The sequence below is a fragment of the Bizionia sediminis genome (assembly GCF_042684585.1).
Classification (GTDB): Bacteria; Bacteroidota; Bacteroidia; order Flavobacteriales; family Flavobacteriaceae; genus Algorimicrobium; species Algorimicrobium sediminis.
The window spans coordinates 1-115343 of sequence record NZ_JBHULS010000003.1 but is presented as its reverse complement, the minus strand read 5'-3'; the positions used below and the strand labels follow the sequence as shown (position 1 = coordinate 115343).

Annotated in this window: 112 protein-coding genes and 1 pseudogene (1 of these 113 running past the window's edge); 60 read left to right on the top strand and 53 right to left on the bottom strand. The window is 36.1% G+C overall.

Annotation, left to right across the window (positions count from 1 at the left end):
• Positions 1–426 carry the start of a Nif3-like dinuclear metal center hexameric protein gene (locus ACFSQP_RS08560; RefSeq protein WP_376893435.1) on the bottom strand. Its footprint begins 690 nt before the window's first position, so the window shows 426 of its 1116 coding nt (coding positions 1–426); the start codon lies at positions 424–426; its stop codon lies beyond the left edge, outside the window.
• 47 nt (positions 427–473) lie between these two features.
• Here ACFSQP_RS08560 and lpxK point away from each other — a divergent pair, with 47 nt between their 5' ends.
• Positions 474–1484: a tetraacyldisaccharide 4'-kinase gene (gene lpxK, locus ACFSQP_RS08555; protein ID WP_376893433.1), complete on the top strand. Its 1011-nt coding sequence runs from the start codon at positions 474–476 to the stop codon at positions 1482–1484.
• Here the strand turns inward: lpxK and ACFSQP_RS08550 are convergent.
• The 5 genes and pseudogenes from ACFSQP_RS08550 to ACFSQP_RS08530 form a co-directional block, all read right to left on the bottom strand.
• Positions 1477–3684 (bottom strand): ATP-binding protein, encoded by a 2208-nt coding sequence (locus tag ACFSQP_RS08550; RefSeq protein WP_376893431.1) that lies wholly within the window; start codon positions 3682–3684, stop codon positions 1477–1479. The two genes, lpxK and ACFSQP_RS08550, sit on opposite strands and share 8 nt — an antisense overlap.
• Before the next feature lie 59 nt (positions 3685–3743).
• On the bottom strand, positions 3744–4760 hold the full coding sequence (gene gap / locus ACFSQP_RS08545) for a type I glyceraldehyde-3-phosphate dehydrogenase (RefSeq protein ID WP_376893429.1): 1017 nt from the start codon (positions 4758–4760) through the stop codon (positions 3744–3746).
• Positions 4760–5638: a lipoyl synthase gene (gene lipA / locus ACFSQP_RS08540; RefSeq protein ID WP_376893426.1), complete on the bottom strand. Its 879-nt coding sequence runs from the start codon at positions 5636–5638 to the stop codon at positions 4760–4762. Before lipA ends, gap begins: the two co-directional genes overlap by 1 nt.
• Positions 5639–5943: 305 nt before the next feature.
• On the bottom strand, positions 5944–7158 hold the full coding sequence (locus ACFSQP_RS08535; RefSeq protein ID WP_376893424.1) for an NRAMP family divalent metal transporter: 1215 nt from the start codon (positions 7156–7158) through the stop codon (positions 5944–5946).
• Positions 7159–7901: 743 nt separating this feature from the next.
• Positions 7902–8045: pseudogene (locus ACFSQP_RS08530) on the bottom strand (RNA polymerase sigma factor); the annotation flags it as partial.
• A gap of 183 nt (positions 8046–8228) precedes the next feature.
• Between ACFSQP_RS08530 and ACFSQP_RS08525 the strand changes: the two are divergent.
• From ACFSQP_RS08525 to ACFSQP_RS08515, 3 genes are all read left to right on the top strand, one after another.
• A complete protein-coding gene (locus tag ACFSQP_RS08525) occupies positions 8229–8483 on the top strand; it encodes a hypothetical protein (RefSeq protein WP_376893422.1) in 255 nt (84 codons plus the stop codon).
• Between the two features lie 52 nt (positions 8484–8535).
• The gene (locus ACFSQP_RS08520) at positions 8536–9360 is read left to right on the top strand and encodes a GLPGLI family protein (RefSeq protein ID WP_376893420.1); all 825 of its coding nucleotides are present in this window, start codon (positions 8536–8538) and stop codon (positions 9358–9360) included.
• Positions 9361–9427: 67 nt separating this feature from the next.
• A complete protein-coding gene (locus tag ACFSQP_RS08515; RefSeq protein ID WP_376893418.1) occupies positions 9428–11941 on the top strand; it encodes a hypothetical protein in 2514 nt (837 codons plus the stop codon).
• Here the strand turns inward: ACFSQP_RS08515 and ACFSQP_RS08510 are convergent.
• From ACFSQP_RS08510 to ACFSQP_RS08475, 8 genes are all read right to left on the bottom strand, one after another.
• A complete protein-coding gene (locus ACFSQP_RS08510; RefSeq protein WP_376893416.1) occupies positions 11931–12476 on the bottom strand; it encodes an RNA polymerase sigma factor in 546 nt (181 codons plus the stop codon). The two genes, ACFSQP_RS08515 and ACFSQP_RS08510, sit on opposite strands and share 11 nt — an antisense overlap.
• Entirely contained in the window at positions 12467–13582 is a 1116-nt protein-coding gene (locus ACFSQP_RS08505) for a glycosyltransferase (protein ID WP_376893414.1), read from the bottom strand. The genes ACFSQP_RS08510 and ACFSQP_RS08505 overlap by 10 nt, the downstream gene beginning before the upstream one ends.
• A gap of 5 nt (positions 13583–13587) precedes the next feature.
• Positions 13588–13791 (bottom strand): membrane or secreted protein, encoded by a 204-nt coding sequence (locus tag ACFSQP_RS08500; RefSeq protein WP_376893412.1) that lies wholly within the window; start codon positions 13789–13791, stop codon positions 13588–13590.
• A gap of 90 nt (positions 13792–13881) precedes the next feature.
• Positions 13882–14676, bottom strand: a complete 795-nt coding sequence (locus ACFSQP_RS08495) for an anti-sigma factor domain-containing protein (protein ID WP_376893410.1) — start codon at positions 14674–14676, stop codon at positions 13882–13884.
• Positions 14666–15217 carry an RNA polymerase sigma factor gene (locus tag ACFSQP_RS08490; RefSeq protein WP_376893408.1) on the bottom strand — a complete coding sequence of 184 codons (552 nt, stop codon included), beginning with the start codon at positions 15215–15217 and terminating at the stop codon, positions 14666–14668. The genes ACFSQP_RS08495 and ACFSQP_RS08490 overlap by 11 nt, the downstream gene beginning before the upstream one ends.
• A 76-nt stretch (positions 15218–15293) precedes the next feature.
• The gene (gene murB / locus ACFSQP_RS08485) at positions 15294–16307 is read right to left on the bottom strand and encodes a UDP-N-acetylmuramate dehydrogenase (protein ID WP_376893406.1); all 1014 of its coding nucleotides are present in this window, start codon (positions 16305–16307) and stop codon (positions 15294–15296) included.
• Positions 16308–17498 (bottom strand): pyridoxal phosphate-dependent aminotransferase, encoded by a 1191-nt coding sequence (locus ACFSQP_RS08480; RefSeq protein WP_376893403.1) that lies wholly within the window; start codon positions 17496–17498, stop codon positions 16308–16310.
• Positions 17499–17703: 205 nt separating this feature from the next.
• Positions 17704–18129 carry a DUF1573 domain-containing protein gene (locus tag ACFSQP_RS08475; protein WP_376893401.1) on the bottom strand — a complete coding sequence of 142 codons (426 nt, stop codon included), beginning with the start codon at positions 18127–18129 and terminating at the stop codon, positions 17704–17706.
• 186 nt (positions 18130–18315) lie between these two features.
• Between ACFSQP_RS08475 and ACFSQP_RS08470 the strand changes: the two genes are divergently transcribed.
• Both ACFSQP_RS08470 and ACFSQP_RS08465 read left to right on the top strand, forming a co-directional pair.
• Positions 18316–20955, top strand: coding sequence for a valine--tRNA ligase (locus ACFSQP_RS08470; RefSeq protein WP_376893398.1), 2640 nt, complete (start codon positions 18316–18318; stop codon positions 20953–20955).
• Positions 20952–21758, top strand: a complete 807-nt coding sequence (locus ACFSQP_RS08465; RefSeq protein ID WP_376893396.1) for a DNA/RNA non-specific endonuclease — start codon at positions 20952–20954, stop codon at positions 21756–21758. The genes ACFSQP_RS08470 and ACFSQP_RS08465 overlap by 4 nt, the downstream gene beginning before the upstream one ends.
• Here ACFSQP_RS08465 and ACFSQP_RS08460 read toward each other — a convergent pair.
• From ACFSQP_RS08460 to gcvP, 4 genes are all read right to left on the bottom strand, one after another.
• A complete protein-coding gene (locus tag ACFSQP_RS08460) occupies positions 21755–22618 on the bottom strand; it encodes a glycosyltransferase family 2 protein (protein ID WP_376893394.1) in 864 nt (287 codons plus the stop codon). The two genes, ACFSQP_RS08465 and ACFSQP_RS08460, sit on opposite strands and share 4 nt — an antisense overlap.
• A gap of 98 nt (positions 22619–22716) precedes the next feature.
• Positions 22717–23238 carry a methyltransferase gene (locus ACFSQP_RS08455; RefSeq protein ID WP_376893392.1) on the bottom strand — a complete coding sequence of 174 codons (522 nt, stop codon included), beginning with the start codon at positions 23236–23238 and terminating at the stop codon, positions 22717–22719.
• A gap of 82 nt (positions 23239–23320) precedes the next feature.
• Positions 23321–24382, bottom strand: coding sequence for a 3-oxoacyl-ACP synthase III family protein (locus ACFSQP_RS08450; RefSeq protein ID WP_376893390.1), 1062 nt, complete (start codon positions 24380–24382; stop codon positions 23321–23323).
• Positions 24383–24551: 169 nt separating this feature from the next.
• The gene (gene gcvP, locus ACFSQP_RS08445; RefSeq protein WP_376893388.1) at positions 24552–27401 is read right to left on the bottom strand and encodes an aminomethyl-transferring glycine dehydrogenase; all 2850 of its coding nucleotides are present in this window, start codon (positions 27399–27401) and stop codon (positions 24552–24554) included.
• A gap of 121 nt (positions 27402–27522) precedes the next feature.
• On the opposite strand from gcvP, the gene ACFSQP_RS08440 reads away from it, so the two are divergent.
• Positions 27523–28356, top strand: coding sequence for a hypothetical protein (locus ACFSQP_RS08440; protein WP_376893386.1), 834 nt, complete (start codon positions 27523–27525; stop codon positions 28354–28356).
• Here the strand turns inward: ACFSQP_RS08440 and ACFSQP_RS08435 are convergent.
• The 5 genes from ACFSQP_RS08435 to ACFSQP_RS08415 all read right to left on the bottom strand — a co-directional run bounded on the left by ACFSQP_RS08435 (position 28336) and on the right by ACFSQP_RS08415 (position 33533).
• Entirely contained in the window at positions 28336–28596 is a 261-nt protein-coding gene (locus ACFSQP_RS08435) for a hypothetical protein (protein ID WP_376893384.1), read from the bottom strand. The genes ACFSQP_RS08440 and ACFSQP_RS08435 overlap by 21 nt on opposite strands.
• Positions 28597–28601: 5 nt before the next feature.
• Positions 28602–29159 carry a sigma-70 family RNA polymerase sigma factor gene (locus tag ACFSQP_RS08430; protein WP_376893382.1) on the bottom strand — a complete coding sequence of 186 codons (558 nt, stop codon included), beginning with the start codon at positions 29157–29159 and terminating at the stop codon, positions 28602–28604.
• Between the two features lie 325 nt (positions 29160–29484).
• On the bottom strand, positions 29485–31518 hold the full coding sequence (locus tag ACFSQP_RS08425) for a M3 family metallopeptidase (RefSeq protein ID WP_376893380.1): 2034 nt from the start codon (positions 31516–31518) through the stop codon (positions 29485–29487).
• 249 nt (positions 31519–31767) lie between these two features.
• A complete protein-coding gene (purE, locus tag ACFSQP_RS08420) occupies positions 31768–32256 on the bottom strand; it encodes a 5-(carboxyamino)imidazole ribonucleotide mutase (RefSeq protein WP_376893378.1) in 489 nt (162 codons plus the stop codon).
• Between the two features lie 119 nt (positions 32257–32375).
• Positions 32376–33533, bottom strand: coding sequence for a 5-(carboxyamino)imidazole ribonucleotide synthase (locus ACFSQP_RS08415; RefSeq protein WP_376893376.1), 1158 nt, complete (start codon positions 33531–33533; stop codon positions 32376–32378).
• A gap of 159 nt (positions 33534–33692) precedes the next feature.
• Here ACFSQP_RS08415 and ACFSQP_RS08410 point away from each other — a divergent pair, with 159 nt between their 5' ends.
• The 4 genes from ACFSQP_RS08410 (at position 33693) to ACFSQP_RS08395 (ending at position 37228) form a co-directional block, all read left to right on the top strand.
• Positions 33693–34805 (top strand): adenylate kinase, encoded by a 1113-nt coding sequence (locus ACFSQP_RS08410; protein ID WP_376893373.1) that lies wholly within the window; start codon positions 33693–33695, stop codon positions 34803–34805.
• 171 nt (positions 34806–34976) lie between these two features.
• Positions 34977–35975 (top strand): GTPase ObgE, encoded by a 999-nt coding sequence (obgE, locus tag ACFSQP_RS08405; protein ID WP_376893371.1) that lies wholly within the window; start codon positions 34977–34979, stop codon positions 35973–35975.
• A 6-nt stretch (positions 35976–35981) separates the two neighbouring features.
• Positions 35982–36689: an ion transporter gene (locus tag ACFSQP_RS08400; RefSeq protein WP_376893369.1), complete on the top strand. Its 708-nt coding sequence runs from the start codon at positions 35982–35984 to the stop codon at positions 36687–36689.
• 29 nt (positions 36690–36718) lie between these two features.
• Positions 36719–37228 carry a DUF4136 domain-containing protein gene (locus ACFSQP_RS08395; protein WP_376893366.1) on the top strand — a complete coding sequence of 170 codons (510 nt, stop codon included), beginning with the start codon at positions 36719–36721 and terminating at the stop codon, positions 37226–37228.
• A gap of 5 nt (positions 37229–37233) precedes the next feature.
• On the opposite strand, the gene ACFSQP_RS08390 is transcribed toward ACFSQP_RS08395, so the two are convergent.
• The 3 genes from ACFSQP_RS08390 to ACFSQP_RS08380 form a co-directional block, all read right to left on the bottom strand.
• Positions 37234–38625, bottom strand: a complete 1392-nt coding sequence (locus tag ACFSQP_RS08390) for a M64 family metallopeptidase (RefSeq protein WP_376893364.1) — start codon at positions 38623–38625, stop codon at positions 37234–37236.
• Between the two features lie 5 nt (positions 38626–38630).
• On the bottom strand, positions 38631–39098 hold the full coding sequence (locus tag ACFSQP_RS08385) for a hypothetical protein (protein WP_376893362.1): 468 nt from the start codon (positions 39096–39098) through the stop codon (positions 38631–38633).
• 83 nt (positions 39099–39181) lie between these two features.
• Positions 39182–45241 (bottom strand): alpha-2-macroglobulin family protein, encoded by a 6060-nt coding sequence (locus tag ACFSQP_RS08380; protein ID WP_376893360.1) that lies wholly within the window; start codon positions 45239–45241, stop codon positions 39182–39184.
• Positions 45242–45457: 216 nt separating this feature from the next.
• Here ACFSQP_RS08380 and ACFSQP_RS08375 point away from each other — a divergent pair, with 216 nt between their 5' ends.
• The 3 genes from ACFSQP_RS08375 to ACFSQP_RS08365 all read left to right on the top strand — a co-directional run bounded on the left by ACFSQP_RS08375 (position 45458) and on the right by ACFSQP_RS08365 (position 48490).
• Positions 45458–46411: a tetratricopeptide repeat protein gene (locus tag ACFSQP_RS08375; RefSeq protein ID WP_376893358.1), complete on the top strand. Its 954-nt coding sequence runs from the start codon at positions 45458–45460 to the stop codon at positions 46409–46411.
• 58 nt (positions 46412–46469) lie between these two features.
• Positions 46470–46886 carry a hypothetical protein gene (locus ACFSQP_RS08370; RefSeq protein ID WP_376893356.1) on the top strand — a complete coding sequence of 139 codons (417 nt, stop codon included), beginning with the start codon at positions 46470–46472 and terminating at the stop codon, positions 46884–46886.
• Between the two features lie 248 nt (positions 46887–47134).
• The gene (locus tag ACFSQP_RS08365) at positions 47135–48490 is read left to right on the top strand and encodes a UDP-N-acetylmuramate--L-alanine ligase (RefSeq protein WP_376893354.1); all 1356 of its coding nucleotides are present in this window, start codon (positions 47135–47137) and stop codon (positions 48488–48490) included.
• 7 nt (positions 48491–48497) lie between these two features.
• Here the strand turns inward: ACFSQP_RS08365 and ACFSQP_RS08360 are convergent, their stop codons facing one another.
• A complete protein-coding gene (locus ACFSQP_RS08360; RefSeq protein ID WP_376893352.1) occupies positions 48498–49397 on the bottom strand; it encodes a DUF4476 domain-containing protein in 900 nt (299 codons plus the stop codon).
• Positions 49398–49886: 489 nt separating this feature from the next.
• Here ACFSQP_RS08360 and radC point away from each other — a divergent pair, with 489 nt between their 5' ends.
• The 4 genes from radC to ACFSQP_RS08340 are packed head-to-tail and all read left to right on the top strand — an operon-like array spanning position 49887 to position 53338.
• On the top strand, positions 49887–50585 hold the full coding sequence (gene radC, locus ACFSQP_RS08355) for a RadC family protein (RefSeq protein WP_376893350.1): 699 nt from the start codon (positions 49887–49889) through the stop codon (positions 50583–50585).
• On the top strand, positions 50585–51886 hold the full coding sequence (locus ACFSQP_RS08350; protein ID WP_376893348.1) for a polysaccharide deacetylase family protein: 1302 nt from the start codon (positions 50585–50587) through the stop codon (positions 51884–51886). The genes radC and ACFSQP_RS08350 overlap by 1 nt, the downstream gene beginning before the upstream one ends.
• A complete protein-coding gene (locus tag ACFSQP_RS08345) occupies positions 51876–52565 on the top strand; it encodes a YjjG family noncanonical pyrimidine nucleotidase (protein ID WP_376893346.1) in 690 nt (229 codons plus the stop codon). The genes ACFSQP_RS08350 and ACFSQP_RS08345 overlap by 11 nt, the downstream gene beginning before the upstream one ends.
• A 32-nt stretch (positions 52566–52597) precedes the next feature.
• Positions 52598–53338 carry a hypothetical protein gene (locus ACFSQP_RS08340; RefSeq protein WP_376893344.1) on the top strand — a complete coding sequence of 247 codons (741 nt, stop codon included), beginning with the start codon at positions 52598–52600 and terminating at the stop codon, positions 53336–53338.
• On the opposite strand, the gene ACFSQP_RS08335 is transcribed toward ACFSQP_RS08340, so the two are convergent.
• On the bottom strand, positions 53335–54612 hold the full coding sequence (locus ACFSQP_RS08335) for a replication-associated recombination protein A (protein WP_376893342.1): 1278 nt from the start codon (positions 54610–54612) through the stop codon (positions 53335–53337). The two genes, ACFSQP_RS08340 and ACFSQP_RS08335, sit on opposite strands and share 4 nt — an antisense overlap.
• Before the next feature lie 137 nt (positions 54613–54749).
• On the opposite strand from ACFSQP_RS08335, the gene ACFSQP_RS08330 reads away from it, so the two are divergent.
• Entirely contained in the window at positions 54750–55508 is a 759-nt protein-coding gene (locus ACFSQP_RS08330; RefSeq protein ID WP_376893340.1) for a rhomboid family intramembrane serine protease, read from the top strand.
• On the opposite strand, the gene rlmB is transcribed toward ACFSQP_RS08330, so the two are convergent.
• The 7 genes from rlmB to ACFSQP_RS08295 form a co-directional block, all read right to left on the bottom strand.
• On the bottom strand, positions 55500–56237 hold the full coding sequence (rlmB, locus tag ACFSQP_RS08325; protein ID WP_376893338.1) for a 23S rRNA (guanosine(2251)-2'-O)-methyltransferase RlmB: 738 nt from the start codon (positions 56235–56237) through the stop codon (positions 55500–55502). The genes ACFSQP_RS08330 and rlmB overlap by 9 nt on opposite strands.
• A gap of 60 nt (positions 56238–56297) precedes the next feature.
• On the bottom strand, positions 56298–57920 hold the full coding sequence (locus ACFSQP_RS08320; protein ID WP_376893336.1) for an aryl-sulfate sulfotransferase: 1623 nt from the start codon (positions 57918–57920) through the stop codon (positions 56298–56300).
• A gap of 68 nt (positions 57921–57988) precedes the next feature.
• A complete protein-coding gene (locus ACFSQP_RS08315; protein ID WP_376893334.1) occupies positions 57989–58813 on the bottom strand; it encodes a hypothetical protein in 825 nt (274 codons plus the stop codon).
• Between the two features lie 48 nt (positions 58814–58861).
• Positions 58862–59677, bottom strand: a complete 816-nt coding sequence (locus ACFSQP_RS08310; protein ID WP_376893331.1) for a hypothetical protein — start codon at positions 59675–59677, stop codon at positions 58862–58864.
• Positions 59678–59691: 14 nt separating this feature from the next.
• Positions 59692–61194: a SusD/RagB family nutrient-binding outer membrane lipoprotein gene (locus ACFSQP_RS08305; protein WP_376893329.1), complete on the bottom strand. Its 1503-nt coding sequence runs from the start codon at positions 61192–61194 to the stop codon at positions 59692–59694.
• Between the two features lie 17 nt (positions 61195–61211).
• Positions 61212–64310: a SusC/RagA family TonB-linked outer membrane protein gene (locus ACFSQP_RS08300; protein WP_376893327.1), complete on the bottom strand. Its 3099-nt coding sequence runs from the start codon at positions 64308–64310 to the stop codon at positions 61212–61214.
• A gap of 120 nt (positions 64311–64430) precedes the next feature.
• A complete protein-coding gene (locus tag ACFSQP_RS08295) occupies positions 64431–66128 on the bottom strand; it encodes a POTRA domain-containing protein (protein ID WP_376893325.1) in 1698 nt (565 codons plus the stop codon).
• Positions 66129–66306: 178 nt separating this feature from the next.
• Here ACFSQP_RS08295 and rpsL point away from each other — a divergent pair, with 178 nt between their 5' ends.
• The 36 genes from rpsL (at position 66307) to ACFSQP_RS08115 (ending at position 89088) form a co-directional block, all read left to right on the top strand.
• A complete protein-coding gene (gene rpsL / locus ACFSQP_RS08290; RefSeq protein WP_014782632.1) occupies positions 66307–66681 on the top strand; it encodes a 30S ribosomal protein S12 in 375 nt (124 codons plus the stop codon).
• A 22-nt stretch (positions 66682–66703) separates the two neighbouring features.
• Positions 66704–67180, top strand: a complete 477-nt coding sequence (gene rpsG, locus ACFSQP_RS08285) for a 30S ribosomal protein S7 (RefSeq protein WP_376893323.1) — start codon at positions 66704–66706, stop codon at positions 67178–67180.
• A gap of 3 nt (positions 67181–67183) precedes the next feature.
• Entirely contained in the window at positions 67184–69310 is a 2127-nt protein-coding gene (gene fusA / locus ACFSQP_RS08280) for an elongation factor G (RefSeq protein WP_376893321.1), read from the top strand.
• Between the two features lie 11 nt (positions 69311–69321).
• Complete coding sequence (rpsJ, locus tag ACFSQP_RS08275; protein WP_010181931.1) at positions 69322–69627, top strand: 30S ribosomal protein S10; 306 nt, start codon at positions 69322–69324, stop codon at positions 69625–69627.
• Between the two features lie 172 nt (positions 69628–69799).
• Positions 69800–70417, top strand: coding sequence for a 50S ribosomal protein L3 (gene rplC, locus ACFSQP_RS08270; RefSeq protein WP_376893319.1), 618 nt, complete (start codon positions 69800–69802; stop codon positions 70415–70417).
• Positions 70417–71046 carry a 50S ribosomal protein L4 gene (gene rplD, locus ACFSQP_RS08265; protein WP_376893317.1) on the top strand — a complete coding sequence of 210 codons (630 nt, stop codon included), beginning with the start codon at positions 70417–70419 and terminating at the stop codon, positions 71044–71046. Before rplC ends, rplD begins: the two co-directional genes overlap by 1 nt.
• A 7-nt stretch (positions 71047–71053) precedes the next feature.
• A complete protein-coding gene (gene rplW / locus ACFSQP_RS08260; RefSeq protein ID WP_376893315.1) occupies positions 71054–71344 on the top strand; it encodes a 50S ribosomal protein L23 in 291 nt (96 codons plus the stop codon).
• A 10-nt stretch (positions 71345–71354) separates the two neighbouring features.
• The gene (gene rplB / locus ACFSQP_RS08255; RefSeq protein ID WP_376893314.1) at positions 71355–72182 is read left to right on the top strand and encodes a 50S ribosomal protein L2; all 828 of its coding nucleotides are present in this window, start codon (positions 71355–71357) and stop codon (positions 72180–72182) included.
• Positions 72183–72188: 6 nt separating this feature from the next.
• A complete protein-coding gene (gene rpsS, locus ACFSQP_RS08250; RefSeq protein ID WP_376893312.1) occupies positions 72189–72467 on the top strand; it encodes a 30S ribosomal protein S19 in 279 nt (92 codons plus the stop codon).
• Positions 72468–72473: 6 nt separating this feature from the next.
• A complete protein-coding gene (gene rplV / locus ACFSQP_RS08245) occupies positions 72474–72881 on the top strand; it encodes a 50S ribosomal protein L22 (protein ID WP_376893310.1) in 408 nt (135 codons plus the stop codon).
• 7 nt (positions 72882–72888) lie between these two features.
• The gene (gene rpsC, locus ACFSQP_RS08240; RefSeq protein ID WP_376893308.1) at positions 72889–73608 is read left to right on the top strand and encodes a 30S ribosomal protein S3; all 720 of its coding nucleotides are present in this window, start codon (positions 72889–72891) and stop codon (positions 73606–73608) included.
• 20 nt (positions 73609–73628) lie between these two features.
• On the top strand, positions 73629–74048 hold the full coding sequence (gene rplP / locus ACFSQP_RS08235; protein WP_376893306.1) for a 50S ribosomal protein L16: 420 nt from the start codon (positions 73629–73631) through the stop codon (positions 74046–74048).
• A 13-nt stretch (positions 74049–74061) separates the two neighbouring features.
• Positions 74062–74253: a 50S ribosomal protein L29 gene (rpmC, locus tag ACFSQP_RS08230; RefSeq protein ID WP_376893304.1), complete on the top strand. Its 192-nt coding sequence runs from the start codon at positions 74062–74064 to the stop codon at positions 74251–74253.
• A gap of 12 nt (positions 74254–74265) precedes the next feature.
• Positions 74266–74523, top strand: a complete 258-nt coding sequence (rpsQ, locus tag ACFSQP_RS08225; protein ID WP_376893302.1) for a 30S ribosomal protein S17 — start codon at positions 74266–74268, stop codon at positions 74521–74523.
• Between the two features lie 2 nt (positions 74524–74525).
• On the top strand, positions 74526–74894 hold the full coding sequence (rplN, locus tag ACFSQP_RS08220) for a 50S ribosomal protein L14 (protein WP_376893299.1): 369 nt from the start codon (positions 74526–74528) through the stop codon (positions 74892–74894).
• 13 nt (positions 74895–74907) lie between these two features.
• Positions 74908–75219 carry a 50S ribosomal protein L24 gene (gene rplX, locus ACFSQP_RS08215; RefSeq protein ID WP_376893297.1) on the top strand — a complete coding sequence of 104 codons (312 nt, stop codon included), beginning with the start codon at positions 74908–74910 and terminating at the stop codon, positions 75217–75219.
• Between the two features lie 2 nt (positions 75220–75221).
• Positions 75222–75773: a 50S ribosomal protein L5 gene (rplE, locus tag ACFSQP_RS08210; RefSeq protein ID WP_376893295.1), complete on the top strand. Its 552-nt coding sequence runs from the start codon at positions 75222–75224 to the stop codon at positions 75771–75773.
• Between the two features lie 3 nt (positions 75774–75776).
• Positions 75777–76046 carry a 30S ribosomal protein S14 gene (rpsN, locus tag ACFSQP_RS08205; RefSeq protein WP_376893293.1) on the top strand — a complete coding sequence of 90 codons (270 nt, stop codon included), beginning with the start codon at positions 75777–75779 and terminating at the stop codon, positions 76044–76046.
• 68 nt (positions 76047–76114) lie between these two features.
• On the top strand, positions 76115–76513 hold the full coding sequence (gene rpsH, locus ACFSQP_RS08200) for a 30S ribosomal protein S8 (protein ID WP_376893290.1): 399 nt from the start codon (positions 76115–76117) through the stop codon (positions 76511–76513).
• A gap of 19 nt (positions 76514–76532) precedes the next feature.
• A complete protein-coding gene (gene rplF / locus ACFSQP_RS08195; RefSeq protein WP_376893289.1) occupies positions 76533–77075 on the top strand; it encodes a 50S ribosomal protein L6 in 543 nt (180 codons plus the stop codon).
• A 10-nt stretch (positions 77076–77085) separates the two neighbouring features.
• Positions 77086–77442: a 50S ribosomal protein L18 gene (gene rplR / locus ACFSQP_RS08190; protein ID WP_376893287.1), complete on the top strand. Its 357-nt coding sequence runs from the start codon at positions 77086–77088 to the stop codon at positions 77440–77442.
• Between the two features lie 6 nt (positions 77443–77448).
• Positions 77449–77973, top strand: coding sequence for a 30S ribosomal protein S5 (gene rpsE / locus ACFSQP_RS08185; RefSeq protein WP_376893285.1), 525 nt, complete (start codon positions 77449–77451; stop codon positions 77971–77973).
• Positions 77974–77977: 4 nt separating this feature from the next.
• A complete protein-coding gene (gene rpmD, locus ACFSQP_RS08180; protein ID WP_376893283.1) occupies positions 77978–78160 on the top strand; it encodes a 50S ribosomal protein L30 in 183 nt (60 codons plus the stop codon).
• 12 nt (positions 78161–78172) lie between these two features.
• Positions 78173–78625 carry a 50S ribosomal protein L15 gene (rplO, locus tag ACFSQP_RS08175; protein ID WP_376893280.1) on the top strand — a complete coding sequence of 151 codons (453 nt, stop codon included), beginning with the start codon at positions 78173–78175 and terminating at the stop codon, positions 78623–78625.
• 14 nt (positions 78626–78639) lie between these two features.
• Positions 78640–79986 carry a preprotein translocase subunit SecY gene (secY, locus tag ACFSQP_RS08170; protein WP_376893278.1) on the top strand — a complete coding sequence of 449 codons (1347 nt, stop codon included), beginning with the start codon at positions 78640–78642 and terminating at the stop codon, positions 79984–79986.
• 8 nt (positions 79987–79994) lie between these two features.
• Positions 79995–80210: a translation initiation factor IF-1 gene (infA, locus tag ACFSQP_RS08165; RefSeq protein ID WP_007094967.1), complete on the top strand. Its 216-nt coding sequence runs from the start codon at positions 79995–79997 to the stop codon at positions 80208–80210.
• A gap of 56 nt (positions 80211–80266) precedes the next feature.
• Positions 80267–80383 carry a type B 50S ribosomal protein L36 gene (gene ykgO, locus ACFSQP_RS08160; RefSeq protein WP_013305171.1) on the top strand — a complete coding sequence of 39 codons (117 nt, stop codon included), beginning with the start codon at positions 80267–80269 and terminating at the stop codon, positions 80381–80383.
• 2 nt (positions 80384–80385) lie between these two features.
• Complete coding sequence (gene rpsM, locus ACFSQP_RS08155; protein WP_376893276.1) at positions 80386–80760, top strand: 30S ribosomal protein S13; 375 nt, start codon at positions 80386–80388, stop codon at positions 80758–80760.
• Positions 80761–80866: 106 nt separating this feature from the next.
• Complete coding sequence (rpsK, locus tag ACFSQP_RS08150; RefSeq protein WP_376893274.1) at positions 80867–81250, top strand: 30S ribosomal protein S11; 384 nt, start codon at positions 80867–80869, stop codon at positions 81248–81250.
• Between the two features lie 179 nt (positions 81251–81429).
• The gene (gene rpsD / locus ACFSQP_RS08145; protein ID WP_376893272.1) at positions 81430–82035 is read left to right on the top strand and encodes a 30S ribosomal protein S4; all 606 of its coding nucleotides are present in this window, start codon (positions 81430–81432) and stop codon (positions 82033–82035) included.
• A gap of 94 nt (positions 82036–82129) precedes the next feature.
• Entirely contained in the window at positions 82130–83122 is a 993-nt protein-coding gene (locus ACFSQP_RS08140; protein ID WP_376893270.1) for a DNA-directed RNA polymerase subunit alpha, read from the top strand.
• Between the two features lie 138 nt (positions 83123–83260).
• Positions 83261–83767 (top strand): 50S ribosomal protein L17, encoded by a 507-nt coding sequence (rplQ, locus tag ACFSQP_RS08135; protein WP_376893268.1) that lies wholly within the window; start codon positions 83261–83263, stop codon positions 83765–83767.
• Between the two features lie 192 nt (positions 83768–83959).
• Complete coding sequence (carA, locus tag ACFSQP_RS08130) at positions 83960–85066, top strand: glutamine-hydrolyzing carbamoyl-phosphate synthase small subunit (RefSeq protein WP_376893266.1); 1107 nt, start codon at positions 83960–83962, stop codon at positions 85064–85066.
• A 171-nt stretch (positions 85067–85237) separates the two neighbouring features.
• Positions 85238–86533, top strand: coding sequence for a phosphopyruvate hydratase (gene eno / locus ACFSQP_RS08125; protein WP_376893264.1), 1296 nt, complete (start codon positions 85238–85240; stop codon positions 86531–86533).
• 293 nt (positions 86534–86826) lie between these two features.
• Positions 86827–88113 carry a citrate synthase gene (locus ACFSQP_RS08120; protein ID WP_376893262.1) on the top strand — a complete coding sequence of 429 codons (1287 nt, stop codon included), beginning with the start codon at positions 86827–86829 and terminating at the stop codon, positions 88111–88113.
• A 60-nt stretch (positions 88114–88173) separates the two neighbouring features.
• On the top strand, positions 88174–89088 hold the full coding sequence (locus ACFSQP_RS08115; protein ID WP_376893260.1) for a dimethylarginine dimethylaminohydrolase family protein: 915 nt from the start codon (positions 88174–88176) through the stop codon (positions 89086–89088).
• Between the two features lie 5 nt (positions 89089–89093).
• Here ACFSQP_RS08115 and ACFSQP_RS08110 read toward each other — a convergent pair whose 3' ends face one another.
• The 4 genes from ACFSQP_RS08110 to lysS all read right to left on the bottom strand — a co-directional run bounded on the left by ACFSQP_RS08110 (position 89094) and on the right by lysS (position 93264).
• A complete protein-coding gene (locus tag ACFSQP_RS08110) occupies positions 89094–90260 on the bottom strand; it encodes a M28 family peptidase (protein WP_376893258.1) in 1167 nt (388 codons plus the stop codon).
• 152 nt (positions 90261–90412) lie between these two features.
• A complete protein-coding gene (locus tag ACFSQP_RS08105; RefSeq protein WP_376893256.1) occupies positions 90413–90850 on the bottom strand; it encodes a PH domain-containing protein in 438 nt (145 codons plus the stop codon).
• Between the two features lie 15 nt (positions 90851–90865).
• A complete protein-coding gene (locus ACFSQP_RS08100) occupies positions 90866–91393 on the bottom strand; it encodes a DUF3828 domain-containing protein (RefSeq protein ID WP_376893254.1) in 528 nt (175 codons plus the stop codon).
• A 176-nt stretch (positions 91394–91569) separates the two neighbouring features.
• Complete coding sequence (gene lysS / locus ACFSQP_RS08095) at positions 91570–93264, bottom strand: lysine--tRNA ligase (RefSeq protein ID WP_376893253.1); 1695 nt, start codon at positions 93262–93264, stop codon at positions 91570–91572.
• A 142-nt stretch (positions 93265–93406) separates the two neighbouring features.
• Between lysS and ACFSQP_RS08090 the strand changes: the two genes are divergently transcribed.
• Entirely contained in the window at positions 93407–93565 is a 159-nt protein-coding gene (locus tag ACFSQP_RS08090) for a YqaE/Pmp3 family membrane protein (protein WP_376893251.1), read from the top strand.
• 116 nt (positions 93566–93681) lie between these two features.
• Positions 93682–94398: a lipoyl(octanoyl) transferase LipB gene (lipB, locus tag ACFSQP_RS08085; RefSeq protein ID WP_376893249.1), complete on the top strand. Its 717-nt coding sequence runs from the start codon at positions 93682–93684 to the stop codon at positions 94396–94398.
• On the opposite strand, the gene ACFSQP_RS08080 is transcribed toward lipB, so the two are convergent.
• The 10 genes from ACFSQP_RS08080 to ACFSQP_RS08035 all read right to left on the bottom strand — a co-directional run bounded on the left by ACFSQP_RS08080 (position 94391) and on the right by ACFSQP_RS08035 (position 104583).
• Positions 94391–95212 (bottom strand): tryptophan-rich sensory protein, encoded by an 822-nt coding sequence (locus ACFSQP_RS08080; RefSeq protein WP_376893247.1) that lies wholly within the window; start codon positions 95210–95212, stop codon positions 94391–94393. The two genes, lipB and ACFSQP_RS08080, sit on opposite strands and share 8 nt — an antisense overlap.
• A 175-nt stretch (positions 95213–95387) precedes the next feature.
• Positions 95388–95963 (bottom strand): MliC family protein, encoded by a 576-nt coding sequence (locus ACFSQP_RS08075; RefSeq protein ID WP_376893245.1) that lies wholly within the window; start codon positions 95961–95963, stop codon positions 95388–95390.
• 188 nt (positions 95964–96151) lie between these two features.
• The gene (locus ACFSQP_RS08070) at positions 96152–96673 is read right to left on the bottom strand and encodes a YceI family protein (protein ID WP_376893243.1); all 522 of its coding nucleotides are present in this window, start codon (positions 96671–96673) and stop codon (positions 96152–96154) included.
• A gap of 72 nt (positions 96674–96745) precedes the next feature.
• A complete protein-coding gene (locus ACFSQP_RS08065; protein ID WP_376893241.1) occupies positions 96746–97459 on the bottom strand; it encodes a pirin family protein in 714 nt (237 codons plus the stop codon).
• Between the two features lie 187 nt (positions 97460–97646).
• On the bottom strand, positions 97647–98456 hold the full coding sequence (locus ACFSQP_RS08060) for an AraC family transcriptional regulator (protein ID WP_376893239.1): 810 nt from the start codon (positions 98454–98456) through the stop codon (positions 97647–97649).
• A gap of 125 nt (positions 98457–98581) precedes the next feature.
• The gene (locus ACFSQP_RS08055) at positions 98582–99631 is read right to left on the bottom strand and encodes a nucleoid-associated protein (RefSeq protein ID WP_376893237.1); all 1050 of its coding nucleotides are present in this window, start codon (positions 99629–99631) and stop codon (positions 98582–98584) included.
• A gap of 106 nt (positions 99632–99737) precedes the next feature.
• Positions 99738–100340: a collagen-like triple helix repeat-containing protein gene (locus ACFSQP_RS08050; RefSeq protein WP_376893235.1), complete on the bottom strand. Its 603-nt coding sequence runs from the start codon at positions 100338–100340 to the stop codon at positions 99738–99740.
• A 212-nt stretch (positions 100341–100552) separates the two neighbouring features.
• Entirely contained in the window at positions 100553–102316 is a 1764-nt protein-coding gene (locus ACFSQP_RS08045; protein ID WP_376893233.1) for a hypothetical protein, read from the bottom strand.
• An 18-nt stretch (positions 102317–102334) separates the two neighbouring features.
• Positions 102335–103885 (bottom strand): hypothetical protein, encoded by a 1551-nt coding sequence (locus ACFSQP_RS08040; protein WP_376893231.1) that lies wholly within the window; start codon positions 103883–103885, stop codon positions 102335–102337.
• 26 nt (positions 103886–103911) lie between these two features.
• Complete coding sequence (locus tag ACFSQP_RS08035; RefSeq protein WP_376893228.1) at positions 103912–104583, bottom strand: C40 family peptidase; 672 nt, start codon at positions 104581–104583, stop codon at positions 103912–103914.
• A gap of 326 nt (positions 104584–104909) precedes the next feature.
• On the opposite strand from ACFSQP_RS08035, the gene ACFSQP_RS08030 reads away from it, so the two are divergent.
• Both ACFSQP_RS08030 and ACFSQP_RS08025 read left to right on the top strand, forming a co-directional pair.
• Positions 104910–105479, top strand: a complete 570-nt coding sequence (locus ACFSQP_RS08030) for an RNA polymerase sigma factor (protein ID WP_376893226.1) — start codon at positions 104910–104912, stop codon at positions 105477–105479.
• Positions 105472–106194, top strand: a complete 723-nt coding sequence (locus tag ACFSQP_RS08025) for a tetratricopeptide repeat protein (RefSeq protein ID WP_376893224.1) — start codon at positions 105472–105474, stop codon at positions 106192–106194. Before ACFSQP_RS08030 ends, ACFSQP_RS08025 begins: the two co-directional genes overlap by 8 nt.
• On the opposite strand, the gene ACFSQP_RS08020 is transcribed toward ACFSQP_RS08025, so the two are convergent.
• The 4 genes from ACFSQP_RS08020 to ACFSQP_RS08005 all read right to left on the bottom strand — a co-directional run bounded on the left by ACFSQP_RS08020 (position 106187) and on the right by ACFSQP_RS08005 (position 113029).
• Complete coding sequence (locus tag ACFSQP_RS08020) at positions 106187–108934, bottom strand: CHAT domain-containing protein (protein WP_376893222.1); 2748 nt, start codon at positions 108932–108934, stop codon at positions 106187–106189. The genes ACFSQP_RS08025 and ACFSQP_RS08020 overlap by 8 nt on opposite strands.
• Before the next feature lie 244 nt (positions 108935–109178).
• A complete protein-coding gene (locus ACFSQP_RS08015; RefSeq protein WP_376893220.1) occupies positions 109179–109817 on the bottom strand; it encodes a hypothetical protein in 639 nt (212 codons plus the stop codon).
• Between the two features lie 118 nt (positions 109818–109935).
• The gene (locus ACFSQP_RS08010) at positions 109936–112365 is read right to left on the bottom strand and encodes a ribonuclease HII (RefSeq protein WP_376893218.1); all 2430 of its coding nucleotides are present in this window, start codon (positions 112363–112365) and stop codon (positions 109936–109938) included.
• 64 nt (positions 112366–112429) lie between these two features.
• Complete coding sequence (locus tag ACFSQP_RS08005; RefSeq protein ID WP_376893216.1) at positions 112430–113029, bottom strand: ribonuclease HII; 600 nt, start codon at positions 113027–113029, stop codon at positions 112430–112432.
• A gap of 69 nt (positions 113030–113098) precedes the next feature.
• Between ACFSQP_RS08005 and ACFSQP_RS08000 the strand changes: the two genes are divergently transcribed.
• The gene (locus ACFSQP_RS08000) at positions 113099–115072 is read left to right on the top strand and encodes a putative porin (RefSeq protein ID WP_376893214.1); all 1974 of its coding nucleotides are present in this window, start codon (positions 113099–113101) and stop codon (positions 115070–115072) included.
• The last annotated feature ends 271 nt before the right edge of the window (positions 115073–115343 follow it).

The following is a 115343-nucleotide window of genomic DNA, read 5'->3' as shown; positions in this document are numbered from 1 at the left end:
TTTATGAGGCACATAGGTGGTTAGTTTTTTTATGGTGTTTTGTTGAGGTATCAAGATGGTCTTGCTTGTAAGGTTTAGACGTTGGCAAATCATGTCGTTTACGCCATGAATGGCATTATCCAAGGCGGTATGTATGGCATAAATAGCTATGTTGTGTTTTATAGCTTTAATGGCTACCCGCTGCACATAGTTTTTGCCTGTAAGTGTTTTAAGGCCTTTAAATATAATAGGGTGAAAGCTAACTATGGTATTACATTTTTTTTTTATGGCTTCATCTACTACGGCTTCGGTGGTATCCAATGTTACCAGTATTCCTGTTATTTTTTCGGAGGAATTGCCAACTAATAATCCAACATTATCAAAATCCTCGGCATAAGCGTTTGGTGCAAAATTTTCTAAAATGGTAATTAGGTCTTGAACAATCATGAGTATTTATGTTTAACTTCAAAGATAAAATAATTACTTTCGTTGTTATGAAGCTTCTCCGAAAAATATTAGTTCCCATTGTGCCTATTTATTATTTGGTTACCTGGATAAGAAATCGGTTTTACGATTGGGGTATTTTTAAAAGTAAACGCTATGCGCATCCTGTTATTTGCGTTGGGAATTTAAGTACGGGTGGCACGGGGAAGTCGCCTATGATTGAGTTACTAATAAACCTATTTAAAGATTCTTACCAAGTTGCAACTTTAAGTAGGGGCTATAAAAGAAGTACCAAAGGTTTTTTGCTAGCCGGTAAACAAGACACTGCTAAAACGCTTGGCGACGAGCCTTATCAATTTTTTAATAAATTTAAGGATGCTATTCAGGTGGCTGTGGATGCTAATAGGCAACGCGGCATTGAAAATTTATTGAAACTACCCAATAAACCCGATCTTATTTTATTGGATGATGCTTTTCAGCATAGGAAAGTAGCAGCTGGATTTAATATTTTACTAACCACATATCAGGAACCTTATTTTACCGATTGGGTACTGCCAACAGGCAACTTGCGTGAACCGAAACAAGGTGCTAAACGAGCACAAATTATTGTAGTCACCAAATGTCCGGATAACCTTACTGCAGAGACTAAAACCCAGTTTATAAAAAATTTAAAGCCGCGTAAAGGGCAACTTGTGTGCTTTAGTACCATAAAATATAGTAGCATGGTAGTTTCGGCAAAGGATAGTAAAAAATTAACTACTCTTATAAAGCCAACTTTGGTTACGGGAATCGCCAATGCTGCGCCTTTGGTACAGCATTTAGAAAATTGCGGTTTGGATTTTACACATCTTAATTTTCCAGACCACCATGAATTTACGGCCTTGGATATAGCGGCATTAGAAAAAAAGGCTTTTTTATTAACAACTGAAAAAGACTTTATGCGGTTGAAGGTGCATAAAAGTTTGGCTTCTAAATTATATTACTTACCTATACAGGCAGTTATAACCAACTCCGAAGCTTTTGAGGCAGCGGTTTTAAATTATGTGAAACGGTTTAACTAGGTGGGGTGTTTTTAAGGCCGTTGTTGGCTTTTAGCGCTTCGAATAATTTTTTCTCGAAGATTTCTTGTTTAAAGGGTTTCGAAATAATATCGGAGAATCCGGCTTCGTCAAACTCGGGCATTTTATCTTCTATGGTAACGGCTGTTAGGGCAAAAATAGTAATATCTTTATTAAATTTACGAATACGCTTTGTAGCCTCTAGACCGCTTATTCCAGGCATATGAATATCCATTAAAATAACATCGTAATTTTCGTTTTGTGCTTTTTCAACAGCGTCTTCGCCATTGTCTACAATGTCGCAATTCAGATTCATTTTATTGAGGATTTTTTTGGTAATCATTTGGTTTATTTTGTTGTCCTCTACCACTAAAATCTTAATTTTTTCAAGCTCTAAACTGTCAATTTTATTGAAGTATTCCACTTTTTCTTGTTTGGCTTTTGGTTCGGCGTAGGTCATTGGAATTTCAAAAATGAAGTTTGACCCTTTTCCTATCTGGCTTTCTAAATATATTTTGCCATTTAAAATTTCAATTAAACCTTTTACAATAGATAAGCCCAATCCGGTACCACCGTAGGTGCGGTTTATTTGTACGGAACCTTGCGAAAAACTATCGTAAAGGCGTTCCTGTTTTTCTTTGCTGATACCTATACCGTTGTCTTCAACTTCAAAACGGATAACGTAATTTTTTCCGTCTTGTTTTATTTTATTGGCGCGTACCCAGATATCGCCATCTTTGGTGAATTTTATAGAGTTACCAATGAGGTTTATTAGAATTTGAGAAATTTTTAGTTGGTCTGCATTAAAAGTTTCTGGGATATCGTTAGCATATTCCAAATGTAATTTGGTGTTATTATCGCTGGCGGAATTATTTAAAGCAGCAATAACATTGGTCATTTTCTTTTTAAGATTGAAGTTTTCCGGTTCTATATCTACTTTGTTAGCTTCAATTTTATTTATTTGAAGTATATCGTTTATGAAGGTTAGTAAGTATTCGCCCGAAAACTTAAGCGATTTTAAATGCGGAATCTGTTCTGGTTTTGGATCTTCATCCAAGAGCATATTTGTTAAACCCGTTACCGCATATAATGGGGTGCGTAGTTCGTGGGTAACTGTGGATAAAAAATTGGCTTTTGTTTTGGATGCCAATTCTGCTTTTTCCATGGCAACAATGAGTTCGCTGTTTTTTATATGCAACATGTTGTTGGTTTTTAAGCGAATGTTGTTGTTTTTGTATAAAGAAAGTGTGAGTAGCGACAAGATAGTAATTAAGGCAATACTTAAAATGGTTGTTAACTTACTCAAGTTATTTTCTTTAATTTTTTCCTCTAAATTGGCGGCTTGTTCTTTTTGAAATTCGGTTTGGTTATCCAGTAAAATTTCAAGGCGTTTTTCAGGCGATAAATTAGCGCGTTTAATTTGTAGTAACGAATCGGATAGCTGCATGTGTTTTTTTAAAAACTTTATTGAAGCCTGATAATTTTTATTGGTTTCTTCTAGTTCGCTTAAAATAAGGTAGCCGTTGGCTAAAATGCTACTAAACCCGTTAACTTTGGCAAGTTCAATACCTTCAAGGGTTGTTTTTAGCCCCTGTTCTGGTTGGTTTAAAAGTGTTAACGCTTTGCCGTTATGAATTAAGGCGCTACTGTGTATTTTGTCTAGTTCGTAACGTTTGGCCAAAGCTATGGCCCGTTCAAGTTGTTGGTTGGCTTTAAGGTATTGCTTGGTTTTTAAACGAGTTTTACCCTCTTTAAGCAGCACTTCAGCAACAAAATCATCTAGACCTTCTTGGTCAAATAAAGCATTGGCGGATACGTAATAATCCAGTGCTTGCCGGTAATCCTGATTGCCAGCATAAACATCGGCAATTACCTTGTAGGTTTCGGCACGATTAACGTCGTCTTTAATAATGCGTTGAATTTCGTTGGCCTTAAACAAGTTTATTAAGGCAGCATCGGGTTCTTCTAGAATGTATTGCAGTTTACCAAGTTTGGCATAAATAATGCCTGCACTTTTTTTTGAATTTATGCTTTCGGAAAGTTTTAAAGCTTCTTCAAGTTGTTTTTGGGCTTTATAATAGGCGCTGTTTTCAAGATCTTGTTGCGCCTGATCTATTTTGTAGTTTATGTTAATTTGAATGTTTTCATTCTCGTTACTAATGTCGATTTGTGCGGATAATGGTGCACAAAAAAGAAGAAACAAGAAGTATAAATATGTATATTTCTGCCACATTATGGATTAGAGCTAGTACACAAATATAACTAATTGCTCGATAAAGTCTGTATTTTTAACGATAAAAAGGTTATTAAATCCAAAATTCGCTGCGAATATCCTGTTTCATTATCGTACCACCCTATAATTTTTACCATGTTACCAATAACCGATGTCATTTGTGCATCAAAAATGCAAGAAGCTGGGTTGCCTACAATATCTATGGATACAATGGGGTCCTGGGTGTAAGCCAAAACGTTTTTTAAGTAGCCTTCGGAAGCCTCTTTGAATGCGTTGTTAATGGTTTCAATTGTAACCGTTTTTTCAACATTAAAGGTAATGTCTGTTAACGATCCGTTTGGTACAGGCACCCGAATACCACAACCACCAATAACATTGGATAGCTCTGGAAAAATTCGCGTTAAGGCTTTGGCAGCACCTGTAGTTGTTGGAACAATAGATTGGCCTGCAGCGCGAGCACGGCGTAAATCGCGGTGCGGCTGATCGTGCAAACTTTGGTCTGTTGTATACGAATGCACGGTAGTAATATAGGCCTGTTTAATACCACATAATTTATGGATAACATCCATCATAGGTGCGGCATTATTGGTAGTACATGAGGCGTTGGATATTACAGTTTCGGTGCCATCTAGCGTGTGTTCGTTAACGCCCATAACAATGGTTTTTATGGTATCGTCTTCTGGAGGAACACTTAAAATTACCTGTTTAGCCCCATTGGTAATATGGTATTGAAGGGTTTCCGGTGTTTTAAATTTACCGGATGCCTCAATTACAAAATCAACTTGTGCATGGCGCCAATTAATATCTTTAGGATGCTTGTTATGCGTTAAAACAATGGGTATGTTGTTTACAATAATATGCGTGTCGTTGTGCGTAACGTTTTCAGTAAAAACACCGTGAATACTATCGTATTTTAATAAATGACTTAAGGTACGGGCATCTGCCAAATCATTAATGGCAACAACCTCTAGATTTGGGTTATTTTGTATTAGTCTAAAAACGCGTCTGCCTATACGGCCAAAACCATTAATGCCAATTCTTATCATTAATTAATGTGTTTTTGGGCTTTATAAGACGAGCGCACCAAGGCACTACTTTCCACGTGTCGGAAACCTAAACTTAAACCAATTTCTTTAAACTCTTCAAATTGGTCTGGCATAATAAAGCGTTTTACAGGCAGGTGTTTTTTACTTGGCTGTAAGTATTGCCCAATGGTTACCACATCTACATCATTTTCTCTTAAATCGTGAAGGGTTTCAATTACCTCCTCGCGTTCTTCGCCTAATCCAAGCATGATACCCGATTTGGTGCGGCGTTGACCTTGAGCTTTTAAGTACTTAAGCACGGCCATACTTCTGTCGTATTTAGCTTGAATACGCACCTCGCGGGTTAAACGACGAACGGTTTCTATGTTATGCGACACCACTTCTGGTGCTACTTCTACAATTCTATCGATATGTTGCTCTATGCCCTGAAAGTCTGGTATTAGAGTTTCTAGAGTAGTTTCTGGGTTCATGCGTCTTACTGCTTTAACAGTTTCAGCCCACATTATGCTACCCATGTCTTTTAGGTCGTCCCGATCGACGCTTGTTAAAACGGCGTGTTTAATTTTCATGAGCTTTATGGAGCGGGCTACTTTTTCAGGTTCGTCCCAATCTACGGTTTCGGGGCGCCCTGTTTTTACACCGCAAAAACCACAGGAGCGGGTACAAACATTTCCCAGAATCATAAAGGTTGCCGTGCCTTCTCCCCAACATTCGCCCATGTTTGGACAGCTTCCAGAGGTGCAGATGGTGTTTAAACTATACTTATCTACTAAACTGCGTAATTCCGTGTATTTTTTGCCAGTAGGTAATTTTACACGCAGCCATTTTGGTTTAGCTTGTCTTTCGGGTAAGATATTCGAAACGGTTTCTGTTTTCATAGACTTGTTTTTCCGTTGCAAAGATACAAAGATTTTAATCATTAGATATCTTAATTAAAACCACTCTTGCTGGTAATTTTAAATAGCAATCTTTAGTTTCTCATGTAGCGACTTGTAAAAGTAAGGCATGTTACCTGTTTAAAACAAAATAGGAGGTGTATTTGCGTAAAAAGTTAACGGCGGCTGCTATTTTATTTTGAAACCCGAATTAATGGGTTTTTCGATACAATACATTTTAGAAGCGTGTTTATTTTCTTTCAGGCTTTACAGGGTTTACCAAGCGTACCTTAAATACAGATTAGTTTTTAAAAAGTGCTTAAAAACCAAAAACTAAAAGCTATTAAAAAAGCAATACAAAACCAGCTGTAAATTTTCATGGCTTTATTAGGTTGTTTGTGTTTTGGCATATGTTTACTGGTTATTAGCACATAATTTAAAATGGCATAAAAAGGTGCTGTTAAAAAGGATATAATAGTCGCAATTTTTATGAGAACACCCATTTCCGAAATAAAACCAAACAAAATAATGAGACTGCCTACCGTTAAAGCTAAAACCCATATGGCATAACCTTTGGGCAATGGTTTATTTTGCAGTAATTGCATGGTTTTGTGCATGGAGCGAGGCGATGCGTCTAGGGTTGTTAATGTGGTGCTAAACATCGTGGTTAAAGCTGCAATACCAATAAGCCAATACGCCCAATTTCCTAGACTGTTGGTGTACATGTTTATAAGCTGATTGGCAAAACCAGCAGCAGAGGATCCAAAGGTTTCGCCAGATTGGTGCATAACTAATGCCCCTAAACCTAAAAAGCAAGAACCTAAAATAAGCGTAGCGGCATAACCTATATTAAAGTCGGTTATACTGGATTTAAAAGTGGTTTCCGGATTTAATTTTTTCTTTTCTAAAGCCCAAAGCGAGTGCCAAATAGACACATCTAAAGGTGCTGGCATCCAACCCATAAATGCAATTAAAAAACCAATTTCTAATGCGTTTTCTGGAAACACCTGTGTTAAGGTTAAGGGGTTGTGGTTGGTGTTAAAAGCCATTATTACCGCAATTATTGTACTTACAGTAAGTGCTATTACAATAATTTTCATGAGTTTATCCAGAAACGAATAGCGGCCTTTTAGCAAAATTAGCAGACAAATAATTAAAATAATTAATGACCAATATGTGGTAGGCCAATTTATATTAAACAACGACGACGCAATGCCTGCAGTTACTGTGGTAACCGCGGTTTGTATGGTAAACATGGTGGCAAATGTAATAACTGCATAAATTACCAATACCACGTTGCCTAAACGCTTGTAACCATCTAGCAAACTTTCTTTGGCGGTGGCGGCATATAAGGCACCAAATTTAAAAAAGGGATATTTTACAATATGAATTAAAACAAGCGCCCAAAGCAGTCCCAAACCAAAGTCGGCACCAGCACGTGTAGATTGAACTAAATGCGAAACACCAATAGCTGCACCAGCAAACAAAAGTCCCGGGCCTAATTTTTTTAAACTAATACTCATTTTTTATAGATTTGGTTGTTTTAAGGTTGTACCTGCGTATTATGATACAATGTAAATAGCTTTATAATAGCCGCTTTTTTAATAATTAATGTAATAAAAAAGTAAAATAAATAATTTTTTTGCAACAAAGTCCTCTTTTTTTAGACATTTTATAACGGCTCTTTAAACTTATATCTGCCTGTTAAGTCCGTATGTTTTTTAAATAATAAGGGTGTTTTAATCTTAAAACATGGTGTTGGCTGCTCGTAAGGTTTACCAATAGTTTTTTTGGCGTACCGTAACAACACTTTTACGTTACTAATAAATTCATGGTTTTGCTTAAATGGCTTTGTTACTTATGCCCTTAAAGAACCTTAAATTTATAATGTCTTGATAATGTGTTTAACCAAAATATTATATTTATTTGGGTGTAGAATTAGAGCGTATTAATTTCATGTTAAATTCTAATCAAGTTACAAATATAAATAGGTTAAACTTTTTTGTAAGCCCTAGTTATAAATATAAAAAATTTACGTTCAATATTGAACTAAACCCTGTGTTCAAATCTAAATCAAATGCTCTGGATAAAAATTATGTATTCACAAATATTAAGCTTCAATATTTTTATGATAGGTTTAGTTTCTCCATTATAGCTCAAAACCTATTTAATTATAAGTCAATAGTAGTGAAAAATATAGGTTTAAATAATAGTAATCAACAAACGTTTCATATTAATCAGCGATTTTTTTCAATTCAAGCTGGCTTTAGCTTTTAATAATGTCTGCCAATAATTTCTTGGCACGTAGCAATTTAACCTTCACGTTGTTAATAGGCTCGTTAATCTCTGCTGAAATTTCTTTATAACTCAACTCCTGAAAGTATCTTAGATTAATCACTTCTTGATGTTGTGATTAAATAAAGTTTTTAATTTATATTTATTTATCATTTAAAATAGTATTAATGAAAAATTAAATTTAGAAATGTATTTGTTTTATCTTATTTTAGTTAAAATTTTGGTTATTCGTTTTTTTTTTTTTTTTTTTTTTACTTCGTACAGATCTTGTTTGTAAGAAACTAAAATTTATGTAATTATGAAAAAAAGTCAAAAATTTCTAAATAGTGTAATTGCTGTAATAGCATTTGCTGTAATTTTAGTTGTGTCAACCACTTCCGTGTTTGCCAATGATACTAAATCTAATGAAGATGTTTATTTTCAGAAAGAACCCTGTGGTCAAACCTACAGTATAAATATACCAGGTTGCTTATACAATGGAACTTATTCAGGCTGGTGTAGCGCTGAAGAATGGTCAGTCTTCTATAACAACGTAGTAGATTCATGTAGCTAAATATTAAAATCAATTCATTAACCTTCTTTCAGGCAAGGTCTTTTTTTTCAATATGAAAAATCTATATATAGTTGTTTTCTTATTAGGCTGCTTTTGCAGCAATGCTCAAAATACTTATGGCGAAATTTTTTATAATTTCAATCTTAATTTTAATTACTGTATTGATAATTATGAATACAAAGCCACTTTAGTTTTTAATGATTTTACTTCTGTTTTCAACTATAACAGTAGTAAATTGGAAGGTGAATACCAAGTTGATTTAACCTGTGGTCATTTACATAATGAAAACCATACAACAATAACGCGTTATGTGTTTGAGGATGACGGGCAAAAAACCTATTATAATAAAACTACCAACAAATTATACTCGCAACAACTTTTGGAATATAATTATTTAATTTGGGTACAAGATGATGGTATTGATTTTAACTGGAAAATTACAAACGAAACCAAAAAAATTGGTACTTATTTGGCATATAAAGCGCAAACAAATTTTAGAGGAAGGCTTTATAATGCTTGGTTTACTTACGGTATTCCTTTGAGCTATGGTCCATGGAAATTTCATGGTTTACCAGGTTTAATATTAGAAATTAAAGATGAATTTAATCAAATACATATTACTGCTAATACTATTAAAATAACAAAAAACAGCTCGGATCAGATAGCTTGGCCAGAAGTTAAAGAGGCCTTGGGTATTGAGGAATTTTTAAACCAAAAATATTTGCTCTATCAGGACAAAATTGAAACTCAAAAAGCTGTGCTGGCTAATAAAGGATCTGGATTTTCGAAAAGATTTAAGCCGCAACCATACTATAGTATAGAATTTTTAGATAGTCAAATAGAATTATTGCAAGCTATAATTTATCAGGTTGAATAGGTTTTTAAGTTTATTATTTGTACTTACCAGTGCCGTATGTCATTCTCAAAGCATTGAACTATCAGGTATGGTTACCGATAGCTTAAATAATCCAATAGAAGGTGCAGCAGTTGTTTTATTTAAGAAGAAACAAAAAAGTTTTTTAAACTCTACTACCACAAATAACTTAGGGAAATATTATTTTGAATTAAACAACCCTGATGAAACTATAGAAATTCAGGTGAATGCCATTTTTTATGAAACCAAAATAGATTCATTACTCTTCAATTATAAATCTGCGATATTCAAGAATTTCAAATTAATTTCCAAGACTCAAAATTTAGATGAAGTCCTTATCAAAACTTCAAAGTCCATTCGTAATAAAAATGATACTATTTTAATAAAGGTTGATTCTTATTTAAAAAGAGAAGATAGGACTGTGGAAGATTTATTAAAAAATATTCCTGGGGTGATAGTAAAGGAAGATGGTCAAATAGAAATAAATGGTAAAAGTATAAACACAATTCTTGTAGAAGGTGATAACATGTTTGATTTGGATTATAAAGTACTTTCCAAAAACTTAAATCCCAAAATATTAGATGAAATAGAAATAATAAATAATTACAATGAGAATTCGATACTTAAAACGTTAAGTACTTCTAACAACACTGCTATAAATTTAAAACTAAAAGATGATGCAAAAAATCAATGGATTGGAGAAGCTGACATAGCGTTAAGTACAGACAGAAATTATAATTTGACGATAAGTGAATTATTAATAAAGAAAAAAAATAAATTTTATGCTACTTTTAAAGGAAATAGTTTGGGTGTTCTCTATGAGAATACCATTGGTAATTTCGCAATTAAAGATAATTTAAATAGTACTCAAAATTTAACCTTAATAAATAACCAAACTATTTTTAAGCCAAATTTTTTAACCAACGCAAACTTTTACGATAATGAATCATTAATATTTACAGCATCAGACTTAATAGCGTTAAGTAAGCAACTGAAGTTATCTTTTAATTTAGGATATGCTAAAGATAAGTATACTTTAGATTATAAAGAAAACGTTGTTTATGTTGATTTAGATAGTACAAATTTAAATACTATTTCCGAATATAGTAATGGAAATTCCGTTGGCTACGTAAATTTAAAATTGGAGTACAAAACCGATACTGACTATTTAGAAACTAAAATTCAAGTTAACAGAAATGAATTTGAAGATTTAGACTCTGGTTTTCTGCAAAATTCAAGCTTTTTAAGAACTTTTAGTTTAAATTCAACAAGTTTAAACAGTAAAATAGAATATAGTAAAAAATTGAAAAATAATAAAATATTTTCACTCCATGCTTATTTTAAATCTGATGATAGTGATGATAATTATAATATAAATAGTTCTGGTGAAGATGTTTATAATTTAGAACAATTTATAAATGACAAAGACAAACATGTATTTTCTAAAGCATCCTTACTTTTTAATAAAAATTTAAATGTCTTTTTAAAGTACGAAAGCAGAACAAGACAATTAAATGGAACCAATAATTTTAATAATTATCTCAATGAAAACGTCCAATTTTTAGATGGTAGTAGTTTTAAGTATAATTTAGTCGAAGTTGGTATAATCAACCAATTTCGAATATCAAGAAGAATAAATTTTAAAACGGAATTAGAATTAACAAACGGAATTCTTACGAACCTAAATACGTCAAAAAATATCAATTGGTTTTTAAATTATAAATTTGATTTAAATTATAATTCTAAAACTTTTGGTAAATTTAAATTAAAACATCAAAGAAAGATGCAGCCATTTGACCCAAATAATTTTATTGAAAACTATTATTTAAGTGGCGGCATGGACTTTATTAAAGGTGTTAACAATTTAAATTACACTACTTTAAATTCTACTTCTTTTGAGTATAATTATAGTTTTTGGGAAAAAATGACGCATTTTAATCTATTACTAAATTACATTGAAACCAAAGACGATTTAAACTTATCTTCATTAATAATTTCGCCATTTGTTTTTAATTCAGTTATAAATCAAGGCGACACAAATAAATACTTAAGTTATATTTTTAAAGTTGATAAAAGAGTAAAAAAATTAAAAGGTGCTATTAATTTTTCTTTGAATGGTAGATTAGCAAAATCTGAATTAATAATAAACGCCATTAACAATGATCGTTTAGTTGCTTACAATATGCTGTCACTAAAATATACATCAATTTTAGAGAAAAGATTTAATATAATGTCTAAAGTAGAATTAGAGCGTATTAATTTCATGTTAAATTCTAATCAAGTTACAAATATAAATAGGTTAAACTTTTTTGTAAGCCCTAGTTATAAATATAAAAAATTTACGTTCAATATTGAACTAAACCCTGTGTTCAAATCTAAATCAAATGCTCTGGATAAAAATTATGTATTCACAAATATTAAGCTTCAATATTTTTATGATAGGTTTAGTTTCTCCATTATAGCTCAAAACCTATTTAATTATAAGTCAATAGTAGTGAAAAATATAGGTTTAAATAATAGTAATCAACAAACGTTTCATATTAATCAGCGATTTTTTTCAATTCAAGCTGGCTTTAGCTTTTAATAATGTCTGCCAATAATTTCTTGGCACGTAGCAATTTAACCTTCACGTTGTTAATAGGCTCGTTAATCTCTGCTGAAATTTCTTTATAACTCAACTCCTGAAAGTATCTTAGATTAATCACTTCTTGATAATGTGGTTTCAGTTTTTTTATATCGCGAAGTAGTTTGGCTAAATTTTGTTCGGTAATTAGTTTGTCTTCGGGTGAAGGCGAATCGTCTAAAATATCCTGATACTTGTCGTCATTACTACCAGCAATATTTTGTGAAATAGAATTTTTTTGCTTCCTTATTAAATCAATATGAATGTTTTTAGAAATGGTAATAAGCCAAGTTTTAAAACTGTAATCTGGATTAAATGTATCAATTTTATCGAATGCTTTTGAAAATGTTTGAATGGTAATATCCTCGGCGTCATTTTCATTTTCTACCCGTTTTAATTGAAAACCGTAAACATAATCCCAATACGAATCCAATAAAAAATTAAAGGCTTTCTGGTCTTTTTCTTTAGCGCGCTCTATGGCATGGGTTATTTCCAATGTTTGGGTTTTGATAAGATATTGGTAGTAAATATAATGAATTGAAAAATAACTAAAAACAACTCAAAAAAAGGAGCTAAAAGCACCAAATCGTTTTCCTTAAGTTTTTTGGCAGTGTGCCAAATAATTAGGTATTGACACGCAAAACGCAGTAAAATTGCACTTAAAACAAGTTGCCAATGCACCAAAAAACTTAATAAAAGAATTGCTAAAAGCCAAAAGCATACCTGCGATATGTAAAACAACGCTAACAATACTTTATGTCCCGCTTTGTAATGCTGTGCCGTGGTAATATGTCTTCTTTTTTGTTTTACCCAATCGCTAAATGTTTTTTTAGGAACAGACACCGTAATACTGTTTTCTGAAATACATAAGCTGGTGTTGTGTTTATTGGCAATTTCGTTTATAAACAAATCATCATCGCCAGAACGGATATGCATGTGCTTCATGAAGCCACTAACCCGAAAAAAATCTTCTTTTGTATAGGCTAAATTTCTACCAACACCCATATAAGGCATACCTATTTTAGCAAATGACAAATACTGTAAGGCTGTAAATAACGTTTCAAATCGAATTAGTTTATTTAGCAACGAACCCTTTATTTTTTGATAGGCGCCGTAGCCCAATACTATGGATTTTTGAGCTGAAAAATGTCCAGCCATTTCTAAAATCCAATTTTCTGAAATGGGTTGGCAGTCGGCATCCGTAAATAAAAGGTGGTTGTAGGTGGCCGCTTTAATACCTAATGTTAGCGCATACTTTTTATTTGCCCAAAAGGCTTCGGTATTTTTAACATTAACAAGCTTTACATTGGGATGCTGTTCGGAAAAATTTTCCATTACGTCCCAAGTATGATCGTAGGAAGCGTCGTTAATTAAAACAAGTTCAAAAACGGGATATTGTTGTGCAATTATACTGGGTAGAAAAGTTTTCAGATTTTCGGCTTCATTTTTAGCACAAATGATAACCGAAACAGGCGGCAGATTGTTTGTAACATTAGCTGCTAATTTTATACGTGTAAATTGACCGAAAATAAGCAGATAATAGCCTAGCTGAAAACAGAACACTACTATAAAAATATAGTAGAGAACCTCTAATAGGAGCATGTAACTTACGAGTGTTGCGGTTCGTTACAGTTTTCAAATTGGTCTGGTGTTTTGCCACAAAACCCGCAGGATTCTCCTTCTTTGTTTAGCATGGGATTTTGGCTAGCACAGGTGCCGGCAAATTTGCCGTCTTTTTTAGCCCATAGCTTTATGGTAATACCAGCAATACCAAGGCCCAATAATACTAATGTTAATAGGAAAAGTTTCATAATAAGTATTTTTGCAAAGGTATAAAATTTTAAAAAAGTAACTAGTTAAATAAGTATTAAACCCCACTAATTATTTAAATTTTGGTTGCTTTATTTATTCAAATAAATTTCGGCTACTGCATTTTCTTTGGTAGCTGTTAAGTTGTTACCTTTTTGCTCGATGGTTATGCTTAAAGCTAAGGCATTTTCTGGATACGGTATGGGTTTTAACTGTCGGTGAGTGTCGCTTAAAATACCCAAATTAATCATTTTATCATCTAGCTCTGCCCATATTTGGTAACACTGCTCCTCTGGTAATTTAGGTAAGGAAACCACATCTATCATAGAGGTTTTTTCCTTGGCATTTATGTAGGCTATGGTTTTTAAGTTCTTGGCACGGTTATTTCCTTTAATTATGTATTTTTCGGTTTCAGGATTGTTTAATTGTTTTACTTGTGCCATCATAGCGTTTAAACGATTTTTTTTGTCGTCTAAATCTTCTAATCTATCAAAAATCTCGTCTGCTATTTTTTGGTTTTCAATTTTTAATGCCTGGTTTTGATTGTAAAGCCACAAGGAGGTGCCAGCAAAAATTAAGGCAATAATACTGGCGGCAATGCCCATAGGTAGCCAGTTTCTATACGGGCTGCTTTTGGTTACAGGTGCCGTTGCTGATTGTTGGCTTATTATATTGTTTACATTTTGTAACACTGTCTTTGGCGCCGATATGGCTTGGGTTTGGGCAACCAGTTCTAGTTGGTTTTGTAGCTTATTATAGGCTTTGGCTACGTCTGGGTATTGCGCAATACAATGTGCAACATACAGGCGCTGCTCTGGCGTGGTTTGGTTTAAAAGATACTGCTCTAATAAATCCGATTCTAAAATTTTTTTAACATTAGTTTGCATCAGAACTGGTTTCTGGATTATATATTTTTTTTAATTCTCGGAGGCCAATTTTTAATCGGGACTTTACAGTTCCTAGTGGCATGTTTAATTCTTTACTGGCTTCCTCCTGCGTCATGCCTTCAAAAAATAAGGCCTTAATTACCACTTGATATTTTTCTTCCAAACTGTTTAAGTGGGAATGAATGTCCATAACATCCTGATTAAATGATGCCACTGTTATGGTATGTACGTTTGTGGTATCTATTTGGATTTCCGATTCTAGTTTCTTGTTTATACTTCTTACCTTATCTATGGCTGTGTTATGGGCAATACGAAACAGCCAAGTAAATAATTTAGCTTTATTTGGATCGTACAACCTGCCTTTTTTCCAAACTTTTATAAACGTTTCTTGCAAGGCATCCTGTGCCAAATCGGGATCTTTTAATATTTTAGAAATGACACTAAATAAGGCATCGGCATAATTGTCGTACAGTAAGGGCATGGCCTTGGTGTCGCCATTTTTAAGGAAATTTATAATTTCCGTTTCGGTGGGTGTTATCAAAATAAAAGGTAATAGCTTATGTCGGACTTCTTTTTTGAAGTTAACAGTTGCAATAAAGTTAGGTAATTCTGCTTAATTAAAGAATGTTAACTTCAAATTCTAGCGAAACATTAAAAAGTCGTTTAATGGTATGCTGTATTAATGTGGCTAATTTAAAAATATCGTTCCCCGATGCATTGCTGTAATTTACAAGCACCAAAGCTTGATGTTTATGAACACCATAATTTCCAAAGCGTTTGCCTTTAAAACCAGCTTTTTCAATAAGCCATCCTGCTGGTATTTTAACTTCCGAATTACTTACGGTATACGCAGGCACATTTGGAAATTGCTGCTTTATGCTGTTATAAGTGGCAACAGAAACTATGGGGTTTTTAAAAAAGCTACCGCTGTTACCTATTTGTTTAGGATCCGGCAGTTTACGTTGCCTAATAGCAATTACGGCATTGGAGATAGCTTGAATATTTGGTTTTTGAATTTTCATGTTATTAAGCTCTTCCAGAATAGCACCGTACTTGGTGTGCAGCACATGATTGGTTTTTGTAAGCTGAAAGGTAACACTGCAAATTATGTATTGCCCAGCAACTTCTTGCTTAAAAATGGAATGGCGGTATCCAAAATTACAATCCGATTTTAGAAATGTTTGTAAGCGGCCTGTTTGTATTTCTAATGCCGTACAGGAAACAAACAAATCTTTCAGTTCTACACCGTAAGCGCCAATATTTTGAATGGGTGCCGTGCCCACATTTCCTGGTATTAACGATAAATTTTCTAACCCACCGTAATCTTTTTGCAAACACCACAGAACAAATTCATGCCAATTTTCGCCTGCCGACGCTTTAACTTGAATGGTAGTATCTGTTTCTGAAACTACAGCTATGCCCTTCATATTTATATGAATAACCAAAGCATCTACATCATTGGTAAGAAGCAGGTTGCTGCCCCCTCCTAAAATTAATTTTTTTGGATAGGCCTTTAAGCCCAACACCTTTTGTAAATCGGCAACCGTAGTAACGGACACGAAGTGCGAGGCGGTTACATCTATACCAAAGGTGTTGTAGGACTTTAAGGATATGTTTTCTAAAATTTGCACTTAATCTTTGTACACTTTTAAAGCTTCTTTAATAATGTTAACGGCTTTAATTAAGCTTTCTTTTTGAAGAACGTAAGCAATTCTTATTTGGTTTAAGCCAACACCTGGTGTAGAGTAAAATCCTGCTGCGGGAGCTACCATAACGGTTTCGCCATCTACGTCAAAATGTTCTAATAGCCATTGTGCAAATGCATCGGCATTTTTTACTGGTAGTTCTACAATGCAGTAAAAGGCTCCTTTAGGTTTGGCTACTTTTATGCCTGGTATTTTTTCTAATTCCGAAATTAATAGGTCGCGTCGTGTTACGTATTCACTTTTTACCTCATCAAAATAACTTTGGGGTGTTTGCAAGGCAGCCTCGCTGGCTATTTGTGCTAAAGTTGGCGGACTTAACCGTGCTTGAGCAAATTTTAAAGCAGTGCTTATTACGTCTTTATTTTTAGAAACCAAACAGCCAATTCTGGCGCCACACATGCTGTAACGTTTAGAAACAGAATCTATAATAATGGCATGTTCTTTTAGGTTTTCTTCCTGCATAATGGAATAATGCGTAATACCATCGTAAGCAAACTCTCTGTATACCTCGTCTGCAATTAAAAATAAGTCGTGTTTTATAACAATCTCGGCTAATTTTTTAATTTCTTCTTTGGTGTATAAATAACCTGTTGGGTTACCAGGGTTGCAAATTAAAATAGCTTTGGTTTTTGGCGTAATTAATTTCTCGAACGCTTCAATAGGTGGTAAAGCAAAATTATCTTCAATTTTAGAAATAACCGGCACTATATTAACGCCAGAGGCCGTGGAGAAGCCATTGTAGTTAGCGTAAAAAGGTTCAGGAATAATCACTTCATCATCTACATCCATAATACTACCAAAGGCAAATAGCAATGCTTCGCTACCACCAGTGGTTACAATAATGTCTTCTTTTTCAACAATAATGTCATGTTTGGCGTAGTAGTTAGCAATTTTAGCGCGGTATTCATCCGACCCCTCGGAGCGGGTGTATGCTAGAATGTCTAACGAATTTATTTTAACGGCGTCTAAAGCTATTTCGGGCGTTTTAATATCTGGTTGCCCAATATTTAAATGGTATACGGTTTTGCCTTGTTTGTAAGCCTTTTCGGCATATGGAACAAGCTTTCTAATAGGCGATTGTGGCATTAATGCCCCTTTTTGAGATATGTTTGGCATGAGCTTATTGTATTAAAAAGCAAAGTTCTGAAAATTAAATTAATTTCATGCCTAAATGTGTCGGGTAATTAGCTTTTTTAGTAAAATTAACAGCATTTCTATAATACTGTAGTTAGGGCTAGCGCTGCTGTAAAAAATATGGTCGTTATAGAAACAAAAACAGCCTTGATTTCTCAAGGCTGTTTATACGTGAAATAGTAGTAAATTATTGATTCATAACACTGCTATTTTTTTTCTCTAAAACGCTTGTTTTACTTGGGTCGATAACGTTTCCTTTTATTTTAAGCGCTACGGTTGGTGTTTCTGCGTTGGAAAGTACGGTAATTGTTTTTCTAATTGGCATAACACGATTGGTATCATATTTTACAGCAATTTTACCAGTTTCGCCAGGGGCAATAGGGCCTTTAGGTTTTTCTGGAACGGTACATCCACAAGTACTTTTTACATCCGAAATAATAAGTGGAGCGGTTCCGGTATTGGTAAATTCGAACACGCGAAGGCCGTCTGCACCTTTTTCAATGACACCATAGTCAATTGTAGTTTCCTTAAATTCGATTTTTGCTACTTTAGTTTGGGCCATGGCGGTAAGGCTAATAAGACCAATAAAAAGTATAGTAATTACATTTTTCATAATTCGTTTATTTAATGGGTTGGTAAACTTAAACACTTTTTCAGCATTTTACAAAATTTTTAGATGTACGGCTGCGTTATAAATATGTTAAACTTATTTTCATTCAGAATAACCGCTCGTTAATTTTAGTAAAAAAAGAAATATAAGTACTTTTGCCTGTTATATATTCAAAAACTATTCCAAAGTATGCAAATTCCATCAAAATATGATGCAAGTCAAGTAGAGCGTAAGTGGTACGACTACTGGATGACACACAATTATTTTCATTCTACACCAGATGCGCGCGAGCCTTATACCATTGTTATTCCGCCGCCAAATGTTACTGGTGTGTTACATATGGGCCACATGCTTAACAATACCATACAGGATGTTTTAATTCGCCGCGCACGCTTACAGGGTAAAAATGCCTGTTGGGTACCAGGCACCGATCATGCCTCTATTGCTACCGAGGCTAAAGTAGTGGCTAAATTAAAAGAGCAAGGCATAGATAAAAATAATTTAACGCGCGATGAGTTTTTAGCACATGCTTGGGAGTGGACCAACGAGTATGGTGGCGTAATTCTGGAGCAGCTTAAAAAGTTGGGATGCTCCTGCGATTGGGATAGGACCAAATTTACAATGGATCCAGACATGTCCGAATCGGTTATAAAAGTGTTTGTAGATTTATATAACAAAGGGCTTATTTATCGTGGATACCGCATGGTAAATTGGGATCCCGAAGCCAAAACAACTCTATCCGACGAGGAGGTAGTTTATATTGAACAGCAAGGTAATTTATACTATCTTAAGTATCAAATAGAAGGCAGCAACGAAACCCTTACCATTGCTACCACACGACCAGAAACTATTTTTGGCGATACAGCCATTTGTATAAACCCCAACGATTCCCGTTTTGCACACTTAAAAGGTAAAAATGCCATCGTGCCCATTTGTAACAGGGTAATTCCTATTATTGAAGACACGTACGTGGATGTTGAATTTGGAACCGGTTGCTTAAAAGTAACCCCAGCTCATGATGAAAATGATAAAAATTTAGGCGATAAACACAATTTGGAAGTTATCGATATTTTTAACGATGATGCCACCCTAAATAGCTTTGGCTTACATTACCAAGGTAAAGATCGTTTTGTGGTGCGAAAAGAGATTGTAGAAGAGTTAACCCAATTAAATATTCTGGTTAAAACGGAACAGCATCTTAATAAAGTAGGAACTTCCGAACGTACCAACGCTGTAATTGAACCACGCCTATCCGACCAGTGGTTTTTAAAAATGACCGAATTGGTAAAACCTGCTATCGACGCGGTTTTAGGTGAAAAAGCCGAAATTAACTTATTCCCGAAAAAGTTTGAAAATACCTACAGGCATTGGATGGAAAATATTAGGGATTGGAATATTTCCAGACAATTACTTTGGGGCCAACAAATTCCTGCCTACTTCTATGGCGACGGAAAAGAGGATTTTGTAGTGGCAGAAACACCAAAAGAGGCACTGCTTAAAGCGCAAGAAAAAACAGGAAATACCAAGCTAACCGAACACGACTTACAACAAGATAAAGATGCACTGGACACCTGGTTTTCTTCTTGGTTGTGGCCAATAAGTGTTTTTGATGGTATTAGAAATCCAAATAACGAAGACATTGCATATTATTACCCAACTAACGATTTGGTAACAGGACCGGATATTTTATTTTTCTGGGTAGCTCGTATGATAATTGCAGGATACGAATATCAAAACGAGAAGCCATTTAAAAATGTATATCTAACTGGTCTGGTACGCGATAAGCAACGTCGAAAAATGAGTAAATCCTTGGGGAATTCGCCCGATGCTTTAAAACTAATTGACAATTATGGCGCAGATGGCGTACGCGTTGGTTTGCTGTTAAGCGCTGCCGCTGGTAACGACTTAATGTTTGATGAGGCATTGTGCCAACAAGGAAAAGGCTTTGCTAATAAAATCTGGAATGCTTTTCGTTTGGTAAAAGGTTGGGAGGTAAGTAATGAACTGCCACAACCCGAGGCGAGTAAAGTGGCTTTGGAATGGTTTAACGCCAAATTTCAAGAAACACTATTAGAAATTGAAGATCATTACAGTAAGTACCGCCTTTCCGATGCTTTAATGGCTACCTATAAACTTATTTGGGACGATTTTGCATCTTGGTTATTGGAAATTGTTAAACCGGCCTATCAGCAGCCCATAGATGCTATTACATGGCATGAGGTTAATGCGCAATTCGAAAATATACTGAAAATTTTACATCCTTTTATGCCCTTCCTAACAGAGGAAATTTGGCAGTATATGGATACGCGTACCCCAGAGCAAGCCTTAATTGTGGCAAGCTGGCCAGAGCAAAAAACGTATAACAAGGCGCTGATAACTACTTTTGGTTTTACACAAGAAGTGGTGTCGGGTATCCGAAACATAAGAAAAGAAAAAAACATACCTTTTAAAGACGCCATAAACTTGTTTGTAATAAACAACGAGTCTGCCACAACAGCTCTAGATAGCGTTTTAGTAAAATTAGGTAATTTGGATGGCGTAAATTATGTAGAACAAGCAGTGGATGGTGCTTTAACTTTTAGAATTAAATCCAATGAATACTTTATTCCAATTTCGGGAGCAATAAACGTGGATGCTGAAATTGAAAAATTACAAGAGGAATTAACCTATACCGAAGGTTTCTTAAAATCGGTTCAGAAAAAATTGGCTAATGAACGCTTTGTAGCGGGAGCTCCAGAACATGTTATTGCCAACGAGCGTAATAAAGAGGCCGATGCATTGGCAAAAATTGATACTTTAAAAAGTAGTTTAGCCAGTTTAAAATCGTGAAAAAACGAACCATATACACAGTAATTGCCGTAATAATAGCGGTGTTGGTGTATGGATACGAATTTAGCCTAAAGAACCAATCACAACAAGCAACTGTAGCAGCCGGTCTGGAAATAAAGACAGCTACAGTTGCTTTTTTAATGCCTACTAGCACTACTGGTTTGGTGGTACACCATACTGGTTATTCCTTAAGTTATAACGAAGCGCATGAGCAAGCAGAGTGGGTGGCTTACAATCTGAAAAAAGAACACCTTTCTAAAACCACTTTCAAACGTCCATTTTTTGAAATAGACAAAGCAGTAAAAACAGGAGCAGCCAGTTGGCGTAATTATAAAAATTCAGGCTATAATAAAGGGCATTTATGTCCTGCCGCCGATAGGCGATTTAGTAAAGCAGCACACGACGAAACGTTTTTAACCAGCAATATAACCCCGCAGCTGCAAGCTTTTAATGCAGGTATTTGGAATTTACTGGAACAAAAAACACGGTATTGGGCCCATACCTACCACGACGTATTTGTAGTAACAGGCGGTATTTTAAGTGCCGATTTAAAAACCATAGGGCCAGAACAGGTGTCTGTTCCAGCCTTCTTTTATAAAGTTGTTTTTGATTACAACGGAACAAAGCCCAAAATAATCGCGTTTTTAATACCACATAAACAAACCGGTAAACCGTTGGAGTCTTTTGTGGTGTCTGTAGATTATTTAGAAGTCTTAACGGGAATCGATTTTTTCCCAAATTTGGACGATGATTTGGAAACTGCTTTGGAAGCTTCAACCGCCTATGATAAATGGCGCTTTTAAGGCGTTTTACGGGGTATAAATTTATGTAACATGCCCTTCCAACGAAGCCGCCGTATAAAAACGCCTTCTTCTTGTGTTACCAGGGGGGCTAGCTTGCTTTTTTTGGCTTTAAAATAACCAGTCATATAATTAGCAAACAGAGTTAGACTCTTTTTTTTAAGTGCTAATTTTAGGGCAGAAATACTTGTAATAAAGAAGCCGTAGCGCATTTTGTACATGGCTTCTCCTTGTAAATATTTAGCAGTTTTATTGTAATTTTGTCCCGTTGGTTTTAAGTGTTTAACATGTAGTGATTGGTCTGTTAAAACTTCCCATCCATAATATTTAGCAAGCAATTCGTCCACGGTATCCCAGCCCATGGATGGCTTGAGTTTGCCAATATCTAAAAAACATTTTTTTCGGTAGGCCTTTAAGGCACCGCGAATATGATCTGTGCGGGTAAGATTTTCTAAAATCCAGGTATTGTTTTTTTGAATATAACAAAATCCGGCAGCCATACCTAGCTGTTTGTTCTGCTTAAAATGGATGGCCAGTGTTTCTAAATAATTTTCCGGGAAAATTAAATCGGCATCAAACTTACAAATGATGTCGTAATCTGTATCAAGAGTTTCATAACCTTTATAAAAGGCATTAATTATTTTTGAACCAGGTATGTGTTGTTCAGCAGATTGGGTGTTTACTAAAGTAATCCAGTTGTATTTTAAGCTAAAGCCTTCAACAAGTTTTTGTGTGTTATCGGTAGAATTGTCGTTAACTACCACCACCTTTTTGGGTAATAAGGTTTGCGACACCAAAGAAACCAGTGTTTCTTTAATATAAACCTCTTCGTTGTGTGCCGGTATAACAATGTAAAAATTCAACGTAGTGTATTTGGGATTAATAGTGTGCTAATTTTAAGGAACGGGCGCAATTAGCTTAAATTTATGTCAGGCTTTATGTTGTAAAATGTGTTTGGGTTTTAAACGCGCTCGGCGTAAACAATATAATAACGGGGCGTAAAGTTTCGTAATAGTGGGCGGAACCCAATTTTTTTTGTGGGGTTTGTCCACTTTTCGCGTGCCATAATTTGCCATCCTGTTTTTTCCAAAAGCCAGTCAAATTGCCAATCTTCAAATTCATGGTAATGTCTGTCCCACATATCGGTTTTGCTTTTGTAAGCAGCAGAAAACCATAAACGTAAGGGTACGCTTGCCACTAATTTGGTTGCTTTTATATTTTGTAAAACGCTAAACGGATTCAATAAATGCTCAAAAATTTCGAAGGCGGTAACAGCATCAACTTGATTGTTGGTAACTGCTTCTATGTTAAAATCTAAATCTTCACCTTTTGTGTTTTGAACGTTGTATCCTAATTCTTTTAAAATGGGCGTAAATGGATTAGGCACGCCTAAATCTAAAATTTTTGTACCCTTGGGTAAATGCGTTTGCAAAAATGATGCGGTATGTTTGTAGCGTTTGTTTGGATATGTATTTTCGTACATTGGTGTTTATTTATGGCCTGAAAAAGAAATTTTAAATGGTTTTTTGGTTCTTACAGATTTTGGTTTTGGTAAAGCCGTTAGTTTAGTGTTTGTATACAATAGCATTAATATTCATACCGGCTCCCACGCTTGCAAACATGATTATATCGCCTTTTTCAATATGGTGATTTTCTATATTTCCGCGCATAATTAAATCTAAAAGTGTTGGAATAGTTGCCACACTGGAATTACCCAAAGTACCTATACTCATAGGCATAATTTGTTGAGGCATTTCCAGGTTGTACAATTTATAGAAACGTTGTACAATGGCTTCGTCCATTTTTTCGTTGGCTTGATGGATTAAAATTTTCTTTAAATCTGTAATATTGTAGCCACTTTTATCTAAACAGGTTTTCATGGCTAACGGTACGTGGTTTAAAGCAAATTCGTACACTTTTCGGCCGTACATTTTTATATATTTTCTGCGGTCGGTGCTTTCGGTATTGTTGGTTTTCCCAAAATAGATAAAATGGGTTTCATTGGTAGTGTAGGTGGCGCTTTCATGCGCTAATATACCGCCAGAGGTATCTGTTGTTTTTTCAACTATAACAGCACCAGCACCATCGCTGTATATCATGGAATCCCGGTCGTGTTTATCTACAACTCTGGACAGTGTTTCTGCGCCTATTACTAGGCATTTTTTTGCTATATTGCTAGTAATAAATGCATTGGCCTGGATGACTCCTTCGTTCCAACCAGGGCAACCAAAAAGAATATCGTATGCCACACATTTAGGGTTTTTAATGCCCAGTAAATGTTTTATGCGCGAGGCAATACTAGGAACCGTATCGCTTTGTTCGGTATTATAATTTATATCGCCGTAATTATGTCCTACAATTATATAGTCTATGGTTTCTGGATCTATATTGGCATTTGAAATGGCTTCTTTTGCCGCAAAAAAGCCTAAATCCGAGGTGTTAAATTGGTTACTCGCATAACGGCGCTCGCTAATTCCAGTTATGGCTTTAAATTTTTTTATAATGGTTTCGTTATTTTGTTTAAACGGAGAGCCATCGTCATTCATAAACTCATGCAACTGGAAATCTGCATTGGTTTCAATGTTGCCTGGAATATAGCTGCCTGTTCCTGTTATTTTTACTGCCATACTAGTTTTTTATGAAATTATTTTAGCCTTCCACTAAATTAGGTAATTTATTGCTCATTTTGGAATGCGCCGGGGAATTTATAGCGTTTTTAATCTTTTTATTGGAAAGCCATGTTATGTGTAAAAATAAAGCCTTCAAATTTTTGAAGGCTTTATTTTTTATGTGGCGTTAGGCTTCCATATATTCTTCAATGGGTGCACAAGTACACACCAAATTTCTGTCGCCATAAGCATCATCAACCCGACGCACAGATGGCCAGAATTTATTGTCGCGCACGTATTCCAGTGGAAATGCAGCTTGTTCTCTGGTATATGGCATTAACCACTCATTGGCAGTTAGCATATCTAAAGTGTGGGGTGCATTTTTTAAAATATTGTTGCTGTCGTCTTTAGAAACGGCATCAATTTCTTTTTTAATGGCAATCATGGCGTCGCAAAAACGATCTATTTCGGCTTTACTTTCACTTTCTGTTGGTTCTATCATTAAAGTTCCAGCAACTGGAAAGGATACGGTTGGTGCATGGAAGCCATAATCCATTAAACGTTTAGCAATGTCTACCACCTCTATGCCATGAGCTTTAAACGCACGGCAGTCTACAATCATTTCATGTGCGGCACGACCACGCTCACCCGAGTATAATGTATCGAAACTTCCCTGTAAGCGTTCTTTAATATAATTGGCATTTAAGATGGCAATTTTAGTAGCGTCGGTAAGGCCTTTTGCTCCTAACATTTTAATATAACCATAGGATATTAAGCATACTAACGACGATCCGAAAGGCGCGCCAGAAATGGCTGTAATAGCTTGGCTACCACCTGTTTTTATAATAGGGTTGCTTGGTAAAAATGGGGCCAATTGTTTAGCTACACAAATAGGGCCTACACCTGGACCACCGCCACCGTGAGGAATAGCGAAAGTTTTGTGTAAATTTAAGTGGCAAACATCGGCTCCAATATTACCTGGGTTGGTTAAACCAACCTGTGCATTCATATTGGCGCCATCCATATAAACTTGACCACCGTTGTCGTGGATAATTTGTGTAATTTCTTTAATAGCCGACTCGTAAACGCCGTGTGTTGATGGATAAGTTACCATTAAACATGATAAATTGTCCTTGTGAAGTTCTGCTTTTTCGCGCAAGTCGTCCACATCTATATTACCTTGCTCATTAGCCTTGGTAACAACCACTTTCATACCAGCCATAACTGCACTTGCAGGATTGGTACCATGTGCGGAAGACGGTATTAAACAAATATTTCTATGATGATCGTTACGAGATTCGTGGTAAGCTTTAATAACCATTAAACCTGCAAACTCGCCTTGAGCCCCCGAGTTAGGTTGCAATGAGGTGGCTGCAAAACCAGTAATTTCGGTTAGTTGGTCTTCTAACTCTTTTAAAACCGTTAAGTAGCCTTCTGCTTGGTCTGCTGGAACAAATGGGTGAATGGTACTCCAGTTTGGCGAACTTAATGGCAGCATTTCTGCAGCTGCATTAAGTTTCATGGTACAAGAACCTAGAGCGATCATAGAATGATTTAGAGATAAATCTTTACGCTCTAATTTTTTAATATACCGCATTAACTCTGTTTCGGAGTGATGCGAATTAAAAATATCTAGGGTTAAAAACGCCGATGTTCTTTGCAGAGATTCCATAACCATATTGGTTTCTGAAATAGTCTCTATTAAAACAGTTTCTTTGTTTGCTACGGAAGCAAAAATGGACACTATTTGGTTGGCGTCTTTAAGCGTAGTGGTTTCATTTATTGAAATAGTAACCGTTTCGGCATCTGGATAGTAGAAGTTAACTTCTGCCGCTTCTGCTGCACTTTTAATAGCAGCTGCATCGGCTTTAATTTTTAGCGTGTCAAAATAAGCTGTATTGGTTTGCGTGTAACCTATTTTTTCTAAAGCATTAGCTACAGATCCGGCAATGTTATGAACCCTATTAGCTATTTGTGTTAAGCCTTTAGGACCATGATATACCGCATACATACCAGCCATAACAGCTAATAAAACTTGAGCCGTACAAATATTTGAAGTGGCTTTGTCTCGTTTTATGTGTTGTTCGCGCGTTTGCAATGCCATGCGCAGCGCTCTGTTGCCATTCATATCTTTGGTAACACCAATAATACGGCCTGGAATATCGCGTTTGTAAGCTTCCTTTGTGGCAAAAAATGCTGCATGCGGCCCGCCGTAACCCATAGGGATACCAAAACGCTGTGTTGTACCTACAACTACATCGGCACCAAATTTACCCGGAGCCTCTAGCTTTATTAAACTTAAAATATCGGCTGCAACTGCTACTTTTATGCCGTTGTTATTTGCTTGAGCAATAAAACTTTTTATGTCTGTAATTTGACCGTCTTTTCCTGGGTACTGCAATAAGGCACCAAAAAAGTCGGATGAAAAATTAAATTCCGATTCGCTGCCTACAACCAGTTCAATACCAATAGGTGTTGCCCGAGTTTGTAGCAGAGATAAGGTTTGAGGCAGTATATTTTCCGATACAAAAAACTTATTCGTATTGGCTTTTTTCTGTTCTCTTGGTCTTACGGCAAATAACAAGCCCATGGCCTCAGCAGCAGCTGTACTTTCATCTAGCAAGGAAGCATTTGCTAATTCCATACCCGTTAAATCCGTTACCATAGTTTGAAAATTGAGCAAAGCTTCTAAACGGCCTTGCGCTATTTCCGCTTGATATGGCGTGTAGGCTGTATACCAACCTGGATTTTCTAAAATGTTACGCTGAATTACAGCAGGTAAAATAGTTGGGTGGTAGCCTAAACCAATATAGGTTTTATATGTTTTGTTGCGTTTTGATAACTCATGAATATGCGTCAAGTATTCTTGTTCGCTCATGGCTTCATCAAGATTTAACTCTTTTTTTAATCGGATGTCGTCCGGAATGGTCTCATAAATTAGTTGATCTAATGAGTCTACTCCAATGGTTTGTAACATGCGATTTTGGTCTTCTTCTCTTGGACCAATGTGGCGTTGTGCGAAAGCAGTTGTATTCATTAAAAAGTTGTGTTGAATTTTAAGTTGTAAAATTACGGAATAAATCACATTTTAATAACCAATAAAATGAAAGTTTTTAACCAATTAACTTTGTTATGAACACTTTGTGTATTTTTGTAATATGTCCGGTTTAAAAGCTCTGTTCAATTTTTATTTAAATAGTAGTGTGCACGTGGCCTTATCGGCTGCTTCTTTAACATGGGTGAGTTACTTAAATTACGGCATTCCTGCCTCCAAAGCGGTTCTTTTTTTTGTGTTTTTTGCTACTATTGTGGGTTATAATTTTGTTAAATTTTTTGGTCTTGCTAAATTTCATCACCGCAGTTTATCCAGAGGACTTAAAAGTATTCAACTTCTTACTGTTTGTGCTATTGTTTTTGGTGGCTACTTTGCCTTTCAATTAAAATGGGCTTCTTTGCTGTATTTTTTTGGGTTTGGGATGGTAACTTTTTTGTATGCTAGTCCTTTTATTCCTGTTAAAACTACGGTTTATTATCAGCAAAATTTACGCAATTTGAGCGGCATAAAAATTTATGTTATTGCATTGGTTTGGATGGGTGTTACAGTGTTTGTACCATTGGTAACTGCTCCCGTGGCTTTGGAGTTTGCTGTGTTTTGGGCCTGCTTACAACGCTTTGTGTTTGTTTTGGCTTTAATGTTGCCTTTTGAAATGCGCGATATGCAATACGACAGTTTAAAGTTGGCAACTATTCCGCAAAAGATAGGAATTAAAAACACTAAAATTATGGGGATATTTTTAATGGCGCTTTTTTGGCTAACAACTATGGTAATGCCTTTGGCAATGCCAATAGCTACTGGTATTCAAATGGTAATTGGGTTGCTGGTTGTTTGTAGTGTGCTGTATGCAAAGCAGAACCAATCCAAATATTACAGTAGTTTCTGGGTGGAAGGAATTCCTGTTTTATGGCTGTTGTTAATGCTCGTGTTTGGATAACACTTTATTGAATTCTGTTTTAATTTGCGACCGTTCCGATTTGCTTAGGCATCTTACATTACCAGATTTAATGGTGTGGGTTAGTTTTAGGTTGCGTTGTACATAAGCGCGGGTAAAGCGGCACCAAGCCAAGCGGAGTTTTAATTTAAATTTTTCGTAACCACTAGCTTCATTGTACTGTGCTTTATCGCAAATGTGTTGCGCTTCTTCACAAGAAATAAATAAAAATCGTTTTTTCATAAATACTAATTAAACCAAGTTTTTTCCATGCATTGTGCCATAGCTGTTCGGGCTCTGTGAATGATAACCCATAAATTAGACGCTGTTATATTTAATTCATTACAAATAACTTCGGTTTCTAATCCTTCTATGGTTTTCATTTTAAAAATAAGTGCTTGTTTTTCAGGTAGTTTTTCTAGACAGCTGTAAATAGCTTCACCTAGCTCGTTGTTTTCCAAAGTATCTTCGGCGGTTTTATCGAAAGGGTCTGCTATGCGTTCCTCTAGCCAATCGCCATCCTCTGTTTCAGTGCTATTATAGGTCATGCGTACCTCTGCCTGCCCTTTTTTTGAATTTATTTTCCTGTAGTGATCAATAATTTTACGTTTCAATATGGAGATGAGCCATGTGCGCTCGCTGGCTTCACCTTTAAAATTTTTCTTGGATTTTAAGGCGGCAAAAAACGTATCTTGAACCAGGTCTTTAGCAATTTCTCTATCGCTAATACGAGCGATAGTGAAATTAAACAAGTAATCTGAGTACCTGTCGATCCATTTTTCTGGATTAATTTGATGCTTTGGCATAAACGTGTGTCTGCAGTGGTAGCAAAAGTAACTTATTTTTGTACCGCCATTAATTATTTCTTATTTCTATTCCAATTTGGGCTGCTGTGTAAGGCTTCCAACATAGCGTTATTTTTACGCTTAAATTATAGTTTTATTTTTAGTATGCAAAATTATAAACTTAATGAATGCTGTGGTGTGGCACCTATTTAAGACTTTATTACTTTATATTTTATGGTCCATACAGCTGTTTGCGTTGCCAAACACAGTGGCTTTTTTATTATTCTATTCTGTTTAAAAAAGCATTACTTGCACTTAAATTGGTTTACCAAAATACTTGTTTGTTTTATTTTTTAATTAATCCTGCTCGTTTTAATAAGGCATCTGGTTGCGGTTCTTTACCTCTAAAGCGTTTGTACAACACCATGGGATCCTCTGTTCCGCCTTGCGATAAAATATGGTTTTTAAATTTTGTAGCAGCATCGTTATCAAAAATCCCTTTTTCTTGAAAATGCTCAAAGGCATCAGCGTCCAGAACTTCAGCCCATTTGTAGCTGTAGTACCCCGAGCTGTAGCCACCTTGAAAAATATGCGAGAAAGCCGTACTCATACAATTTGTAGCTACATCTGGGAACAGTTTGGTTTGTTTAAAGGCTTCTAGTTCGTGAGCTTTAACATTGCTTATAGCTGTTGGGTCTTGTCCGTGCCAGCTCATATCCAATAAGCCAAAGCTTATTTGGCGCATGGTTTGCATACCTTCATGAAACGAGGCAGATTCTTTAATTTTTTTAATTAATGCCATTGGAATAACTTCTTGAGTTTCGTAATGCGTAGCAAAAAGTTCTAGCGCCTCTTTCTCATAACACCAGTTTTCCAATATTTGGCTAGGAAGTTCAACAAAATCCCAAAACACACTTGTTCCGGATAAACTGGGGTAAGTGGTGTTGGCCAGCATACCGTGTAGCGCATGCCCAAATTCATGAAATAAAGTGGTAACCTCGTTAAAGGTTAGTAGCGAAGGTTTGGTTTTTGTTGGTTTGGTAAAATTGCAAACAATGGAAATATGGGGTCTACTATTCTGTTCGTTTTTAACATATTGTGGCTTATAAACGGTCATCCAGGCGCCATTTCGCTTGCCAGGTCTTGGAAAGAAATCGGCATAGAGTATGGCTATATAAGTGCCTGTGGTATCGGTTACTTGGTAGGTGCGTACATCGTTATGGTAGGTGTCAATGGTGTTAATTTCTGTAAAATGTAAGCCAAATAGTTTACTAGCAATATTAAAAGCACCAGCAATTACGTTTTCTAGTTTAAAGTAGGGTTTAAGCTTTTCGTCGTCCAATTGGAAGCGTTTTTGCTTAAGCTTTTCGGCGTAGTATGCGCCATCCCATTTTTGAAGTTGTTCAATACCATCCTGCTCTTGGGCAAATTCTTGTAGCTCCTTAAACTCTTGTAATGCCGCAGGTTTGGCTTTTTCTAACAGATTGTTTAAAAACGTGTTGACCGTCTCTGGATTTTTGGCCATACGTTCTTCTAAAACAAAATGAGCGTGGGTTTTATAGCCTAATAAATTGGCGCGTTTATGCCTTAATTTAGCTATTTGCAATACCACATTTTCGTTGTTATACGCATTGTCTTGAAACCCTTTTGCACCCGCAGCTAAAGCCAGTTTTTTGCGCAATTCCCTATTTGTGGCATAGGTCATAAATGGTATGTAACTAGGATAATCTAAAGTTATTAACCACCCGTTTTTACCTTTACTTTCTGCTAGGTTGCTAGCAGCCTCTTTGGCACCTTCCGGTAAACCATCAACATCGGCCTCGTTTGTAAGGTGTAACTCAAAACTATTAGTTTCAGCTAAAACATTTTCGCCAAAGGTTAATTTTAGTTTGCTTAAGGATTTGTCTATTTCCCGCAATGTTTTTTTATCTTCTTCAGAAAGATTAGCCCCGTTTCTAGAGAAGCTTTTGTACTTTTTATCTAATAAGGTTTGCTGTTCCGTAGTTAGCTTTAGCGTTTCTTTTTTGTCGTAAATGGCTTTTATCCGCTTAAAAAGTGCTTGGTTAAGGGTAATATCATTGCTAAATTCTGCTAATAACGGCGAAACTTCTTGTGCTATTTTTTGAATGGTATCGTTGGTTTCTGCCGCATTAATATTGAAAAATATACTCGAAATACGGTCTAATTCTTCGCCCGAAAAGTCCAGAGCCTCCACAGTGTTTGTAAAGGTTGGTGGTTCTGGATTTGCGGTGATGCGCTCTATTTCGGATTTAGCTTTTTCAATAGCAATTTTAAAAGCAGGCAAATAATCGGTGTCTGAAATTTTAGAAAATGGGGCCGTTTCAAAAGGTGTTTCAAATGGTTTATTTAGTACATTCATAGGTATTATATTTTGGTGTGATAGCGTTGAATGTATTTAAAATGGATTTTAAAAACAACAAGGCTCGGTGTAAAAAGGGTAGCAGTTTTTAAAAGTTTAAATATTAACGCAATTTTATGACCAACGATTCAAATTTGTCGACAAATAATAGTATTTTTGCGACGGTTTTTTCATGAGCGCACTGCGCGTTTTGAACCATTGATTAATAGCGATAAACCTCGGCTTTTGGCCGAGGTTTATATTTTAAGACTATTTGTTGTTCAGTGTTTTAGCAGTTTCAATTACTTTTTCTTTCAATCCTTCTTTATAGGCTATTATTTTTTCTTGTATTTGGGCATCCGATGCACCTAAAATTTGGGCAGCTAAAATTCCCGCATTTTTGGCGCCATTTAAAGCTACGGTAGCTACAGGAACACCACCAGGCATTTGTAAAATAGACAAAACAGAATCCCAGCCATCAATTGAGTTGCTACTTTTTACAGGTACGCCAATAACAGGTAACGGCGATAATGAAGCAACCATGCCGGGTAAATGCGCTGCGCCACCAGCACCTGCAATTATTACCTTTATACCGCGTGTGTGCGCCTTGGAACCGTAATCGAAAAGTTTTTCTGGCGTGCGGTGAGCCGATACAATATCTACTTCCGTAGTAATGCCAAACTCCGCTAAAATAGATATGGCTTCTTGCATAACGGGTAGGTCGCTTTTGCTTCCCATAATTATTCCTATTTTACTCATAATATGCTGTAATACTTCTTTAAATTAGTGTTCGTTATTTTATAATTTTAGAGGCTGCCTAGCTTCAATATAAAAGGGTAGCAGGTCTTCTTTTAGTTTGATATTTTAACGCTTTGCGTTTACGAATGGCTAATAACCTGAATGGTGCTTTTTACCTTTTCGGCAATATTTCTAGCCTCGTTTACAGAGTTATTTACTATGGTTACATGACCCATTTTACGAAAAGGGCGGGTTTCTTTTTTGCCGTATATGTGTGGCGTTACACCGGGCATGGCCATTATGGTTTCAATGTTTTTGTAAGCAACTGGACCGGTATAATTTTCGGCACCTACTAAATTAACCATTACGCCAGCAGTTTTGTTTTCAGTATTTCCTAAAGGCAAATTTAAGATAGCGCGCAAATGTTGTTCAAATTGCGAGGTGTAACTAGCCTCTATGGTTTGATGACCAGAATTATGAGGTCTTGGCGCAACTTCATTTACCAAAATGGTATCATCTTCGGTTAAAAACATTTCAACAGCTAAAAGTCCCACATGGTTAAAAGCTTGTGAGGTTTTTAGGGCAATTTGTGTTGCTTTTTCGGCTATTTTAGGATCAATACGCGCTGGGCAAATAACGTATTCCACTTGGTTCGCTTCCGGATGAAACTCCATTTCAACCACCGGATATATGGCTGTGGCACCGTCTGGATTTCTGGCAACTGTTACCGCTAATTCTTTTTTAAAAGGAATTAAAGTTTCGGCAATACAGGCCACATTAGGGAGCTGGTTCAAATCGGTTAGTTTCCTAACCACCTTAACGCCGTTACCGTCGTAGCCAAATTGAGCGCTTTTCCAAACAAATGGCAGTTGTAAACCACCATTAGCAACAGCGTCTTTTATTTCATTGGTGTAGGCAAATCGCGAAAATGCGGCAGTAGGTATGCCATGATCTTGATAAAATAATTTTTGGGTAGCTTTGTTTTGAATAATTTGTAGTGTTTTTGCCGAAGGAAAAACAAGCACACCTTCCTGTTCTAAAGCTTCTAATGCTTGTGTATTTACATTTTCAATTTCGAAGGTTAAAACATCTACATGTTTGCCAAAATTATAAACAGCGTCATAATCCATTAAATCGCCCAAATGAAATTCGTTACAGGCAATTTTACACGGTGCTTCGGGACTGGCGTCTAGGACACTGGTGTGAATGTCGAATTTCCGCGTATCATTTAAAAGCATTTTTCCTAATTGGCCACCGCCTAAAATACCTAGTTTGAAGTTAGAAGAAAAGTAAGTCATTGGTTATAATTGTGTCTATAAGTTGGCTAGGGCTAAAAGCCTGAGGCAAAAATACAAATCCTGTAGCTGCTAAAAAATTAAAATTACAACAATATAGTTTGCATAATTCGTAAAAACCTTGTTAAATGTTTATCTTTGTAAGCCTAAAAAGAAAGACAAGTGATAAAGCTTCACGATTTATACTTTAAACCCTTTATTTCAGAACAGGAAATAGCAGCGGTTGTAGACAGGATGGTGCATGAAATAGCCACCGAATTGGGCGATGAAATACCCGTTTTTGTGGGTATTTTAAATGGGTCGTTTATGTTTGTAAGCGATTTTGTAAAGAAATATCCAAAACCCTGCGAAGTTACTTTTATAAAATTGGCCTCTTACGAAGGTGTAAAATCCACCGAGGATATTCAACGGCTAATTGGCTTAACTCAAGATTTAAGTAACCGAACCGTAGTAGTGCTGGAAGATATTATTGATTCTGGAAATACCTTGGAAGAGGTACACAGAATTTTTAAAAATGAACGCGTAAAGCAACTGCTAATTGCTACGCTGTTTTACAAGCCCGAGTCCTACAAAAAAGATTTTAAATTACATTACGTTGGCCTGGAGATACCTAATAAATTTATTGTAGGCTATGGCCTAGATTACGATGGGTTAGGCCGCGATTTACCCGAAATATACCAATTAAAAACAACACAACACATGACTAATTTAGTTCTATTTGGTCCCCCAGGAGCAGGTAAAGGAACACAGGCAGAATTTTTAAAAGAAAAGTACAGTTTAGTTCACATTTCTACAGGCGATGTGTTTCGTTTTAACATAAAGAACGAAACAGCTTTAGGCATGCTGGCAAAATCCTACATGGATAAAGGCGAATTGGTGCCAGACCAAGTTACCATCGATATGTTAAATGCCGAGGTAGAAAAAAATGCAGACGCCAAAGGTTTTATTTTCGACGGATTTCCGCGCACCAACGCACAAGCACGTGCGCTGGATGTTTTAATGGAAGAAAAAGATTCGCAAATAAATGCCATGATAGCGCTAGAAGTAGACGATGAGGTTTTGGTAAATCGCTTGTTAGAACGCGGTAAGACTAGTGGCAGGCCAGACGATGCAGACGAGAACATAATTCGAAACAGAATTAAAGAATACTATAAAAAAACGGCTGTTTTAAAAGATTATTACGCAGCTCAAAACAAGTACTTTGGTGTTAACGGCGTTGGTAGTATAGAAGACATAACACAGCGGTTAAGTACTGTAATTGATAGCATAAAATAAGGTGCCTAAAAATTTTATTTAAGGTTAATAGCACTTAAATTTAAGATACGGCAAACAATAAAGGCTAAAATAAAGTTTCCATAAATAGCCTACACAACTATTAAACCTGATAGGTATTCCAACGAAGCTATCAGGTTTGTTGTTAAAAAAAATAAACTTAAAAAGATAAATATGACTGAAGGAAATTTCGTGGATTACGTAAAACTCTATGTGTCCTCTGGAAATGGTGGCAAGGGTTCTGCACATTTACATCGTGAAAAATATATAGAAAAAGGAGGACCAGACGGCGGGGATGGTGGCCGCGGTGGTCATGTTATTATTCGTGGAAACCAAAACCTATGGACTTTATACACCTATAAATTTAAACGACATTTTAAAGCCGATCATGGTTTACACGGAGGTAAAAGCAGAAGCACAGGAGCAGACGGTGCCGATGTTTACATGGATGTGCCTTTGGGTACCGTTGTGCGTGATAAAGAAACGAACGACATTATTTTTGAAATAACACATCATGGTGAAGAAAAAATAATAGCAAAAGGCGGTATGGGTGGTCGTGGTAACTGGCATTTTAAAAGTGCCACAAACCAAACCCCGCGCTATGCACAACCTGGTATTCCTGGAGAGGAACGCGAAATTATTTTAGAATTAAAAATTTTAGCCGATGTTGGTTTGGTAGGATTTCCAAATGCCGGAAAATCAACCCTACTTTCTGTGCTTACAGCAGCAAAACCCAAAATTGCAGACTACGAGTTTACCACATTAAAACCCAATTTAGGAATTGTAGAATATCGCGACCATCAATCTTTTGTGCTTGCCGATATTCCCGGAATTATTGAGGGTGCCGCGGAAGGTCGTGGTTTGGGTCATTATTTTTTGCGCCATATAGAACGCAATTCGGTGTTGTTGTTTCTAATTCCCGCCGATGCCGATGATATTAGAAAACAGTACGATATTCTTTTGGATGAATTGAAGCGCTATAATCCTGAAATTTTAGACAAAGAACGTATTATTGCCATTTCTAAAAGCGATATGTTGGACGAGGAACTAAAAGCCGAATTAAATGAACAGCTAGAAGGCGAGCTACCGGTGGACTATATGTTTATTTCTTCTGTAGCACAGGAGGGTCTTTTGCCGCTTAAAGATAAATTGTGGCACATGTTAAAACAGTAAGTTATTATGAAACAACGTATTAAGGCGCTTGTTGAAATTAATGATAATAATGGAAGCCGGGTATTTGCGGTATGTATTCAAATACTAATATTAATTTCCATTGTTACCTTTACTCTGGAAACCATTCTTGATTTAGAACCAGAAACGCGTAAAATTTTACGAGGTATTGAAACCTTTACTGTTCTTGTTTTTACCTTGGAATACCTGTTACGCATTTATGTTGCCAATAAAAAGCTGAAATTTGTTTTTAGCTTTTTTGGTATAATAGATTTGTTAGCGATTCTGCCTTTTTACCTTGCTTTTGGTGTGGATTTACGCTCTTTACGGGCTTTACGTTTTTTAAGATTATTCCGAATTTTTAAGTTGGTTCGGTATAACCGTGCAATGAATCATTTTACTGCAGCTATTAAATCGGCTAAAGAAGAAATTTTATTATTTCTATTCATTACGCTTATTCTAATTTATTTCTCGGCTGTTGGTATTTATTACTTCGAAAACGCCGCACAGCCCGAACATTTTGCATCTATTTTCGATAGTTTATGGTGGGCCATTGTAACACTAACCACTGTAGGTTACGGCGATGTGTACCCTATAACGGTAGGCGGAAAAGTATTTACATTTTTTATTTTACTAATAGGTTTGGGTATTGTGGCAATTCCTACAGGTATTATTTCATCGGCACTAACCAAGTCTGTGGAGCCCGATTCTGAATAATTTTTGTATATTTAAAATAAAAAGTTGCCATGAAACAATTTCTTGCCCTTACTTTGGTATTGTTCCTTTCCTCATGTGGTATAATGGTTACCTACGATTATGAAAAAGGCACCGATTTTTCGCAGTATAAAACATATAATTATTTTGATAATATGCAAACGGGTTTAAGTGAACTAGATGCGAAACGCTTTTTCCAAATTTTAGATTCGCAACTCCAAAACAAAGGTTTTACACTATCTGAAACCCCCGATTTTATCATAGATGTTAAAAGTAGTAGCGCTTACAAGCCAAAACCATCTAGCTCTGTAGGCATGGGTGTTGGTAGTCATGGTGGCGGTGTATCGGTTGGTATTCCAATTGGCCAAAGTTCTGTTACGCGTAAACTAATTTTAGACTTTGTAGATGGTACCACACAACAACTATTTTGGCAGGCGGTAAGTAGTGAGCCAACCGCCCCAGAAAATTCGCCCGAAGCCCGTTCTGCCCAATTTCAAAAAGTTATTTCTAAATTATTAGAAAAGTACCCGCCAACTAAATAAGTTTTTTATTGCTTTATTAGTTTTCGGGTCGTTATCAGGGTATTTTTATTATAAATATGTACTAAATAAAAGCCCGCTGCTTGGTTGTGCAAAGTTATACTGTTGGTAGCACCAGGTTGTAACGTTGTGGTATTTAGTTGTTTGCCTTGCATAGTCGTTAGCTCTGCGCGTAAAGCTGGTAGCCTATTGCTTTTGTAGTAAATATAAATATTGTCTGCAGTAGGATTTGGGTACACAGATATATCTATACTATGCGTTTCTCCTATAATTTCTGCTATTCCTAATGTACTGGTGCTAATGGTCCATGATACCATATTGGCATGTATTGTTTCATGATTGTTAATACGTTGCATGTTGTTGGTATCTACAACTACGGCAGTAAGGGTATTGGTATCTTGCGGTAAATGGGTTTCTGTTAAGGAAACAGCGGCTGTATTATTGGCAAATACATTTCCGTTTAGAGTCCATGTGGTTTCTAAAGAATTTGGAATAGGTTCTATTAAGGACAGATTAAAATCTATGGGAAAGGCAGCTACTTCCACAGTCAAATTTTCAGGGCTTATATTAGAAATTGGCACTATTAAGTCGTGTATTTTTTCAATTATACCTTCTTTGCAAACGGCACAGAAGGGGTCGCCTAAATAGCGCATTTTACAACGCTGGTGCGGTCTGTACCATGTAGCGCAGCTTCCGCTGGTGCAGTATGGATACACCCCAACGCCGCTAGTATTTACCCAATTGGTCCATTTTACTAATGTAGGATCGGCCTGTTGTGTCATGTTTATACCTTCCTCTGCAAAATAGTCGCCTGGGTAATATTCGTCTTTTAAATTTACCAGCGAATGACCAATTTCATGAATGGCAATTTCATTAGCAGAAACGCCTGTGGAAGCTTTTGGAAAAGTTCCGCCGCTACCACCATAATAGGGCGCATTAACTAAAATAAGTGCTTGGTCGTATTCAGGAAAATTGGTAGCCAGTACTTGACTAATTAAGCTACTGTTAGGGGTGTATAAAAGTCTGTGCGATCCAAAACTATCATAAGCGCTTCCAAAAAAATTATCGACCACATGAACGGGTACATCTGCACAACCTGCATCGGTGGTTGTTTGCGGGTGGGAGGCTCCACTTTCGTTAGAAATAACCTGTATAATATGAACATTAAAATAGTTGGTATATTCCGCAAATGGCGACTGACTAAACATAGCGTCCGAGAAATTTTGGGCGTCCATCCGGAAACTGGTTTGTTCGGAAGCGGTGTAGCCATCTCCCAGAATAACCAAGTTAATATGTTTATCATTAGCGCCTGCGTTTTTTATAGTTTCCACGGTAAAGGTTTGGGAAAAAAGGATGTTTCCAACAAAAAACAGAAATAAGCTTAATTGTTTTCCAATCATGATAGCTAAAGTTTAATAGTTGATAGTGTTTGAATGGTTTGGTTGGTAATGTGTCCCATTGTTACAAATTTCACCTCTTTAGTAACGGGTATTCTAAATGTAAAATCTGTGTTGGTTTGTTCAATAAGTCGTTTTTGCAATTGGCCAGTATTGTTAACAAATTCAACCGATTTAATTAAGGGGTTTTTTATGTATAATGTGGTTATAATTTGCTGCTGCTCGTTACGTAATGTGCAAATTAAATTTCCGTTTTTGTGTAAGGATAAGTTCTGGTTAAAATCCTTTATGCGTCCTTTGGCATAAATTGTTTTAAGGTGCTTTATGCTTAAACCCGTTTCTGGAACATGCTTTACATAATAGGTTAAAAATAGCATACTATCTGTGTCTTTTTCAGGTACCAAGCCATACATTGGATTTTGCGCGGCTACATGGTTGCCAATAACTAATACTATTAGGTATAGAATAACTTTCATACAAGTAATTTAAAATGGACTATAGTGTAAAGATACAGATTAGGCCAATAATTTACAGGACAAAGAACAATTAAAGACACGGCTTAATGAGCTAAAATTCGATTTCCTTTACTATGGCTTGTAAATTCTGGTGCATACATACTCTGTATAGTGGTAATGCCATTGCTCATGTGCCCCGCGTTATTTACGCGTAAATCGTATTCGAATATATAAATTCCTTTTGGGAGATAATCGAAAAAGAAATTTGTGCTAGCGTCTTTTGTGCTTTCATAATAGCCCAAACCATGTTTCCATTTATACGAGGACAATACGTTTACAGGCTCTAATCCTGCAGCCCGCATATCTTTCATATGAATAAACTCCATATTTCTGTCGCTTTGAATAGTGATGCGTACCCGAACTAAATCGCCTACCTTTAAGGGTGTTTTTGCTGTTAGCTCTGTTAACGCCTCGCCAGTATCTGAATAGATTTTTTTATATAGTTTTTTAGATATTTGTAAGGGTGTTTTAGCTGTAGTAATCTTATCTAAATCTTCAAAATATTGCCAGTACAAGGCTCCCCAAGCCATTCCCGTACCGCTTTTGGTAATTGTAACGGTTGCCATTTCTGGTTCTATTTCCAAGGCATCCCATGTTGTTTTATAGTAACCCGTTCCCGCTTCTGTTTTTGGTATTTCTAACGTCTTTGCGGTAGTATTTTTAGGGCCTATTAAAACGGTAGCTTGGTTGTTATTCAAAACCCAGTTATTACCTTGAAGCAACAGGGCATAAACGGCATTAACTGTAGCTTTGGTGCTGGACCAATGGGTTGTTTGTTTTTGTTTTAACAACCATACTTTTAGTTTGTTAATGTCGCTATTATTTTGAGTTTGTGTCTGAATTTTTTCGCCTAGGGTGGTAAATACTTCAATTAACAAGGCTTGTGTTTCAATAGGCGCCTGGTGCCAGAGCCACGAAGCTGTATTTTCTTTCCAGTACATTCCCATTTCTGGATGGGTGATACTGGTTTCTTTTAACGACAGTAGTATTTTTTTAGCTGTTTCAGGTTTTTTCATTCGTTCTGAAATTAAAGCCATTAAGCCCTTGGCGTATAGCGATTGAGATAGCCAATATTTTTCTATCTGATTTAAATAATAATCTGTTATTTGCATCAGTTCCTTACCTTTTATAATTTCAGGAAAAAAGCTTCTCGTGTATAAATAATGGAGTTGTATGTAACTTAAATGATTGGTATCAACATTGGGGTTTTTATTGGTTTTTGCCAGAGCCTTGTAGTATTCAATAAATTCAGCATCTAAATAGGTTAAGGCTTGTTTAATGACTTGAAAGGCTTCATTGGTACTATCTATAACTTTTAAATTGTACAATTGGCCAAAACCGGCTATTATGTTTTGGGTCATAAACCTATTGTCGCGACCTCCCGAAAACCAAGGCCAAGCACCAGACGGCATTTGGTTTTGTTTTAGTTTGGATAAGGTATTGTTTAAATCGCTGGTTGTTTTATTCACATCAAATAACAAAGCCATGCGTTTTTTCTGTTCTGTTTCAGTTTGTGCATCTCGCAACCAAGGTGTTTCTTGTAAGAGGATATTTTTTAACGCGGTGTTTTTTTCTAAATCCGATACTAACGCGTTGGAATGTTGCCATTGGTTAAATACCTCCCTTATACGAGGGTTACTATTTATTAAGTTTCTAGCTAAAGCATTTGCGTAGTAACGACTAAAAGTTTGCTCATTACTTTCGTATGGATATTCTATTAAATAAGGCAGTGCTTGAACCGCATACCAGGCTGGGTTGGTGGTTAGTTCTAGTGTTAATTTATGATGTTTTAAACTAGATGATTTATGATGTCTTAATTTATTTAAAACGAACGTTTGCGTTTGGTTGGTGTTGGCCCAAATTGGTAAGGTTTCGGTAACTAGCAGGCGATTGGATAAAACAGGTAATATAGCTTGTTCGCCATCGCTATACGTACCCGATTTGGCTACTATTTTATACTGAATAGCCCCTGCCGTTTTGGGAATATGTAACAACCAGCTTACTTGGGTATTATTGTTTGCTTCAACTTCAAAAAATGTTTCAGAGCCAGCTGTTTGGCCCTGGGCTGCTAACAGAAGTTTTGCCGTAATATCTTTTCCGGTTATGGCATCGGTTAGAAGTAGTTGCGCCTGGCCTGATAATTTGGTTTTCGTTAAATTGGCAATTTTTGTTTGTAGGCGAATAGTGTCGCCCTGACGTAAAAAACGCGGAACATTTGGTATTACCATCAATTCTTTTTGGGTAACCGCTTCTAATGTTTTTACGTTGCTTTCTAAAGATTTAGTATGAGCTAGCAATTGCAATTTCCAGCTTGTAAGTGCCTCTGGGCTTGTAAAATTAAAACTGATGCTACCCGTGCTATCTGTTTGTAATTGAGGGAAGAAGAAAGCGTTTTCTTGCAGATGTTTACGTACCACAACATCAGGTAAAGCAGCGCTGTTTTCAACCGTTGTTTCGGTGGTACTGTTTGTGTTCAGTTGCTTTTCTGAATTGTCTTCCACTGCTAAAGTACTTCGTGATGACATGAGTGGCTCGCTGTCCAAAATTTCTTCTGGTGGTGCTAGTTCCAGATTATTTTGTGTAAAACCATATCCGGTCATTAAATTCAGTCCAAACCAATTTATGAAAACATGGGGTTGCTGTGGAATTTTAAAATCAAAATGATTTTTGGTAACACCTTGTGAACTTGTAATATTGAAACTATAATAGGCACTTATGGATGTTTTTGAATAATAGAGTGGTGTTTCTAAGGGATTAAAAGTCCATTTATGAGGCTTAAATTCATCTAAAGACGCATCGTACATACTGGCTAATATTTCAGCAGCTACTTTTTCGCCTTGCGGCCCCTTAATTTTAAAGGCCCATGTTTCATTGGTGCCTGGTTGTAATTTATCGCGGAATGTGCTGGTTTCAATTTGTAGCGCGGTTTTTGGGTATGGTACTGAAATTAGTTCGGTCCCAGACTCAAAACTATTAGCAAAGGCATAACTGTATTTTACTGCGAAACCACCGTAATCAGCCTTTGTAACGGGTATTTTTATCGTTTTTTTGTTGTTTTTTAGTTTGATTATATAGGTCTGTATTAGCACACCATTCTTTTCAATATCTATAGTAACGTTCAACTTTTTTGCAGCCGAGCCTATGGTAAGTAAAACAGTGTCATCGGGTTGGTAGGCATTCTTGTTGGTTGTAATTGTAAACAATTGGTTGTCTGCAACTTTTCTTGCGGTAGGACTGAATACTGTTGTTTTGGCCGTGGTGGTAACGGTTTGGCCAAACGCATCTGTGCTTTCCAAAACAATTTTATAGGCGCCCGTACGCCATGTTTTCAATTCTTCTAGCGCGATGGTTTTTGATATTTTGGTATTAAAATTGGTTTCAAAAACCAAAGCACCCTTAGGCCATAAATTTAAATCGGCCTCGTTTGAGTATGCTTCGTACGGAAATAGGTTTTTAAACTCTGTTTCCGGGAGTGTTTTATAGTCGGGGGCTGGCCAAGGTCTGTTTCGTAATACCTGTTTAGGCGCTTGTAATTTGTAAATTTTAATTTTACCGGTAGCAGGCACAAAAACACCATTTAAATTTCTAGTATCAATACTTATAGGCTCATTTTTACTTGTTTTGTTTAATTTGTTGGCAACTGAAATGGTAGCCATCATGGCGTGATAGCCAACATTTACAGTGGCCGTACTGCTTTGAGTTTCGCCATTAATATCTGTTACATTTGCTATAATTTCGTAGTTAAAAACAGGCCGTGTTTTTTTATCGATGCTACTATCTGGAATGGCTTTAAAAGTAATGTCGAAATTACCGCTTTCATTGGTACTAATTTTACCGTTGGTAATTTCTTGTTGTTTATAGGAATAAGCTGGACGGTACCAGTTTTGCCAGTTAGGAAATTGTACTTTGCGGTACACCCTATATTCTACTCGGGCATTTGTAATAGGGCTGCCACCAAAGGCTAATGCCGTTCCTGTTACAGTAACCGAGTCGTTAACTTGATACGTTTCTGACACAGGATTAAATATGGTTTTAAATTTAGGGCGTTTGTAGTCTTCTACCGAAAAATATGTATGGCCTTGCTTTAAATTGGAATTATTCATCTCTAGTGTTATTCTGAAAGTTCCTGCAAGGCCTGAATTAGGAAGTGTAAATTGACCAGTTACCGACCCAAACTGGTTGGTTTTTAAGGTTAACCGACTAATTTCTTCTGAATGGGTGTTGTATAAGACAGCCTGCGTTTCTTTATGCGGTATTACAGCCGAGGCACCGTTGGATGTTTGTATTACAATACCTTTAAAATAAACGGTTTGTCCAAGTCTGTAAATACTGCGGTCTGTAAATAAGAAACTCTCCGAACTGGCTATGTTTTGTGGCGTCTGATGTTCTGAACTTATATAAAAGGTACCAAAAGAGGCTTTTTCAGTTTTTGAACTTGCGGTAATTTCAATATTTCGCCAATTGGTTTTGGTTTTTGGAATGAAAATATGGCCTTTGGAATTGGTAATAAATGATTTTTTTTTGGTTTTACCAGAAAAATCTGTTGAGTACGTTAAGGTAACCTGTAAATTGGCAATTGGTTGCCCATTTGTTCTATCTATAAACTGGAAAATCTGCTGGTTGGGTTCCGTTTTATTTACCACCGCTATATTACTTACCTGAATGAGTTTGTGGGTTATTATGTCTTGAGGTTTTTTAGCGGTAGCAACCAATACGTAGCGACCATTTTGTAGCGGTGGCACGCTAATTTCCGAACTGTGCAATTGGTAGTCGCCCTCATTTAGCAAAGTGGTTTGCCAGCTTTTGGAAAGCGGTAAACCATTTATAAATGCTGCTTGTTTATCTGTATCGCTTAAACTTTTAAATAGGTGGTAATTGGTTTCCGTAAGCCTGAAAATTTTGAAATGTACCTGCGTTATTTCTTTATGGGTTACTAATATTTTTGTGGTTTTATGAGTAGGTATATTAGCTGCTGCTTTTACAGAAAGACTTGGTTGTTTAATTTGCTGTTGCAAAGCTTCACATTTTTTGGCCGCAAAACTATCCGGGAAATCTCTTTTAACGTCTTGGCATAGCTCATAAGCTTTTTTTAATTGCCATTGTACGTTGTTGTTCGTGTCTGGTTGGTATTCCCAACCTTGTTCGTGCCATAATTTGGCTATTTCAAAAGCATACAGTCCAGCCGCTTCGGTAGTTATAGCCAAACGCGCGTTCTGTAAAGTTTCTAAAAAATAGGTGTCTGCATCTGGAAATGTTGCGTGGTTTTTTACATACTTTAAGCGGGCAATATCAGCATCGGCAAAAGCTAATGTGTGGTTGTTTTTAGCGTGGAACAGCAAGCGTTCTTGATATATTTTTAATGCTTTAAACTGCAAGGATAAACTATCTGTTGTAGTTAGCGGGTTGGTCATAAATATGGCAGCAGGTTGTAGTAATTGGGGTGTATTTATTTCAAATTTGTACGAAGGTTGGTGCATGCTATTTTCGGCTGTTTCGTAAAATTTTAAAGCCGTGTTTGCCAGCAAATCGTATAGCGTTGGCCTAAATTGGGTAGCATTTGGTTGTGCATATAAAATCGCTTCAAAATTTGAAATGGGGGTGTTTTGTAATACCTGCTTATTTGTTAAGGACAGTTGGTACTGCAATTGTATTTCATTAAGCATCGTTTGCGAATCCCAAGTTCTGAAGTCGGTTTCGTTGCCTTTTTGTAATAGGTGTGTCCGTTCGTAATAAAGCCATCGATTTTGCTGAAAATACTGCCAATATAAACTGGCTAGCATATTTTGTAAAAGGTTTTTAGTTGGGCTTGTTGTTTCAGAAATTCTATTTTTAAAGTCTGTAATAATGTGCAGTTGCGCATGCTCTTCTAAAATTAAAATGTATTTGCTTTTGTATAATAAAGCTTTTATTGCCTGCGGATTGTTTTGTTCTGTAATAGCTTTTTGTTCAAGTACTGTTACAAGCTCTAAAGCTGTTTTTACAAGTCCATTATTATCGGCTTCTTCTATTTGAGACCAAAGTTGGCTGTAGCTGTTATAAGTGTTTTGTGCATGAGCTGAAAAAACAAATAAAACAATAAAGGTTAGTATGTTAAAATACTTCATGGGTGTAAATTAGAGTCTTTAAGTAAGTTACATAAAATTTTCTAAAAAGCTTTATTTGTTAGCTTTCAAAAGTCTGTGTATGGCTAAATTGTGGCGTACAGCGTGCGTTTTTAATGGTTGCCTTTAAGTGACTTGTAATTTTTATTCCTGTTTGCTTTTTAGTTTAAGTATTTACGGATTGTTTATATTTGACGGATATGTAAGATTCCCATTTGTATGAAAAAAATATGTTTCTGTTTGTTTTTACCGCTTATTACGTGGGCTCAAAATACCACCGAGCAAGTGACACTTCTGCTAGAAAAAAAGGATTATAAAGCGGCTAACGAGTTAATTGTTCCCTATGTTAAAAATAATCCAGACAACCTTAAAGCACTAGAGCTTTTGGGAGATACCTATAGTTTTCAAACCAATTGGGATGCGGCCATTGAAGCCTATAAAAAACTAACCATTTTGGATAACACCCAAGCAAATTTTTTCTATAAATATGGCGGCGCTATGGGTATGAAGGCGCTGGATGCAAATAAGGTAAATGCCCTACTTTTAATTGACGATATTAAAGAAGCTTTTTTAAAGGCGGCGGAATTAGACCCAAAACACATTGATGTGCGTTGGGCTTTAGTGGAATTATATATTCAGCTGCCTGGTATTTTGGGAGGCAGCGTAAAAAAAGCATTGGTTTACGCCTCCGAGCTGGAAAATATCTCTAAAGTTGACGGCTATTTGGCCAAAGGTACTATTTACGAAAGTGATAAAAATTTTAATTTAGCCGAAAGTTATTATAAGAAGGCCGTTGCCATAGGGGGCTCGATTACGTGTTACGATGCGCTTTCGGAATTTTATGACAAACAGAAGCAACCCGAAAAAGCGATAGAGACAATCGAGATTTCGAATAAAAAACATCCCCGAAACGCGGTTAATTATCAAATTGGAAAAGTGGCAGCAACTTATAACATCCAATTAGAAAAAGGCATAAATTGCTTAAAAAAATATCTGGCTAACTACAGTGTTACAGATGGTGTACCCAAAGCCTGGGCTTACTACAGATTGGCGCAAATTTACAAGCACCAGAAGCAAAAACAGGAAGCCTTGAAGTATATTAATATGGCGGTAGCCGCCTTACCAGATATTGCGGAATTTAAAAAAGAACGTCAGCTAGTATTAAAGCTGTAATACAAAAGGACCAGTGTACAAAAACCGTAAACAGACCAAACAATACCCAACGTAACAAATGAAAAAACACAATTTTATTTATGTAGTAAGTTTAGCTACACTTTTATTAGTGGCTTGCTCAAGCAGCGATGATGCAGGGACATCAGAAGATATAATTATTGGAAAATGGCGGGCTATAGAAAAGTATGAATCTAATCAAGCGGTTGATTTGCCACTTTGCCTGCCGCATATTTTTGTAGACTATAAGCCAGATAATACTGTTGATGGCGGCAAAATACTATCAGATAGTTTTCCAGAATCCTGCAACCAAACTTTGTTTGATTCTGGAATAATATGGGAAAATCTGGGCAATGGTAATTACCACATAGGTACTGTAAACGAAACAGGACGCATTTACAACATATTTAAAGAAGGTGTAAATTTGGTAGAAATTAATCCAGACGGGATTACTAAAATAATTTACGAACCTTATTAAAAAAATGAAGCAAACGTTTTTAGGTGGTTGTAACTACTGGTAAGAAACAAATTGTTTCTTAATCATGATGTAATTATCGCATGCGTGGCATAAAACCGCTTCTGAAAATCGGTATTTCATTTATTTTTTTAAGCTTTCTTCTGCCGTTTTGCTGTCTTTTTAGTGGTGTCTTTTCTAATAAAAAAGAACAAAGGAGGTATTCAAATAAATTCCAATCCGTATCTTTACTTTTTATTCTGAAAGTATTTATGAACGTACATTTTATAGCCATTGGTGGTGCAGCCATGCACAATTTAGCTTTGGCATTACACAATAAAGGCTACCAGGTAACAGGTAGCGATGACATTATTTTTAACCCTTCAAAAGCCCGTTTAGAAGCCAAAGGCTTACTTCCAAAAGCTTATGGTTGGTTTCCAGAAACCATTACCAAGAATATAGATGCCGTTATACTGGGTATGCACGCTAAAGCGGATAATCCGGAGTTGTTAAAAGCGCAAGAATTGGGGCTTAAAATATATAGTTATCCCGAGTTTTTATATGAACAATCTAAAAGTAAAACCCGTGTTGTTATTGGTGGTAGCCATGGAAAAACAACCATAACCGCCATGATTTTGCATGTTATGCATTATCACGAAAGAGATGTGGATTTTATGGTTGGCGCCCAACTAGATGGTTTTGATGTCATGGTGAAACTTACAGACGACGCCGATTTTATGGTGTTGGAAGGCGATGAGTACTTAAGCTCGCCCATAGATAGACGCCCAAAATTTCACTTATATAAACCCAATATTGCCTTGTTAAGTGGTATAGCTTGGGACCATATTAATGTGTTTCCTACCTACGATAATTATGTAGAACAGTTTAAAATATTTGTAGATGCTATTGTAAACGGTGGAAGCATTACATATAATGCCGAAGATCCGGAGGTAGTAAGGGTTGTGGAAGCTTCCGAAAACCCTATTCGAAAACTACCTTACTATACACCAAATTATACGGTTGAAGCTGGTGAAACCCTGTTGGAAACTCCGGAAGGCCCCTTGCCAATTGAAATTTTTGGAAAGCACAACCTAAACAATCTAGCAGGAGCCAAATGGATTTGTCAGCATATGGGTATAGATGAAACAGATTTCTACGAAGCCATCGCCTCTTTTAATGGTGCTAGCAAACGATTAGAAAAAATTGGAGAAGCTGCAAGCAGTATAGCGTTTAAAGACTTTGCTCATTCGCCCAGTAAAGTATTGGCCACAACGCAAGCCGTAAAAAATCAATATGAGGACAAAACCCTAGTAGCCTGTTTGGAATTACATACCTACAGTAGCTTAAACGCTAACTTTTTACAAGAGTACGAAGGTGCTTTGAATGCCGCCGATATAGCCGTCGTGTTTTATGCGCCAGAGGCACTAGAAATTAAAGGCTTAAACGCCTTAACGGCAGAGCAAATAGCCCAGGCATTCAAGCGTGAGGATTTAATTGTTTACACCAATCCCGAGGCTTTTAAAACCTTCTTGTTTTCGCAAAATTTTAAGGACAAAGCCTTGTTATTAATGAGTTCAGGGAATTATGGTGGTTTAAATTTTGATGACGTGGCGGCGCAGCTCGTTTAAGTAAGTTTTAATAGCCCAAAGATTCAATATACTGGTTTAACGTTTCTGTAGAAGAATCAAAATCGAAGGCCTCGTTTATTTTCCAGTAATTTTCAGGGTTATAACAATAGGCGTAGGCAAATTTAGCATATTCTAATTTCGTGCTTTCAAAATCGAAAAGTTTCGTAATTGCAGCAATTTGTGCAGCAGTTAAACAACTCCCTCTTGTTATTTGTTTTGCTAGCGCTAGTTTGGAATCTGAAAACGATTTATTTTCAATAGCCTTTAAAGCGCCATTAAAATCAGTAACCGACATGGCATAGCAGTCTGGCGTTGCTGTAACTGTGCTGTTAGGTAAAGTGCTAATAGTGGTAGTAGTGGTTTGTGTAGTGGTGGTGTTGGTGTTACCGGTGTTTACCTGAACACCCATGCCAATTGTATTGGCATGGGTTTGAACTCCTATGTTTATACCGCCACCTCCGTTGGTAGTTGTGGTTGTGGTGGTTTGAGTGGTTACATGAATAGGTGGTAATGGCACCGCGTTAAAAGGTATTACCGCCACATTGTTAGGCGGTGGTAAAACCGCTTGAAACGGCGTAAAAGAGAAAAATCGTAATTTTCTGCCTTTTCTTCCATTTTTTATTTTGTACACAAATTCGCCATGTGCACCGTCCACATCAACGGTGGCTAAATATTTTTTTTGTATTTGCGGTAAATTTTGGTTTGCAAATACAACTTTAACATCGTAATAATCGTTTGGTAAGTAATCTACGGCAATGTTAACAACGGCAGATTCATTTTGCCTAATACTATTTAAAAAGAGGTAAAATGGTTCGGCATCTTCAGAGAAAATGGTTAACCTAGACGTTTGCGCAAAGGAGGATAGCGTAGATGCCAAAAGCATGAATAATAATGTAATTTTATACATACATGTAGTTTTTAAAAAATTTACCAAAAGCGTGCCAAAAATACTATTTCTTATTAAAAAGAGCCTTAATTAATTATTGAAATAACAGGTGCTTTAAAAAATAAAAATAGGGAAACCTACGTGCAACCAAGTAACCAAGCCATTTTAGTAAATTGTAATTTGGAATTATTTTGAGGTTATTTTTATGTATGTTCAATTTAGTTGTTTTACTAAAAGCTTTAACTGTTTATTGCTTACACCTTAAATTAGTGGTGGATTAGCGTGATAAATTTTTAAAGGTTGAGGTGTACATGGCAGCTCTTCATAAAAAAAGGGTTTCAGGAATTTTTTTTAAAAAGCTATAGTCTTTTAATTTGGTGTTTAATCCCTTGCCCTATCTTAAACAACGCCTAACTAATGCTTTTTATTAGTATAAATTCCAACAAGGGAAACGGCGTATTTATGTAATGAATAATTGCAGTTAAAAGTTACAATAAGTATATTTATCACATGCCAGACAAGAAACCTTCTTTATCCATAAAAAATTGGTCTCAAGATGATCAACCGCGCGAAAAACTTCGCGATAAGGGCAAATTAGCGTTAAGCGATGCAGAACTGCTGGCAATTTTAATTGGTTCGGGGAACAGAAATGAAAGTGCTTTGGATTTGTGTAAACGCATTCTAGCTAGTGTAAATAATAATTTAAACCAATTGGGGAAATTAAGTTTGAAGCAACTAACAACATTTAATGGTATTGGCGAAGCCAAAGCCATAACAATCCTAGCTGCCATGGAATTAGGACGTAGAAGGCGCGGGGAGGAGGCTGCAAAACAGACTAAAATCACTTCTAGCACAGCTGTTTTTGAACTTATGCAACCCATTATAGGCGAGCTACCCCACGAAGAATTTTGGATTATTTACTTGAATAATTCCAATAAAATTATACAAAAGCAGCAACTAAGTAAAGGCGGCATTACAGGAACTTTGGTAGATGTAAGGTTGGTGCTTAAAACGGCATTAGAATGTGGTGCTGTTGGTATTATACTGGCACATAACCATCCGTCCGGAACCTTAAAACCTAGCGAATCCGATAGGCTAATAACGCAAAAACTAAAAAAAGCAGGTCAAAGTTTAGATATTAAAGTGCTAGACCATTTAATAGTTACTGAAAAGGCTTACTTTAGCTTTGCGGATAATAACAGCCTTTAATGATACTTGTCTACACGCATAAAATTACCCCTAGAGTTCGGTATGCTTTTTCACATATTTTTACCAGAATCTTAAATATACCCGTGTCTTTTACGAGCAGCGTTGAGGTTTTTATTGCGCATACTTCCTTAAAGTTATCGTATACCAAGCAACCGTTAGGAAAAGAATTACACATTAGGTGCCAAGAATTGTTATTTGAACAGGGCCTTTCCGATGTGGAAGTGCAAGTACACGATTGGGAGGAAACCAAGTGTTTTTTTAATACCAACGATAAAAGTTGCATTCCTTTTGATATGTTTGCTGCCACTTTTTACTTATTAAGTAGGTATGAAGAGTACCTTCCGCATGTAAAAGATGCTTACGGCCGTTTTACACCAGAGGAGAGTTTGGCCTTTAAAAATGACTTTTTACAGCAACCTGTGGTAGATATTTGGGCCTATAAGTTTAAAAAACTATTACAAAAACAGTATCCCGACTTTAAGTTCCCAAACCGCGCTTACAATGTACAGCCTGTTATAGATGTTCCTTCGGCGTTTAGTTATAGGGCAAAAGGCATGTTACGAACATTTGGTGGCTTATTAAAAGATTTGGTGAGTTTAAAGCTAGGTCAATTTTACACGCGTATTATGGTGTTACTGCAGCTAAAGCACGACCCCGATGATACTTTTAAGTATATTATAAACCGACAAAAAAATTATAAAAAAAAGTTTTTCTTCTTCTTTTTGGTGGGCGATTATTCTACCTTCGATAAAGGAATAAATGCGCAAAAAAAAGCCTTTATAAGCTTGGTAAAACAAGTAGCGGACTATTCTAAAGTTGGCTTAAAACTTTCTTATTTTGCACTGGAAAACAAGGGGCTATTAAAAAAAGAAAAAACCCGGTTGGAGTCTATTGTAAATACATCGGTGGAGGCTTCTCGTCAATCTTTTTCTAAATTAAATTTACCTGTTTCCTACAGGCATTTAATAGCGTTAGAAATTTTGGAAGATTATACCATGGGCTATGTAAACCAGTCTGGATTTAGGGCTGGTACCTGTACGCCATTTTTATTTTACGACTTGGATTTTGAAATACAAACCCCCTTAAAAATTGTACCTTATTGTGTTCTGGATTATACGCTTTTAAAATACCAGTCACTGCTGGATAAAAAAGAGGCCCTGCAGCGTGCCATAAACGCCGTTAAAGAGGTGGACGGATCCTTTGTGTTTGTTTTTCATAATTACACATTTAGTAATTTAGCACGCTGGAACGGTTTTAAAGAATTGTTTAATATGATATTAGATTCAGCTTATGAAGCTTAAAGGCATTACCAATATATTTTTCGATTTAGATCATACCCTGTGGGACTTTGATAAAAATTCGGCCCTAACTTTTGAAAAAATTTTTGAAACCCACCAAGTGGCAGTTAATTTAAACGATTTTTTAAAAGTTTACGAGCCTGTAAACCTTCGCTATTGGAAGCTGTACAGAGATAACCAAATAGACAAGGCATCTTTGCGTTACAAACGCTTAAAAGAAACTTTTGATGCCATAAAAATACCAGTTTCGGATGATTTAATTCATAATTTAGCCCAGGATTACATTCAGTATTTGCCAACGTTTAATCATTTGTTTGATGGTACGTTGGAGGTTTTGGAATATTTAAAACCCAATTACAACCTTCATATTATTACCAATGGTTTTCATGAAGCGCAGCAGAAAAAATTGGTAGAATCTCGTATCTCGGATTATTTTAAAACCGTAACAAATTCGGAAATGGCAGGCGTAAAAAAACCCAATCCTATTATTTTTGATTATGCGCTTAATTTGGCCACCACCACGAGGCATGAAAGTTTAATGATTGGCGATAATATGGAGGCGGATATTATGGGCGCATTAAACTTTGGAATGGATGCCATTTGCTTCAATTACCACAAAGAACTAGTTACGGGCAGTATAAAACAAGTTACCAGCTTAAAGGAATTAAAACGGTATTTATAAGGCCATTTTCAACATTTTAAAATTACAGCAGTATGTTAAAATATATATTTCAAATTAGTGTATTTCTTTTTGCATCGCAAATACTGTGTGCACAGAGCAATTTAAATGCCTACAAATATGTAATTGTGCCCACAAAATTTGAATTTACCAAAGAGGCAGATGCTTATAAATTAAATTCACTTACAAAGTACAAATTCGAAAAATTAGGCTTCAAGGTGTTGATGGATAACGAGCAAATTAATCAAGAAATTATTAATAATGGCTGTTTAGCCCTAGAAGCAAATGTTATTAAGTTACCGGGTATATTTACGAGCAAGCTTCAAATTGAACTAAAAAATTGCAAACAAGATATTGTGTTTCAATCTAAAGTGGGCACATCTCGCGAAAAAAAATACCATGTAGCCTATAATTTGGCACTTCGTGAGGCTTTTGAATCTTTTAATGAGTTAGACTATCAATTCCAACCAACAGCAACAGTTGAAGTAGAAGCAAGTCCAATCCAAGCTGTTGTACTAGAAAAAGAGGAAACCACGGGGGCGCCACATGTTAAAAACCCAGAACCTTTGCTTGCTCGGTCCAAAGGGTTAACAGACTTTGAGTTAGTAAACCAAAATAACGAGGTGGTTTACACGCTTATTTTTTCAGGTAAAACCGACTTTTATATGGTTTCAGGCATGCAGGCTACCGTGTACAAAGAAAACGGTGTGTGGGTTATTGCCAAGCAATTGGCTAATGGTACGTTACAGATAACACCTTTAAATGTATCGTTTTAATACCCGTATTTGCTTTTCCAACGTGTTTTTAAAAACTGCCTTTGTGCTTGTTCTCGCGGGTTGTTTCCGGGGTCGTATAGTTTGGTATTGGAAATAGAGTCGGGTAAAAATTCTTGATGCGCAAAATTGCGTTCAAAATTATGTGCATATTGGTATGTTTCGCCATAGCCAAGTTCCTTCATGAGCTTGGTTGGTGCATTTCTTATGGCTAAAGGAATGCTTAAATCGCCGGTCTCCCTTACTAATTCTTGGGCTTTATTTATAGCTTGGTAGGCTGCATTACTTTTTTCGGAGCAGGCTAAATAGGTAACACACTGACTTAATATTATGCGCGATTCGGGGTTGCCAATTGTGGCAACGGCCTGAAAGGTATTATTGGCTATTACTAAAGCCGTTGGGTTGGCATTACCAATATCTTCACTAGCTAAAATTAATAGGCGTCTAGCTATAAATTTTACATCCTCACCACCTTCAATCATTCTGGCTAGATAATAAACGGCCGCATTTGGGTCGCTTCCGCGAATGGATTTTATAAGTGCCGAAATAATATCGTAGTGTTGCTCGCCTGTTTTGTCGTATTTTACGGTATTATTTTGAACTCTGTTTAAAACTAATTCGTTGGTTATTTCAATACGTTCCAATTCGTGCGCATTCACTATTAATTCGAAAATATTTAATAATTTTCGGGCGTCGCCACCTGAAATGCGCAGCAGTGCTTCGGTTTCTGTTAATACAATGTGCTTTTTAGATAAATAAGTATCTTTTTCAATAGCTCGGTTTAAAAGAGTTTCTAGCTCGGCTTTATTAAAGGGTTTCAAGATATACACTTGGCAGCGCGATAGTAATGCCGGAATTACCTCAAAACTTGGGTTTTCGGTGGTGGCACCAATTAAAGTAACCCATCCTTTTTCAACGGCCTGTAATAAAGAATCCTGCTGCGATTTACTAAAGCGATGAATTTCATCAATAAACAAAATGGGGTTTTTAGTTGTAAATAGCCCGCCAGATTGTTTGGCTTTATCAATAACATCGCGTATATCTTTAACCCCAGAATTTATAGCACTTAAGGTATAAAAAGGCCGTTTGGATTCCGTTGCTATTATATGGGCTAATGTTGTTTTACCAATACCTGGAGGTCCCCAAAAAATTAAAGAGGGTATTAAACCTTGCTTAATTTGGTTGGTTAAACTACCATTTGGACCAATAAGGTGCTGCTGACTAATATAGTCGGATAAGGTTTTTGGTCTTAAACGTTCTGCAAGTGGTTCATTCATATGGTAAAGTTATAATATTATGATATATGTAAAACATTTTAGCGGATTAAAACAATTTTAAACGCCCAGAATACTTATTGCCAACTGACAATATAACCGATTCTTTTTTTTGGATAACAATTTGTATATTTCTGTTTATGAAAAAGCAAGAAGAATTTCAGTTTTCAAATGGAGTGGTTTTAGTACCTGTAGTATTCATACTCCTTATTTGGTTGGTTTTTTGGTTTGAAATTCGATTTGGAATGGATTTTACCAAGTTTGGTATATTTCCACAAAAGTTATGGGGGTTGCGCGGTGTTATTTTTAGCCCTTTTATTCACTCAGGTATTGCCCATTTGTACCATAATACCATTCCGTTGTTTGTTTTAACAGCGGCGTTATTTTACTTCTATAAGCAAATGGCTTGGAAGGTTTTGTTTTTTGGTATTATGCTTTCTGGTTTGCTTACATGGAGTATAGGTAGGCCGGCTTATCATATTGGTGCTAGTGGTTTAATTTATGTTTTGGTTAGCTTTTTGTTTTTTAAAGGCATTTTAACCAAACACTACCGCTTAATAGCTTTATCCTTATTAGTTATTTTTCTTTATGGCAGTATGATTTGGTACGTGTTGCCTATAAAAGAAGGGGTGTCTTGGGAAGGGCATTTGTCTGGTTTATTGGTTGGTATTTCGTTTGCATTTATATTTAATAAACAGATACCAAAACAAGCTAAATATTATTGGGAAGAGCCCGATTATAAACCCGACGAAGATCCCTTTTTGAAGCATTTTGATGCCGCTGGAAATTTTATTGAAAATTTACCCAGCGAGGAGGACACGGAAGTAAGTGCCCCAGAAAAAACATCGGAAATTACGGTTAACTATATTTACAAAAGAAACAAGGAAACTTTAAAGTAAACGTTGTCTTACCACTTCATACAAAAAGGCCCCGCAGGCAACAGATACGTTTAAAGATTCTATGCTACCTAACAGGGGTAATTTAGCTTTATAATCGGCCAATTTTAATATCGACGGATTAATACCACGACCTTCGGAACCCATAATAATGGCGCATGGCACCTTAAAATCGATATCGTACAGCGTATTATTTGTTTTTTCTGTAGCAGCCACAACCGATATGTTGGAGGATTGTAAGTAAAACATAGCGTCTTTTATATGGTCTACCCGACAAATTGGAATGTTAAAAACAGCACCAGCACTGGTTTTTATAGTATCGCCATTAATGGGTGCGTTACCTTTTTTTTGAATTATAATACCATTTACACCTGTACATTCGGCCGTTCTGATTATGGCACCAAAGTTTCGGACATCACTTACTTGATCTAAAAGCAGAAATAAAGGAGTTTTGCCAGATTCGCTAACCTGTGTAACCAAGGTTTCTAAATTAATATAGCTTACGGGTGAAATCTGTGCCACAACCCCTTGGTGGTTATTTGTTGTTAATTTATTTAGTTTTTCAACCGGCACATAAGACGTATTTATTTTTTCTTTACGTAAAAGTAGTTCAAGTTCCTTTGATATGGCGCCTTGTAATCCTTTTTGTACGTATACTTTTTCAATCGTATTGTTGGCCTGGATAGCTTCCATAACGGCATGCAATCCAAATATGAGCGTATTGTTTTCCATGCTGTAAAGGTATAAAAAAACCGCTTCTTATTGGAAGCGGTTTTTATATTCTACTAGCTTTTATTGTTTAATTATTTTTTGTTGAAATGTGCCTTTCTTGGTGGTTATATTTATAATATACAACCCGGACGCGAATGATTCTAGATTTAAACGATTACTATTCGTTTTAGTGGCTACAAGTTTGCCGTAGGCATTGTAAACTTGAAGGTTTTTTATAGGATTATCCGACTTTATATGCACCACGCCACTAGTAGGATTAGGATACACTGCTGGCTTATTTTCAACAAAATGCGGTGTCCCTAACAAGGTGCAGTTACTTAAGTCCGGATTTAGTTCCACCGGCAGCCCGGGCGTTAAGTCGTGTCCTATAAAGGCAGGGTAGTTTAATGCATATTTAGTCGCTCTAAAAACATTATTACTTGCGGTTGGCACGTTACCTTGGCTTACAATACCAGTGCTTGTGTCTGGGTTTATGTATTCCCATACAATCTCTTTGTTTGGGTTGATTTCGAAAAAGTAGCCTGAATCACCGTCGCAAATTAAGGTATTGCCATTTGGTAAGCGCTGTCCGCTAGACAAAATGGCAGAGAAAAAGTTAGAAGGCATTGGATCTTGGTATATCCAATCTGGAATTTCTGGTAAATAGCCAATGGTTTCGTTATAGGCATACACTCCGGGGCTGGTTTGAACCGGATTAATGATATCTACAGACGAAAAGCCGCGTCTGTTGCCATTATTAAAAACAATAAGCTTATTGGCATCGGTGAACCCGTCAGGTATCCAATGTGGAAAATGTTGCGAAAACAATTTTTGGTCGGCATCTGTTCCTTTATTATATGCCGCCGGATTGCCCCAACGGTAAAGGAAATCGCCTCCGCGGCCATATATTCCACCGGTGCTACCGGCAGCTTCTTCGGTGGTTGTGGAGTGATCTATTATATATATTTCGGAAAGCCGTCTGGAACTAAAAACAATTTGTTGCAATTGTGCGTTATATTGTATGGAGTTTATGTGCATCCAATTGGCTTCAGGGTTGTTGTTGTTTAAATAGTTAATATTTAAACGTTGGGGATTATTGGCAACGACGCCAAAATTATCTTTGGAACTGTCAAAATCTTGAATTAAATGATCTTTTAAGTTCCATTCCCATACTATATTCGCTTGGTTGGTTCCTACGGGTTCTAATTCGCGTATTTGGGGATTAAATAATTTGTTGTCGCTTAATAAGGCTGGATTTCGTCCAGCTTGTATAGCTTCTTGGCGGTTTAAAGTTGTTACTGCCAGTACCAATATATTACCATTTGGCAACGGATATATATCGTGGTTTAAGGATTCGGTAGGGGTGGAATAGGTATATTCCCAAAGTAAATTATTGTCCCAATCAAATAGTTCTATTTTTCCGCCTACACCTCCAAAAGCAATGTTTGGGTTTGGTATTTTTGCGGTGCGCAATAGGTTACCGTTTTCTAATAGATAAACGGCAGCGCTTGGAACGTAATTACTAGACCATTGGTTAATGACTTCCCCACAGTTGTTTATTAAATAGGTTTCAGTAGATGTGAGGGGAGCCAAAAGTGTTAGGGCGTTGAATGATTCTGTGGTGTTTGTAATAGCGCCAACGGTGTTTTGGCCGATACTAATCAAACATGATAACAAAAATGTAAATAGGATAATTTTTCTCATAGATAAAAAAACCACCTTACAAAAGTAAGGTGGTCTTGAATTTAGTTATAAAAATTGGTAACTGTTTTTTAGTTACAGTTATCAGTTCCATCAACGATAACACCTACAGCTGGAACTGGTCCGTCGCTGTAAACTGTTCCACCTGGAGAAGTAAGCGTATAAGTTACTTCCTCTTCCCAACCTGGAGAACCTGGTTGGTTAGGTGATGTTGTACCTGTTGTACCTGAAACGTAAGAAATTACGAATGGAGAACCTACAGGAACCTGAATAGTTTCTGTAGCACCGTCTTCAAGAGAGTAATCTACTGCAATACCATCAGAATCTACTGTAATGTAGGCACCTTGCCATCCATCAGCGTAAGCATCGTTCATTTCTAATGTCCATAGGCAATAGTTAAAATCTTTGATGCTAACATCAACAAAAACATCACCAGGTGTAATAATCGTTCTGGTACCTGTAGCTGTTATTTTTAAACGTACATTTTTGTCACCTTCTTCTTGATCTAAATCAAAAAGTGCTGTAACAGGAATGTCAAAAGATGTAGCATTTCCTGGAACTCTAACAAGGTAACCATCGTTAGGATCGCCAAAATCTGCGTTGTTATCTTCTTCACCTGCAATAAAATCTCCTATTTCTGTTTCATCTTCTGGATCAATTTTTCCGGCAACGGCAGAACCAGATACGGCAGAAATATGGAAGTAAGATACCTTTGTTAAAGGCTTACTAATTGTAAATGGAATTACTTTAGTTTCGCCCTCTTTTAAAGTTAAGCTAGTAACAGAGGTTGTAGCCAGAGGTTTTTGGTCCCCTGTGTTTATTAAATTGTGGTCATCATCGTTGGTACATGAAGTAGACACTAGGCCTAACACAGATAACGCAACTGATAATTTCACAATATTCTTTTTAATATGTTTCATTTTAATTTTGTGTTAAGATTAATATTAAGGTATTGGCGCATAAAATGCCGTGTCTGCTGGGCTTGAGAAATCGAATAGTACACCATCAGATACCGAACCACCACTATAAATTGTGTAGTTGAATGATAGGACACCAGTTGTTTCGTCATAAGATCCAGAACCAATAATTAGGTTAGAGAACGGAATGCCTGTAATAGTAATGTCGCCACAAATATTTTCGAAGGTAAATGGAATTTTGTTACCACCACTTGTTAGGAAAGGTAAGGCACTTACTTCGTATGTATTTGGTGCTAGTTGTGTAATAGTTGCTAAACCGTCGTTTGGTACTTCATTAGAGAAGTATTCTCCAGCGTGATCTGATTGGCAACCTACAAACGTAATGTCTAGCACATTATTCAGTGAAGAAACCACACCATTACCTTGAACAGATGTTAATTTTAATCTTAAAATTGTTGGCATGTCAGGATCTAAACCACCTGTGTTAACAATTAACGGAAAGGTTGCAAAGTCAGCACCTGCAGGGATGCGTAAAACGCCTGAAGTATCAACAAAGTCAAATTCTTGTCCTTCAGTAGCGGTAGAAGCTTCTGTATCTACAACGTAGTTTACTAATAAATCGCCTGTTGTAGCACGACCAGCGTTACCACCAATAATGTTTACATTATAGCCTTGTTCTACAGGACCTATGTCCTCAAAATAACTTACTAGCGCTTTTTTGCCAGCAAAGCCTACTATATACGGACTCTGTGAAAAGTCCTGATCTACCTCGTCATCTACAATACAAGAAACTGTAAGTAGAGAGAGTATAACTACGGTAAATATTGTTTTAAATTTTTTCATTTTTTTCAATTTTTTTAGTTAGCGTCCCAGAATATTTTTGTTGAAAATGCATCGTCCACCGATTGGCTTGGAACATTAGCAGAGTTAGTTGAATATTCTGAACTTGGATACAATAATCTGTTTGGTTTAGCTGGTCTTGTAGCTGTAATGGCTAAAGGAACATCAGGGAAGCCAGTTCTTGTATATTCAATCCATGATTCTAAACCGTTGATACTATTTAGAGCAATCCATTTTTGCGTCATAATAACTTCACGCTTGTCTGAAGGACCGTTCCATCCAATTTTTGGTGCATTGGCACTTGTTGTAATGTAATCTGCTGCTTGGTCACCAATACCTAATTGCGTAAACGACTCTGTAATACCTTGGTTAAAGAAAGTTTGTGCGTCGCCAGGTAAACCTAAATACTGCGCTGCTTCTGCTTGTAAAAACAAACTTTCAGCTGCTGTAAATAAGTAACCAGGTTGTTCTGAAGCTACTATAATACCAGGACCTAGTTCTGATAATAATGGTGGCGCAGATACGTTTGTAGCACCTTGTTGTACACCTACAACTTCACCTACTTCAGGTAATACTCTGTAAATTGCATTTACACGAGGATCAAATATACCTGTTTGAACACCATTTTCTGTTTGGTTTCCTTTTAGGAACTCAGCAGCATATTCTGATGGTGTAATAAAGTTATAATCGAATGTTGGTGTTGGAGGCGTTGCCGTATCAAAACCATAGTTAGCATAGAAAGGGTTTTGCTTTCCAGCTGTATTTTCGTAAGGAGGATCAATTAAAGCAGACTCGCCTACGCCAATAAAGTTTTTATCTAAAGCTGTCATTTGTTCAGCTACATATGCAGAAGAACCTGGTAATAACGATTCTCTTAAAAGAATACGTAATTTAAGGGTGTTTGCAAATTTAACCCACATATCCATGTTACCAGCATAAACCACGTCTTCGCCTCCTACAGGAGCAGCATCTGGGTTCATTTCAGCAATAGCCAAGTCTAATTGTACAATTAAATCTCTGTAAATAGCTTGGTCATCATCGTAAGCTGGTGTTAGGTTATCACCCCCTTGTAAAGCTTCTGTGTAAGGAATATCGCCATACACATCCACTAAATACTGGAAGTAGTATGATTTTAAGATTCTTGCAATAGCTTTATGGTTTGAATAATCACCGTCACCTTCGTAACTAATGATATCTTGGTATGTACCAATTGTACGGTAAATATTGTTCCAAATTGAAGCACGGAAGCTTGGTGTTAAGTCTAATTCAAATTCATCTAAAAAACCACCCGTTACATTATTAATGTCGCCGGCCCAGTTGTTCATAAAAATGTTTCCAAGCTCGTTTCCGCTGTTTACAAACTGTGCATGTGGCTGGGTAATGGCACCAGCTAAAAGCAAGTTTGGTGTTACGACCTCTTGAGTAGCATCTACTTCAGAGTCGTTTACGTCTAGGTAATCTTCACACGAACTTAATGCCAGTGCGAGGATTAATACCATATAAATATTGAATGTTTTCATTTTTATTATCTATTTTTTTATAATGTTATGTTTAAAGCAAAACCTAAAGAACGTGTTGGAGGATACTGTCCAAGGGTTTGGATACCTTGTGCATTACCAGTAGCAAAACTTGCTTCAGGATCTGAATAGCCTCTGTTTTCTTTTGGTAATACTGTAAATAAGTTTCTACCAATTAAGCTAACAGATACAGATGATAATCCAGTAGGCTTAATGAAATCTGGGCTTAAGTCATAACGTAAAGATAATTCTCTTACTTTAAAAGCAGTTGCGTCTAACACTTGGTTTTCACCAATTCCACGCATGGTGTTCCAGAAGTTAATGTAATCTCCAGCACTTGTTCCACCTGAAGGCACTGTTGTATTTGCAACAAATACACCTGGGCTTGTTTGGATAGACGAGTTAGGGAAAATAAAGGCACCTCTACCTGTTTGAGCAGATTCGATTAAGTGACCACTCCATGTTAAGTTTTCTTTACTTGAAGAGTAGAAGTAGTGTCCAGTTCTATAGTCCATTGTTGCTGCTAACGTGAAACCTTTGAAAGAGAAAGATGTTCTTAAGTTAACAACGTGAGGAGGCGATGTTCTACCTAATTGCTTAAGAGCAACTTGTTCTGGTAAACCATTTGAGCTGTTAATTACAACACGACCTTGATCGTCTCTTAAGTAAGCAGTACCTTGTAATAATGGGTAAGCCTGACCTTCAACAGCGTATACTTGAGTTGTACCACCAGTAGTTAATGCTACTTGGCTTGCTTGATCACTTACTTTAACTACTTTGTTCTCTGTTCTTACGTAACCAATGTTTACGTCCCAAGACATCCCATTGTTTTTGTTGTCAATAATACCAACACCTAAATCTACTTCGTAACCCCATCCTTCTGTTTCACCTAAGTTAATAGATGCAGTTGACAAGCCTGATGCAGCAGATGCTGTAATTTGTGTAATTTGGTTGTCTGTACTAAACTGGTAGTAAGCACCATCTAAAGTAATACGGTTATTAAAGAAACCTAAATTAGCACCAGCTTCTAATGTTGTTGTAAATTCTGGCTCTAATAATGGATCTGTAATATTTAAATCTCTTACAAAAGAGTTTTGACCGCCTAGTGGGAATCCACCAGCTTGGTTAAATACTGGGTTAATGCCATAAGCACCAATACCACCGTCGTTACCTACTTTTACATAACTAGCAGAAAGTTTAGCATAGTTTAAAACATCGTTCTTAATAGATGGAATTGCTTTAGTAGCTATAAACGCTAAACCAACACTTGGGTAGAAGAATGAGTTATTTTGCTTCGCTAATACAGAAGACCAGTCATTTCTACCAGTTACGTTTAAGAATAAATAATCTCTAAATCCTAAATCGGCTTGTGCATACACACCTAAACGCGTTGTTTTACTTCTGTCATCGCCAGTAGTTGGATCGCCAGTAAACTCACCATTTAAGTTTGTACCTGTGTATAAACCAGGAATTGTTAAGTCTTGACCACCAACACCTACATAAGTACTCTTTTGATACTGTGCGTTAGCACCTAAGTTGGCTTTTAATGTAAAGTCGCTGCTTAATTCGTAATCAAAATTGAAAAGTAAGTTGGTATCGTACGCCTTAAACGTAGTCGTGTAATATCTGAATGAGCTTGTTTGTGTACGATCTGCACCAGTATTACTAATAATTTCTTCTGGTTCTGTATAAGCATTTACGTAACGTAAAGTACTTGCTGTGTTAAAGTTACCATTAGAACGTAATAACACGTTAATGTTATCGTTAATGTCATACTTTAACTCACCTAAAATGTTAAAACGGTCGTTATCGCGCTCTTCTCTATCGTTGTCACGAATCCAGAATGGGTTTTCGAAGTAAGCATTCCAGTGACCTTCGTTACCTGAAAATTCGAATGCTTTAATTGGCACGTTAGATGGTGTTTGAAGTAAATCTTCGTAAATACCACCTAAAGTTCTTTCACGGCTTGTATTTACATACGTTACGTTACCAGAAAGTGTCCATTTGTTAATGGTTTTACCAGCCTTAAAGTTAAAACTGTTTCTAGTAATTTGGTCATTCTTAATTACGAAGTCTGTATCTTGACGTTGTACAGATGCAAAAATATAACCTGAATCAGAATTGTTAGAAATAGTTAAACCGTTTTGGAAGGTTGTACCTGTTTCAAAAAATTCTTTAATATGGTCAGAACCTCTAGATGCAAATGGCGCCATAATGTATGAACCATCAGCTTGGGCTAAACCTACTGGTACCATTTGGCCATCAAATTCAGGACCCCAGCCACCGTTTTCGTAAGGAATGTTTGTGAAACCATCTCCTAAGTCCCAACCTTGACCGTAACGCGTTTGTCTTTCTGGCACATAAGCAACATTTTCAAAATCTATAGAAGATCTGTAAGTAATTGCTAACTTATCACCTTTTTCACCTTTTTTGGTGGTAACAATAATCGCACCGTTAGAACCTTGAGAACCGTAAAGTGCAGCACCATTGGCACCTTTAATTACGTTTACAGATTCTACAATATTTGGATCTAATGAGTTTAAGAAGTTAGCTGTAGAGATAGCACCATCAATAATAATTAAGGCACTGTTATCTCCAGAAATAGAACGGTTACCTCTTAAGGTAATACTTTGTGTTGCAGCAACACCGTTACTATTTTGGTTAATAACAAGACCACTTACCTTACCAGCTAAACTTTGAATAACATTTGGGTTACCCGCTTTTGTTATTTCTTCCGTTTTTACTACTTGGTTGGCAGTTGTTATCTCATCCTGCTTTCTCTTAATACCTAAAGCTGTAATTACAACCTCTGTTAGGGCCTCGCTATCCAACTCCATGGCAAAGCTAATGGTGTCGGACTCACCAACAGTCATTTGTTTGGTTGTGTATCCTATGTAAGAATACTCTAGCACGCTTCCTAAACTGGCAGTGATGGAATAATTACCATCAAAATCTGATTGTGTTCCAGTCGTAGTACCTTGTACAATAATATTAACTCCAGGAAGCGGGAGTCCGTTTTCGTCGGATATCGTTCCTGAAATTGTTTTTTCTTGTGCAAACGTAAGTTGCACAACAAACGCTAGAAATAGCGTTAAAATTCCACTAAACTTTGTTTTCATTTTGTTTTTTATTTGAATTAGTCTACGCCAAAAATCACAATAAAAAGTTAATTAAACAATAAATAAGGGTTAAAATTTTAAATTATTTTTAAATCAATCCCTTTTTAACGCCTAGTATTCCTAAAAAAGTGCCGATAAACTCAAATGAATTTTAGAGTTGGCTAGTTTAAAATTTTGATTTTCGGTTTTACCTGTGGCATAATTAAATTGAAGCAAGCCAGCCTTTGTTTTTAGGGCAAAACCAAGCCCTAGGCTTACAAGTTTTTCTTTTTGTGAATTTATTTGATTTTCCAAGTAGGCCAAATCCGTTATAGAATGGACGTAAAGTTCTGGTGTTAAACTGTACCGGTACTCTGTTTGTAACACGCCATAAAGGGAGGCTGTTAAGCTATTTTCTTCAAAACCACGTATGCTTTTGATGCCACCAAAGCGGGCGAGTTCATTTTCTAAATAATCCTCTGAAAATAAACCAAAACTTATGGCTTTTAAAAATAGGTGGTTTCTTAAATTTAAATTTATGGTTTTAAAGGCCTCTAAGTCGTAAAGCAACTGACTTACTTTTTGCGATTTTATGTTGCGGTTTCCTGTCCCAATTTGTAACTGTAAAGCCGTAGGCGTTTTTACTATGGGTCCCGATTTTGTGTGCGCTCTAAATTGGTAGTTAGCAGTGTAAAAAATGCTGGTGTAATCTTTTATTAATGGATTTAAATTTGTTGTAGCTAACAAGTTGCTTGAAGTGGTACTTAAAATGCCTCCAGAAATACTATGTTTTGAATTTAGCTGATATATAAGGTTCGCGCGCTGGTTGGTGGTGGTAAACGAGGAGTCTTTTTTAAAAATACGCAAGGCAACTTCGGCTCCTACGGGCGAATTAAATAAATAGGGTGTTTTAATGGTTACCTGAAACGAGGTTTGTTCGTTCTCGTCACTGCGGTAGGCTAGTGACAGGCTTTCGCCAAAATTCAAATTATTTACAAGTTCCAGATTTAAGTAGCCATTTAGTTCCAATTTGGAGGTTTCTTGGTTGGTTCCAAATCCTAAAAAGCCATCAAAAGCATTACTTTTTACTTTTTCCAGATACATATATAGTATGGTGGAGTCTTGACTGAACAAAATTTCGGAGTCTCTAATTTTATTTGCAAAGGGAAGTTCTTGCAGATTGTCTGTTTTTACTTTTATGCTTTCCAAATTCAAAACCTGGCCCGGTTTAATATTTAAATAGTGTTTTAAATAGGATTTCGGAAAAAGCTCATAGCCTTTAATGACAATATTGTTTATATAGCGTGGTTGTTTTTCGCCAGAAACGACTAGTTGTGCTGTTAAAACGTGTGCCGTTTCGCTTTGGATATTGGTTAATTGGAGCTTATTAAAAGGTTTACCTAAACTGCTAATTCCTGCATTTAGTTGTTGCATGGTTTTTTCTACATCCGAAAAAGGAATGACAAAGGTGTTTTGTAAGGTGTCTAGTGCAGCCGTTTTTAATAGGTGTTCTGGAATTTGGTTTGGTTGGAAGCTTATTTTTATCGAGTCTACTTTCAAGCCAAAAACCACTTCCGATGTAAATACACTATCATTCATTTTTGTTAACGGCTGCCATTTGGCGTTTATATAGCCTTGTTTGTAAATGGTTTGTTTTAGGCGCTGCCATTCATTTTCAATAGAGCGGTAATCCTTGTGTTTTTGAATGTAGTATAAACTTTCTGTTTTTTTCTTATTAGCTTCTGCAATTTCGCTAATTTTTAAATAAAAGGTTTGGCCTGCTATCTCAAATTGCGAGAAGCAAAAAAGGAGGAAACAGTATAAAATTTTTTTGTGCACGTGGCTTATCTAATGGATGGCTGGGTAAAACTAACGCAAAAAGAATTGTTTTGATATAATGGCGATAAAATTTTTAATTTCTATTGAAAATTAATGAATTAACATTTGAATAATAAAATTTTATTTCTACATTTGCAGCCCTCAAATGAGAGGTTAAACATAAATTATATAGAAATATATGCCAACAATTTCACAATTAGTACGTAAAGGAAGAACCAAAATAACCAAGAAGAGTAAATCGGTTGCCTTAGATTCGTGCCCACAAAGACGTGGAGTGTGTACGCGTGTGTATACTACAACGCCTAAAAAACCTAATTCAGCAATGCGTAAAGTTGCAAGGGTAAGGTTGACTAATGGTAAAGAAGTAAACGCTTACATTCCAGGAGAAGGACACAACCTACAAGAGCACTCGATAGTATTGGTTAGAGGTGGAAGGGTAAAAGATTTACCAGGAGTTAGATATCACATTGTACGTGGCGCTTTGGACACCGCTGGTGTTGCAGGCCGTACGCAGCGTAGATCTAAATATGGTGCAAAACGCCCTAAAAAGTAATTAAAAACTTTAAGAAGAAGACATGAGAAAAAGAGCAGCAAAAAAGAGACCGCTTTTACCAGATCCGCGTTTTAACGATCAGTTAGTAACTAGATTTGTTAATATGATGATGTGGGATGGTAAGAAGTCGGTGGCTTTTAAAGTGTTTTACGATGCAATTGATATCGTAGAAGAAAAGAAAACAGACGATGAGAAAACTGCATTAGAGTTGTGGAAAGATGCCTTGTCTAATGTGATGCCTCACGTAGAAGTACGTAGTCGTCGTGTTGGTGGTGCTACATTCCAAATCCCAATGCAAATTCGTCCAGACCGTAAAGTGTCAACTGCCATGAAGTGGTTAATTGGCTATGCGCGTAAGCGAAATGAAAAATCAATGGCTATGCGTTTAGCATCCGAAATTTTAGCTGCGGCTAAAGAAGAAGGTGCGGCAGTTAAAAAGCGCGTTGATACACATAAGATGGCAGAAGCAAATAAAGCATTCTCACACTTTAGATTTTAAAAAATGGCAAGAGATTTAACATTAACAAGAAATATTGGAATTGCGGCTCATATTGATGCTGGGAAAACAACAACTACCGAGCGCATTCTTTTTTATACAGGTGTAAACCACAAAATTGGGGAAACACACGAAGGTTCATCAACCATGGACTGGATGGAGCAAGAGGCGGAACGCGGTATTACAATTACGTCGGCTGCTACAACTTGCCAGTGGACGTTTCCAATGGAAAATGGACAACCAACTGCAGATGCACAAAGTTACCATTTTAATATTATTGATACTCCAGGTCACGTAGATTTTACAGTAGAGGTAAATCGTTCATTACGTGTGTTAGATGGATTAGTATTCCTTTTTAGTGCCGTGGATGGTGTAGAGCCACAATCGGAAACTAACTGGAGGCTTGCAGATAACTATAAAGTACCACGAATTGGTTTCGTAAACAAAATGGACCGTCAAGGTTCTGACTTTTTAGGTGTTTGCCAGCAAGTAAAAGATATGCTAAAATCCAATGCCGTGCCAATTGTATTAAATATTGGTGAGGAAGACGATTTTAAGGGTATTGTAGATTTAGTTAAGAACAGAGCTATTGTATGGCATGATGATAATTTCGGATCTACTTTCGATGTCGTGCCAATTCCGGAAGATATGCAAGACGAAGTACGCAAGTACCGTGCTTTATTAATAGAGGAAGTAGCTGGTTACGATGAGAATTTGTTAGAGAAATTCATGGAAGATGAGGATTCTATAACAGAGGAAGAAGTACACGCAGCATTGCGCGCAGCAGTTATGGATATGGCAATCATTCCTATGGTTTGTGGGTCATCATTCAAAAACAAAGGGGTGCAATTTTTATTAGATGCTGTTTGCCGTTACTTACCGTCTCCAATGGATAGAGATAGTATTATAGGTGTTAACCCACAAACAGATAAAGAAGAGCGTCGTAAGCCAAGTGTAAAAGATCCGTTTGCAGCCTTAGCATTTAAAATTGCAACCGATCCTTTTGTTGGTCGTTTGGCCTTTTTCCGTGCCTATTCCGGACGTTTAGATGCAGGTTCTTATATTTTGAATAACCGTTCAGGTAAAAAAGAGCGTATTTCACGTATTTACCAAATGCATGCTAATAAACAAAATGCAATCGATTTTATTGAAGCAGGTGATATTGGAGCAGCAGTAGGATTTAAAGATATCAAAACAGGCGATACCATGTCTGACGAAAAACACCCAATTGTGTTAGAGTCTATGGATTTTCCAGATCCAGTAATCGGTATTGCAGTGGAGCCTAAAACAAAGGCAGACGTGGATAAGTTAGGTATGGCTTTAGCCAAATTAGCCGAAGAAGATCCAACGTTTACAGCAAGAACAGATGAAAATTCTGGCCAGACCATTATTTCTGGTATGGGGGAGCTGCATTTGGATATTATTGTAGACCGTTTACGTCGTGAGTTTAAGGTTGAAGTAAACCAAGGACAACCACAAGTAGAATATAAAGAAGCTATTACTAGAAAAGCGGAGCACAGAGAAGTGTACAAAAAACAATCTGGTGGACGTGGTAAGTTTGCTGATATTGTATTTACTTTGGAGCCAGCAGAAGAAGGTAAAGTTGGTTTAGAGTTTGTATCTGAAATTAAAGGTGGTAACGTTCCTAAAGAATTTATCCCTTCAATTGAAAAAGGTTTCAAAATGGCTATGCAAAATGGTCCTTTAGCCGGATACGAAGTAGATGCCATGAAAGTAACGTTAACAGATGGTTCTTACCACGATGTGGATTCGGATCAGTTATCGTTCGAATTAGCCGCTAAATTAGGTTTTAGAGCCGCTGCCAAAGCTGCCAAAGCTGTAATTATGGAGCCTATTATGAAGCTGGAGGTTATTACCCCAGAAGAAAATATGGGTGACATTGTTGGTGACTTAAACCGTCGTCGTGGTCAAATGAGTGACATGGGCGACCGTGCAGGCGCTAAAACAGTTAAAGCAATGGTGCCACTATCTGAAATGTTTGGATATGTTACAACATTAAGAACATTATCATCTGGTAGAGCTACATCCACTATGGAGTTTTCTCACTACGCAGAAACACCAGCTAATATTTCAGAAGAGGTAATTAAAGCTGCTAAAGGCATTGAATCGTAAATCTTAAGAAAATGAGTCAAAAAATCAGAATAAAATTAAAGTCTTACGATCATAATTTAGTAGACAAGTCTGCTGAAAAGATTGTAAAAACAGTAAAAAGTACTGGCGCTGTTGTTACGGGTCCAATTCCTTTACCAACACACAAGAAAATTTTCACTGTATTACGTTCACCACACGTAAACAAGAAGTCTAGAGAACAATTTCAATTAAGCTCTTATAAGCGTTTATTGGATATCTATTCTTCTTCATCAAAAACTATCGATGCTCTTATGAAGTTAGAGCTTCCAAGTGGTGTTGAAGTAGAGATAAAAGTTTAAGTTTTAAACTTACATGTCCTTAACGACTGGTTAGGGAAAAACGGTAAAATACAATTCAAGGCTGAAACGTATTTCGGCCTTGTTTTTTGAAAAAATGGACAAATCGCGTGTTGTCCTCATAAAGAAATAAGCGAGTAAGACGCGACTTACTTTTACTAAATAAATTAAAATTATGTCTGGGTTAATTGGAAAAAAAATTGGTATGACCAGCATTTTCGATGAAAATGGAAAAAACATTCCATGTACAGTAATCGAAGCTGGACCATGTATCGTTACCCAAGTCAGAACTGAAGAAGTTGACGGCTACAATGCTGTTCAACTTGGTTTCGATGACGCGACAGAAAAAAGTGCTACAAAAGCGGACATTGGTCACGCCAAAAAAGCAGGAACTTCTGTAAAACGCAAAATCGTTGAATTTAAAGGTTTTGATAAGGAGTACAAATTAGGTGATGCAATAACAGTGGAGCACTTTATTGAAGGCGAATTCGTAGATGTTACGGGAACTTCAAAAGGTAAAGGTTTCCAAGGTGTTGTAAAACGTCACGGTTTTGGTGGTGTAGGTCAAGCTACCCACGGTCAGCACAACCGTTTAAGAGCACCAGGTTCTATTGGAGCCGCTTCATATCCTGCAAGAGTATTTAAAGGAATGAAAATGGCGGGCAGAATGGGAACTGATCAAGTAAAAGTTGAAAATTTAAGAGTTTTAAAAGTAGTGGCTGAAAAGAACCTACTAGTTGTTAAAGGTTGCGTACCAGGACACAAAAACTCTTATGTAATTATCAGAAAATAATGAAAGTAGCAGTTTTAGATATAAACGGAAAAGACACTGGTAGACAAGTAGACTTGTCCAACGAGGTGTTTGCTATTGAGCCTAACAATCATGCGGTGTATTTAGATGTTAAACAATATCTAGCAAACCAAAGACAAGGTACTCATAAGTCAAAAGAGCGTGCAGAAATTTCTGGTAGTACACGTAAAATTAAAAAACAAAAAGGAACTGGTACAGCCCGTGCGGGTAGTATTAAGTCTGGTGTTTTTAAAGGTGGTGGCCGTATGTTTGGACCAAGACCTCGTAACTACAGCTTTAAGTTAAACAAAAATGTGAAGCGTTTAGCACGTAAATCGGCTTTTAGTATCAAGGCAAACGACAAATCGATTGTTGTTTTAGAAGACTTCAATTTTGAGTCGCCAAAAACTAAAAACTTCACAGCAGTTTTAAAAGCATTGGAGCTAGAAAACAAAAAATCTTTGTTTGTGTTGGGTGCTACAAATAATAATGTATATTTGTCCTCACGCAATATTAAAGGCTCTGAAGTTGTAACTAGTTCAGAGTTAAGCACTTACAAGATTATGAACGCAAATCGTATCATCTTGGTAGAGAGCGCTTTAGAAGGAATTGAATCGAATTTAAGTAAATAAGAAGCAGATGAACATCTTAATTAAACCTATAATCACAGAAAAAGCGACTACAAATAGTGAGTTGAGAAACTGCTATACGTTCGCGGTGAATACAAAGGCGAACAAGGTAGAAATCAAAAAAGCGGTGGAAGCTGCTTATGGCGTTTCTGTTGAAAAAGTTCGTACTATAAATGTCCGTCCAGATAGAAGTACCAAGTTTACAAAAACAGGTATTCAACATGGTAAAACAAATGCTGTTAAAAAGGCACTTGTACAACTGGCGGAAGGTGAAATGATTGATTTATACAGTAACATGTAATTAAAGACAAATGTCAGTAAGAAAATTAAAACCAATCACACCAGGACAGCGATTTAGAGTAGTAAATGGGTATGACGCCATTACTACTGATAAGCCGGAGAAAAGTTTATTAGCTCCGAAAAAAAGGTCTGGTGGTAGAAACAGTCGTGGAAGAATGACCATGCGCTACATAGGTGGTGGTCATAAAAAGAGATATCGTATTATCGATTTTAAACGTAACAAAACTGGAATTCCAGCAGAAGTTAAGTCTATTGAATACGATCCAAACAGAACAGCCTTTATTGCGTTGTTACATTATCAAGACGGCGAAAAAGCTTATATAATAGCCCAGAATGGTCTTCAAGTTGGTCAGACAATCGTGTCTGGTTACAAGGACGTTGCTCCAGAAGTAGGTAATGCCATGCCATTATCGCAAATACCGTTAGGTACTATTATTTCATGTGTAGAATTACGACCAGGACAAGGTGCTGTTATGGCGCGTAGTGCCGGTACTTTTGCACAATTAATGGCCCGTGGCGAGAAGTTTGCAAGTATTAAGTTGCCATCTGGCGAAACCCGTTTAGTGTTAATTACATGTATGGCTACAATTGGTGTGGTATCCAATTCAGATCATCAGTTACTAGTATCAGGTAAAGCTGGTAGAACAAGATGGCTAGGAAGAAGACCACGTACAAGACCTGTTGTTATGAACCCAGTAGATCACCCAATGGGTGGTGGTGAAGGTAAGTCTTCAGGTGGTCATCCACGTTCTAGAAATGGTATACCTGCTAAAGGTTATAGAACCCGTTCTAAAACAAAAGCGAGTAATAAATATATTGTAGAACGTAGAAAGAAATAATAAGTCATGTCAAGATCATTAAAAAAAGGACCTTACGTTCATTATAAGTTAGAAAGAAAAGTGGCTGCCAACGTGGAGGGAAACAAAAAAACGGTAATTAAAACGTGGTCAAGGGCCTCTATGATTACTCCGGATTTTGTTGGACAAACGATTGCCGTTCATAACGGACGTCAGTTTGTGCCTGTATACGTTACAGAAAACATGGTAGGACACAAATTAGGAGAATTTTCACCAACACGATCGTTTAGAGGTCATGCAGGTGCTAAAAATAAAGGTAAAAAGTAGTAAGCTATGGGAAGTCGTAAAAAACAAATGGCAGACGCTATTAAGGAAGCAAAAAAGGATATCGCTTTTGCAAAACTTAATAACTGTCCTACATCACCGAGAAAAATGCGTTTAGTAGCCGATTTAGTAAGAGGCGAACGCGTAGAAAAAGCACTTAATATTTTAAAATTTAGCCAAAAAGAAGCATCTGGTCGTTTAGAGACCTTGTTACTATCTGCTATTGCCAACTGGCAAGCAAAAAACGAGGATGCAAGCATAGAGGATGCTGAATTATTTGTTAAGGAGATCCGTGTAGATGGTGGTTCAATGTTAAAAAGATTGCGTCCAGCACCACAAGGTCGTGCACACAGAATTAGAAAACGCTCAAACCATGTAACCATAGTGGTAGGAGCTAACAATAACACACAAGCTTAAAATAGATATGGGACAAAAAACAAATCCAATCGGAAATCGCTTAGGAATTATCAGAGGATGGGAATCTAACTGGTACGGAGGAAACGATTATGGCGACAAACTTGCCGAAGACGATAAGATCAGAAAGTACGTTCATGTACGTCTATCAAAAGCTAGTGTATCGCGTGTAATTATTGAGCGCACACTTAAACTTGTAACCGTTACTATCACAACAGCACGCCCTGGTATCATTATTGGTAAAGGCGGCCAAGAGGTAGACAAGTTAAAAGAAGAGCTTAAAAAAATTACAGGTAAAGAAGTTCAGATCAATATTTTTGAAATTAAAAGACCTGAACTAGATGCATTTTTAGTAGCAACTAGTGTAGCCCGTCAAATTGAAAACCGTATTTCTTACAGACGTGCTATAAAAATGGCTATAGCTGCTACCATGAGAATGAATGCAGAAGGAATAAAAATTCAAATTAGTGGTCGTTTAAACGGTGCTGAAATGGCACGTAGCGAACACTACAAAGAAGGACGTATTCCATTATCAACCTTCAGAGCCGATATTGATTACGCTTTAGTTGAGGCACACACTACCTACGGTAGATTGGGTGTTAAAGTATGGATCATGAAAGGTGAAGTATATGGTAAAAGAGAGCTTTCTCCGCTTGTTGGTTTATCTAAAAAGCAAGGAAAAGGTGGACGTGGCGGAAACAGAGATAGTAAACCACGTCGTAGAAAGTAATTTTTTAAAGAAAAGAAAGCATGTTACAGCCTAAAAGAACAAAATTTCGAAAGCAACAAAAAGGTCGCATGAAAGGCAATGCCGGAAGAGGGCATTTATTATCTAGCGGTACCTTTGGTATAAAATCATTAGACACAAGCTTTGTTACAGCACGTCAAATAGAAGCAGCGCGTATTGCCGCAACCCGTTTTATGAAGAGGGAAGGGTCTATCTGGATTAAAATATTTCCAGACAAGCCAATTACTAAAAAACCTCTAGAAGTACGTATGGGTAAAGGTAAAGGTTCTGTAGAGTATTGGGTAGCTGTTGTAAAACCAGGTCGCGTACTTTTTGAAGTAGGTGGTGTCCCTTTAGATGTTGCAAAAGAAGCATTACGATTGGCAGCACAGAAATTGCCAGTTAAAACAAAATTTATAATTGCTAGAGATTACGAAGCATAATTTATTTGATACTATGAAACAATCAGAAATTAAAGAATTATCTGTAGCTGAGTTACAAGAGAAACTTAGCGAGACAAGAAAGAGTTATTCAGAAATGAAATTAACTCATGCAATTTCGCCTCTAGAAAATCCAATTCAGTTGCGTTCAACTAGACGGACAGTAGCTAGAATTGCAACAGAATTAACAAAAAGAGAATTACAATAATTCTGCAGAAAGATGGAAACAAGAAATTTAAGAAAAGAACGTATAGGAATTGTTACTAGTAATAAAATGCAGAAATCTATTGTAGTTTCTGAAGTTAAGAAAGTAAAGCACCCTATGTATGGAAAGTTCGTGTTGAAAACAAAGAAATATGTGGCACACGACGAAACAAACGATTGTAACGTTGGAGATACTGTAAGGATCATGGAAACAAGACCTATGAGTAAATCTAAATGTTGGAGATTAGTTGAAATAATAGAAAGAGCTAAGTAATTATGTTACAAACTGAATCAAGATTAAAAGTAGCAGATAACACCGGAGCCAAGGAAGTTTTAACTATCCGTGTGCTAGGTGGTACTAAAAGACGTTACGCTTCGGTAGGCGATAAAATTGTGGTATCTGTAAAAGATGCTACACCAAACGGTAGCATTAAAAAAGGTGCTGTTTCTACTGCTGTGGTTGTAAGAACTAAAAAAGAAGTAAGAAGACCAGACGGATCTTATATTCGTTTCGACGATAACGCATGCGTTTTATTAAACCCAACAGGCGAAATGAAAGGTACACGTGTGTTTGGTCCGGTTGCTAGAGAACTTCGTGATAAACAATTCATGAAAATTGTATCATTGGCACCTGAAGTGCTTTAATGACTAAATAAAAATGACAAAGCTTAAAATAAAATCAGGAGATACCGTAAAAGTTATTGCTGGCGATCATAAAGGATCGGAAGGTAAGGTATTACAGGTATTAAAAGATAAGAACAAGGCGATTGTTGAGGGTGTTAACATGGTTAAAAAACACATGAAACCAAGTGCACAAAGCCCTCAAGGCGGAATCGTTGAAAAAGAAGCCGCAATTCACATATCTAACCTGTCGTTGTTAACCGCGAAAGGCGAAACAACGCGTGTTGGATACCGTATGGAAGGCGACAAAAAAGTGAGATTTTCTAAAAAATCAAATGAAGTAATATAGTTATGGGATATACACCGAGACTTAAAGAAGAGTACAAAAGCAGAGTAATTGCTGCTCTTAAAGACGAATTTGGTTATAAGAACGTAATGCAAGTACCAAAACTTCAAAAGATCGTAGTATCTAAAGGAGTTGGTGCCGCTGTTGCCGATAAGAAGTTAATAGACCACGCCGTGGATGAGTTAACAACAATTACGGGTCAACGCGCAATAGCTACTATTTCCAAAAAGGATGTGGCTTCGTTTAAATTACGTAAAGGCATGCCAATTGGAGCAAAAGTAACTTTACGTGGCGAAAAAATGTATGAGTTTTTAGATCGTTTAATAACTTCCGCGTTACCACGTGTAAGAGATTTTAGCGGTATTAAGGCTTCAGGATTTGACGGTCGTGGAAACTACAATTTAGGAATTACAGAACAAATTATCTTCCCAGAAATTGATATCGATAAGGTAAACAAAATCTCTGGTATGGATATTACATTTGTAACCAACGCCGAAACGGATAAAGAAGCAAAATCACTACTAACGGAACTAGGTTTACCTTTTCAAAAAAATTAAGATATGGCTAAAGAATCAATGAAAGCCCGCGAGCGCAAAAGAGCGAAAATGGTGGCAAAATATGCAGAAAAACGTAAAGCTTTAAAAGAAGCTGGCGATTATGAAGCATTGCAAAAGTTACCAAAAAACGCATCGCCCGTTCGTCAGCACAACCGTTGCAAGCTAACGGGAAGGCCTAAAGGTTATATGAGAACATTTGGAATTTCTCGTGTAATGTTTAGAGAAATGGCTAACCAAGGTTTAATACCAGGCGTTAGAAAAGCAAGTTGGTAAAAACATTAACTGGTAGAAGGTTTAATAGGTTATAGCCTGTTAAAAACCGTTACCGAAATTTTATAATTATGACTACAGATCCAATAGCGGATTATTTAACACGTATTAGAAACGCAGTAAGCGCCAATCACCGAGTGGTTGAAATTCCTGCCTCTAAACTAAAAAAGGAAATTACTAAAATATTATTCGATCAAGGATATATTTTAAGTTACAAGTTTGAAGACACTGCTGTACAGGGTACTATTAAAATAGCCCTTAAGTACAACAAGGAAACAAAAGAGCCTGTAATTAAGAAAATTCAAAGAATAAGTAAACCAGGTTTACGTAAGTACGCAAGTTCTAAAGAACTTCCTAGAATTCTTAATGGTCTTGGTATTGCTATCGTGTCTACGTCTCATGGCGTAATGACTGGCAAGCAAGCTCAAAGAGAAAATGTTGGAGGCGAAGTACTTTGTTACGTTTACTAATTAAAAAAGACTATAAAACATGTCAAGAATAGGTAATAACCCAGTAGTAATTCCGGCAGGTGTTACAGTTGAAGTCAACGATAACGTGGTTACAGTAAAAGGAAAATTAGGTGAATTAACACAGGAGTTTTCTGCAGTTTCCGTAAAGGTTGAAGAAGGAAATGTTATAGTTGAACGTTCTTCAGAAAAGAAAGAAGAGAAAGCCAAACACGGTTTATACAGATCGCTAATCAATAACATGATTGAAGGCGTTTCTAAAGGCTGGACTAAAAGTTTAGAGTTAGTTGGTGTTGGATACAGAGCAAGTCACCAAGGTCAAAGACTGGACATTGCTTTAGGTTTTTCTCATAATATTGTTATCGACGTAGCACCAGAAGTTACAGTTGAAACAGTATCAGACAAAGGAAAAAATCCAATTATTAAACTAACCTCTCATGATAAGCAATTGGTAGGTCAAATTGCGGCTAAAATCCGTGGTTTCAGACCACCAGAGCCTTACAAAGGTAAAGGTGTGAAGTTTGTTGGTGAGGAATTAAGAAGAAAAGCAGGTAAATCAGCTTAATAAGTAAGTTATGGCATTAACAAAGAACGAAAGACGATTAAGAATAAAAAGCAGAGTACGTAAGGTAGTTTCCGGTACGGAAGCACGCCCAAGGTTATCTGTTTTTAGAAGCAATAAAGAAATTTATGCACAAATTGTAGATGATGTTACAGGTAAAACCTTAAGTGCAGCATCTTCAAGAGACAAAGACATTAGTTCTGCAAAAGGTACAAAGTCAGAGATTGCTGCGTTAGTAGGAAAATCTGTTGCTGAAAAAGCCCTTAAGGCAGGTATTGAAACTATTTCATTTGATAGAGGTGGTTACTTATATCACGGAAGAGTAAAATCGTTAGCAGAAGGTGCTAGAGAAGCAGGACTTAAATTTTAAGAAATTATGTATCAAAAATACAAAAGCGCAGAGCTAGTAAAACCAAGTGGTTTAGATTTAAAAGATCGTTTGGTAGGAGTACAAAGGGTTACGAAAGTAACAAAAGGTGGTAGAGCATTCGGTTTTTCGGCAATAGTAGTTGTTGGCGATGAAGCTGGTGTTGTAGGTCATGGTTTAGGAAAATCTAAAGATGTGGCCAGTGCAATTGCCAAAGCTATTGAAGATGCTAAAAAGAATTTAGTACGTATTCCAATAGTTAAAGGTACGTTACCACACGAACAAAAAGGTAAGTATGGTGGAGCAAGAGTAAACATTATTCCTGCAGCTCCTGGTACTGGAGTAATTGCCGGTGGTGCAGTTAGAACGGTATTGGAGGCTGTTGGTGTTCATGATGTATTATCTAAATCTCAAGGTTCATCTAACCCACACAACGTTGTAAAAGCAACTTTCGATGCTTTATTACAATTAAGAGACGCTAAAACAATTGCTCGTGATAGAGGTATTTCTCTTGAAAAAGTATTTAAAGGATAAAACGATGGCAAAGATAAAAGTAACAAAAGTTAAAAGCGCAATCAATCGTACATTAAGACAAAAAAGAACATTAGAAGCTTTAGGTCTTAAAAGAATTGGTCAAGTTGTAGAGCACGATGCCTCACCAAATATCCTTGGTATGGTTGCTAAAGTTTCACATTTAGTTTCTGTTGAAGAAACAAAATAATAATACTGAAAAATGGATTTAAGTAATTTAAAACCTGCAGAGGGTTCAGTTAAAAGTCAAGGAAAACGAGTAGGTAGAGGGCAAGGTTCTGGTAAAGGTGGTACTGCTACACGCGGTCACAAAGGTGCCAAGTCGCGTTCTGGTTATTCAAAGAAAATCGGTTTTGAAGGTGGCCAAATGCCATTACAACGCCGTGTTCCTAAATTTGGCTTTACAAACATAAATCGTATCGAATATAAGGGTATAAACCTTGATACGCTGCAAAAGTTAGTAGACGAGAAGAAAATTAATGACACCGTAGATTTCGAAACAATGTACACGTTGGGCCTTGTTAAGAAAAACGATTTAGTAAAAATAATGGGTCGCGGTGAGCTAAAAGCAAAATTAAAAGTATCGTCACATAAATTTACCGCTTCAGCAAAAGCTGCTATAGAAGCTGCAGGAGGTGAAGTAGTAACATTATAATCTAATTTAAGCGCATGAAATTTATAGAGACATTAAAAAATGTTTGGAACATAGAAGAGTTAAGAAACAGAATCATTGTTACCTTGGGTCTTTTATTAGTTTATCGTTTTGGTGCACAGGTGGTATTACCTGGTATTGATGCGGCGCAATTAGAGGGTTTACAAGGTAATACCGAAGACGGTTTATTAGGCTTATTAAATGCGTTTACCGGAGGTGCTTTTGCAAATGCCTCTGTGTTTGCATTAGGTATCATGCCTTACATTTCTGCCTCCATTGTGGTGCAATTAATGGGTATTGCTATCCCTTATTTGCAGAAACTTCAAAAAGAAGGCGCTAGTGGGCAAAAAAAGATCAATCAAATTACACGTTGGTTAACCATAGCTATTTGTTTGGTGCAGGCACCAGGCTATTTAGCTAGTTTACCGGCTTTAGGAATTCCGCAATCGGCATTCCTATTGGGTCAAGGTGGTTTGTTCTATTTTTCTTCTGTTGTTATTTTAGTAACGGGCTGTATTTTTGCAATGTGGCTTGGTGAAAAAATTACAGACAAAGGTATTGGTAACGGTATTTCCCTATTAATTATGGTGGGTATCATTGCTACTTTACCTAAAAGCTTCTTGTTGAATGCGTCCTCTAGATTAGAATCAAATAGTGTTATGCTAATTCTTTTCGAATTAGTTATCTGGTTGCTTATTATTTTAGCTTCTGTAATGTTAGTTATGGGAGTTCGAAAAATTGCAGTGCAGTACGCACGCCGAACGGCCTCTGGTGGTTACGAGAAAAATGTGTTCGGATCAAGACAGTACATCCCACTTAAGCTTAATGCTTCAGGGGTAATGCCAATTATCTTTGCACAGGCAATTATGTTTGTACCAAGTTTAATTGGGGGTTCTTCCTTCTTAAAGGACACCGCAACCGGCCAGTGGATGGCAACTAATTTTGCCGATATTTTTGGTTTTTGGTATAACGTGGTGTTTGCTTTGTTAATTATTGTATTTACATACTTTTACACGGCAATTACAGTACCAACAAACAAAATGGCAGACGACTTAAAGCGCAGTGGTGGTTTTATTCCAGGTATTCGTCCAGGAACGGAAACATCGGAGTATTTAGATAAAATAATGTCGCAAATAACCTTACCGGGTTCTATATTTCTAGCATTAATAGCTGTGTTCCCAGCAATTATTGTAAAATTAATGAGTGTGCAGTCTGGTTGGGCGTTGTTTTTTGGTGGTACATCCTTACTAATTATGGTGGGTGTAGCCATTGATACCATGCAGCAAGTAAATTCATACTTGTTAAACAGACATTATGATGGCTTAATGAAGACAGGTAAAAATAGAAAAGCAGTAGCTCAATAAATTATACCATGGCAAAACAAGCAGCAATAGAACAAGACGGAACAATCATTGAAGCATTATCCAATGCCATGTTTCGTGTTGAATTAGAAAACGGTCACATTGTGACAGCCCATATCTCTGGTAAAATGCGTATGCATTACATTAAGTTGTTGCCAGGCGATAAGGTAAAATTGGAAATGAGTCCTTACGATTTAACGAAGGCTCGAATAACTTATAGATACTAAAGATATTAACCGTAAGGCTTTATCTTAACAGTTTTAAACTAATAACAAAGGAACAGATGAAAGTAAGAGCATCAGTTAAAAAGAGAAGTGCAGACTGTAAAATCGTCCGCAGAAAAGGTAGACTTTACGTCATTAACAAAAAGAATCCTAGATTCAAACAAAGACAAGGATAATTATGGCAAGAATTGCAGGTGTAGACATACCAAAAAACAAAAGAGGTGTTATCTCGCTTACGTATATCTATGGAATAGGTAGAAGTAGAGCAAAAGAAATTTTAGCAGCTGCTAAAGTTGAAGAAAGTACAAAGGTTCAAGATTGGACAGACGACGAAATAGGAAATATTCGTGAGGCTGTAGGATCTTACACTATTGAAGGCGAATTGCGTTCTGAAACTCAATTAAACATTAAGCGATTAATGGATATTGGATGTTACAGAGGTATTCGTCACAGAACCGGCCTTCCTTTACGCGGACAGCGCACTAAAAACAACTCGAGAACAAGAAAAGGTAGAAGAAAAACGGTTGCTAACAAAAAAATGGCAACTAAATAATAAATAGACATTAGTCATTAGAGCTTAGCGGTTAGATGAATCTGTTTGAAATAGCAATGTTTAGGATTCTAACAACTAAAATCTAACAACTAGAAACTATAATCATATGGCAAAGTCAAGTACAAAAAAACGTAAAGTAGTTATCGATGCTATTGGTGAGGCACATATTACCGCTTCATTTAACAATATCATTGTATCGCTTACAAACAAAAAAGGCGATGTAATTTCATGGTCGTCAGCAGGGAAAATGGGTTTCCGTGGTTCTAAAAAGAACACCCCTTACGCAGCACAATTAGCTGCCGAAGATGCAGCGGCAGTAGCCTCTGAAGCTGGTTTGAAAAAAGTAAAGGTTTATGTTAAAGGACCTGGTAACGGTAGAGAATCTGCCATCCGCTCTATTCATAATGCTGGTATAGAAGTAACCGAAATTATAGATGTTACGCCACTACCTCACAACGGGTGTCGTCCTCCAAAAAGAAGACGTGTGTAATTTATAACGTACAGCTTAAAATTGACATCAACTATTTATTTTAGTTGGTGTCAATTATTTTATGTACATTTGCGCACTTAAAAAAATAACTCAAAACAAGTATTAACGAGGGGTTTACAGTTTTCGGAGGATAAGATTAAGACCTTAATCCAAAACTGCTCTCAAAAAAACAAATTATTATGGCAAGATATACTGGTCCTAAAACTAAAATAGCGCGTAAGTTTGGCGAAGCTATTTTTGGTGATGATAAATCTTTTGAAAAAAGAAACTACCCACCAGGACAACACGGAGCTAACAAGCGTCGTGGAAAAAAATCGGAATATGCTATCCAATTAATGGAGAAGCAAAAAGCTAAATATACCTATGGTATTTTAGAGAAACAATTCCGTAACATGTTTAAAAAAGCAACAGCTGCACCAGGCATTACAGGTACCGTGCTTTTACAATATTGCGAATCTCGTTTGGATAATGTTGTATTTCGTATGGGTATTGCGCCAACACGTAGCGGTGCAAGACAATTAGTATCGCACAGACACATAACTGTTAACGGTGCTTTGGTAAATATACCTTCTTACCAGCTTAAAGCTGGCGATGTAGTTGGTGTTAGAGAAAAATCTAAATCTTTAGAGGCTATAACTAACTCCTTGGCAAATTCTAGTACCGTTTACGAGTGGATTACTTGGAACAGTGCAACTATGGAAGGTACCTATGTGGCTATTCCAGAAAGAATTCAAATACCAGAAAATATCAACGAGCAATTTATCGTCGAATTATATTCTAAATAATAAATTAATATATTGGTATTTAGCCAAAGGGTTTATTGGTCTTCTTCAAACCTTTAAACCGCGCAACTAAATAACAATTAAAACGAAGAACAATATGGCAGTATTTAATTTCCAAAAACCCGATAAGGTAATCATGATAGACTCTACTGATTTCGAAGGCAAATTCGAATTCAGACCTCTAGAGCCAGGTTATGGTTTAACTGTTGGAAATGCATTAAGAAGAGTATTACTTTCCTCATTGGAAGGTTTTGCAATTACATCCGTTCGTATAGAAGGCGTGGATCACGAATTCTCTACCATTGCAGGTGTGGTTGAAGACGTGACAGAAATTATTCTTAACTTAAAACAAGTTCGGTTTAAGCGTCAAATAGAAGATGTAGATAACGAGTCTGTTTCTATTTCTATTTCAGGTCAAGAGCAAATTGTTGCTGGCGATTTCCAGAAGTTTATTTCTGGTTTCCAAGTGTTAAATTCAGATTTGGTTATATGTAACCTAGATCCTAAAGTTAACATTAACATGGAAATTACAATAGAAAAGGGACGTAGCTACGTGCCAGCGGAAGAGAACAAAAAGAGTTCAGCGCCAATAGGTACCATTTTTATGGATTCTATTTACACGCCAATTAAAAATGTTAAATATAGCATTGAAAATTTCCGTGTAGAACAAAAAACCGATTACGAAAAATTAGTTTTTGAAATAATTACCGATGGGTCTATTAGTCCGCAGGATGCCCTTACCGAAGGAGCTAAAACGCTTATCCATCACTTTATGTTGTTCTCCGATGAGCGCATTACTTTGGAAGCCGATGAAATTGCCCAAACTGAAACTTATGACGAAGAGTCGCTACACATGCGTCAGTTATTGAAAACGAAATTGGTAGATATGGATCTGTCTGTTCGTGCCTTAAACTGTTTAAAAGCTGCAGAAGTAGATACTTTAGGCGATCTAGTTTCGTTTAACAAAAACGATTTAATGAAGTTCCGTAACTTCGGTAAAAAATCTTTAACAGAGCTGGAAGAACTGGTTAATGTTAAAGGCCTTAACTTCGGAATGGATTTATCAAAATATAAATTAGATAAAGACTAAACCTGATAGCCATAACAAACCTGTTTAGCAGGTTTGTTGGCTGTTCTGTTTAAATTTATAAATAAACAAGTATTAACGACACATAGTTTGCTCTCCGAACGGATCTGGTAGCAAGATGTAGTCAAATTTAAAAAAGTCATGAGACACGGAAAAAAAATCAATCATTTAGGCAGAAAAACAGCGCACAGAAGGTCTATGCTTGCTAATATGGCTTGTTCTTTAATTGAGCACAAGCGTATTAACACCACGGTTGCAAAAGCCAAAGCGCTTAAGCAGTTTGTGGAGCCTTTAATTACAAAATCTAAAGAGGATACTACGCATAACAGACGTATTGTAATGGCTAGATTAAGACAAAAAGACGCTGTTGCAGAATTGTTTAGAGATGTAGCGCCTAAAATTGCCGATCGTCCAGGCGGGTATACCCGAATTATTAAATTAGGAAACCGTTTAGGTGATAATGCCGATATGGCTATGATTGAACTTGTAGATTACAACGAAATTTACAACGCAGATAAAAGTGCCAAGAAAACAACGCGTAGAAGCAGACGTGGTGGTTCTAAAGGTGCATCAGCAGCTGCAGCAGCAGCAGGTACAACTGCAGCAGCAGCAACTGAAACAAAAAAGAACAACGAGGAAGAAGAATAAATTTTTTTCGCGTTCCGAATTAAAGAGGTGTTTATTTATAAACACCTCTTTTTTTTGTAGTTACTTTTGGCGGTAGGAATGTCGCTTCATCAGATGATTAAATCATGGAATTAAACTTATTCTTGTTGAAAAGTGGTTAAACATTTTAGATTATCCTTTTTTTTGTGCAATTTTGCGAAACTTTTTTAACGAATGAAATATAGCAAACGAGAAAAAGCCATAGTTCTACTAGCCGACGGAACTATTTTTCATGGCAAATCAACAGGAAAAAAAGGAACTGCATTTGGCGAAGTATGTTTTAATACAGGTGCCACGGGCTATCAAGAAATTTTTACCGACCCATCTTATTTCGGGCAAATCATGGTTACTACCAATGCCCATATTGGCAATTACGGAACGCATCCAGATGAAATGGAATCGGATTCCGTAAAAATTTCTGGCCTTATTTGTAAAAATTTCAGTTATAACTACTCACGAGTGGCATCAGAAAAAAGTTTAGAACAATTTTTTGAGGAACAAGGTGTATTGGCTATTTCCGATGTTGATACACGGGCACTTGTAAGTTATATTCGTGATAATGGCGCTATGAACGCTGTAATTACCACAGAATTAGATAACATAGAATCCTTAAAAAACGAGCTTGCGGCCTTCCCAAATATGGCCGGTTTAGAGCTGGCCTCTCAAGTGTCTACAAAAGAAGCCTACTATTATGGAAATCCGGAGGCTACCTATAAAATTGCGGCACTGGATTTAGGTATTAAACGTAATATTTTAAAAAATTTAGCAGCGCGCGATGCTTACATAAAAGTGTTTCCTTACAACACGCCTTTTGAAACACTTCAAGCTTTTAATCCAGATGGATACTTTTTATCCAATGGTCCTGGCGATCCAGAGCCACTGCTAGAAGCGCAAGCTGTAGCCAAGGAAATTTTGAATAAAAATTTACCGGTTTTTGGTATCTGTTTGGGGCATCAAGTTATTGCATTAGCAAACGGTATTTCTACCTATAAAATGCATAACGGCCATCGGGGAATTAATCATCCGGTTAAAAACTTACTAACGGGTAAAGGTGAAATAACATCACAAAATCACGGTTTTGCTATAAATCGGGAAGAAACCGAGCAACATCCTGATATTGAAATTACACATATACACCTTAATGATAATACGGTAGCTGGTATTAAAATGACCTCTAAAAATTGTTTTTCGGTACAATACCATCCAGAAGCAAGTCCGGGTCCTCTAGATGCCTCGTATTTGTTCGACCAGTTTATCAACAACATAAAACAATCTAAATAATCGTATAAACCTCAAAGCTATTTTAAAGCGCTTTGGGGTTTATACTTTTTAAGGAATAACTTTTTTAATAAGTAGCCAAGTTTACCAAATAATAAAGGTTGTTAAAATTCTAAATGAATGTGTTACACCCTTTAGAAGCAAAAGAGATATTAAATATATAATTTTCATATTATGAGTATAATAATAAACATTCACGCCAGGCAAATTTTCGATTCTCGTGGCAATCCAACAATAGAAGTTGATGTATTAACCGAAAATGGCTTTATGGGTCGCGCTGCTGTGCCTTCAGGTGCTTCTACTGGCGAACATGAAGCCGTAGAATTACGCGATGGCGGTACAAGCTATATGGGAAAAGGTGTTATGAAGGCTGTAAATAATGTAAATACACGTATAGCCGAGGCCTTATTAGGTGTTTCTGTTTTTGAACAGAATACCATCGATCAATTAATGATAGATTTGGATGGGACATCTAATAAATCCAATTTGGGCGCAAATGCTATTTTGGGCGTATCTTTAGCTGCGGCAAAAGCAGCTGCTAATGAATTAGGACTTCCCCTTTATCGTTACGTGGGTGGCGTATCTGCAAATACGCTTCCTGTTCCTATGATGAATATTATAAATGGCGGTTCGCATAGCGATGCACCTATTGCGTTTCAAGAGTTTATGATTATGCCGGTTAAAGCCAAAAACTTTTCGCATGCCATGCAAATGGGTAGTGAAATTTTTCATCACCTAAAAGCCGTTTTGCACAACCGAAAGTTAAGTACAGCCGTGGGCGATGAAGGTGGGTTTGCACCAAACCTAGCGGGTGGCACCGAAGATGCTTTAGATACCATAAAACAAGCAGTGGAAAATGCCGGTTATACGTGGGGCGACGATATTATGATTGCTCTAGACTGTGCGGCTGCCGAATTTTATAAAAACGGAACGTACGATTATACCATATTTGAAGGCGCTTCGGGGCGTGTAAGAACCAGTAAAGAACAAGCTAATTATATTGCAGAGCTTTGCCAAAAATACCCCATAATTTCTGTAGAAGACGGCATGGATGAAAACGATTGGGATGGCTGGCATTATTTAACAGAGCTTGTTGGCGAGAACGTACAATTAGTAGGAGATGATTTGTTTGTAACCAATGTAGAACGATTATCGAAAGGTATAAGCAACAACATAGCAAACTCTATATTAATTAAAGTGAACCAAATTGGAACCTTAACCGAAACAATTGCTGCCGTAAACATGGCTCATAATGCCGGTTATACCTCGGTTATGTCTCATAGATCTGGTGAAACCGAAGATAATACCATAGCCGATTTGGCTGTAGCTTTAAACTGTGGGCAAATTAAAACAGGATCGGCTTCCCGTAGCGACCGAATGGCTAAATACAACCAATTATTGCGAATAGAAGAAGCGTTGGCAGAAACGGCCTATTTTCCAAAAAACAAGGCTTTTAAAGTTAAAAATTAAAACGGCGTAATAGGCTATGCAATTAAAATTATTGGTTAGATTACCCTAAATTTTTACCTATCTTATAAGGTGGTAATTAACAATAAGGTAATACTGGCCAATGGTTTTACCGTGTATGTAAAGGCAAAAACCATTCAAAAAAATAGCAATTGTAAGGTTGCGTTATGAAATATCAATTTTACTAATGTTTATATTGATAAAACCTTGTTAATACGGTATTAAAATAGGCAGATATTTCGTAAATTCGTAATCCCAAAATAATTCAATAAAAATTATAATAAGAAAACAGATATATGGCAAACACAGCTACTTTAGAAATTAATGGCGAAAAGCATGAATTTCCTTTAATAAAAGGAACAGAAAATGAAGTTGGAATCGATATTAAAAAATTAAGAAGTACAACCAATGGTGTCGTTACTATAGATCCTGGTTACAAAAACACGGGTTCTTGCGAAAGTGCCATAACGTTTTTAGATGGAGAAAAAGGTATTTTAAGATACCGTGGTTATTCAATAGAAGAGTTGGCTGAAAAGGCAAACTTTTTAGAAGTTGCTTACTTGTTAATTTTTGGCGAATTACCAACCCAAGCACAATTAGATAAATTTCACGGCGACATAAAAGCACAGTCTGTGGTGGACGAAGATGTTCGCAAAATAATTGATGCTTTTCCAAAATCGGCGCATCCAATGGGTGTTTTAGCCTCATTAACAAGTGCCTTAACGGCTTTCAACCCGTCTTCAGTAAATGTTAATTCAGAAGAAGATATGTACAAAGCCATTGTTAAAATAATGGGTAAATTCCCAGTATTAGTGGCTTGGACACTTCGCAAGAAACAAGGTTTACCGTTGGATTACGGCGATAATTCGGTTGGGTATGTAGAGAACGTACTTAAAATGATGTTTAAGCAGCCAAACTGCGATTATAAACTAGATCCTGTTGTGGTAGATGCGTTGGATAAATTATTAATACTTCACGCAGATCACGAACAAAACTGTTCTACATCTACGGTAAGAATTGTAGGATCTTCGCATGCTGGTTTGTTTGCATCCTTATCTGCTGGTATTTCGGCGTTATGGGGACCACTTCATGGTGGTGCTAATCAAGCTGTTTTGGAAATGTTGGAAGGCATTAAAGAGGACGGTGGCGATACCAAAAAGTATATGGCAAAAGCCAAAGATAAAGACGATCCATTCCGCTTAATGGGCTTTGGCCACCGCGTTTATAAAAATTTCGATCCGCGTGCTAAAATAATTAAGAAATCTGCAGATGACGTTTTAGGAAACCTTGGGGTGCAAGATCCAATTTTAGATATCGCAAAAGGGCTAGAAAAAGAAGCATTGGAAGATGCGTACTTTGTAGATAGAAAATTATATCCAAACGTAGACTTTTACTCGGGTATTATTTACAGAGCAATGAATATTCCAACCGATATGTTTACGGTAATGTTCGCCCTTGGGCGCTTACCAGGGTGGATTGCACAATGGCGCGAAATGCGATTAAATAAGGAGCCAATAGGTAGACCACGTCAAATATATACAGGTGCTACACATAGGCCTTTTAAAGCAATAGATCAACGCTAATAAAAAGAAATATCTTTTAAGGCTTCATATTTTTTATGAAGCTTTTTTTATACCACTATTATGTTAAAATTACATGTTACAAACGAAACGTCCAGACTGCGGGCTGTAGTACTTGGTACAGCGGTTAGTAATGGACCAACACCTACTGAAAGTGAAGCCTACGACCCAAAGTCGCTAGAGCATATTAAGGCTGGAACGTATCCTATTGAGGCCGATATGGTAAAAGAAATTGAGGCCGTAGAAAAAGTGTTTAAAAAATACGATGTTAAAGTATTTAGACCAGAATTAATTACAGATTGTAATCAAATTTTTACACGCGACATTGCTTTTGTAATTGATGATGTGTTTATTAAAGCCAATATTTTACCAAACAGAGAGGAGGAGTTAGAAGCCGTTCAATATATTATCGATCAAATTCATCCAGACAAGGTCGTGCGCCCGCCAGCGGATGCGCATATTGAAGGTGGTGATGTCATGCTTTATAACGACCATATTTTTATTGGTACCTATAAAGGTAGCGATTATAAAAATTACATTACCGCTAGAACTAATATGGCCGGTGTCCAGTATATTAAAGAGTTGTTTCCAAATAAAATTGTAAAGGAATTCGATTTGGTAAAATCTAAAATAGAACCACGAGACAATGCTTTACATTTAGATTGCTGTTTCCAACCCGTGGGAAAAAATAAAGGTATTATTTATAAAAGTGGTTTCAGAGAGGAAAGCGACTATATGTATTTGGTGGATTTATTTGGAAAGGAAAACCTATTTCACATAACCCGAGACGAAATGTACCATATGAATAGTAATGTCTTTTCAATTGCCGAAGACGTGGTTATTTCTGAAAAAAACTTTACCAGGTTAAACGCTTGGTTGCGTGCCAACGGTATCACTGTAGAAGAAGTACCTTATGCCGAAATTGCTAAACAAGAAGGGTTGCTTCGCTGCAGCACAATGCCATTAATACGCGATTAAAGGCCTTATTTTAGCACTAATTTTTTAGTTGTTTTTTGTAAACCATTTTGAACCGTAATTAAATAGAAACCACGCTGCAAGCGCGAAACATCTACAGTTTGTTTGGCGCTTGTTGGGGTGCTATTATAAACCGCATTTCCGGCTACATTATAAATGGTAATTAAGGCATTTTTTTGAAGCTCATTGGCAATGGTAATGTTTACATAATTAGTTGCAGGATTAGGCGTTATTGTTATACCATTAGTAAATAATGTAGATTTTACCCCTAATGGGTTTGTGGCTACTGCAAATTCCAACGCCGCGCCTAGGGCACCTCTGGTTACTTGATACAAGTAATTAGGGTCCATGTTTTCTAACAAATCTTGAGGTGAATGGGAGTAAGGAGATTCATTCTTCTCGTATAAACCGGTTATAATATTTCCATTATTCTGAAACGGTACATAGTCCGAACCATACGCATAGGATATTTCTGTGTTTAGCGTACTGTACAAAGCCATACATGTTGCTAGGGTTTGCGTAGCTAATGCCGAGGCCGCATTATTGTTCCATGGGGCACTTCTATCCTCCTCACAGTAAATACGGTTATTTGTGGTTCCGTTAACACCGCCAACTTGATCGATGTTAAATACTACTTTAATATCTAAATCTTCAGGAATTACGGTATTGTTTACAAAATATTCGCTGCCTATAAGTCCTAATTCTTCCCCACTAAAATGAATAAACTTGATGGAATATTCGGTATTAATATTTGCCAATAAACGAGCCATTTCTAATAGTAAAACGGTACCAGATCCGTTGTCGTTGGTGCCTGGCCCATTTATGGTGTCGTAATGCGCATCAATTATAACATATGTGTCTGGGTAAAGGCTACCTGTTTTAGTTATAATAATATTGTGGGCAGTTGTTCCAGATACCGAAAAAGGCTGTTCCTCAATAGCCGTATATCCTAAACTTTGATATCTAGAAACCAACCAATCTTTTGTAGCAGTTAAAGCATTTTGACCAATTTGTTTTGTACCAAAATTTTCAAAAGTGGTTAAATCGTTCAGGATGTTGGATGCAGACACTTGGTTTACAGTATTACCGTAAAAGGTGTTATAGGTTTGTGCAGACGTAAAGGTAAAAGCAACTAAAAAAAAGAATACTGTAAACAGTTTGGTAACTTGGGTCATTGTAAAAAATAATTTCAACAAAAGTATGGTAATTCACAGGATTATAAAACCAAACAGGCTTTATTATACTGTTAAAGTACAAGCGTTTTTAAAAGTATTGCCATATCGCGTAACATGGCTGAATGATTTGTGCAAACCTAACAGGAGGTGGCTTACTTGCTGTACGATATTTTCAGGTCTGGCTTGTATGCTTTAAGTGTTTTAATAAAAGCAGTGTTAGTTTTAGGGCTAATATAAATTTCCTCGTACTTATTGTATTTTATAATTAAGCCATGCCTAGCTGTAGCGGGTTTTAAGCCCGACCAAAGTGTTTTTCCTACAACTACTTCATGTATGTTTGTAATTTCAATGCGCCCTCTTATTGGTCCGCTTTTATAAAATAAAGTTGTTGGTGTTAAGCGGTAGCTCGTATCCAGACCTAACCAAATTAACAAACCAATAAGCAGACATAACATGACATGAACGGTTTGAATTCTAAATTGTTCTGGGTCATTTAAAAATAAGCTGTTGTATAGCATGACTAATAAAAAGCCAATAATTATTAAACTAATTACAACAAAAACCGAATCTTTTCTGCTTTTAAAATGCATAGGCTTTATAAAAAATTAGCGTTTAGCGCGCATTGTTTCAGGTATGTTTACAATGCCAACACCGTCTACTAACCACTGCTGGTTTGTTTGGACTACCTTTATAGTGAGCTCAAAAGTGTCCCATGGTGATTTTCCTTTAAGTGTTATAAAATTTGAATTAGTATCTAAACTTTTAATTTGAAAACCCGCATCGGGATAATCTTGGGCATCAAAAAAAGGATCGAATCCTAAACCAATGTCTGGATTTTTAGCTTCGGCCGTGTTAATTAAATCTTCTAAAACCACTTTTAATGTTTGTGATGCTAGTGCTTGGTTATTAGTCCATGCTACAATAGGGGTTTGTGCACGCATTTTATTGCAGTTTGCTACATAGCTATTTATAAACGTTAATGCCGTAGTTGCCATAGCCAAAGAATCTGTTTGAAAGCCCGTTATGGTATCAGAATCTGTTTGCAAGGCGGTTTGCTTAAGAGTTTTAGGGGAGGTGTTATTCACGCATGATGCGAGTAGAATTCCAGCCATTAGGATAAAAAAGTGTTTCATACGTTTTAAGATTTTGGGTAATATATTAAGTCCTATTACCCAAACTAATTTACTAATTTATATGTTTTGAATGCTAACAAAGATTTTATTTTCTTTTAAATTTTACGCACAAAAAAGGCTTACTATATTGTAGTAAGCCTTTCTTTAAATACGTTACGTTTTCTAAAATTTTGGTGTTAAGCCATTTCTACAAATAAGCCTAACTCTGTTTTTTCAACTTTAGCTAGTTTATTTTTTGTTAGTTCTTTAATGGCTTTGTCCCATTTCTTGTTGCTTAAACCGGAGCTTTCCTTAAGGCTGTTTAAAGCTATTTTACCGGAAGATTTTAACAGGGCTAAAACGGCTTTCGCATCATCGCTAATAGCTAACGGTTTTTTCTCTGGACGCATTTGAGGGAAAAATAACACTTCTTGAATAGATTGATTATTGGTTAAATACATAGCCAATCTATCCATGCCAATGCCCATTCCAGCTGTTGGTGGCATGCCGTATTCTAAGGCACGTAAAAAGTCGTAATCTATAAATTCTGTAGCTTCGTCGTCTCCTTTTTCAGCCAATTTTAATTGGTGTTCAAAACGTTCACGCTGATCTATTGGGTCGTTTAATTCCGAATAGGCATTGGCAATTTCTTTTCCGCACACCATTAGTTCAAAGCGCTCTGTTAATTCTGGGTTGTTACGATGTTCCTTACACAACGGACTCATTTCTTTAGGGTAGTCTGTAATAAAGGTTGGTTGGATGTAGTTACCTTCACATTTTTCACCAAAAATTTCATCAATAAGTTTTCCTTTACCCATGGTTTTATTAACGGCAATTCCCATGTTTTTAGCCGCTTCAAAAATGTCATTTTCAGATTTTCCAGTAATATCAAAGCCTGTAAAATGTTTTATAGAATCGGCCATAGTAACACGCGCAAAAGGTGCCTTAAAGTTTATGGTGTGGTCGCCAAAAGTAGCTTCGGTTGTACCGTTTACAGCAATAGCACAATGTTCTAAAAGGCGCTCGCAGAAATCCATCATCCAGTTGTAATCTTTGTAAGCCACATAAATTTCCATGGCTGTAAATTCTGGATTATGGGTGCGGTCCATCCCTTCGTTGCGGAAGTTTTTAGAAAATTCGTAAACGCCATCAAATCCACCAACAATTAGGCGTTTTAAATATAATTCATTGGCAATTCGTAAATATAACGGTATGTCCAATGTGTTGTGGTGGGTAATAAATGGCCTTGCCGCTGCACCACCCGGAATGGGTTGTAAAATGGGTGTTTCTACTTCAAAATAACCAGCATCATTAAAAAAGCTACGCATGGAATTAAAAAGTTTTGTACGTTTAATAAATACATCTTTTACATGCGGATTTACCACTAAATCTGCGTAACGTTGTCTGTAGCGTTGCTCTGGGTCGGTAAAAGCATCATGAATGTTGCCTTCCGCATCTTCGCGAGGTTGAGGAAGTGGTTTTAAAGCTTTGGATAGTACAGTAAAATCTTTTACCATTACTGTTTTTTCGCCTACTTTAGTTGTAAATAACTCACCTTCAATACCAATAAAATCGCCTATATCCAATAGTTTTTTATAAACGGTATTGTATTTTGTTTTGTCCGTTCCGGGACAGATTTCATCGCGATTTAAATATACTTGAATACGTCCAGCACTATCTTGAAGTTCTGCAAAGCTGGCATTTCCTTGGATACGTCGCGACATTAAGCGGCCCGCTAAAACCACCTTTTTTCCTTCAGAAAAGTGCTGCTTAACCTGTTTAGAAGTTTCTTTAACAGGAAATAAATCTGCTGGATAAGGGTTAATTCCTAACTCACGTAATTTGGCAAGTTTCTCTCTTCTTACGATTTCCACTTCTGATAGCTGCGACATAAATAAAGTAAATTAATTTTTTTTAAGGGCACAAAGGTAATTACTATTCATTAGGATTTCAATATATTGTGCTTAAAATCCGAAGCAGGTTGTTTTTACAGTTTTAAAACAGCAGTTGTATATTCTAACTTAACTTTTTAGCATGAGTTTTTGGCGTGTATTAGTATCTATAATTTGTCCACCTTTAGCCGTTTTAGATAAAGGTTGTGGTTCTATTTTAATTGTTTTCCTTTTATGGTTATGTGGTTGGGTTCCTGGCATTATAGCCGCATTGGTAATTTTAAATAATCCAAAAGGCTAATTGTTTTTTGACTAATTAATAAAACGGGATTTCGTTTAGTTGCACCGGTTTAGCTTGTTTTAAGGAAAGCATATTTTACGTGCTCTTTTTAAATGTTTGTCGTAATTTTGTCTGGTATGAATAAGATAATTAAGTTACAGGAATTAGGTGTTCAGGATTACAAGCTAACCTGGGATTACCAAGAGGCGTTGTTTCAGGGGATATTAGATACTAAAATTAGAAACCGGCGCGAAAATACCCAGCTAGAAACACCAAATTATTTTTTATTTGTGGAACATCCACATGTGTACACCCTAGGAAAAAGTGGCGACTTGTCTAACTTATTAATTTCCGGAGCGCAATTAGCCGAAAAAGAGGCTACCTTTTATAAGGTTAACAGGGGCGGAGATATTACCTATCATGGTCCAGGTCAAATTGTGGGATATCCTATTTTAGATTTAGAAAATTTTTTTACTGATATTCATAAATACCTGCGTTTTTTGGAAGAAATGATTATTTTAACCTTACAGGACTACGGAATAAAATCCGAGAGAAGTCCGGGAGAAACTGGTGTGTGGTTGGATGTAGGTACGCCATTTGCTCGAAAAATTTGCGCTATGGGCGTGCGCGCTAGCAGGTGGGTTACTATGCATGGGTTTGCTTTAAATGTTAATGCAAATTTGGGGTATTTTGATAATATGATTCCTTGTGGTATTAAGGGCAAAGCGGTAACCTCGTTAAACGTGGAGTTAGGACAACAAACCGTAAACGAGACCCAGGTAAAAGAGCGTTTACGTAAGCATTTTGCCGCGCTTTTTGAAGCTAATTTTGAAATGCAAAAGCCTACTATTTAATCTTTTTTAGTCGCTTTCTGTCTTGTTGGTATTCCTTAAGCTTTAGTAATGGGTTGGTGGCTCTGTGCTTAAATCCATGAATGCCTGAACTAATAACCAACAGTGCGGCAGCTATTAAAGCGGAGACAAAAATAAGATTTTCCGTATTTTTATTGGCTATGGCAATAGCTATTAAAGCCCAAGCGCCAACCAAAGAAAATTCGCGCATGTTGCGCCGCCATGTTATAATTAGGTTAACAGCCGTTGCTACACAAATCATAATTAGGGTCCAAGTAACCGGCAAGAAACCAAAGCCATTCCACTCAATTTTTACTAAATACGCTGCTACATTTGCTATACTGGCAACGGTAACCCAGCCACTATATATAACAAATGGCCACCATAAAAATACAATTGTTGTAATTGGCGCATCCCAAAGTTCCATGGCGTTGTTACATACTATTTTTAATAGCGCAAATAATAATAGGAATATAAACACACAGGAAATGCCCGTAAAACCGTAAAGCCAAGCAAAAATCCAAGCGGCGTTAGCTACGCACGATACTACAAACCACCAGCCTGTTTTTAAGATAAAATCGTTATTCCTTACCTGTACAAACAAACTTCTGCTTTGGTAAATAATAAAGCCAAGCAACAATATATAAATAAGACCCCAAATTGAAAAGGCATAACCCGCTGGTGTAAAAAGAGAGTTTACCTGCTGTGATACGCTGCCAATAGTCTGATTGTTTATTGCCCCGGTATTAGAAAGGTAGTTTAGAAAAACAGTGAAAACAAAAGCTAGTATGTTGCTAATTTGAAGTGTTTTTTGCATTGATTGTTTATTTATAAATACCTAAATGTAAAGCCAAAAAGTTTCGTTTTTTGATGTTTTTGCAAATTATCTTAATGTATTTGCTAGCGGGTTGTTGGTTTAATTTTTGCTTCGGAAAATGACTTGTCTTTTTCAGGCTGTTTGCTAACGGTAAATATAGCGCCTTAAAAATTGATTAATTTTTAAAAACTACTGAATCGTTTTTGGTTAATTCTAGATGTTCGCCTTTGCCTCTTAATTCATATTCTTCATTTTTGTACCAAATTCCAGACCCAGGCGTTTGGCCGTTTAATTGAATTTCGTCCCCACCATCTAAATAAACCTTGGCGGTATTACTTGTGTTATTAAACACCATATTTAATGTTTGGCCTTGTTTGTTTGTAATGGTAGCGGTAACCATGCTATCTACGTGTGTAAAAATTAGCTGGTCGTGTTTTTTTAAATCTATGTTAGTGCCTTTGCCGCGCAACTCGTATTGTTCGTTTTTATACCAAAATCCAGACGCCGCGTTTTCGGCTTGTAAAATAGCCGTTTCCCCGTTTAGTGATATCGTAACAATATTTTTATTGTTGTTAAAGCTAAGTTCTAATGTTTGTCCATTTTTATCGGTAAAAGTTTCCATTATAAGGGTATCGGTAACCTTACTGTTTGTATGGTTAGAAGGTGTTTTTGTTTGGTTTTTAGTGCTGTCTTGGCAGGATATTAATATGGTAAAACCTAGGATAACGGCCTTTATAATATGTGTGTTCATATGGTTAAGTTTTTAAATGTTATGCGTGGAATCTTTTATAGATGAAGTTAGCCAAATAATTTTATATTAAAGCAAAGGTTTTAAAGAATTGTTAAGCAAAAAACGGCTTAAACCGAAGTCCAAACCGTTTTTTTAGGCTTCTCGTACTGCATAGCAATACGGAAGTACAACATGTTGTTTAGTATACTTTAAGATTGCTTGATAAATTGCACATCTACAACTAATTTTACTTTATCCGATACCACAATGCTACCAGCTTCGGTAACGGCACTCCAAGTTAAATTAAAATCTTTTCGGTTAATCTCACCTGAAATTTCAAAACCAGCTTTTGTTTGTCCGTATGGGTCTACTGCAACACCATTAAAATCGGCATTTAAAGTTACTTGCTTGGTAACATCCTTAATGGTTAAATCGCCAATTAATTCACTTCCATTAAAAGATTTTGAAACAAAACTCATTTCTGGATAGGCTTCAGAATTGAAGAAATCATCCGACTTTAAATGCGCATCTCTATCTTTATTTTTAGTGTTTATAGAGGCTGTTTTTGCGCTAAATGAAAATGAAGCATTGTTAAAATCATCGTCATCTGTTTGAGCGGTTGCTTGAAAATCTTCAAAGTGTCCTGTTACTGTTGAAATCATCATATGCTTTACTTTAAAAGCAATTTCAGAGTGTGCGTTGTCTATAGACCAGTTTGTGTTATTACTCATTGTTTTAAATTTTAAGGGTTATTAATTTTAAGGGTTATTTATATAATTTTTTAAGTTTTCAAGTGGGTTTACTTACATACTCATTGGTACTTCCATTAGCAATAGTTTGGCGTTTTCGTTTGCCAAAATAGTTATGGCATTAGTTTCCCAGATACCTAGGCCATCTCGTTTGGATAGCACCGTGTTATTTATGGTTACTTCACCTTCTAAAACAAATGCATAAACGCCGTTGCCTTCTTTTTTAAACGTATAGGTTTCGGAATGCCCTTTGCTGAAATTTCCTAAATGAAACCAGGCATCTTGGTGAATCCAAACACCTTGATCGTTTTTATTAGGAGATACCACTTGATACAGTGCGTTGGGTTTTTCTAAATCCTTAATGGATATTTGATCGTATTTAGGAGTAACATTCTTTTTATTAGGAAATATCCAAATTTGAAGAAACTTCACCTCCTTATCGTTGTTTTTGTTTTTCTCGGAATGGGTAACTCCAGTTCCGGCACTCATAGCTTGTACATCACCTTCTTTAATAACAGTAATGTTGCCCATGCTGTCTTGATGCTCTAAATCGCCCTCCAAGGGAATGGAAATAATTTCCATATTATCGTGCGGGTGGGTACCAAAACCCATGCCGCCTTGAACACGATCGTCATTTAACACACGAAGCACACCAAAATTCATACGTTCTGGATTGTAATAATTTGCAAAACTAAAAGTGTGATAGGATTGTAACCAACCATGATTAGCTGCACCCCGGGTATTGGCTTTATGTATTATAGTTTTCATAATAATTATAATTTTAGCTTTTTGTTGGTTGTTTCAATAGTAAGAAACAAATCCGTACTAAAAGCGCTATTGGTTAAAAATGCTTTATTAAGCATATGTAATTGTACAGTGCAAAGATGCAACAGATTGGAAACATGGGGAATATGAAAATAGGACAGAAACGTATAAAAATCCGATGTCCTTGAAATTACTTACTTGTAACTTCTGTTTTTTTGAATTTAGAAGGCGAAACTGCGGTGTGTTTTTTAAAAAAAGCGCTAAAATTTCCAGGTTCATTAAAGCCTAATGTATAGCCAATTTCTTTGTTCGTTAAATTGGTAAAGTAAAGTAGGCGTTTGGCTTCGGTAATTATTCTGGCTTGTATATACTCTTTAGCGGTTTTACCTGTTTTGGCTTTAAAAGTCCGGTTTAAATGATCTGGACTAATAAATAGTAAACTGGCGTAAAACGATGTGCTATGCTCTTTTTTGTAGTGTGTATTTACGGCTAATTTAAACTGTCGGATAAGATTGGTGCCTGTGGTATCCACATCGGATTCGATAGGGTTTATGGCGCAAATGTTGTTACAGGCAATTAGTAGTAGTTTTAAAAAAGCGCCAATAGATGCAAATTTCATATGGGCATTCCCTTGAAAAAGCTGAAAAATTTGATGGGTAAACTGTTCTATGGTTTCAAATTCGTTTGCACCAGGGGATAATGGCGGACTTTGGCCATAATTTTGAAACAAATTTAAGCTTTCCACAAAAGACAGTGGAATGGTATTTTCTACTAAAAACTGATTTGAAAACGTCATTACAAATCCCGATGGTTTTTCAGTTTCTATAACCTGATGCACTTGGCCTGGGGCCACAAAAAATATTTGATGTTTGGATAAATTGTAAGTGTTAAAATCTATTTTATGAAAACCTTTGGCGCTTTTTACAACTAATACGGTATAATAGTTATGTCTGTGCGGCTCGTCTGTTTGGGCGTTTCGGCGTAGGTAAATATCTTCCATTTTAGAAATACCAAAACTAATATGGTCCTGGGAGTTATCTACTTATTCGTATGTTTTTACGGCACGCATTAAGGCAGCGGTTTTTGTTCTAATCAAAGTACGCGTTTTACTGGGTAAAACACAAATTAGCCTTCGGAATTAAAAAACACTTTGTAATAAAACATTTTCTTGTCATCGTCGTAACCACGCTCAAGGTATTCCGAAGAGGCGTCTGGGGCGTCTATATCAAGTTTAATTTGTATGTGCGTGTCTAGCTTAATGTCGGTTTTAATTTTCTTTTTTTCTTTGTTTACCACCAATTCGGCTACATCAAACTGATTGCGAATTACAAGATCTTTTTCACCTTCAAACGTTTTTTTGTAGTCGTCAAAAAGGGTTTTGTGCTTGTCTTCTTCAAATAGTTCTTCTTTAAAAGTTTCTACATGCACTGTTTCATGGTCCTTGAAAAAATCGATGGTTTTGGCCAAAAACGAATTTTGTTCTTGGTTGCCATAGGATGGTTTTAAAATATCTTCAGAAAATCCTTTGCATAGCTCAATATACTGCTGGGTGTGGCTATTGGCATCGTCGGCATATTTTATGTTTAAAAAATGGTTAATCCAATATTGGGTATCGTAATTATTGTTGTCTGCACTAAAAACAATACGTCCTTCGGTGTCGCTTTGGTTTAAAATTAGGCAGCCTTTATCTACTTTTTTACTACTAATACCTTTTTGCACTAAAACATCGTAACTGTTGTTTTCTAAATAGGTTTGAAAAAAGTTTACTTTATTTTCAATTTTAAATATGCCTATGGCATTGGTGGTTATTTCGTTGTAGGTTATGCCTTCAAATAAAACAACTAGAACATCGCCTGTTTTTATTTGTGCAGAATTGGATTGCTCATACAAATGCTTAACTACATGCTTTGAAATGTCGATAAAATTGGCTTCGTCTGCAAATAGCTGCTGACTGTAAGTGTTAATTTCGTTTAATGAAATGTCTGCATGATGATTAAATCGGTAGGATTGCACCGCCGAGGTAAATGGGCGTAATAAGAAGGGTAGCATGAGTTCATAACTAGCCTCATCAAAAACAACTTCGTTTTCGGAAAAGGCATTTTTAGTATTGTTGTGTTTATTACCTACTTTGTGAATAATACACTTGGAAATAGAGGCGTTTTTGCGTGAAATCATAGTCTTGAAATTAGGAGTACAATACTAATCATTTAGGGGCAAAAGGCATAAAAAAATCCGAAGCTTTTAACTTCGGATTTAGAGTGTTTGTAGCGTGTTAAGTTATTTAATGGGCTAAACCGTAATAATCAGAAACCGCTTGATAATCGTTAATGTCTACTCCAGCTTGTCGTAATTCATTATAGATTTTTTGTTTTCCTTGGTTAGCTTCTCCGGGTTTATTGCTAGAAGACTCTATAAGGATTATTTTCATTTCTAATATATCGCCTACTGGTAAACTATAGTCTGTTCCGTCCCAATTATGAAATGAAATATAAAATTGCCCAACCCTATAATAAGGTCTGGTAATATAACGCGCTGAATATCCACCTCCTGGCATTGGGTAATACAAACTTGAATTAGCCGGTTTGAAATACGATAAAATAACATCATTATCTAAAACGTCTTGTGTAATTTCAGGAACCATTAAAACTATAAGGCTGCCCGACTCTGCTGAGGTATCAAATATAAAGGTTTGCACATTGGCGTTGCCATCTGCGCCATCTGCGCCATTGGTGCCGTCTGCACCATCTGCACCGTTTGTACCGTTTGTACCGTCTGCACCCGGTGGTCCTTGAGGTCCTGTAGCTCCATCCTCTGGTGAACAAGAAAAACTAAAGGCTACTAATAGCGCTAGAATTACAAATTTTGTTTTTGAATGTGTTTTCATAATTTTAAGGTTAATTGATTATTAATTGTGAGAGTATTAATGTTCCAGGCTTTATAAGGTTAACATCTGTGTTAAAAAAAAAGTAACTAATTGTAATATTGGTTTAATAGTATGTATTACATGCTTTCCTATTAAAGCTAATTTTAAGGGATGTTTTAGGGTAGTTGGTTATCATTTTTAAACCAGATTCTGCGATATTTCTGTCTTTATAATTAAAAATAAGTGGCTTTTTTTATTGGATTTGGAAAGTCTTCTAAAGTTTTGGCAATAACGCCTATTAGCTGAAATGAGTTGTCTATTTCTTCTTCCTCTGTAATTTCTTTTTTAGTTACTTTTATGATAAAATTATTTTTAGAAGAATTTACTTTAGTTGTTTTAAAATCGAAAACTACAGGTTTTATAATGGCGTCTTCTTCAATAAATAATCTATAAAACGTGTTGCCTGTTAAAACTGTTTTTAGCGCTTTACCCTCTGGTTTTATTAAAACGTTTAGGGGTTTTTTGTTATAGTGAATTTTGATTTTTTCAGGAGTAACTATCATAGCTTCTCGGGAGTGTGCATCTATAAAAGTAAATTTACAGTTTACAGTATTTATTGGACTAATAAGAGGGGTTGCTGTAAACTGAAGACTCATAGGTTTAGTTAATGCAGCGATTTTGATAGTCTCCTTTGCAATAAATTGTTTTTTTAGATGAGGTGCTAAACTTATAAATTGTTGTTGTTTTTGATTTACTATATTTTTAACAGCTCGGTCCTCCTTTTTTTTGTTTATTTTGGAACTAACATTCATAACCACTTTTCTATCTATATGCAATGAGGTATTAATGGCTTTTAATTTTAGCGATTGTCCCATTTTGTAGTTGCTCATATTAATCATAAAGGGACCTAAATTTTTGGCTGAAGCTTTTTCAATTAAGAGCCTATTATTATTGGCATTCTTTTTTACCTTCAAGTTTACACGCCTAACAAAAATGAGTTTGGAAGTTATTTTTGGAATAGATATTTGGTCTTTATTTAATAGATTGATATCCCAGAAAGGGGATTTAATAATTTGCTCCTCGTACCAAGCTCTTTCTACATTTACGAATATGAGCTCAAATTGAACCGATTCTAGATCTAATTGGGAAAGTGGGGAGTTTCCAAAAACCGACTGGTAGCTTTTTATATTAACCTTACTAAATAAGGACTCCAATTCGGCTGGATTAATTGTCATTTTTTTCCAATCTAATGCATCAGATTTATAAAGGTTATTTGGAGAGCATGACGTAATATAATAGTCGGAACCGCTTGTTAGATGTTCTCTTTTTAGGGTTAATAATTTGGCTTTAGACTCGTTAAAGAGCAACATAAACCTTTTAAACTCATCTTTAATAATATTTAAAATTTTAGTTTCAATGTCATTTTTAAACCCGTTAGATATCCATTTTTCATTCAGTTTATCAACGTTTTCCTGAATCATTTTAATTTCTAATTCAACAATAGCTTTGTTGGTCTCATTAATGGAACTTTTCAGCGTGTTAATGGTATTGTTTAGTTTAGATTTTAAATTGTAAAATGTGGTGTACGTTTTTTGTTGCTCGCTGTTAATGGCGTTTAAAGCCTGATTAAAAACAGGATGCTCGTATAGCATATCTATTTTTAACGTGTCAATGTCTATAAACTTTAGTCCTTCAATTATAGTCTTGTATTTACTTGATAAATAGTCGTTTTTGTCGCCAGAAATAGTCCAAAAGTTGGCCTCTAACGGAATGGTATTGGCTATTTGAAAAAACTCATACAATTCGTCTTGATATTTTCTTGCAGAATCCGCAGAGCTAGATGCTGTTGCCGAATCTAGAAATAAGAAATCATCGTTGGTAAATCCCGTAGAAAAGGGAGAGAAAATTAATTCGAAATTTTCTCTGTTACCTTCATCTAAATGATTCGTAAAAAAATCCTCTTTTATTTTTTCAAAAATGGTTGCTAGTTGTGACATTCTTACGTGTTTTAAAAATTATACCCACTCTTTAACGTCAGGTTGGGCATCGGGAGATTTAGGAAGCATGTGGCATTTAAAACCAATTAATTGCATACCTTTTACTTTAATGCCTTGCCCTTCTCTTGATACTTCCATATCGCGTTCTTTATGATTGTTTTCGTAGCTTCCACTTAATCTAAACGGTCCCCAACCAACACGCCCTTTTCCGCTTGTTTTGGACATCTCGTCCATGAATTCACTATTATTTTTACTAAATTTTAATTCTAAATCTTTAATAAAAATGGCAGTGGTTGTATAAGCGGGAATCATGCCTTGTGGTGGCGTTTTACCGTCTGATACCATATTGTTTTTAAATTGGGAATTGTTTACATCAAATCGCCAATATTTACTAGTTATAAAGTTGGGGTTAAGCCAAGGTCTGTTAATCATTGTTTGACATATTTTAAAGCTTAATTTAAAACTTGAGGTATCAATTGTTTTATTTATAGTTCTCTTTTCATGACTTCCTTTTGCTGAAGCGCCAAAACCAAAGAACCCAGCTCTGGCACCAACATGTCCTTTTTCAGAATCGAATGCATAATTAGATTTAAAATCGCTGCTACCGAATGAAAATTCTGTCCAGCCATTATCTGTTTCTGCAAATCCACCAGGAATTAAAGACGCATAATAGAAATCAGAACCAGAAGATGGACTAGTTAGTCTCGCTTTTTCCATGTCATCAACGTATTGCTGTTTTAGAGTAAGCATACTACGGCCTTCAACTTGTGCTATAAAAGCGGCAATTTGGTCATATTCTTCTTTAAAGCCGTTAGTTATCCAATCGTTTTTTGCAGCCATAACTTTGCTTCTTAATATAGAAGCGTTTATGCTCCAATAGTGAACAGCAGCAGGGTCTTTTGCAGCTAACGCATTTACGCGATGCGCATTATATTCTAACGCTTCATTTAAATAATTTTGGAGTTTCTCATTGTATTTTTTTACGAGAGCGGTTTCTTGTAAAACCTCTTCATCCTCTTCTGTAACAATATTCTTTTTAATTTTGGTTTCCTGTAATAAACCTCTTAAGCGTTGAATTTTTTTCTTGGTTTTTTCATCGGGTTCAAAATTAGCAACTTGGCTAAATTTCAAAATATGTCTATAGGCTTGAGATAGCGTGTTTTCTGGATTCCAAACATTCATGGTTACATCACCTTTAACGCCAGATGTATCTGGAATTAGGTCTAATAAACGCGATAAGTTTTCTGCTTGCATATATTTTCTAGTCACATCGCCAGCTAATAATTGTTGAATTTCTTCGGGGGTTTTTTCTGTTCTTTCAACAGGTTCACCGCCCTCTTTTAACGGTTCAGGCTCTCTGTAAATACCGGTAAAACCAGTAGATAGAAATTCTAATTCCTCTTTAGGATAGGGGACTCCAACAGATAGCCATGCTAAATAGTTATCTTTAGATTTTGGAGCAACAGTATCGCCACTTGTTAAAATATCGTAAAGTTTACCCAGTACGGAATTCATAAGTACATTTGGTAATACTTGTCTTTCTTTTGATGTGTCTGTTTGTTTTGCCATGATTTCTTGCTTTTTTAGTTTATTAATTAATCCTTATTTGCTAATAGACCTTCCATTAAATTTTTGGTTTCAGTATTATAAATCCCGGTAATTTTTACATGTTGGTCTGTTGTTTGTAACTGCTCCAGTGCTTGTTGTGTTTTATCACCAAAAATACCATCAGAAGTTCCAGGATTGTAGCCCAAAATTTTAAGTGCATTTTGTATGGCAATAACTTGAGGGCCTCTGCTACCATTTTGTAAAGGTGGCGTAGGTAAACTAACGGAATTAGAGTTAGTTAACCTTCTAAAAGATAATAGGCGGTTGGCAGGATAAGCAGAGATAGAAACGGCATTATCTTGATTGCCTCCTAATACATATATTCTGGATTGATCTTTAGAGTATCCTAAATAAATACCAACATGACCTAGTTTTGAATTAATGTGCTCTCTCCAAAACACCACAACATCTCCAGGTTCCGGATTTTGTGTTTCGAAACCTACATTCAGCCATGATCGGGCTGCTGCAGATTTTGAGTTTTGTAATCCAGCTTCTAGTGCAACCCAATTCATAAACGTGCTGCACCACGGGGTTTCATCATCATTAATCCATGTAAATTTAGAATCGTGAGCATATTTTATTATGCGGTCGTTATGTTTTGGTCCTATAATTTCCTTTACACCGAATTCATTGATAGCTATTTGAAGTAAATTTTTCATAATTTTTTAGGTATTACTTATTAATTGCCTGTTTTATGATTTTTTATTGAAAAGGTTAATAATCTGAGGCTTAAAAAGCCAGAAATTTCTTTTCTGACTTTTTACCTTGAAGACTAATTCAAATCATAAAACACATGTTTGTATTCTATTTTACGTTTTTAAAATATAATTTTGGACTTCTATTAATGGTGTTAGTACTACATGGGTTAACATGAGAAAGACGAAAAAAGAAAATGAAAACAGAATTTGGTGAATAGTAAGTTTCTTTTCACAAAAAAAGTTAAATTAGCAAAAGTGTGTTAACCTTCGTAACTTCAAACTATTAAATGCAAAGCGCTCAAAAGCACATTACAATTACAGAATTAAAGCAGGGCTCGGATACGTTGTTCAAACATATTTATGAAGATAATAGAGCCAAGTTTTTAAATTTTGCTAGAAAGTATAATCTATCGGAAGATGATGCTATTGACATGTATCAAGATGCCTACATTGTTTTTTATAATAACGTGATGGAAGGAAAAGTAACCGAATTTACAAGTTCGATTTCTACCTATTTATTTAGCATTGGGAAGTATTTAATTTTTGATAAAATGCGAAAAAATAATAAGACTATAAATCCCGATTTCGATTTGTCACTTATAAGAGAACGGGACGCCCTCATGGATGCTTCGTTTGATTTAGATCCGGACGATTTAACCACAGAACAAGTGTTGCTGAAGAAACATTTTGCCACATTAGGTAAAAAATGCCAAGAATTGTTAACCTTATTTTATTACCGGGGCTATACCATTAAAGATATAATAGCCACTAGCCAATATACCAGTGAAAATGTGGTAAAAAGTGCCAAATCGCGCTGTATGAAAACCCTTAAAGAACGTATTAATAGCAATGACTAATCAAGATTTATTATATCTCTATTTTTCTAAAAGCTTATCGGCAGAACAAGAGATCGTTTTTAAAAAATTACTAGAAACGGATGCTGCGTTTAAGGCAGAATTTGAATATGAAAGTAGCTTGAAAAAAGCAATAAAAAGCCATGAGTCTGATAAATTAAAAGCAAAATTACAAGATTTTGAGCGCACTATAAACTCACAAAAAAGCACATCTTTTAATTATACATATTTAGCCGTTGCAGCTTCCATTGTTTTAATGGTTGGCTGGTTTGGCTATAACGCATTTTTTGGAACCAATTATTCTAATTTATATAAGGCTAATTTTAGTGAATATCCGAACACGGTTTACACCATTACTAGAGGCAATGATGTAAACACTACAGAGCGCGAGGCTTTTGTGGCTTATGAAACACAAAATTTTGAAATAGCTATTGATAAATTTAATGCTATTTCAGAAACCACAGCACAAAACTATATACCATTTTATAAGGCTCAAGCTTATTTAGGTTTGGAAAATACCAATGAGGCTAAAGCCTTGTTAACACAAATTGTTAAGGGTAACAACTCGAGTTTTGTTCCTGAATCTTTATGGTATTTAGCCTTAATAGCTATAAAGGAAAAGGATGGCAAGCAGGCCAAAATATATCTTGAGGAATTAATAGCTAATTATAGTTATAATCAAGCAAAAGCCAAACTGCTGCTAGACAAGCTTAATTAGATTTTCTGAAGGTTATAAATAAATAATACAGGGCTAATAAGCTAATAATACCGGAGGTATACCAAATCCAATTATGGGTAGTTTGAATAGCCTGCATATTTCCAGAGATAACAAAACCCGACCAATAATACGGGTGCGATAAGGCATTTTGATTATTAGCATGAATAAAGGAAACTTGTGCTTTTTGTAAAGCCGTGTTTTTATCCGCGCCTTCCGATAGGTTTTTGTAAAATACATCCATGATTTTCAAGGATGAACCATCGTTAATTTTCCACAAGGTACTAGCTATACTTTTAGCACCACTAAAATAAAAGCCGCGTGCTAAACTTATAAAACCTTCACCGCGTTTTAAGTCGCCTAAACCACTTTCGCAAGCACTTAATGTCACTAAACTGGTGTTGGTATTTAAATTATACAAGTCGCTTACATATAATAAATTGTTTGTGCTGTCCGGCTGAAAGGCCAAATAGGAGTATTCGGGGTTTTTATCATCTAAAATAGCATGCGTGGCAAAATGTAATATACCATAATCAGCACTAATTTTATTAAAGTTTTGTAGCGTTGCCTGATTATCTGTTAAGGTTTTTCCACTAAAATAATTTAGAATATTTGTAGCCTCCTTTTTGTTATTAGGCAAGGCTAGTAAGTTATTAGAATTGGGGCCATCAAAACTAGGAGCAAAGGCTAATACATTTGTGTTAAGAGGTTTTTTATAGGAAAGCTGTTGGAGTAAAGTTGCCGAATTAACATAACTAATAGCACGATTCGCTACCAAATATTTTGCAGCGCCAGTTGTAGATAGACCAGAAAATGGCAGATAATTTAGTAACCCATCTGTTATAATAATGATGTTTTTTTCTGAAATAGCATCAAGACTTGGCGCTACTAATTGAGAATATACTTGAAACGATTTATTATTTAGTTCATGTATGTCTGATTTCGGGTTGTTTAACATATTGTAAACAGAAATAATACGTTCGTCTACTTGTGCATCTCGTTTTAATTGATGTAGGGATTTGCTTTTTTTAGTAATAACGATACTGTAAATGGCATCATTACCATAAAAATAGGATATTAGCGCGGTATCTGGTTTTAAGAACCGCTGTAATTCTGATAAAGTGATGACTTCAGAATTGTATTTTAAATCGTAATAGGTTTTATAATTAGTTTCAATAGTCGTTATCAATTCGCGATAACTAGTATTAGTTTCGAATAATTCAGATTCTAAATCGGTGTTTTCAGATGTATTTAAAAGCTTTTCTAAATGCGTAATTTGCGATCGTAATATCTGTTCTTGTTCAATAATTTTTTTGGGAATATTAGCAAAATCAGTCGCTTTTGTGCTTAAAAGCGCTTCCATTAAAAGCACACTTTTACTTTTTTCGGAAGCATAAAAAGCATGATCAATAAGACTGTCTTGCTTGGTTTTTTTGTGTAATTCAAAGTTAGCCTCTAGTGCCGACTCGAAAACAGGAAAGGCATCAGCCATTAAAAAGAGTTTATCTGAATTATTTTTAAAGGTAGGTTTTAAAAAGTCTAAAGTTTCCATGGCATTATTTGCCGTTAATAGACTTTCTGAATAATTTTCTAACACATTTAAAATTTGCGTTTTGTTTTTTAAAATTTTCAAAACAACAGTTTGATTTATACTTGTGTTCGTATTGTTTTTAGATAGCTGTTTTAAGGCTAAATTGTAATTTTCCAAGGCGGCCTTGGGGTTATTAAATTTAGCATGTAACAAGCCAATGGCGTTATAAGCTTTTGCAACATCTGTATGCGTTTCATCTTGCCATTTCTGTTTTATGAGGTTTAAAGCAGCTATAAGTTCTTTTTCTGCTTGTGAATACGAGTTTTCAGCTTCAAAAATTTTAGCTTTAGCTTCGTGGTACTTATGTCTAAACGCATGTTTAGGAGTTAGGTTTGCTTTCATTAGCTGAACATAAAATTTGGCGCTGTCCAGTTGTTTAAGATTAATATGATTGTTAACAACTCCCTGGTAAGACGAAATAATACGATTGCTATTTTTTGAAACCAATGTATGGTACGGTATGTTTTTTAATATAGATGCGTTTGCCTGTTCAAAGTTGCCTTCTTTTTCATGTATTTCGGAAAGCAGAATATAAATACTACTAGCTAAAGCCTTATTTGTTTCTGGGTTGGATTTTATGTTTCTTAAGCTTTCATCATAATATTGTTTGGCAAGTTTATACTGCTGCTCAATAGTATAAATTTTAGCAATAAAATTATGAGCTGTTATATATAAATTAAAAATATCGGTATGGCTTTCAAAGTCAGGGATAGCTTCAATAGTACTTATGAGAAATTTAAAATTGATTAATGCTTTTTTGAAATCTGCAAGCTCATAAGCATACAATGCGTTGGAGTACTGATAGGCGGCTTGGTAGTAGTTACCTTGGTCCAGCGTTTTTATGTAAACAGCGTTTTTAATTAAAACAGAATCAAATTGTTTTAGGGTTTTACGCATTAAGGCTAAATTGTATGTAGCGTTAGCTGCCCAATTTTCAGTTATTAAAGCTTCAATAAAATAGTCTATTTCATTGTATGAGCGGGCTTGTTCTTTAACTTTCTTTAAATAATATAGCGCCGAATCGGTGTTGGTATAATAATGTTCATACACTTTATCAAAGTTATAATTTAAAGCGTTTAAATGATTGTTTTCCTGCGCTAAAATACTCGACGTGAATATGGATACTAAAATGACTGTTAGAATGTTACGCATAAAAAAAGCTTTTAGTAAAGTTACTAAAAGCTTTAACATAGTATTATTCAATCCGTAAAAAAGTAAAAATTTTTACAATGTTATGGAAAGCATATCATTTTCTAGTATAAAACACATAACTCTTTTATGAAGCCGTAAAAGAGCGGTTTGCGGTATCTAGAACTATCAGATTTTGTTTCTGTTATAACTTATTCCAAATTCAAGTTATTTAAGATTGTTTTATTTTTTATTCTACACCACTATACTAATAGATGTTACCATTTAGGCTGTAACTAATGGTTTCATTATCGGTATTGGTTCGTTGAATGTCTATAATTACAGCACCAGTAAATTCCTTTAAATCAATAGCAGTTGCCGTAACTAAATTCTCATACTGGGGTAGTGGTGACGGTTTACTTATTGAAGCCGAGGCAATTATTTCTTTTGTTTCCAAATCTGTAATCTTCACCACAATACGTTGGATATCATTGGAGATGGTTATAAATGAAACCGCAGTAGGTATGCAAGCACCAGCCAAGCAGGGTTGTGGTGGCACAGGCGGTACACGCGGAACTCGGGGCAGTTTGCCTATTAAGGCATCTTGCTGGTTTTGAATTTCAATATTCTTTTTTAAGGCGTTTAAATCACTTTTAAGTGTTTCAAGTTCGGCTAGTAATTTCTCATTGTTGGGCTCTGTTTCTAAAAAATCGCTTGTAATGTCTAATTGAGCCTTTGTAAATAAAATTTTGTCTTCTAAATACAATTGGTACAAATCGCCTTCATAAACATTATTTTCAGTGGTTAGTACAATTTTAGAGCTTTCTGTTTTTTTGCCAGTTTCACAACTAACTATCGTAAATAAAAACAGTGCCATGGGAAGTAACGTTAAAATGGGTTTTCGCATAATGATACATATTAATGGATTTTAACCTTCTTAATGGAATGTATTTTATAAAGTTAACCTTTTTAAGAAATTAATAGTATAAAAAGCGACTTTTTTACTGCAAGTGTTTGGTTTTAAGTTAGTTTATTTCGTAAATTAAAATAGTGTCGGTACCGCCGCTTGTAACAAATTCTAAATTTTTTCCTTTATCCATATTGGCCATATCAATGGCAGATGTGCCATATACAGGAAAATTATTTAAAAGGTTGGCATTACTATCAAATAAAAATACTTTCTGCGTTTGCTTGTCCGTAACAGATACATAAATTTTATCCTGTAAATAAAAAATAACTGGTTTGCTGTAATTTCCGTAATCTAACTCGTATGTATTTCCTTTTATGCTCAACTTATTTTCGGACAGCGTAACCCGTGTTTTACTAGTTGTAACTAAACCATGTTGCTCGGTTAGATTTAGGTTTTGAATGGCGGTATTTCCACTCTGGTCTATTGTTACAAAATTGCCGTCCTTGGTTGTCGTGGCAAAGTTACCTTGGTATAAATACACCGCCTCTGCAGAATATGTTTGTTGCGATTTTGGTGTAACCCGTGGTTTACCAACTCGATTCAGAATATATAATTTATTGGCTGTTTTAACAACAATATAATCTTTTCTACCAATACGAATATGTTGAGGTTGGTGTATTATACTGCCACTTGTGTTGTTAAAGCTAAAGCCTTTAACCGATTTACCTTTGGCATCTAACATTAACAATTGTTTGTTTTGGGTTACCACTAAACGATAATTTTTAGTATTGTCGTAATCAAAAACCGCAAGGGGTTGCGTAATGGCATCGTTTAGTTTTACAGGAAATGGTTTTACATCTTTGCCATTTCTGTCTAAAACATACACCGCGTTACTTGTTGAAAAAGCTAATTGCAAACGGCCGTTTTTATACATGTCAATCTGCGAAATCTGGCCCAAAATTGGATTGTTAAGCTGTTTCTTCCAAAGTATTTTGCCGCTATTCGATATTAAATACAAGTTGTTCTTAACATCTTGTACCACTATTTCTTTTTCTTTAGTAATGTGGTTGGTAACTAATTGCGGCGTGTTTAGTAGGGGATTATCTAGCGTAACCGAGGCCATTTCGGTAACAGCATTCTCCACGGCACGTACTTTTGCTTTTTGTACAACGGCATGTACGTGTGCAAAATTGGTGTCGTAAACAAACTGAATACCACTGGCCTTAAAGGCATCAAGTTTTAGAGGCACGCTGTCGTTTAGGTTTTTGTGAAGCAAGGCTTCTAACTTATCCGGATTTACCACACTTAATAATGAGGCTTCATCGCTAAAATGGGCTTGCAAATCTGTATATGGACTACGGTTGCTAAAGGTCGTTTGGTTTTTGTAACTAGCTATTATGGTGTGTAAAAAGTCGGTATTATCTGAAAAAACAATAAAATTGTCAAGAATACAATACATATTAGCTTGGTTGAAGCTAATAAATGGGAAAAAACTCTCTACAAAAAATTCCGGCCTGCTGAAGCTATAAATAGGAATTTCCCGAAAGGTTTCAATCATGTCTTGATCGTTTAATAAGGCATCTTTAGTAATATACATATCTAAAGAATGTAATACCACCGCACGGTTGGAGCCCTCGTATATAACACCGGCTTCTATAACATTATCCAGAAGCACTTTGTTGCTAGAAGAATCTGGCGATTTAAAGGGTTTTAAGTTTTTGTGAAATTCGGCGTAATTTTGAAATGTAAGACTCAAAAAGCCATCGCTATTTGCGGGAGTTACCGTTGCAAGCCTATTTTCCTGTGGTTTCGTGTTTTTAAAAACGTCTATTAATTTTAGGCTGGAATCGGCCGATTTAACCACCCCGTTTAATTTTAAAGCATTTTGGTCTACATCTATATCCAAAAACATATAATCCGTAAGAAGTTCGGTAGCAATTTCTGTATTTATTAGTAGCGCTTGTAAAGCCTTGTCCTGTTTTTTGTTTACAAACACAGAAAGCTGATTGTCTGGTCCAGAAGCTTTTATAAGTGTTTTTATATTAGGATGAACCGATTTGGAATTAAGGATGTTATCTAAAATATGTTTAGCTGAAGCGCCTATAAAAACGCTGTCTCGTACCGCGTAATAAAAAGTATTATTGGCAATGGTAGTACGCATAATATTTTTAGAAGCTTTAGACTTGTTAGCACTGTTAATATTTGGTACACTGTCTATATGAAACAAGTTTGGTGTTAGTTTTGTAGCTACTGAAAACGCTACGTCGTCCGGAGTTTCAAACAACGAAAGAAAGAGCTCTTCCTCTGTTTTTAGATAATTTAAAACATCTAATTTTTCTAAAAGCGTTTGGTAATTTTTGGCGCTTTCTAACGTCTGTAAAAAAGCGTTATTGCTTATATTGCTTTTTAAACTAGCCATGTTATTAACTTTTACAATAACACTAGCGTCGTTACTTAAATAATCTGCTAGTTGCGCTTTCTTTTTGGAACTATTACAGGCTAGTAAAAGGACGCTTAAAATACTTAAAAACCAAATGTTTTTCATGAGTGCCATAATTTATACAAACCTACATAAATAATTTATAGCTATAAAACGAATAAAGACCAACTTACAAGTTCATTTTTAACTGCTCCGGAAGGAGTTTAAAGGAGGTTCTGTGATATTTTGTGGGGCCATAAAGCTTAATAGCTTCGCGGTGTTCTTTGGTAGGGTAGCCTTTGTTTTGTTTCCAATTATACATGGGAAACTCCTCGTGTATTTTTTCCATATAGGCATCTCTGTAAGTTTTAGCTAAAACAGATGCCGCTGCAATATTTAAAAATTTAGCATCCCCTTTAATTATGGTCTCGTAAGGAATGTTTGCACAGGGTTTAAATTTATTACCATCTACAATTATAAATTCGGGTTTAATTGGTAACGCTGTAATGGCCTGGTGCATAGCTAGTATAGAGGCATTCAAAATATTAATGCGATCTATTTCATCCGGATAAATATGAGCGAAACCAAAACCTACAGCCTCCTGGGTAATAATATTTTTTAAATGATTTCGTTTGTTAGCAGAAAGTTGTTTGGAATCGTTAAGAATGGCATTATTAAAGTGTGAAGGTAAAATAACAGCTGCAGCAGTAACAGGTCCAGCCAAGCAACCACGGCCAGCTTCATCGGTGCCACATTCTAAGGTAAACTTGGAATACTGTAATTTTAGCATATTAATACTTCTTTATATAATGACTGTATTATAAATTGTATATACATTTGCAAGGTCGAAAAAATAATTATGAGTAAAATAATTTTAACCATTTTTTTAGTGCTTTGTGTTAATTTGGTGAGTGGCCAAACCAAGCCGCGCATTGAACGAGCCAATACAAACAGAGATATAAATTCGGAAAACCCCAACCAATTTAACAACAAATCGTCTGAAAGTACGCGCATAGACGATATTAAAAATTTAGATGCTAAAATAGAGCAGTACCTAATTATTTCTCCAGAAAACGACACCACTTATGTAGATACTACCTTAACCATCTTCAAGGAATATAAATTTAATTATTTACGCCGAGATAATTTTGAGTTGCTTCCCTTTTCAAATGTAGGCCAAACCTACAACGCCTTAAGTTTTAACTACCAAAAAAATACCTTAATGCCGCTTTTTGGAGCTCGGGCAAGGCATTATAACTACATGGAAATAGCAGACATAAATTATTACCATGTGCCTACACCATTTACAGAGTTATACTATAAAACAGCCTTTAAACAAGGGCAACAATTAGACGCGTTTTTTACGGTAAACACCTCAAAACAATTCAATTTCTCAATTGCTTATAAAGGTTTACGCAGTTTGGGCAAATATCAGCATATTCTTACCAGTACCGGTAATTTTAGGTTTACTACAAGTTATAAAACCAAAAACAACCGTTATTTTTTAAATGCGCATGTGGTAATGCAAGATTTGTTAAACCAAGAAAATGGGGGTATCCGCGATGATAATGTGCCTTTTTTTGAATCTGGAAACCCCGAGTTTCTGGATCGGGCCGTGTTAGCTGTTAATTTTGAAGATGCTGAAAACATTTTAAAAGGTAAGCGGTTTCATCTAGACCATACATACCACCTTACGAAAGAAACCGATTCGTTGTCCAAAAATAATATCGGCATAAACCATATAATTTCTTTTGAAGATAAGTACTACGAATACAATCAAGACAGGCAAAACGATTATTTTGGAAATGCTTTTCAAACTGTTAACTTAAGAGATCGGGTAACTTTAGAAAACTTTTACAGCCAAGTTGGTTTGCAATATAGTAACCACCTATTGGGTGCAGTAAATGTGAATTTGGGGTATACCAACTACAACTACGGCTACGACAGGGTAACGCTTATTAATAACCAATTAATTACTAACCGACTAAAAGGTGACGTGGTTTCGGTAAATGGACAATACGAAAAAACTATTAAAGGATTTCAGCTGCGGGCAAAAGCCGGTTTAAATGTGCTTGGCGACTTTAATGGTAATTATTTAGAAGCAGACGCCTCCTTCAAAGTAAATAATAACCTACAGGTTGGTGCCACGGCCAGTCATAATTCCAGTGCCCCTAATTATAACTTTTTGCTGTATCAAAGCACCTACAAAAATTACAATTGGCAAACTAGCTTTAATAACGTAGATACCCAGCAATTGGAGTTGTATGTTACATCTAGATTATTTGGCAACGTTTCAGCCAATGTAACTAATATAATTGATTACGCTTACTTCAGAAAAGATGACACCGGTTCTGTAAAACCGTTCCAAACCAGTAATTCCATTCAATATATTAAGGTGAAGTGGGAAAAAGGCTTTAATTTTCTAAAACGTTTTTCGCTTCAAAATACCATGATGTATCAACACGTGCAGGACAACAACGCTATTTTAAACCTACCGAAGTTTACTACCAGAAACACCTTGTTGTATACCAATAGGTTTTTTAAGAAAGCATTATTTTTACAAACCGGTGTTACATTTAGTTATTTTACCGATTATTATATGGATGCTTACGATCCGCTGTTGGCAGAATTTTATGTTCAAAACAACCGGCAATATGGAAATTTTCCAAGAATAGACTTTTTTGTGAATGCTAAAATAAGTCAAACCCGAATTTATTTAAAAGCAGAGCACCTTAATTCCGCTTGGACTGGCTACAATTATTATGCAGCTCCAAATTATCCTTACAGAGATTTTGCACTTAGATTTGGCGTAGTTTGGAATTTCTTCATGTAGGAAATGCGTGTTTTCTCCAAGCAACCCCACGAAATGAACAGCGGGTAAGGCGGTAAACACGACGCTAACGGTCTGTAATTCAAAACGCTTGAATATTGTGGTAAAAAATTATTAAAAAAGCTTTGTAGGAAGCAAAAAAAGGTGTCATATTTGCAGCCGCTAACGCAGGGTATAGAAATGATGCGTTAGGATCTTTGACAAGCGGGTTATTAGAAGTTGAAAACGGTTTAAAAAACATTTTCAAAAAAAAGTAACAAAAAGCTTTGCAGGA

Bases quoted from the DNA above. Each gene is read 5' to 3' on its own strand.
- ACFSQP_RS08475 (WP_376893401.1), bottom strand. From the start codon at position 18,129: ATGAAAAATGTAATTACTATACTTTTTATTGGTCTTATTAGCCTTACC.
- ACFSQP_RS08520 (WP_376893420.1), top strand. From the start codon at position 8,536: ATGAAAAATCTATATATAGTTGTTTTCTTATTAGGCTGCTTTTGCAGC.
- rplC (WP_376893319.1), top strand. From the start codon at position 69,800: ATGTCTGGGTTAATTGGAAAAAAAATTGGTATGACCAGCATTTTCGAT.
- ACFSQP_RS08335 (WP_376893342.1), bottom strand. From the start codon at position 54,612: ATGAATGAACCACTTGCAGAACGTTTAAGACCAAAAACCTTATCCGAC.
- rpsE (WP_376893285.1), top strand. From the start codon at position 77,449: ATGTATCAAAAATACAAAAGCGCAGAGCTAGTAAAACCAAGTGGTTTA.
- ACFSQP_RS08110 (WP_376893258.1), bottom strand. From the start codon at position 90,260: ATGACCCAAGTTACCAAACTGTTTACAGTATTCTTTTTTTTAGTTGCT.
- purE (WP_376893378.1), bottom strand. From the start codon at position 32,256: ATGAGTAAAATAGGAATAATTATGGGAAGCAAAAGCGACCTACCCGTT.
- rplQ (WP_376893268.1), top strand. From the start codon at position 83,261: ATGAGACACGGAAAAAAAATCAATCATTTAGGCAGAAAAACAGCGCAC.
- ACFSQP_RS08480 (WP_376893403.1), bottom strand. From the start codon at position 17,498: ATGCCAAACATATCTCAAAAAGGGGCATTAATGCCACAATCGCCTATT.
- ACFSQP_RS08045 (WP_376893233.1), bottom strand. From the start codon at position 102,316: ATGTCACAACTAGCAACCATTTTTGAAAAAATAAAAGAGGATTTTTTT.
- secY (WP_376893278.1), top strand. From the start codon at position 78,640: ATGAAATTTATAGAGACATTAAAAAATGTTTGGAACATAGAAGAGTTA.
- ACFSQP_RS08395 (WP_376893366.1), top strand. From the start codon at position 36,719: ATGAAACAATTTCTTGCCCTTACTTTGGTATTGTTCCTTTCCTCATGT.
- ACFSQP_RS08450 (WP_376893390.1), bottom strand. From the start codon at position 24,382: ATGGCAGTAAAAATAACAGGAACAGGCAGCTATATTCCAGGCAACATT.
- lipA (WP_376893426.1), bottom strand. From the start codon at position 5,638: ATGAAAACAGAAACCGTTTCGAATATCTTACCCGAAAGACAAGCTAAA.
- rplE (WP_376893295.1), top strand. From the start codon at position 75,222: ATGGGATATACACCGAGACTTAAAGAAGAGTACAAAAGCAGAGTAATT.
- rlmB (WP_376893338.1), bottom strand. From the start codon at position 56,237: ATGGAAAACAATACGCTCATATTTGGATTGCATGCCGTTATGGAAGCT.
- ACFSQP_RS08430 (WP_376893382.1), bottom strand. From the start codon at position 29,159: ATGCCAAAGCATCAAATTAATCCAGAAAAATGGATCGACAGGTACTCA.
- rplR (WP_376893287.1), top strand. From the start codon at position 77,086: ATGGCATTAACAAAGAACGAAAGACGATTAAGAATAAAAAGCAGAGTA.
- ACFSQP_RS08330 (WP_376893340.1), top strand. From the start codon at position 54,750: ATGAAAAAGCAAGAAGAATTTCAGTTTTCAAATGGAGTGGTTTTAGTA.
- ACFSQP_RS08495 (WP_376893410.1), bottom strand. From the start codon at position 14,676: ATGCAAACTAATGTTAAAAAAATTTTAGAATCGGATTTATTAGAGCAG.
- ACFSQP_RS08415 (WP_376893376.1), bottom strand. From the start codon at position 33,533: ATGACTTACTTTTCTTCTAACTTCAAACTAGGTATTTTAGGCGGTGGC.
- ACFSQP_RS08400 (WP_376893369.1), top strand. From the start codon at position 35,982: ATGAAACAACGTATTAAGGCGCTTGTTGAAATTAATGATAATAATGGA.
- ACFSQP_RS08015 (WP_376893220.1), bottom strand. From the start codon at position 109,817: ATGCGAAAACCCATTTTAACGTTACTTCCCATGGCACTGTTTTTATTT.
- ACFSQP_RS08050 (WP_376893235.1), bottom strand. From the start codon at position 100,340: ATGAAAACACATTCAAAAACAAAATTTGTAATTCTAGCGCTATTAGTA.
- ACFSQP_RS08070 (WP_376893243.1), bottom strand. From the start codon at position 96,673: ATGAGTAATAACACAAACTGGTCTATAGACAACGCACACTCTGAAATT.
- rpmC (WP_376893304.1), top strand. From the start codon at position 74,062: ATGAAACAATCAGAAATTAAAGAATTATCTGTAGCTGAGTTACAAGAG.
- ACFSQP_RS08350 (WP_376893348.1), top strand. From the start codon at position 50,585: ATGATACTTGTCTACACGCATAAAATTACCCCTAGAGTTCGGTATGCT.
- rplD (WP_376893317.1), top strand. From the start codon at position 70,417: ATGAAAGTAGCAGTTTTAGATATAAACGGAAAAGACACTGGTAGACAA.
- gcvP (WP_376893388.1), bottom strand. From the start codon at position 27,401: ATGAATACAACTGCTTTCGCACAACGCCACATTGGTCCAAGAGAAGAA.
- ACFSQP_RS08390 (WP_376893364.1), bottom strand. From the start codon at position 38,625: ATGATTGGAAAACAATTAAGCTTATTTCTGTTTTTTGTTGGAAACATC.
- ACFSQP_RS08065 (WP_376893241.1), bottom strand. From the start codon at position 97,459: ATGAAAACTATAATACATAAAGCCAATACCCGGGGTGCAGCTAATCAT.
- lysS (WP_376893253.1), bottom strand. From the start codon at position 93,264: ATGTCGCAGCTATCAGAAGTGGAAATCGTAAGAAGAGAGAAACTTGCC.
- ACFSQP_RS08525 (WP_376893422.1), top strand. From the start codon at position 8,229: ATGAAAAAAAGTCAAAAATTTCTAAATAGTGTAATTGCTGTAATAGCA.
- ACFSQP_RS08055 (WP_376893237.1), bottom strand. From the start codon at position 99,631: ATGATTTCACGCAAAAACGCCTCTATTTCCAAGTGTATTATTCACAAA.
- ACFSQP_RS08100 (WP_376893254.1), bottom strand. From the start codon at position 91,393: ATGAAACACTTTTTTATCCTAATGGCTGGAATTCTACTCGCATCATGC.
- radC (WP_376893350.1), top strand. From the start codon at position 49,887: ATGCCAGACAAGAAACCTTCTTTATCCATAAAAAATTGGTCTCAAGAT.
- ACFSQP_RS08105 (WP_376893256.1), bottom strand. From the start codon at position 90,850: ATGCATTTTAAAAGCAGAAAAGATTCGGTTTTTGTTGTAATTAGTTTA.
- ACFSQP_RS08020 (WP_376893222.1), bottom strand. From the start codon at position 108,934: ATGCGTAACATTCTAACAGTCATTTTAGTATCCATATTCACGTCGAGT.
- rplX (WP_376893297.1), top strand. From the start codon at position 74,908: ATGACAAAGCTTAAAATAAAATCAGGAGATACCGTAAAAGTTATTGCT.
- ACFSQP_RS08075 (WP_376893245.1), bottom strand. From the start codon at position 95,963: ATGAACACACATATTATAAAGGCCGTTATCCTAGGTTTTACCATATTA.
- ACFSQP_RS08535 (WP_376893424.1), bottom strand. From the start codon at position 7,158: ATGAGTATTAGTTTAAAAAAATTAGGCCCGGGACTTTTGTTTGCTGGT.
- rplO (WP_376893280.1), top strand. From the start codon at position 78,173: ATGGATTTAAGTAATTTAAAACCTGCAGAGGGTTCAGTTAAAAGTCAA.
- ACFSQP_RS08040 (WP_376893231.1), bottom strand. From the start codon at position 103,885: ATGGCAAAACAAACAGACACATCAAAAGAAAGACAAGTATTACCAAAT.
- rpmD (WP_376893283.1), top strand. From the start codon at position 77,978: ATGGCAAAGATAAAAGTAACAAAAGTTAAAAGCGCAATCAATCGTACA.
- obgE (WP_376893371.1), top strand. From the start codon at position 34,977: ATGACTGAAGGAAATTTCGTGGATTACGTAAAACTCTATGTGTCCTCT.
- ACFSQP_RS08365 (WP_376893354.1), top strand. From the start codon at position 47,135: ATGAACGTACATTTTATAGCCATTGGTGGTGCAGCCATGCACAATTTA.
- ACFSQP_RS08000 (WP_376893214.1), top strand. From the start codon at position 113,099: ATGAGTAAAATAATTTTAACCATTTTTTTAGTGCTTTGTGTTAATTTG.
- ACFSQP_RS08010 (WP_376893218.1), bottom strand. From the start codon at position 112,365: ATGAAAAACATTTGGTTTTTAAGTATTTTAAGCGTCCTTTTACTAGCC.
- rplB (WP_376893314.1), top strand. From the start codon at position 71,355: ATGTCAGTAAGAAAATTAAAACCAATCACACCAGGACAGCGATTTAGA.
- rpsJ (WP_010181931.1), top strand. From the start codon at position 69,322: ATGAGTCAAAAAATCAGAATAAAATTAAAGTCTTACGATCATAATTTA.
- ACFSQP_RS08515 (WP_376893418.1), top strand. From the start codon at position 9,428: ATGGTTACCGATAGCTTAAATAATCCAATAGAAGGTGCAGCAGTTGTT.
- lpxK (WP_376893433.1), top strand. From the start codon at position 474: ATGAAGCTTCTCCGAAAAATATTAGTTCCCATTGTGCCTATTTATTAT.
- ACFSQP_RS08300 (WP_376893327.1), bottom strand. From the start codon at position 64,310: ATGAAAACAAAGTTTAGTGGAATTTTAACGCTATTTCTAGCGTTTGTT.
- carA (WP_376893266.1), top strand. From the start codon at position 83,960: ATGAAATATAGCAAACGAGAAAAAGCCATAGTTCTACTAGCCGACGGA.
- ACFSQP_RS08380 (WP_376893360.1), bottom strand. From the start codon at position 45,241: ATGAAGTATTTTAACATACTAACCTTTATTGTTTTATTTGTTTTTTCA.
- rpsS (WP_376893312.1), top strand. From the start codon at position 72,189: ATGTCAAGATCATTAAAAAAAGGACCTTACGTTCATTATAAGTTAGAA.
- rpsN (WP_376893293.1), top strand. From the start codon at position 75,777: ATGGCTAAAGAATCAATGAAAGCCCGCGAGCGCAAAAGAGCGAAAATG.
- ACFSQP_RS08345 (WP_376893346.1), top strand. From the start codon at position 51,876: ATGAAGCTTAAAGGCATTACCAATATATTTTTCGATTTAGATCATACC.
- ACFSQP_RS08310 (WP_376893331.1), bottom strand. From the start codon at position 59,677: ATGAAAAAATTTAAAACAATATTTACCGTAGTTATACTCTCTCTACTT.
- ACFSQP_RS08375 (WP_376893358.1), top strand. From the start codon at position 45,458: ATGAAAAAAATATGTTTCTGTTTGTTTTTACCGCTTATTACGTGGGCT.
- rplW (WP_376893315.1), top strand. From the start codon at position 71,054: ATGAACATCTTAATTAAACCTATAATCACAGAAAAAGCGACTACAAAT.
- ACFSQP_RS08030 (WP_376893226.1), top strand. From the start codon at position 104,910: ATGCAAAGCGCTCAAAAGCACATTACAATTACAGAATTAAAGCAGGGC.
- infA (WP_007094967.1), top strand. From the start codon at position 79,995: ATGGCAAAACAAGCAGCAATAGAACAAGACGGAACAATCATTGAAGCA.
- rplN (WP_376893299.1), top strand. From the start codon at position 74,526: ATGTTACAAACTGAATCAAGATTAAAAGTAGCAGATAACACCGGAGCC.
- ACFSQP_RS08500 (WP_376893412.1), bottom strand. From the start codon at position 13,791: ATGAAACTTTTCCTATTAACATTAGTATTATTGGGCCTTGGTATTGCT.
- ACFSQP_RS08505 (WP_376893414.1), bottom strand. From the start codon at position 13,582: ATGCTCCTATTAGAGGTTCTCTACTATATTTTTATAGTAGTGTTCTGT.
- ACFSQP_RS08360 (WP_376893352.1), bottom strand. From the start codon at position 49,397: ATGTATAAAATTACATTATTATTCATGCTTTTGGCATCTACGCTATCC.
- ACFSQP_RS08425 (WP_376893380.1), bottom strand. From the start codon at position 31,518: ATGAATGTACTAAATAAACCATTTGAAACACCTTTTGAAACGGCCCCA.
- rpsM (WP_376893276.1), top strand. From the start codon at position 80,386: ATGGCAAGAATTGCAGGTGTAGACATACCAAAAAACAAAAGAGGTGTT.
- gap (WP_376893429.1), bottom strand. From the start codon at position 4,760: ATGATAAGAATTGGCATTAATGGTTTTGGCCGTATAGGCAGACGCGTT.
- ACFSQP_RS08370 (WP_376893356.1), top strand. From the start codon at position 46,470: ATGAAAAAACACAATTTTATTTATGTAGTAAGTTTAGCTACACTTTTA.
- ACFSQP_RS08305 (WP_376893329.1), bottom strand. From the start codon at position 61,194: ATGAAAACATTCAATATTTATATGGTATTAATCCTCGCACTGGCATTA.
- ACFSQP_RS08090 (WP_376893251.1), top strand. From the start codon at position 93,407: ATGAGTTTTTGGCGTGTATTAGTATCTATAATTTGTCCACCTTTAGCC.
- rplP (WP_376893306.1), top strand. From the start codon at position 73,629: ATGTTACAGCCTAAAAGAACAAAATTTCGAAAGCAACAAAAAGGTCGC.
- ACFSQP_RS08080 (WP_376893247.1), bottom strand. From the start codon at position 95,212: ATGCAAAAAACACTTCAAATTAGCAACATACTAGCTTTTGTTTTCACT.
- rplF (WP_376893289.1), top strand. From the start codon at position 76,533: ATGTCAAGAATAGGTAATAACCCAGTAGTAATTCCGGCAGGTGTTACA.
- rpsD (WP_376893272.1), top strand. From the start codon at position 81,430: ATGGCAAGATATACTGGTCCTAAAACTAAAATAGCGCGTAAGTTTGGC.
- ACFSQP_RS08115 (WP_376893260.1), top strand. From the start codon at position 88,174: ATGTTAAAATTACATGTTACAAACGAAACGTCCAGACTGCGGGCTGTA.
- ACFSQP_RS08320 (WP_376893336.1), bottom strand. From the start codon at position 57,920: ATGAGAAAAATTATCCTATTTACATTTTTGTTATCATGTTTGATTAGT.
- ACFSQP_RS08120 (WP_376893262.1), top strand. From the start codon at position 86,827: ATGGCAAACACAGCTACTTTAGAAATTAATGGCGAAAAGCATGAATTT.
- ACFSQP_RS08025 (WP_376893224.1), top strand. From the start codon at position 105,472: ATGACTAATCAAGATTTATTATATCTCTATTTTTCTAAAAGCTTATCG.
- ACFSQP_RS08060 (WP_376893239.1), bottom strand. From the start codon at position 98,456: ATGGAAGATATTTACCTACGCCGAAACGCCCAAACAGACGAGCCGCAC.
- fusA (WP_376893321.1), top strand. From the start codon at position 67,184: ATGGCAAGAGATTTAACATTAACAAGAAATATTGGAATTGCGGCTCAT.
- ACFSQP_RS08005 (WP_376893216.1), bottom strand. From the start codon at position 113,029: ATGCTAAAATTACAGTATTCCAAGTTTACCTTAGAATGTGGCACCGAT.
- rpsH (WP_376893290.1), top strand. From the start codon at position 76,115: ATGACTACAGATCCAATAGCGGATTATTTAACACGTATTAGAAACGCA.
- ACFSQP_RS08440 (WP_376893386.1), top strand. From the start codon at position 27,523: ATGTCCGGTTTAAAAGCTCTGTTCAATTTTTATTTAAATAGTAGTGTG.
- rpsG (WP_376893323.1), top strand. From the start codon at position 66,704: ATGAGAAAAAGAGCAGCAAAAAAGAGACCGCTTTTACCAGATCCGCGT.
- lipB (WP_376893249.1), top strand. From the start codon at position 93,682: ATGAATAAGATAATTAAGTTACAGGAATTAGGTGTTCAGGATTACAAG.
- ACFSQP_RS08140 (WP_376893270.1), top strand. From the start codon at position 82,130: ATGGCAGTATTTAATTTCCAAAAACCCGATAAGGTAATCATGATAGAC.
- ACFSQP_RS08035 (WP_376893228.1), bottom strand. From the start codon at position 104,583: ATGAAAAATTTACTTCAAATAGCTATCAATGAATTCGGTGTAAAGGAA.
- ACFSQP_RS08385 (WP_376893362.1), bottom strand. From the start codon at position 39,098: ATGAAAGTTATTCTATACCTAATAGTATTAGTTATTGGCAACCATGTA.
- ACFSQP_RS08470 (WP_376893398.1), top strand. From the start codon at position 18,316: ATGCAAATTCCATCAAAATATGATGCAAGTCAAGTAGAGCGTAAGTGG.
- ACFSQP_RS08435 (WP_376893384.1), bottom strand. From the start codon at position 28,596: ATGAAAAAACGATTTTTATTTATTTCTTGTGAAGAAGCGCAACACATT.
- rpsK (WP_376893274.1), top strand. From the start codon at position 80,867: ATGGCAAAGTCAAGTACAAAAAAACGTAAAGTAGTTATCGATGCTATT.
- ACFSQP_RS08455 (WP_376893392.1), bottom strand. From the start codon at position 23,238: ATGTACGAAAATACATATCCAAACAAACGCTACAAACATACCGCATCA.
- rplV (WP_376893310.1), top strand. From the start codon at position 72,474: ATGGGAAGTCGTAAAAAACAAATGGCAGACGCTATTAAGGAAGCAAAA.
- rpsQ (WP_376893302.1), top strand. From the start codon at position 74,266: ATGGAAACAAGAAATTTAAGAAAAGAACGTATAGGAATTGTTACTAGT.
- ACFSQP_RS08340 (WP_376893344.1), top strand. From the start codon at position 52,598: ATGTTAAAATATATATTTCAAATTAGTGTATTTCTTTTTGCATCGCAA.
- rpsL (WP_014782632.1), top strand. From the start codon at position 66,307: ATGCCAACAATTTCACAATTAGTACGTAAAGGAAGAACCAAAATAACC.
- eno (WP_376893264.1), top strand. From the start codon at position 85,238: ATGAGTATAATAATAAACATTCACGCCAGGCAAATTTTCGATTCTCGT.
- ykgO (WP_013305171.1), top strand. From the start codon at position 80,267: ATGAAAGTAAGAGCATCAGTTAAAAAGAGAAGTGCAGACTGTAAAATC.
- rpsC (WP_376893308.1), top strand. From the start codon at position 72,889: ATGGGACAAAAAACAAATCCAATCGGAAATCGCTTAGGAATTATCAGA.